102 protein-coding genes, 2 tRNA genes and 1 pseudogene are annotated in these 115,343 nt (G+C 70.0%); 43 read left to right on the top strand and 62 right to left on the bottom strand.

The window, feature by feature from the left end; all coding sequences use genetic code 11:
• Positions 1-162 precede the first annotated feature (162 nt).
• A complete protein-coding gene (locus A5696_RS15215; protein WP_067880276.1) occupies positions 163-939 on the top strand; it encodes a PIG-L deacetylase family protein in 777 nt (258 codons plus the stop codon).
• A 21-nt stretch (positions 940-960) separates the two neighbouring features.
• Here the strand turns inward: A5696_RS15215 and mutM are convergent, their stop codons facing one another.
• The 4 genes from mutM to sepIVA all read right to left on the bottom strand — a co-directional run bounded on the left by mutM (position 961) and on the right by sepIVA (position 4,058).
• Entirely contained in the window at positions 961-1,821 is an 861-nt protein-coding gene (gene mutM, locus A5696_RS15210; RefSeq protein ID WP_067880273.1) for a DNA-formamidopyrimidine glycosylase, read from the bottom strand.
• 3 nt (positions 1,822-1,824) lie between these two features.
• Entirely contained in the window at positions 1,825-2,538 is a 714-nt protein-coding gene (rnc, locus tag A5696_RS15205) for a ribonuclease III (RefSeq protein ID WP_067880270.1), read from the bottom strand.
• Entirely contained in the window at positions 2,535-3,131 is a 597-nt protein-coding gene (locus A5696_RS15200) for a DUF177 domain-containing protein (RefSeq protein ID WP_156738409.1), read from the bottom strand. The genes rnc and A5696_RS15200 overlap by 4 nt, the downstream gene beginning before the upstream one ends.
• Positions 3,132-3,320: 189 nt before the next feature.
• Positions 3,321-4,058 (bottom strand): cell division protein SepIVA, encoded by a 738-nt coding sequence (gene sepIVA / locus A5696_RS15195; RefSeq protein ID WP_066970141.1) that lies wholly within the window; start codon positions 4,056-4,058, stop codon positions 3,321-3,323.
• Positions 4,059-4,412: 354 nt separating this feature from the next.
• Between sepIVA and A5696_RS15190 the strand changes: the two genes are divergently transcribed.
• A complete protein-coding gene (locus A5696_RS15190; protein ID WP_067880267.1) occupies positions 4,413-5,591 on the top strand; it encodes a permease in 1,179 nt (392 codons plus the stop codon).
• On the opposite strand, the gene A5696_RS15185 is transcribed toward A5696_RS15190, so the two are convergent.
• The 3 genes from A5696_RS15185 to A5696_RS15175 all read right to left on the bottom strand — a co-directional run bounded on the left by A5696_RS15185 (position 5,579) and on the right by A5696_RS15175 (position 21,188).
• Entirely contained in the window at positions 5,579-12,919 is a 7,341-nt protein-coding gene (locus A5696_RS15185; RefSeq protein ID WP_067880264.1) for a beta-ketoacyl synthase N-terminal-like domain-containing protein, read from the bottom strand. The two genes, A5696_RS15190 and A5696_RS15185, sit on opposite strands and share 13 nt — an antisense overlap.
• A gap of 23 nt (positions 12,920-12,942) precedes the next feature.
• Entirely contained in the window at positions 12,943-19,185 is a 6,243-nt protein-coding gene (locus A5696_RS15180; RefSeq protein ID WP_067880261.1) for a type I polyketide synthase, read from the bottom strand.
• A 347-nt stretch (positions 19,186-19,532) separates the two neighbouring features.
• On the bottom strand, positions 19,533-21,188 hold the full coding sequence (locus A5696_RS15175; protein WP_231964339.1) for a PfaD family polyunsaturated fatty acid/polyketide biosynthesis protein: 1,656 nt from the start codon (positions 21,186-21,188) through the stop codon (positions 19,533-19,535).
• A 315-nt stretch (positions 21,189-21,503) separates the two neighbouring features.
• Between A5696_RS15175 and purU the strand changes: the two genes are divergently transcribed.
• Positions 21,504-22,430, top strand: a complete 927-nt coding sequence (purU, locus tag A5696_RS15170) for a formyltetrahydrofolate deformylase (protein ID WP_156738408.1) — start codon at positions 21,504-21,506, stop codon at positions 22,428-22,430.
• An 8-nt stretch (positions 22,431-22,438) separates the two neighbouring features.
• Here the strand turns inward: purU and coaD are convergent, their stop codons facing one another.
• The 5 genes from coaD to A5696_RS15145 all read right to left on the bottom strand — a co-directional run bounded on the left by coaD (position 22,439) and on the right by A5696_RS15145 (position 26,110).
• Positions 22,439-22,921, bottom strand: a complete 483-nt coding sequence (gene coaD / locus A5696_RS15165) for a pantetheine-phosphate adenylyltransferase (protein ID WP_067880258.1) — start codon at positions 22,919-22,921, stop codon at positions 22,439-22,441.
• A 24-nt stretch (positions 22,922-22,945) separates the two neighbouring features.
• Entirely contained in the window at positions 22,946-23,500 is a 555-nt protein-coding gene (rsmD, locus tag A5696_RS15160; RefSeq protein WP_067880255.1) for a 16S rRNA (guanine(966)-N(2))-methyltransferase RsmD, read from the bottom strand.
• A gap of 10 nt (positions 23,501-23,510) precedes the next feature.
• Complete coding sequence (locus tag A5696_RS15155) at positions 23,511-24,155, bottom strand: vitamin K epoxide reductase family protein (RefSeq protein WP_067880252.1); 645 nt, start codon at positions 24,153-24,155, stop codon at positions 23,511-23,513.
• On the bottom strand, positions 24,152-24,916 hold the full coding sequence (locus A5696_RS15150) for a DsbA family protein (RefSeq protein WP_067880249.1): 765 nt from the start codon (positions 24,914-24,916) through the stop codon (positions 24,152-24,154). Before A5696_RS15150 ends, A5696_RS15155 begins: the two co-directional genes overlap by 4 nt.
• A gap of 81 nt (positions 24,917-24,997) precedes the next feature.
• Positions 24,998-26,110 carry an alpha/beta hydrolase gene (locus A5696_RS15145; protein ID WP_067880246.1) on the bottom strand — a complete coding sequence of 371 codons (1,113 nt, stop codon included), beginning with the start codon at positions 26,108-26,110 and terminating at the stop codon, positions 24,998-25,000.
• A 381-nt stretch (positions 26,111-26,491) separates the two neighbouring features.
• Here A5696_RS15145 and A5696_RS15140 point away from each other — a divergent pair, with 381 nt between their 5' ends.
• Positions 26,492-27,337, top strand: coding sequence for an aldo/keto reductase (locus tag A5696_RS15140; RefSeq protein ID WP_197516990.1), 846 nt, complete (start codon positions 26,492-26,494; stop codon positions 27,335-27,337).
• 11 nt (positions 27,338-27,348) lie between these two features.
• Here the strand turns inward: A5696_RS15140 and A5696_RS15135 are convergent, their stop codons facing one another.
• Genes A5696_RS15135 through A5696_RS15125 form a run of 3 tightly spaced genes read right to left on the bottom strand, consistent with a single transcriptional unit; the run spans position 27,349 to position 31,960 of the window.
• Positions 27,349-28,059 (bottom strand): HNH endonuclease family protein, encoded by a 711-nt coding sequence (locus tag A5696_RS15135; protein WP_067880240.1) that lies wholly within the window; start codon positions 28,057-28,059, stop codon positions 27,349-27,351.
• The gene (gene recG / locus A5696_RS15130; protein WP_067880237.1) at positions 28,056-30,275 is read right to left on the bottom strand and encodes an ATP-dependent DNA helicase RecG; all 2,220 of its coding nucleotides are present in this window, start codon (positions 30,273-30,275) and stop codon (positions 28,056-28,058) included. Before recG ends, A5696_RS15135 begins: the two co-directional genes overlap by 4 nt.
• A gap of 2 nt (positions 30,276-30,277) precedes the next feature.
• A complete protein-coding gene (locus tag A5696_RS15125; RefSeq protein ID WP_067880586.1) occupies positions 30,278-31,960 on the bottom strand; it encodes a DAK2 domain-containing protein in 1,683 nt (560 codons plus the stop codon).
• 270 nt (positions 31,961-32,230) lie between these two features.
• Between A5696_RS15125 and rpmB the strand changes: the two genes are divergently transcribed.
• Entirely contained in the window at positions 32,231-32,425 is a 195-nt protein-coding gene (gene rpmB, locus A5696_RS15120) for a 50S ribosomal protein L28 (protein WP_067880234.1), read from the top strand.
• Positions 32,426-32,432: 7 nt separating this feature from the next.
• Here the strand turns inward: rpmB and A5696_RS15115 are convergent, their stop codons facing one another.
• From A5696_RS15115 to A5696_RS15100, 4 genes are read right to left on the bottom strand one after another with little or no spacing between them, the layout of a single operon-like run.
• Complete coding sequence (locus tag A5696_RS15115; protein ID WP_067880583.1) at positions 32,433-33,362, bottom strand: NADP-dependent oxidoreductase; 930 nt, start codon at positions 33,360-33,362, stop codon at positions 32,433-32,435.
• 5 nt (positions 33,363-33,367) lie between these two features.
• Entirely contained in the window at positions 33,368-34,051 is a 684-nt protein-coding gene (locus A5696_RS15110; protein ID WP_067880231.1) for a uracil-DNA glycosylase, read from the bottom strand.
• Positions 34,048-34,338, bottom strand: coding sequence for a DUF1330 domain-containing protein (locus A5696_RS15105; protein WP_067880580.1), 291 nt, complete (start codon positions 34,336-34,338; stop codon positions 34,048-34,050). The genes A5696_RS15110 and A5696_RS15105 overlap by 4 nt, the downstream gene beginning before the upstream one ends.
• A gap of 19 nt (positions 34,339-34,357) precedes the next feature.
• Positions 34,358-35,341: a thiamine-phosphate kinase gene (locus A5696_RS15100; RefSeq protein WP_067880228.1), complete on the bottom strand. Its 984-nt coding sequence runs from the start codon at positions 35,339-35,341 to the stop codon at positions 34,358-34,360.
• A gap of 93 nt (positions 35,342-35,434) precedes the next feature.
• Here A5696_RS15100 and A5696_RS15095 point away from each other — a divergent pair, with 93 nt between their 5' ends.
• Positions 35,435-36,007, top strand: a complete 573-nt coding sequence (locus A5696_RS15095) for a DUF3515 domain-containing protein (RefSeq protein ID WP_067880225.1) — start codon at positions 35,435-35,437, stop codon at positions 36,005-36,007.
• Here A5696_RS15095 and A5696_RS15090 read toward each other — a convergent pair.
• A complete protein-coding gene (locus A5696_RS15090; RefSeq protein ID WP_067880222.1) occupies positions 36,004-37,113 on the bottom strand; it encodes a D-alanine--D-alanine ligase family protein in 1,110 nt (369 codons plus the stop codon). The genes A5696_RS15095 and A5696_RS15090 overlap by 4 nt on opposite strands.
• Positions 37,114-37,178: 65 nt before the next feature.
• On the bottom strand, positions 37,179-38,198 hold the full coding sequence (locus A5696_RS15085; protein ID WP_067880219.1) for an NAD(P)H-dependent glycerol-3-phosphate dehydrogenase: 1,020 nt from the start codon (positions 38,196-38,198) through the stop codon (positions 37,179-37,181).
• Positions 38,199-38,303: 105 nt separating this feature from the next.
• Here A5696_RS15085 and cofC point away from each other — a divergent pair, with 105 nt between their 5' ends.
• From cofC to A5696_RS15070, 3 genes are all read left to right on the top strand, one after another.
• Positions 38,304-38,966 carry a 2-phospho-L-lactate guanylyltransferase gene (cofC, locus tag A5696_RS15080; RefSeq protein ID WP_067880216.1) on the top strand — a complete coding sequence of 221 codons (663 nt, stop codon included), beginning with the start codon at positions 38,304-38,306 and terminating at the stop codon, positions 38,964-38,966.
• Between the two features lie 55 nt (positions 38,967-39,021).
• The gene (locus A5696_RS15075) at positions 39,022-41,250 is read left to right on the top strand and encodes an RNA degradosome polyphosphate kinase (RefSeq protein WP_067880213.1); all 2,229 of its coding nucleotides are present in this window, start codon (positions 39,022-39,024) and stop codon (positions 41,248-41,250) included.
• 72 nt (positions 41,251-41,322) lie between these two features.
• Entirely contained in the window at positions 41,323-42,264 is a 942-nt protein-coding gene (locus A5696_RS15070; RefSeq protein ID WP_067880210.1) for an NUDIX hydrolase, read from the top strand.
• A 62-nt stretch (positions 42,265-42,326) separates the two neighbouring features.
• Here the strand turns inward: A5696_RS15070 and A5696_RS15065 are convergent, their stop codons facing one another.
• The 3 genes from A5696_RS15065 to leuC all read right to left on the bottom strand — a co-directional run bounded on the left by A5696_RS15065 (position 42,327) and on the right by leuC (position 45,236).
• The gene (locus A5696_RS15065; RefSeq protein ID WP_067880207.1) at positions 42,327-42,974 is read right to left on the bottom strand and encodes an HU family DNA-binding protein; all 648 of its coding nucleotides are present in this window, start codon (positions 42,972-42,974) and stop codon (positions 42,327-42,329) included.
• Positions 42,975-43,185: 211 nt separating this feature from the next.
• Positions 43,186-43,782 (bottom strand): 3-isopropylmalate dehydratase small subunit, encoded by a 597-nt coding sequence (gene leuD, locus A5696_RS15060; RefSeq protein ID WP_067880204.1) that lies wholly within the window; start codon positions 43,780-43,782, stop codon positions 43,186-43,188.
• A 20-nt stretch (positions 43,783-43,802) separates the two neighbouring features.
• A complete protein-coding gene (gene leuC, locus A5696_RS15055; protein WP_067880201.1) occupies positions 43,803-45,236 on the bottom strand; it encodes a 3-isopropylmalate dehydratase large subunit in 1,434 nt (477 codons plus the stop codon).
• Between the two features lie 63 nt (positions 45,237-45,299).
• On the opposite strand from leuC, the gene A5696_RS15050 reads away from it, so the two are divergent.
• Entirely contained in the window at positions 45,300-46,001 is a 702-nt protein-coding gene (locus A5696_RS15050) for an IclR family transcriptional regulator (protein WP_067880199.1), read from the top strand.
• A gap of 101 nt (positions 46,002-46,102) precedes the next feature.
• The gene (locus A5696_RS15045; RefSeq protein ID WP_067880195.1) at positions 46,103-46,615 is read left to right on the top strand and encodes a pyridoxamine 5'-phosphate oxidase family protein; all 513 of its coding nucleotides are present in this window, start codon (positions 46,103-46,105) and stop codon (positions 46,613-46,615) included.
• 9 nt (positions 46,616-46,624) lie between these two features.
• Here the strand turns inward: A5696_RS15045 and A5696_RS15040 are convergent.
• The 6 genes from A5696_RS15040 to serA all read right to left on the bottom strand — a co-directional run bounded on the left by A5696_RS15040 (position 46,625) and on the right by serA (position 52,040).
• Positions 46,625-46,697: transfer RNA gene (locus tag A5696_RS15040), tRNA-Glu, on the bottom strand.
• A 72-nt stretch (positions 46,698-46,769) separates the two neighbouring features.
• Positions 46,770-46,841: transfer RNA gene (locus tag A5696_RS15035), tRNA-Gln, on the bottom strand.
• A 103-nt stretch (positions 46,842-46,944) separates the two neighbouring features.
• Entirely contained in the window at positions 46,945-48,408 is a 1,464-nt protein-coding gene (gene gltX / locus A5696_RS15030) for a glutamate--tRNA ligase (RefSeq protein ID WP_082969030.1), read from the bottom strand.
• Entirely contained in the window at positions 48,405-49,205 is an 801-nt protein-coding gene (locus A5696_RS15025; RefSeq protein ID WP_067880189.1) for a fumarylacetoacetate hydrolase family protein, read from the bottom strand. Before A5696_RS15025 ends, gltX begins: the two co-directional genes overlap by 4 nt.
• Before the next feature lie 188 nt (positions 49,206-49,393).
• The gene (locus A5696_RS15020) at positions 49,394-50,404 is read right to left on the bottom strand and encodes a 3-isopropylmalate dehydrogenase (protein WP_067880186.1); all 1,011 of its coding nucleotides are present in this window, start codon (positions 50,402-50,404) and stop codon (positions 49,394-49,396) included.
• Positions 50,405-50,453: 49 nt separating this feature from the next.
• Positions 50,454-52,040: a phosphoglycerate dehydrogenase gene (serA, locus tag A5696_RS15015; RefSeq protein ID WP_067880184.1), complete on the bottom strand. Its 1,587-nt coding sequence runs from the start codon at positions 52,038-52,040 to the stop codon at positions 50,454-50,456.
• 47 nt (positions 52,041-52,087) lie between these two features.
• Between serA and A5696_RS15010 the strand changes: the two genes are divergently transcribed.
• Positions 52,088-53,509: an NAD(P)/FAD-dependent oxidoreductase gene (locus A5696_RS15010; RefSeq protein ID WP_067880577.1), complete on the top strand. Its 1,422-nt coding sequence runs from the start codon at positions 52,088-52,090 to the stop codon at positions 53,507-53,509.
• Positions 53,506-54,108 (top strand): NAD(P)H:quinone oxidoreductase, encoded by a 603-nt coding sequence (wrbA, locus tag A5696_RS15005; RefSeq protein WP_067880181.1) that lies wholly within the window; start codon positions 53,506-53,508, stop codon positions 54,106-54,108. The genes A5696_RS15010 and wrbA overlap by 4 nt, the downstream gene beginning before the upstream one ends.
• A gap of 60 nt (positions 54,109-54,168) precedes the next feature.
• Here the strand turns inward: wrbA and ilvC are convergent, their stop codons facing one another.
• Genes ilvC through A5696_RS14990 form a run of 3 tightly spaced genes read right to left on the bottom strand, consistent with a single transcriptional unit; the run spans position 54,169 to position 57,524 of the window.
• Positions 54,169-55,170, bottom strand: coding sequence for a ketol-acid reductoisomerase (gene ilvC, locus A5696_RS15000; RefSeq protein ID WP_082956329.1), 1,002 nt, complete (start codon positions 55,168-55,170; stop codon positions 54,169-54,171).
• A 45-nt stretch (positions 55,171-55,215) separates the two neighbouring features.
• Positions 55,216-55,722 (bottom strand): acetolactate synthase small subunit, encoded by a 507-nt coding sequence (gene ilvN / locus A5696_RS14995; protein ID WP_067880175.1) that lies wholly within the window; start codon positions 55,720-55,722, stop codon positions 55,216-55,218.
• Entirely contained in the window at positions 55,722-57,524 is a 1,803-nt protein-coding gene (locus A5696_RS14990) for an acetolactate synthase large subunit (protein ID WP_369803355.1), read from the bottom strand. The genes ilvN and A5696_RS14990 overlap by 1 nt, the downstream gene beginning before the upstream one ends.
• A 389-nt stretch (positions 57,525-57,913) precedes the next feature.
• Between A5696_RS14990 and A5696_RS14985 the strand changes: the two genes are divergently transcribed.
• Positions 57,914-58,267, top strand: a complete 354-nt coding sequence (locus A5696_RS14985; protein WP_067880576.1) for a PH domain-containing protein — start codon at positions 57,914-57,916, stop codon at positions 58,265-58,267.
• On the opposite strand, the gene A5696_RS14980 is transcribed toward A5696_RS14985, so the two are convergent.
• Positions 58,251-59,102 (bottom strand): DoxX family membrane protein, encoded by an 852-nt coding sequence (locus A5696_RS14980; RefSeq protein ID WP_067880169.1) that lies wholly within the window; start codon positions 59,100-59,102, stop codon positions 58,251-58,253. The two genes, A5696_RS14985 and A5696_RS14980, sit on opposite strands and share 17 nt — an antisense overlap.
• Positions 59,103-59,331: 229 nt before the next feature.
• Here A5696_RS14980 and A5696_RS14975 point away from each other — a divergent pair, with 229 nt between their 5' ends.
• Positions 59,332-60,453 (top strand): sorbosone dehydrogenase family protein, encoded by a 1,122-nt coding sequence (locus A5696_RS14975; protein WP_067880166.1) that lies wholly within the window; start codon positions 59,332-59,334, stop codon positions 60,451-60,453.
• On the opposite strand, the gene A5696_RS14970 is transcribed toward A5696_RS14975, so the two are convergent.
• The 6 genes from A5696_RS14970 to gatC all read right to left on the bottom strand — a co-directional run bounded on the left by A5696_RS14970 (position 60,450) and on the right by gatC (position 66,814).
• The gene (locus A5696_RS14970) at positions 60,450-60,989 is read right to left on the bottom strand and encodes a flavin reductase family protein (protein WP_067880573.1); all 540 of its coding nucleotides are present in this window, start codon (positions 60,987-60,989) and stop codon (positions 60,450-60,452) included. The two genes, A5696_RS14975 and A5696_RS14970, sit on opposite strands and share 4 nt — an antisense overlap.
• Before the next feature lie 84 nt (positions 60,990-61,073).
• A complete protein-coding gene (gatB, locus tag A5696_RS14965) occupies positions 61,074-62,585 on the bottom strand; it encodes an Asp-tRNA(Asn)/Glu-tRNA(Gln) amidotransferase subunit GatB (RefSeq protein ID WP_067880163.1) in 1,512 nt (503 codons plus the stop codon).
• A gap of 77 nt (positions 62,586-62,662) precedes the next feature.
• Complete coding sequence (locus A5696_RS14960) at positions 62,663-63,814, bottom strand: MinD/ParA family protein (protein ID WP_082956328.1); 1,152 nt, start codon at positions 63,812-63,814, stop codon at positions 62,663-62,665.
• A gap of 136 nt (positions 63,815-63,950) precedes the next feature.
• Entirely contained in the window at positions 63,951-64,982 is a 1,032-nt protein-coding gene (locus A5696_RS14955; RefSeq protein WP_067880158.1) for an ATP-dependent 6-phosphofructokinase, read from the bottom strand.
• 48 nt (positions 64,983-65,030) lie between these two features.
• Positions 65,031-66,518, bottom strand: coding sequence for an Asp-tRNA(Asn)/Glu-tRNA(Gln) amidotransferase subunit GatA (gene gatA / locus A5696_RS14950; protein WP_067880155.1), 1,488 nt, complete (start codon positions 66,516-66,518; stop codon positions 65,031-65,033).
• Positions 66,515-66,814: an Asp-tRNA(Asn)/Glu-tRNA(Gln) amidotransferase subunit GatC gene (gene gatC, locus A5696_RS14945; protein WP_067880152.1), complete on the bottom strand. Its 300-nt coding sequence runs from the start codon at positions 66,812-66,814 to the stop codon at positions 66,515-66,517. Before gatC ends, gatA begins: the two co-directional genes overlap by 4 nt.
• Before the next feature lie 144 nt (positions 66,815-66,958).
• Here gatC and A5696_RS14940 point away from each other — a divergent pair, with 144 nt between their 5' ends.
• The gene (locus A5696_RS14940; RefSeq protein ID WP_156738406.1) at positions 66,959-67,615 is read left to right on the top strand and encodes an amino acid-binding protein; all 657 of its coding nucleotides are present in this window, start codon (positions 66,959-66,961) and stop codon (positions 67,613-67,615) included.
• A 10-nt stretch (positions 67,616-67,625) separates the two neighbouring features.
• Here the strand turns inward: A5696_RS14940 and ligA are convergent, their stop codons facing one another.
• The 4 genes from ligA to A5696_RS14920 all read right to left on the bottom strand — a co-directional run bounded on the left by ligA (position 67,626) and on the right by A5696_RS14920 (position 71,648).
• The gene (gene ligA / locus A5696_RS14935; RefSeq protein ID WP_067880146.1) at positions 67,626-69,704 is read right to left on the bottom strand and encodes an NAD-dependent DNA ligase LigA; all 2,079 of its coding nucleotides are present in this window, start codon (positions 69,702-69,704) and stop codon (positions 67,626-67,628) included.
• A 41-nt stretch (positions 69,705-69,745) separates the two neighbouring features.
• The gene (locus A5696_RS14930; protein ID WP_067880144.1) at positions 69,746-70,072 is read right to left on the bottom strand and encodes a helix-turn-helix transcriptional regulator; all 327 of its coding nucleotides are present in this window, start codon (positions 70,070-70,072) and stop codon (positions 69,746-69,748) included.
• Complete coding sequence (locus A5696_RS14925) at positions 70,069-70,566, bottom strand: SRPBCC family protein (RefSeq protein WP_067880140.1); 498 nt, start codon at positions 70,564-70,566, stop codon at positions 70,069-70,071. Before A5696_RS14925 ends, A5696_RS14930 begins: the two co-directional genes overlap by 4 nt.
• A gap of 68 nt (positions 70,567-70,634) precedes the next feature.
• Positions 70,635-71,648, bottom strand: a complete 1,014-nt coding sequence (locus A5696_RS14920; RefSeq protein ID WP_067880137.1) for a methionine synthase — start codon at positions 71,646-71,648, stop codon at positions 70,635-70,637.
• Between the two features lie 86 nt (positions 71,649-71,734).
• Between A5696_RS14920 and A5696_RS14915 the strand changes: the two genes are divergently transcribed.
• Complete coding sequence (locus tag A5696_RS14915) at positions 71,735-72,373, top strand: sensor domain-containing protein (RefSeq protein ID WP_067880134.1); 639 nt, start codon at positions 71,735-71,737, stop codon at positions 72,371-72,373.
• A gap of 43 nt (positions 72,374-72,416) precedes the next feature.
• Here A5696_RS14915 and A5696_RS14910 read toward each other — a convergent pair whose 3' ends face one another.
• The 5 genes from A5696_RS14910 to A5696_RS14890 are packed head-to-tail and all read right to left on the bottom strand — an operon-like array spanning position 72,417 to position 76,771.
• The gene (locus A5696_RS14910) at positions 72,417-72,701 is read right to left on the bottom strand and encodes a hypothetical protein (protein WP_067880131.1); all 285 of its coding nucleotides are present in this window, start codon (positions 72,699-72,701) and stop codon (positions 72,417-72,419) included.
• 60 nt (positions 72,702-72,761) lie between these two features.
• Entirely contained in the window at positions 72,762-73,850 is a 1,089-nt protein-coding gene (mnmA, locus tag A5696_RS14905) for a tRNA 2-thiouridine(34) synthase MnmA (RefSeq protein WP_067880128.1), read from the bottom strand.
• On the bottom strand, positions 73,851-75,053 hold the full coding sequence (locus tag A5696_RS14900) for a cysteine desulfurase family protein (protein WP_067880125.1): 1,203 nt from the start codon (positions 75,051-75,053) through the stop codon (positions 73,851-73,853).
• Positions 75,054-75,095: 42 nt separating this feature from the next.
• Positions 75,096-75,926, bottom strand: a complete 831-nt coding sequence (locus A5696_RS14895) for a 1-acyl-sn-glycerol-3-phosphate acyltransferase (protein WP_067880121.1) — start codon at positions 75,924-75,926, stop codon at positions 75,096-75,098.
• On the bottom strand, positions 75,926-76,771 hold the full coding sequence (locus tag A5696_RS14890) for a GNAT family N-acetyltransferase (protein ID WP_067880119.1): 846 nt from the start codon (positions 76,769-76,771) through the stop codon (positions 75,926-75,928). Before A5696_RS14890 ends, A5696_RS14895 begins: the two co-directional genes overlap by 1 nt.
• A gap of 144 nt (positions 76,772-76,915) precedes the next feature.
• Between A5696_RS14890 and A5696_RS14885 the strand changes: the two genes are divergently transcribed.
• Genes A5696_RS14885 through A5696_RS14875 form a run of 3 tightly spaced genes read left to right on the top strand, consistent with a single transcriptional unit; the run spans position 76,916 to position 79,014 of the window.
• The gene (locus A5696_RS14885; protein ID WP_067880116.1) at positions 76,916-77,554 is read left to right on the top strand and encodes a TetR/AcrR family transcriptional regulator; all 639 of its coding nucleotides are present in this window, start codon (positions 76,916-76,918) and stop codon (positions 77,552-77,554) included.
• Between the two features lie 11 nt (positions 77,555-77,565).
• Positions 77,566-78,045 carry a hypothetical protein gene (locus tag A5696_RS14880; protein ID WP_067880113.1) on the top strand — a complete coding sequence of 160 codons (480 nt, stop codon included), beginning with the start codon at positions 77,566-77,568 and terminating at the stop codon, positions 78,043-78,045.
• 6 nt (positions 78,046-78,051) lie between these two features.
• Positions 78,052-79,014, top strand: coding sequence for an alpha/beta hydrolase (locus A5696_RS14875; protein WP_067880110.1), 963 nt, complete (start codon positions 78,052-78,054; stop codon positions 79,012-79,014).
• Positions 79,015-79,027: 13 nt separating this feature from the next.
• Here A5696_RS14875 and A5696_RS14870 read toward each other — a convergent pair whose 3' ends face one another.
• From A5696_RS14870 to A5696_RS14855, 4 genes are all read right to left on the bottom strand, one after another.
• Positions 79,028-80,557: an AMP-binding protein gene (locus A5696_RS14870; protein ID WP_231964337.1), complete on the bottom strand. Its 1,530-nt coding sequence runs from the start codon at positions 80,555-80,557 to the stop codon at positions 79,028-79,030.
• A gap of 106 nt (positions 80,558-80,663) precedes the next feature.
• The gene (locus A5696_RS14865) at positions 80,664-81,923 is read right to left on the bottom strand and encodes a cytochrome P450 (RefSeq protein ID WP_067880103.1); all 1,260 of its coding nucleotides are present in this window, start codon (positions 81,921-81,923) and stop codon (positions 80,664-80,666) included.
• Between the two features lie 12 nt (positions 81,924-81,935).
• Positions 81,936-82,568, bottom strand: a complete 633-nt coding sequence (locus tag A5696_RS14860) for a TetR/AcrR family transcriptional regulator (RefSeq protein WP_067880100.1) — start codon at positions 82,566-82,568, stop codon at positions 81,936-81,938.
• 100 nt (positions 82,569-82,668) lie between these two features.
• Positions 82,669-83,673, bottom strand: coding sequence for an LLM class flavin-dependent oxidoreductase (locus A5696_RS14855; protein WP_067880570.1), 1,005 nt, complete (start codon positions 83,671-83,673; stop codon positions 82,669-82,671).
• A gap of 255 nt (positions 83,674-83,928) precedes the next feature.
• Between A5696_RS14855 and A5696_RS14850 the strand changes: the two genes are divergently transcribed.
• Positions 83,929-85,431 carry a cryptochrome/photolyase family protein gene (locus tag A5696_RS14850; protein WP_067880097.1) on the top strand — a complete coding sequence of 501 codons (1,503 nt, stop codon included), beginning with the start codon at positions 83,929-83,931 and terminating at the stop codon, positions 85,429-85,431.
• A 64-nt stretch (positions 85,432-85,495) separates the two neighbouring features.
• Here the strand turns inward: A5696_RS14850 and A5696_RS14845 are convergent, their stop codons facing one another.
• Both A5696_RS14845 and A5696_RS14840 read right to left on the bottom strand, forming a co-directional pair.
• Positions 85,496-86,452, bottom strand: a complete 957-nt coding sequence (locus A5696_RS14845) for an electron transfer flavoprotein subunit alpha/FixB family protein (protein ID WP_067880094.1) — start codon at positions 86,450-86,452, stop codon at positions 85,496-85,498.
• Positions 86,453-86,504: 52 nt separating this feature from the next.
• Positions 86,505-87,305 carry an electron transfer flavoprotein subunit beta/FixA family protein gene (locus A5696_RS14840; protein WP_067880091.1) on the bottom strand — a complete coding sequence of 267 codons (801 nt, stop codon included), beginning with the start codon at positions 87,303-87,305 and terminating at the stop codon, positions 86,505-86,507.
• A 284-nt stretch (positions 87,306-87,589) separates the two neighbouring features.
• Between A5696_RS14840 and A5696_RS14835 the strand changes: the two genes are divergently transcribed.
• The 4 genes from A5696_RS14835 to A5696_RS14820 all read left to right on the top strand — a co-directional run bounded on the left by A5696_RS14835 (position 87,590) and on the right by A5696_RS14820 (position 92,693).
• On the top strand, positions 87,590-88,399 hold the full coding sequence (locus tag A5696_RS14835) for a bifunctional 2-polyprenyl-6-hydroxyphenol methylase/3-demethylubiquinol 3-O-methyltransferase UbiG (protein ID WP_067880088.1): 810 nt from the start codon (positions 87,590-87,592) through the stop codon (positions 88,397-88,399).
• Positions 88,396-89,985 carry a glycoside hydrolase family 57 protein gene (locus tag A5696_RS14830; RefSeq protein WP_067880085.1) on the top strand — a complete coding sequence of 530 codons (1,590 nt, stop codon included), beginning with the start codon at positions 88,396-88,398 and terminating at the stop codon, positions 89,983-89,985. The genes A5696_RS14835 and A5696_RS14830 overlap by 4 nt, the downstream gene beginning before the upstream one ends.
• A gap of 97 nt (positions 89,986-90,082) precedes the next feature.
• Complete coding sequence (locus tag A5696_RS14825) at positions 90,083-91,327, top strand: glycosyltransferase family 4 protein (RefSeq protein WP_067880567.1); 1,245 nt, start codon at positions 90,083-90,085, stop codon at positions 91,325-91,327.
• A gap of 10 nt (positions 91,328-91,337) precedes the next feature.
• The gene (locus A5696_RS14820) at positions 91,338-92,693 is read left to right on the top strand and encodes a TIGR01777 family oxidoreductase (protein WP_067880082.1); all 1,356 of its coding nucleotides are present in this window, start codon (positions 91,338-91,340) and stop codon (positions 92,691-92,693) included.
• Positions 92,694-92,697: 4 nt separating this feature from the next.
• On the opposite strand, the gene A5696_RS14815 is transcribed toward A5696_RS14820, so the two are convergent.
• Positions 92,698-93,372: a phosphodiesterase gene (locus A5696_RS14815; RefSeq protein ID WP_067880564.1), complete on the bottom strand. Its 675-nt coding sequence runs from the start codon at positions 93,370-93,372 to the stop codon at positions 92,698-92,700.
• A 282-nt stretch (positions 93,373-93,654) separates the two neighbouring features.
• Here A5696_RS14815 and A5696_RS14810 point away from each other — a divergent pair, with 282 nt between their 5' ends.
• From A5696_RS14810 to A5696_RS14760, 12 genes are all read left to right on the top strand, one after another.
• Positions 93,655-94,761 carry a polyprenyl synthetase family protein gene (locus tag A5696_RS14810; RefSeq protein WP_156738405.1) on the top strand — a complete coding sequence of 369 codons (1,107 nt, stop codon included), beginning with the start codon at positions 93,655-93,657 and terminating at the stop codon, positions 94,759-94,761.
• Between the two features lie 19 nt (positions 94,762-94,780).
• Complete coding sequence (crtI, locus tag A5696_RS14805; RefSeq protein WP_067880076.1) at positions 94,781-96,301, top strand: phytoene desaturase family protein; 1,521 nt, start codon at positions 94,781-94,783, stop codon at positions 96,299-96,301.
• A complete protein-coding gene (locus tag A5696_RS14800) occupies positions 96,298-97,230 on the top strand; it encodes a phytoene/squalene synthase family protein (RefSeq protein WP_067880073.1) in 933 nt (310 codons plus the stop codon). The genes crtI and A5696_RS14800 overlap by 4 nt, the downstream gene beginning before the upstream one ends.
• Positions 97,227-97,550 carry a lycopene cyclase domain-containing protein gene (locus A5696_RS14795; protein WP_067880560.1) on the top strand — a complete coding sequence of 108 codons (324 nt, stop codon included), beginning with the start codon at positions 97,227-97,229 and terminating at the stop codon, positions 97,548-97,550. Before A5696_RS14800 ends, A5696_RS14795 begins: the two co-directional genes overlap by 4 nt.
• Positions 97,547-97,858: a lycopene cyclase domain-containing protein gene (locus A5696_RS14790; RefSeq protein WP_067880070.1), complete on the top strand. Its 312-nt coding sequence runs from the start codon at positions 97,547-97,549 to the stop codon at positions 97,856-97,858. The genes A5696_RS14795 and A5696_RS14790 overlap by 4 nt, the downstream gene beginning before the upstream one ends.
• A complete protein-coding gene (locus tag A5696_RS14785; protein WP_067880067.1) occupies positions 97,845-98,570 on the top strand; it encodes a trans-aconitate 2-methyltransferase in 726 nt (241 codons plus the stop codon). Before A5696_RS14790 ends, A5696_RS14785 begins: the two co-directional genes overlap by 14 nt.
• Positions 98,567-100,087 carry an FAD-dependent oxidoreductase gene (locus A5696_RS14780; protein WP_067880064.1) on the top strand — a complete coding sequence of 507 codons (1,521 nt, stop codon included), beginning with the start codon at positions 98,567-98,569 and terminating at the stop codon, positions 100,085-100,087. The genes A5696_RS14785 and A5696_RS14780 overlap by 4 nt, the downstream gene beginning before the upstream one ends.
• Positions 100,084-101,076, top strand: coding sequence for a DUF5914 domain-containing protein (locus A5696_RS14775; RefSeq protein ID WP_067880060.1), 993 nt, complete (start codon positions 100,084-100,086; stop codon positions 101,074-101,076). The genes A5696_RS14780 and A5696_RS14775 overlap by 4 nt, the downstream gene beginning before the upstream one ends.
• Complete coding sequence (locus A5696_RS14770) at positions 101,069-101,521, top strand: DUF2784 domain-containing protein (protein WP_067880057.1); 453 nt, start codon at positions 101,069-101,071, stop codon at positions 101,519-101,521. The genes A5696_RS14775 and A5696_RS14770 overlap by 8 nt, the downstream gene beginning before the upstream one ends.
• Before the next feature lie 15 nt (positions 101,522-101,536).
• Positions 101,537-101,755, top strand: coding sequence for a DUF2945 domain-containing protein (locus A5696_RS14765; protein WP_067880053.1), 219 nt, complete (start codon positions 101,537-101,539; stop codon positions 101,753-101,755).
• The gene (locus tag A5696_RS28400) at positions 101,755-101,874 is read left to right on the top strand and encodes a DUF3140 domain-containing protein (protein ID WP_231964335.1); all 120 of its coding nucleotides are present in this window, start codon (positions 101,755-101,757) and stop codon (positions 101,872-101,874) included. Before A5696_RS14765 ends, A5696_RS28400 begins: the two co-directional genes overlap by 1 nt.
• 111 nt (positions 101,875-101,985) lie before the next feature.
• Positions 101,986-102,549, top strand: a complete 564-nt coding sequence (locus A5696_RS14760) for a MarR family winged helix-turn-helix transcriptional regulator (protein ID WP_067880050.1) — start codon at positions 101,986-101,988, stop codon at positions 102,547-102,549.
• On the opposite strand, the gene A5696_RS14755 is transcribed toward A5696_RS14760, so the two are convergent.
• The 4 genes from A5696_RS14755 to A5696_RS14740 are packed head-to-tail and all read right to left on the bottom strand — an operon-like array spanning position 102,493 to position 105,974.
• Positions 102,493-103,776 carry a glycosyltransferase gene (locus tag A5696_RS14755; RefSeq protein ID WP_067880046.1) on the bottom strand — a complete coding sequence of 428 codons (1,284 nt, stop codon included), beginning with the start codon at positions 103,774-103,776 and terminating at the stop codon, positions 102,493-102,495. The two genes, A5696_RS14760 and A5696_RS14755, sit on opposite strands and share 57 nt — an antisense overlap.
• 10 nt (positions 103,777-103,786) lie before the next feature.
• Entirely contained in the window at positions 103,787-104,830 is a 1,044-nt protein-coding gene (gene fni / locus A5696_RS14750; protein WP_067880043.1) for a type 2 isopentenyl-diphosphate Delta-isomerase, read from the bottom strand.
• Positions 104,827-105,330, bottom strand: coding sequence for a TspO/MBR family protein (locus A5696_RS14745; protein ID WP_067880040.1), 504 nt, complete (start codon positions 105,328-105,330; stop codon positions 104,827-104,829). Before A5696_RS14745 ends, fni begins: the two co-directional genes overlap by 4 nt.
• A 2-nt stretch (positions 105,331-105,332) precedes the next feature.
• Positions 105,333-105,974, bottom strand: coding sequence for a heme-binding protein (locus A5696_RS14740; RefSeq protein WP_067880037.1), 642 nt, complete (start codon positions 105,972-105,974; stop codon positions 105,333-105,335).
• 250 nt (positions 105,975-106,224) lie between these two features.
• On the opposite strand from A5696_RS14740, the gene A5696_RS14735 reads away from it, so the two are divergent.
• Entirely contained in the window at positions 106,225-108,522 is a 2,298-nt protein-coding gene (locus A5696_RS14735) for an MMPL family transporter (RefSeq protein WP_082956326.1), read from the top strand.
• Here the strand turns inward: A5696_RS14735 and A5696_RS14730 are convergent.
• Complete coding sequence (locus A5696_RS14730; RefSeq protein WP_156738416.1) at positions 108,470-108,970, bottom strand: MarR family winged helix-turn-helix transcriptional regulator; 501 nt, start codon at positions 108,968-108,970, stop codon at positions 108,470-108,472. The two genes, A5696_RS14735 and A5696_RS14730, sit on opposite strands and share 53 nt — an antisense overlap.
• 49 nt (positions 108,971-109,019) lie before the next feature.
• Here A5696_RS14730 and A5696_RS14725 point away from each other — a divergent pair, with 49 nt between their 5' ends.
• The 4 genes from A5696_RS14725 to A5696_RS14710 all read left to right on the top strand — a co-directional run bounded on the left by A5696_RS14725 (position 109,020) and on the right by A5696_RS14710 (position 113,541).
• A complete protein-coding gene (locus A5696_RS14725; protein WP_067880034.1) occupies positions 109,020-111,095 on the top strand; it encodes an MMPL family transporter in 2,076 nt (691 codons plus the stop codon).
• Positions 111,092-111,571, top strand: a complete 480-nt coding sequence (locus tag A5696_RS14720; RefSeq protein ID WP_067880031.1) for a TspO/MBR family protein — start codon at positions 111,092-111,094, stop codon at positions 111,569-111,571. The genes A5696_RS14725 and A5696_RS14720 overlap by 4 nt, the downstream gene beginning before the upstream one ends.
• 16 nt (positions 111,572-111,587) lie before the next feature.
• Positions 111,588-112,919, top strand: a complete 1,332-nt coding sequence (locus A5696_RS14715; RefSeq protein ID WP_067880027.1) for a deoxyribodipyrimidine photo-lyase — start codon at positions 111,588-111,590, stop codon at positions 112,917-112,919.
• Between the two features lie 79 nt (positions 112,920-112,998).
• The gene (locus tag A5696_RS14710) at positions 112,999-113,541 is read left to right on the top strand and encodes a DUF4333 domain-containing protein (RefSeq protein WP_067880023.1); all 543 of its coding nucleotides are present in this window, start codon (positions 112,999-113,001) and stop codon (positions 113,539-113,541) included.
• 2 nt (positions 113,542-113,543) lie between these two features.
• Here the strand turns inward: A5696_RS14710 and A5696_RS14705 are convergent, their stop codons facing one another.
• Complete coding sequence (locus tag A5696_RS14705) at positions 113,544-114,281, bottom strand: acyltransferase (RefSeq protein WP_067880020.1); 738 nt, start codon at positions 114,279-114,281, stop codon at positions 113,544-113,546.
• Positions 114,282-114,434: 153 nt separating this feature from the next.
• On the opposite strand from A5696_RS14705, the pseudogene A5696_RS14700 reads away from it, so the two are divergent.
• Positions 114,435-115,179, top strand: a pseudogene (locus A5696_RS14700) (pyrrolo-quinoline quinone); the annotation flags it as partial.
• Positions 115,180-115,343 lie beyond the last annotated feature (164 nt).

Genomic DNA, 115,343 nt, shown 5'->3' with positions numbered 1-115,343 from the left:
TTCTTTTCTACCGGGCGTGCGTTGCGGCCAAGCGACGCGACCGTCGCGTGTGCGCTGACGGCTTTGAGTGTGAGCTGAGTCAGCGAATTTCGAGCTTGGGCTCACAGTCAAAGCCCTGCGCGCACACTCACCGCCGCGGCTACGGCGGGCATACTGCGTTGAATGGCCACCGTCGTCGCATTCCACGCCCATCCGGACGACGAGGTGATCCTCACCGGCGGCACGCTGGCGCGGGCGGCGGCGGCCGGGCATCGCGTTGTCCTCGTCACCGCGACCGACGGCCGCGTGCACAACGACGAAGGTGATCTCCGGTTGGACGAATTGCGTTCGAGCGCAAGCATTCTCGGCGTACATCGGGTCGAATGCCTCGGCTATGCCGACAGCGGCTACGGCCCCGACTTCTACCCGGATCCACCCGGGCGCGTCAGGTTCGGGCGGGCCGACATCGACCGGGCGGCGGGGCGGCTCGCCGAGATACTCCGCGATGAGCGCGCGGATCTGTTGCTCAGCTACGAGCGCAACGGCGGCTACGGCCACCGCGACCACGTCCAGGTGCATCACGTCGGCACGCGGGGCGCCGAACTCGCGGCGACGCCGCGCGTGCTCGAGGCGACGATGCCACGCGAATTGCTGGTGCGGATCGGCCGTCTCGCCCGTCTGCTGCGGCTACCGGCGCCCTACGAACCGGAGATCGCCCGCACCGCCTACGCGCCCAGAGCGGCCATCACCCACCGCGTCAACGTCTTCGGTTTCGCGCGGCACAAGCGCGACGCGATGGCCGCCCACCGCTCGCAGATCGGCGACTCCGGCCTCGCCGCGCGCGCGTTCGACGTGCTGCTTGCCCTGCCGCCCCAGGCGTCCGGCCTGCTGTTTCCCTTCGAGTGGTTCGTCGATCCGGCGGTATCGCCGGGCGCTTTGCGCCGCGACATCTTCGACTGACTCGCAGTTCTGCGCGCACATTCAACCCCGCGGGCGCGGCTGGCATCGCGGGCAGTAGAACGACGAGCGGTTCATGAACTTCTCCCGGCGCATCACCGCGCCGCAGCGGCGGCATGGTTCGCCTTCACGGCCGTAGGCGTTCAGGGACCGGTCGAAGTATCCGGACTCGCCGTTGACGTTGACATACAACGAGTCGAAGGAGGTCCCGCCCTGGCCCAGCGCGTCGCGCATGACGTCGGCGGCGGCGTCCAGGACGGCGGTCAGCCGGCGGCGGCTCAACGTGTCGGCGATCCGGGCGCCGTTCACCTTGGCCCGCCACAGCGCCTCGTCGGCGTAGATGTTGCCGATCCCCGAGACCACGGTCTGATCGAGCAGCTGCCGCTTGATCTCGGAATGCTTGCGCCGCAACACCTCAACGACGGCGCGCGCATCGAACTTCGGGTCCAGCGGGTCACGCGCCAGGTGGGCGACCGGCACGGGCACCATGCTGCCGTCCACGGTCACCAGGTCGGCGAGCATCCAGCCGCCGAAGGTGCGCTGGTCGGCGAAGCTCAGCACGGTGCCGTCGTCGAGCAGCGCGGAGATCCGGACGTGGTCGGCGCGCGGCACCTCCCCAAGCAGCATCTGCCCGCTCATCCCGAGGTGGACGACGAGCGCCGTGTCGGGATCGTCCGGGCTGTCCAGCAGCAGCCACAGGTACTTGCCGCGGCGGTCGGTTGCGGTGATCCGCGCGTCGAGCAGTCGGGCGGTGAGGTCGGCGGGCCCGGCCTCGTGCCGGCGCACCGCGCGCGGATGGTGCACCCGGACGGCCGTGATCGTCTTGCCCACCACGTGGGCCTGCAAGCCGCGGCGCACCACCTCGACTTCGGGCAGTTCGGGCATCGATTACGCCGACGTTTTCCCCGCGGTGTCCAGCGTCTCGAGCGCTTTCCAGGTGGCCGCCGCGGCCTTCTGCTCGGCCTCCTTCTTGGAGCGGCCCACCCCCGACCCGTATTCGGTCTCCATCACGACGACCACCGCGGTGAATTCCTTGTCGTGGTCGGGCCCGGTCGAGGTGACCATGTACGACGGTGCGCCCATCCCGCGCGCCGCCGTCAGCTCCTGCAGGCTGGTCTTCCAGTCGAGCCCCGCCCCGAGTGTCGGCGCGGCGTCGAGCAGCGCGCCGAACAGCCGCAGGATCACCTCGCGCGCGGTGTCGATTCCGTGCTGCAGGTAGATGGCCCCCAGCAGCGACTCCATGCCGTCGGCCAGGATGCTCGACTTGTCGGCCCCGCCCGTGTTCGCCTCGCCGCGGCCCAGCAGCAGGTGCACGCCGAGGCCCTCGTCGGACAGCTTGCGCGCCACGTCGGCCAGCGCCTGCGTGTTGACCACGCTGGCCCGCAGCTTGGCCAGGTCGCCCTCGGAGCGGTCGGGATGGCGATGGTAGAGCTCGTCGGTGATGGTCAGGCCCAGGACGGCGTCACCGAGAAACTCGAGGCGTTCGTTGGTCGGCAGCCCGCCGTGTTCGTAGGCGTAGCTGCGGTGGGTCAACGCCAGCGACAACAGGTCATCGGGCAGGTCGGCCCCGAGCGCGTCCAACAGGGCTTGCCGCGACGTCACCGCTCATCCCGCTTGATCTCCGGCTCGCCGGGCTGCAAGGGCAACAAGTCGGCCAACTTGGCCCAGCGCGGGTCGATGCGGTCGTGGTGATGGCCGGGCTCGGCCGCGAGGGCGACACCGCAGTCGGGGCACAACCCCGGGCAGTCCGGGCTGCACACCGGCGAAAACGGCAGCTCCAGCCCGACGGCGTCGATGATCGGCTGCTCGAGGTCGATGGTGTCGTCGACGATGTGGCCGACCTCGTCCTCCTCGGTGGTCGCCTCGGTCGTGCTGTCCGGATATGCGAAAAGTTCGGTCAACCTGACCTCGACGCGCCCGTTGACCGGCGCCAGGCAACGGGCGCATTCGCCGACGGTCGGCGCGGCGACCGTTCCGGTCACCAACACACCCTCGGACACCGACTGGACCTGCAAGTCCATCTCCAACGGGGCACCCTCGTCGATCGCGATCATCGGCAGGCCGATTCGCGCCGGGCTGGGCACGGTGTTGCGCAGGGTGACCATCGCGCCCGGGCGCCGGCCCAGTCGGGTGATGTCGACCCTCATCGGCGAGTTCGAATGGCGCTGCGCCGTGCTGCTGTGCTGCCGCGTCATAGGAGAAATCCTACGGCGCGCCGCGCGTAAGGAAAGGAGCGCTCGCGATCGCCGCAGGCCCGATGGCGGCGACCCGTCCCCCAGCTCCGCGGGGGTACCCCCAGCGCCCGACTCCGTCGCGCTCGCGATCGCCGCAGGCCCGATGGCGGCGACCCGCTTCGCCCGACTCCGTCGCGCTCGCGATCGCCGCTAACGCGTCGCGTAGTCGTGGGTGCCGGCAGCCGTCCGCAGCTGGTGACGACCGCGGCCGACGGACCGCAGGGTGCCGTTGAGGAATTCCTCGAACTCGGCCAGCTTGTTGTCGACGTAGATGTCGCACTCGCCGCGCAGCCGGTCGGCCTCGGCGTGCGCCGTGTCGATGAGGCGGGTCGCCTCGGCGTTGGCCGCCTCCACCACGCTGTTCTGCGACACCAGCCGCTGCTGCTCCTTGATGCCCTCTTGCACGGCCTTCTCGTAGGAGATGTTGCCGTTCTCGATCAGCCGGTCGGCTTCGGCCTGGGCGCGGCTGACGCTGGCCTCGTACTCGCGTTTCGCCGCCGTGGCGATGCGGATCGACTCCTCGCGGGCCTCGCCGACCATCCGCTCGCTGTGCTGGCGGGCCTCGCTCACCATCCGATCGGCCTGCGACTTTGCGTCGGACAACAGCCGGTCCGCCTCCGCGCGGGCGTGGTTGAGCATCGACTCCGACTCGGTGGTCGCCGAGGAGACCATCGATTCGGCGTGCGACTTGGCGTCCTGCAGCATCGAATCGCGCGCGTCGAGCACGTCCTGGGCGTCGTCCAGCTCGCCGGGGATCGCGTCCTTGATGTCGTCGATCAGTTCCAGCACGTCACCGCGGGGCACGACGCAGCCGGCCGTCATCGGCACACCGCGCGCCTCCTCCACGATGGCGCCCAATTCGTCCAGCGCCTCAAAAACTCGGTACACGGCCATGCCCTCCTGGCGTCTTGCAAAGAAACCCTGTTGTTACCAGTGTGCCTGCTGTTGCCTCTGTGACAGCGGTGGCGACGCCGGTGTGTCGAAGATTTGCCCGGTAAACCCGCCCTTTGCGGGTGAAATCCATAGGTTCTGCCCGTTCACGCCATGCCGCGGGGCCAGCCGCCGCGCGGGATTCGTCAGTCCATATTCTTTTGCCCGGTCCCCCGCACCGATTGTGGAGCCATTCTAGGGAAATCGGCGACCCGGGCCCGGAAATCGGCCCTCGGCGCCCTTGACGTATACCCCATGGGGGTATAGCTTCACTGGCGGGACGCGGCCCGAGCAACCGAAGGGGAGGACTCGATGAGGGCGCTGGCAGCGGTCGGTCATGCCTTGGAGCTGGCGGGGTCGATGACGTGGGAGATCCTGTGGGCGCTGATCCTGGGCTTCGCCCTGTCGGCGGTGGTTCAGGCCGTGGTGCGGCGCTCCACGATCGTGTCCCTGCTGGGCGACGACCGGCCGCGCACGCTGGCGGTGGCGGCCGGACTCGGCGCGGCCTCGTCGTCGTGCTCGTACGCCGCGGTGGCCCTGGCGCGCTCCCTGTTCCGCAAGGGCGCCAACTTCACCGCCGCGATGGCGTTCGAGATCGGTTCCACCAACCTCGTGGTGGAGTTGGGCATCATCCTGGCCCTGCTGATGGGCTGGCAGTTCACGGCCGCGGAATTCGTCGGCGGTCCGCTGATGATCGTGGTGCTCGCCGGGCTGTTCCGGCTGTTCGTGCGCTCCCGGCTCGTCGACGCCGCCCGCGAGCAGGCCGAGCGCGGCATCGCCGGCTCCATGGAAGGCCATGCCGCCATGGACATGTCGATCCAGAAGGAGGGCTCGTTTTGGCGGCGGCTGCTGTCCCCGCAGGGCTTCACCTCGGTCTCGCACGTGTTCGTGATGGAGTGGATGGCGATTCTGCGTGACCTCGTCCTGGGCCTGCTGATCGCGGGTGCCATCGCGGCGTGGGTGCCCGAAAGCGTTTGGCGGATCTTCTTTTTGACCGATCATCCGGTCTGGTCGGCGGTGTGGGGTCCGCTCGTGGGACCCATCGTCGCGATCGTGTCGTTCGTCTGCTCGATCGGCAACGTGCCGCTGGCCGCGGTGCTGTGGAACGGGGGCATCAGCTTCGGGGGCGTCATCGCCTTCATCTATGCCGACCTGCTGATCCTGCCGATCCTGAACATCTACCGCAAGTACTACGGCACCAAGATGATGCTGACGCTGCTCGGCACCTTCTATGCCGCGATGGTCGCCGCCGGCTACCTCGTCGAATTGCTCTTCGGCACAACGGGTCTCATCCCTCGGCAGCGCAACGCCACGGTGCTGGAGGCGTCGATCTCCTGGAACTACACCACGTGGCTCAACATCGCCTTCCTCGTCGTCGCGGCGGTCCTGATCGTGCGGTTCGTGACGTCGGGCGGAGTCCCGATGCTACGGATGATGGGCGGCTCGCCCGCGCCGGCGGATGGCCATGAGCACTGCCATCACGGGGACTGACGGCTGTGACGCGGGGATGACCGGGTCGCCGCCCATTCGTCATCGCTGATCGTGCTTCGCCAGTCCACCGGCAGGGCGTCCAGGGCGTCCTCGATGCACTCCCAGATCGACTCGAGGGGCGACGCGCCCGGCGCGGCCGCGGCAATCCGGTCCTCCACAGCGCAATTCGGCTCGTGCGGCGCGTCGTCGAACGGCGCGAGCGCGTTGATGGCGTCCATGACGCGGCGCCGACGTTCGGCGTAGGGCCAGGCCGCCAGCTCGTCGGGCATGATGGGCCGGCCGAAGATGTAGTCCTGCGCGGCGTGGCGATACGGCACCTCCAGCTTTCCGTCCAGCGGTTCGGTCGGCAGGCCCCCCGCGAAGTACAGCGGCACGATCGGCAGTGCCGCGTCGATCGCCAGGTCCAGCAGCGTCGAGGTGAGCTTCTCGACGCGCTGGCCGGAGCGCACGTAGCGGGTGCCGTCGGCGTGCACCATGGTCGACACCCCGTGGGCGGAGACGTCGCGCTTGATCTCGTCGACCAACCGCAGGAACTGCTCGGGGTTGCGCTGGTCGAAGTATCGGTTGCTGCGCGGCTTCCCGTCCGCCGCGGCGTCGGCCAGCCGCGTGAGGGCGCCGACCCAACGGGTTTCGTGCTTGGCGTGGGCGATCGTCACGACCTTCGTGTCGGTCAGCCACGACGCGATCGACGTGCCCAGGATCGACTCGACCTGCACCTGGTGGTTGGCGAGCAACAACACCGGCCGGCCCCGAACCGCCGCCATCGCGGCGGGATCCGTGACGATGACGTGCCTGACGTAGCGCGACAGCAACGCCCAGTGCAGCAGGTCGGCGAACCCGCCCGGCGCCAACCCCTGCCAGTCGGTCGACCAGCCGCGCACCGGCCGCCAGTCCGTCCGCAGCGACGCGCTGACCCGGCACGCGCCGGGCGTCCGCTCGACCTCGACCGAGATGCGCTCCAGTGGCAGCGCCGGGCAGCTCACCTGCCCGTCGGCGACGCGGACCTGTGCCGGGTGGATGGCGCCGTGGGCCGCGTCCGCGACGGCTTCCTTGGTCGCGATGTCGGCGATCAACGAATCACCGCGGCCCTCGGTGTCATACACCGCGCGCAAGGTTCCTTTGAACCAGTCCTGCGTTGCGGCCCGGGCGGAATCGAGCGTGACGACGCCGCGGCCCAGCCGCTCGCTCAACGCCATCCCGGGCACCGCGCGCCGCTGCGCCATGAACGCACGCCGCTTGCGGCCGTCGACCCGGACGAGATGCCCCTTCTCCAAAAGGAATTCGACGACGCGGAGGTAGGCCCAGGGCTTGCCCGCCACGCTGAGCCACAGATCGACGATCGGCAGGCGGGCACCGGCGTCGGCCGCGTCGTCGAACCCGACGAACCGGGCTTCCACGTCCACCGTGCCCTGCGCGGGGGCGCCGCTGTAGAACCGCGCCCAGACCACGCGACGCGGAAAGCCGACGAGCGGATCCGCCGCGTCCGCGTACGACGCGACATCCGCAGTCTGTGTGGTCCATACGTTCATCGCGGTGTGGGGAACGATGTGAAACGCCCCGTCGAGCAGTCCGGGGTGCTGTTGACCCACGGGCACGGCGCAGCGCTCGACGGCCAGCCTCCCCGAGGATCCGTTGCGGCCTATCCGGGCGCCGTCCATCAGCGTCGCGAACGCGGGCCCGTGGAACACCGTGCCGTCGTACGGGCTGGCGTACGGCACCGCGTCGCGCAAGGGCGAGGGGCTCGGCGGTTCGCCCGAATACTGGTTCGCCGTGGCAATCACGGCCGTTGCGTGGGTTTCCCAGCGCGACAGCTCGGGCCTGGATGCGTCGCGCCACACCTCCAGGCGGCCCGTGAAGCGGCCCGGCCCGACGGGTTCGACCACCACCCGCACCCGCGTGGGCGAGTCGAGGACGACCCAGCGCACCAGTTCCAAGTCGGTGACCTCGACCACCTTGTCCGAGCCGGCGGCGCGGCCGGCCGCCTGTGCGAACAGGTCCAGCACCGACATCATCGGCAGGGAGGGGATGACATACGTCGGGCAGTGATCGCCGACCCAGGTGTCCCGGGCGGGATCGAGCGTGGTCTCCACCGTGGTCGCCGCGGCCTCGGTGGGCGCGGGGTCCGGTGCGGCTCCCGTGATGCGCATGCCCAAATCCGTGGCGCTGTAGATGCGTATTCCGTCGCACCACAGGGAGGCGTCGGCGACGGCCAAAACGCCCGGGGTGCCCTCGTTTTCGTGCACGATCCGGGTGATCTCCACCTCGGCGGTGATCTGGTTGTTCGTGGGCACGATCTGACCGCGATACCGCCACGTGATCGCGTGGTGCAGAGCGACCGGCTCGAAGCGCGCCGACGGTCCGGCTTGTTCGCCGAAACCGAGGTCGAGCATCGCGAATTGGATGAGCTGGAGCAGCATTTCGATGCCCAACGACCCCGGCTGGACCGGATCGCGGTAGAAGTGCGCCTTGAAGTACCACTCGGCGGGGTTGATGTCTTTGACGGCGCGCCAGCGGCCCAGGCCGGCGCCGCCCGCGGTGGGCCACCGGCCCGTGACCCGGTCGATCATCAACAGCATCGGGTCGGCCAGCCGGGCTCCCGGACCGAAGAACTTTTCCGGCCGGGTGCGCAGGTCGACGACCGGCGCCTCGCACCCGAGCTCCAACAGGGTGCGCTGCTCGGCGCTCACCGGCAGGCCCACCTGCTGCTGCAGTGCTTCGAGGCGGAAGTATCCGAACACCGTGTCGAAGGTGTAGACGACTCCGCCGTCCGCGGAGATTTCGCCGTCAAAGCTCACGATGATGGTTCCGCCCGCCTGGGCGATGCTCTTCAACACGGCCTTGACGGCCAGCGTTCCGGTCGACGGTGTGATCTCCCGGTGCTGTGTCCCCGTTCCGTCGAGGTTGCGGAAGAAGAGGTCCACGTCGAAGTCCAGCGGGCAGCCGGCGTAGGCCCCCAGCCAGCCGCAGGGCTGCAGCGCGATCTCCATCAGGACCGCGTTGGGCATCGTCGGTGTGCCGTTCGAGCCCTTGTTCTCGGCGAAATACCAAGCGTCGCGGGGAACGTCGTACTCCGCCACAACTTCCGCGCCGGGCTTTGCCACGCCGAGCTCACCGACCACCCGGGTGACCCGGGACATGAAGTGGTAGGGCGGCCCGGGCAGCCGCGCAACCCTGCGGTGCGTGTCGAACTTCTCGTAGAGGGGACCGACCGCCAGGGAAGGCTTGGCGATGGCGCAGGCGAGCATCGCTTGGTAGTCGAACTTGACCCCATGGCCTTCGGCGACGGGCTTGGGCTCGACGTAGCCGTCCAGCTCTTCGACGCCCATGTCCATCGGGCATCCGGGCGAAAGCCGCAGTCCCATGCGACGGCAGTGGAAGGCCGGCAATCCGTCGACCGTGCACAGCAGGTCCGCGAACACGGTGGGCTCGGGCCCGGCGATGACCTCGCGCACGAACACCTCGTAAACCAGCTCGCGTGATCGGGGCGTCACCTGACCGCGGCATGCCAGCTTGTAGGTCTCGAAGGGCACGGGCTCGAAACGCCAGCCGTCGCAATCCAGCGTCATGCCGAGACCGGTCATGTAGATGGCCATCGTCTGCAACGTCGCCTCGTACATGAGCGTGCCCGGCATGCACGGGTCGTTCTTGAAATGACCTTTGAAGAACCATGTCTCGGGGGTCACGCGCGCCACCGCACGCAAATAGCCCCTGCCCCAGGGCCCGCCGGTGAAGTCCAGCCGGGTCACCTCGTCGACGAACAGCATGTCGCCGCCGGCGATGCTCGGCGTGCGGGTGTGGCTGGCGGCGCGCTCGAAGCCGGCGCCGAACGTGTGCCAGATGTCGCCCGCGGCCATCGCCTCGAGATCAGCGCGCTGCAGTGCGGTGCGCGAGGTTTGCACCCGCGTCGACTCCATCGGCCCGCTGACGGTCTCGTCCTCGGGACGCCAGAGGATCCCGCCCGACGCCGCCAGCTCCTCGTCGGAGAAGAACCCGGCCTGGCCGTTGCGCATCGACATCCGCTCGACGCCGTCGATGGTGCAGTCGTAGTGGAAGAAGAACATGCGGATGTCGCCCTGGCTGGCGTGGCCGTCCACGTGGATGTCGAAGCGCAATGTGTCGCCGATCTCGGGCAGGCCACCCAGATAGGTCACCTCGCAGCCCAGCAGGCGGTACACCCGCTCCCCTTTGTTGGCGAAGTCGGCACCCATCCACGAGATGAGCATGAGGTCCGCCTGCCCCGCCTCGATCATGATTCCGGCCGGCATCCGGCCCTGATGCAGCCACCACGCGCCGGCGGTGACGTCGGTTTCGGTCCACAGGGTTCCGGTGCCGCTGCGGCCCGGCTCGGCGTCGATGCCCAGCAGGCGATCCGCCAGCAGCAGCGGAGGTTCGGGCATCCGCACCTGCCGCGCGTAGTCGTCCTGCACCGCGAACGCCGGGCCGTAGATCTCGGAGATCTTGCCCGACGCATGCACGCGCAGGCCGTCCTTGTCCAGCCTGAGGCCCACCGGTGTGCGTTTGGCGGTCGGCTCCGGCAACCGTTTGTCGACGGGCCGGGCCGGTTGGGTCGCCCGGTATGCGCCCGCGCCGGGCGGGGCGCCAGTCCTGTTGTGGCTCGGCGGTTTCCGGCCGTTCGTCGACGGCGGCGGTGGCGCGCCGGAGGCATCGGTCCCCGTGTGGACGCCCGAGCGATCGGCGGCCGGTTGCGAGTCCGGCGCAGGACCGATCGACAGCGGCTGCGGCGGCGTCGGGCCGAGCACGTCCGCGCCCAGCGGCACCCGCGCCAGCGCGTCGGTGACTTTCGGGAGAACCGGCGGAACGGGCAGGTGTGTTGTCATGCGCTGCTCCAGTCGAGGGGTGTCACCATTGCCGGCTCCGGCGCGAACGCGGGCCGGTAACCGAACGGGGGGCGGGTGAGCCGGAAAGGTCAACCGTGCGGGTTTCCCCGCACGGGATGCGGGGCGCACCAGGGCGTTAAGCGGGTCGACGCCGGTGCGTTCGGATGCCGTTGGCACCAGGACGATTTGCTGGCGCTGGCCGCCGAGCGCGTCGAGCGAGACGACGACCGAACGGTTTTCGGACGTCCATGCCGTGCCGTCGGGGCAGATGCCCATAAAGCCGTACAGCGCTCCGGCCGCGACATGCAGCAGTCCCGACGCGGCGTGGGCGTGGCCGAGCAGCGGCGTCAGGTTCAGCGCGCCGGGTGCGGTGCCGACATGCAGGCACTCCCCCTGTGGTTCCTGATCGGCCGGCAGGGTGGCGATGACGGTGTCGCCGTCCCGGCGCGCGTCGTCGGCGCGTTTGAGGACGACGACGACGGCGGCGTCGCCGGGGATCTGCTCGCCCGGTCCGAGCAGAGCGCGTGCCGACGCTTCGTGCACCGGCTCGCAGCTGAGGTCCACCGCACCGACGACGGCGGCGTCGACCTCGCGCCGCCGCAATTCGCGGGCCGCCATCAGCAGGGCCGTGGCGCCGGACAATTCTTCGCCGGACACCGTGAAACTCGGTCCCCGCAAGTCGAATTGCCGGTTCAGACGGTTGGCGACGATGTTCGGCATGGCTCCTACCACGCCGGCGGCCGTCCAGGCGGGCGCGACGGCGTCGCGCGCCTGCGCCAGTCGGACCGGGTCATCGATATCGCCGGCCAGCCGCCAGCGCAGTCCCAGCCGGGTGATCTCGGTGTCGCAGCCCATCCCGACGATGACGCTCGTCCCGTCCGGCGGCAGCGCGCCGATCAGCGCATCGATGTTGACGGCCGCGCCCAGCAGGGCCAGCTGCTGGGGCAGCGTCTGCTCGAGATCTGTTGGAGGGAAGCGTGTTTGGGTGATATCGAGACAGACCTCGGTCATCCGCGCGCGCCGGGCGCCGGCGGCGTCGGGGCTCGGGATCGGTTCGGATTTCCTCAGCCGCTCCGCCACCGAGGCCGTGTCGTGATCACCGACCAGCAGGCTGATGCCCACGATCGCGACGTCACCGCCGGCGACGCGGCCGGTGGCCACGGATGCCGGCCGGACGCGCCGTCCGCCAACGGGCTCGATCCATTCCTCCAGCAGCAGGTGGGCGTTGTTGCCGCCGAAGCCGAAGTTGTTGATCGCGGCGCGGCGCGGTCCGATGCACGCCCAGGGCTCGGCGTCGGTCAGCAGGCGGAACGGGGACTCGGCGACGAACGGCAACGGATCGTCGACGTGCAGCGTCGGGGGACGTATGCCCGCACGCATGGCCGCCAGCACCTTGATGGCTCCCGCGGCGCCGGATGCCGTGATCGAGTGTCCCAGATTGGATTTCAGGGATCCGATGGGTACGTTCGCCATACCGTCGAAGATGCGTGCCATGCTCATCAGCTCGGTCAGGTCGCCCCGGGAGGTTCCCGTCGCATGGCACTCGACGAGTGAGATGTCCTGCGGCTGTAGCCCGGCCATCTCGTAGGCGAGCCGCATCGCGCGCTCCTGCCCCGCCTGCGCGGGTACCAGCAGGCCCTGACCCCGGCCGTCGTTGCTGAGCCCGACCGCCCGGATGACGCCGAGGATGGCGTCCCCGTCGGCGATCGCGTCGTCGAGCCTCCTGAGCGCCAGAAACGCCGCGCCTTCGGCCGGGACCAGCCCGTCGGCGCCACGGTGGAAGGGACGCGACGTTCCGGTGCGGCTCAGCGCCTGGAGTGCGCTGAAGCCGACGTGCAACAGGAGGTCACCGGCGCCGTTGACGCCTCCCGCCACCATCACGTCCGCGGTGCCGTCGTGGAGCCGATCGCACGCCAGCTTGATCGCGTACAACGAGGAGGCACACGCGGCGTCCAGCGCGGCGGCTCCTCCCGTCAGCCCCAGCGCGTCGGCCACGACGTGCGCCGGGAGCCCGGACATGAAGCGGTTGCGCCAGTCGATGCCGTGTTCGTCACCGCGCCAGACACTTTCGGCCAGGTCGGTCATCGATTTCGTCGGATAGCTCAGGTTGCCGAGAATCACCCCCGCCGGCCCCGGAACCTCACCGGGTCTCCAGCCGGCGCTCTGCACGGCTTGGCGGGCGGCCTCGAGGGCCCACAGGAACAGCGGATCGAGACCGTGGAACCGCTCGGCGTCGAGCAGGAAGCGGCCGGGGTCGAAGATGTCGTCGAAGCCCCGCACGTATCCGCCGCGGTCCGACCAGGCGTGGTCGAGGAACGAGGCGTTCTCGTCGTCGGCGACGATCCGCGCCGCGGGTACGCCCCAATAGCCGGGCGGGGGTGAGCCGAGCACGTCCCGGCCGTCGTGCACGGTCTGCCACAACTCGCCCGGGTTCAGCCCGCCGGGCAGGACGCAGCCCTGGCCCACGATCGCGATGGGCTCAAACTTCACGGCGGCTCCGCGGCATCGTCGAATCAGCCGCCGTAGGGGTACAACTCGAGCCTCCTGATGCCGGCAACCATGCGGTTGTCGGCGTCCAGGAGATCCAGGTCGCAAACGGCCCGGCTGTTGTCGGCGTCGCCGTTGGAGAGCACGCAGCGCAGTCCGTCGCCGAGTGCACCGGCCCGGTAGCGGGCGACCTCGCCCACCCGCAGCGGCAGCACCGTGCGGCCGAGCCGCTCGAAGCCCCACACCAGTGCCACCTGCAGGCACCCGTCGAGCGCCGCCGGATCCGTGGCCCAGCCCTCACCCCGCCAGCCCGCGCGCGTCAGGCCGTGCAGGGATGCCGTCGCGGTCGAAACCCCGCAGTCCACCGAGTCGAGGACCTGAAACGCCGGGCCGTGGAAGAGCGCGCCGCCGCCGTAGCAGGCGGCCCGGTCCAGCCGGCGGCCGCCGGCCGGCGTCGTTGGGGTCGCGGGGAGTGTGGTTGTTTCCCAACCCATTTCGGCCGTCGCCGAGTAGTGGGCAGTCGATCCCGAGCCGTCGGACAACGTGCAGGTCAGCCGATGCGGATGTCCCTCCACCGCCGCGCAGCGCACCAGCATCGGGTCGCCGTGCTGTTCGATGTCGGACAGCGTCACTCCCCGCAGCACCCTGAGGTCGAGGACACGGTCCACCCGGTGCCCCGGCCGGCAGGCCTCGGCCATCCGCACAAACCACTCCAGGGCCTGGACGATCGGCAGCACGACCTTGCCCCGGACGCGGTGATCGACCAGGTACGGCTGCCGGGTCACCTGGGCCACCACGCGCGCGACCCGGCCCTCGGCGGGGACGGGATGGGTTGGCAGGCCGGCCAATACGCCGTCGCCGAGGGTGACCTCGGGGGTCTCGGTTCCGCCGTCCAGGACGTCCGAGACGAATGCCCGAGCGCCGTCGGCGAGCGGGATCAACGAGATGCCCCGCGACTCGAACATCGCCTTGAGGCCGGGCGTGACCATGCCGGAGTCCCACGGCCCCCAGCCCAGGGCCCGCACGAGGCAGGCCGGACCGCGGCGCGCCTGCTCCGCCAGGGCCACCTTGTTGAGGATCTCGTTGGCCATGGCGTAGTCGCTTTGACCGACGTTGCCGCTGCGCGCGGCCACCGAGGAAAACAGGCAGATGACCTTCAGCGGATCGGCGGCCGTCGCGTCCAGCAGTGCGCCGAGGCCACCGACCTTCGTCTCGAAGACGCGGTCGAACCCGTCCAGGGTCTTCTTGTGCAGTGGCGCATCGGCCAAAACGCCTGCGCCATGCACCAATCCGGTGATCGGACCGAATTCGGCCCGCACGCTGTCCAGCAGCGGGCCGAGCGCGGCCGCGTCCCGCACATCGGTCGCGGCGTAGCGGACCCGTGAGCCGGCCGCGGTCAGGGCGGCGAGGGTGGCGCGCACCTCGCGATCGGCGAGGATGCGCTGCACCTGCTGCTCGAGCTGTCTGGGCGTGGGCTTGAGCCCTTGTGCCGCAGCGCTACCGAGCAGCGCGCGCTTGAGCTCGGCATCGGTCGCCAGCCCGCGCGCCGCGGGCGGTTCGTCGGACAGCTCCGTGCGCCCCAGCAGGACGAAACTCGCTTGCGTCTCCTTGGCCAGGGCGATCACCGACGCGGCGGTGACGCCGCGGCCGCCGCCCGACACCACGACCACGTCACCGCGGTCCAGGCGGCGCGTGTGGGTGGTCACCCGCCGCGCGTCCGCCGCGACCGTGACGCGACCGTGCGAGCTGCCCAGACCGACTTCGAGTTCCGCGCCGCCGGCCAGAATCTCCTGAGCGAGGCGTTCGGCGACGGCGACCGGCGGCAGCTGCCCAACCGCGATGTCGATCGCCTTGATCTGCGCGCGGGGCCACTCCTGTGCGGCCGTCTTGGCGAGTGCGGCGATGCCGCCGGCCCAGGCGCGCGGGCCGGGGTCGGTGAGCAGGCCGAAGGTGCCGCCGGTGTCCTGGACGGTGACGAAGACGCCGCCGTGTTCGGCGAAGTGCGCGGCGACGCATTGGGCGTCGGCGAAAACCGTTCGATTGACGGCCAGCGTGTCGTCACGGGTGGCCATTCGCCGCAGACCGGCGAGGTGGATCACCGCCCGGGCATCCGCACTGGGCGCGGCCACGACTGTGGCGTCGACGCCGTGCGTGCGCAGGATGACGGCCAGGGCTTCGGCCGTGGCGTCCTGCTCGTCTCGCGTTGTGACGATCTCGACGCCGGCGGCGGTGTGGAGACCGGGCATTCCCATCCCGCTGGCCGGAGCGGGGATCGCGCGCACCGCGTAGCGCGCGACCCCCGCTAGGTCAAAAGGGAGGCGATCACCTACTTCGGTCGCCGGGCCGGTCAGGTTTTGTAGGTAATCGATGATCTCGCCCAGCGTGCCCAACGTGGCCATCGTCGACGTCTCCACCTCCGGCAACCCCGGAATCCGCTGCTGCACAGCGGACAAAATCTCCACCCGCTTGATCGAGTCGATCCCCAGATCGGCCTCCAACGCCATCGACAAGTCCAGCATCTCCACCGGATAACCCGTCTTGTCGGCCACCACCGCCAGCATCTGACCCACCAACTCACCAGCGGCCACCGGCGCCGCCGACCCGTTGTGGGCGGCCGCGCTGCCGTTAAGGGCCACCGGGGCACTCAGGCTGTGCAGGTAATCGATGATCTCGCCCAACGTGCCCAACGTCGCCATCGTCGACGTCTCCACCTCCGGCAACCCCGGAATCCGCTGCTGCACAGCGGACAAAATCTCCACCCGCTTGATCGAGTCGATCCCCAGATCGGCCTCCAACGCCATCGACAAGTCCAGCATCTCCACCGGATAACCCGTCTTGTCGGCCACCACCGCCAGCATCTGACCCACCAACTCCGAGCCGTCGGCCGAAACCGCCACCGGCGCAAGCGTGCTGACGGGCGCCGGGGCCGCGGGCGGGACCGGCGCCGTCGTCCCGTTCCGAACGGCGACGTGGTCGTTGTGGACGGCCGGGACCGCCGGCGCTGTGGGCATCACCGGACCGCCATTGTGGGCGGGGGCCGGTGGTGGTGTCGGCATTGCCGGTTTTCCGTTGGGGACGACCGGCGGTGCGGCCGGTGGTCCGGCTACCGCGGGCTGCGGCACGAGAGCCTGCAGGGCCCTTTGTATTCGGCCGATGCCTTCCTGCACGGTTCCAACAGCGGCCAGCAGCTCCGTTACGACGTCGGCGCTGACGTGCGGCACGGGTGCGGCAGCAGCGCGGGCATGAGCACCGTTGCCGCCGAGCTCAGCCGGCGGGGCCGCCGTCGGCGCCGAAGGCACCGCGGCGGATGCCGTCGCGGGTGGGCTTGCGGGCGTATGCGATTCGGATGGCGCCAATGTGTACTCCGATTCGGTCCTGTGCCCGTTGCTGCGGACACTGCGGTCGGTAGGGGCTTCGACACCGATCGGCCGCCGCACGGGCTGCTCGCTCATGCGCGGCTTTCCGTAGTTGGATCCGTTGATCGTCAGCGTGAGCTTGGGTCGCTGGCGAGCGCGGGGGTCGTCGCCGGGGCGGTAATCGGCCCACAGCGGATCGAAATTCATCGGGACGCCGGCGGCGGCGAGTTGGGCCAGCCCGAGCCACAACGACCGAATGCCGTTTCGGCCCTTGGCATCCAGGGATACCGCGGTGTGCTCCCTGCCGGCCAGACACTTGCCGACGAGGTTCGTCAACACGCCGCCGGGGCCCACCTCGACGAAGGTGCGAGCGCCGGCCCCCCACATCGCCTGAACCTGTTCGGCGAACCGCACGGGCTGGGCGATCTGATTGGCGAGCGTGCTCCGGATCTGTTGGGGATCAGCACCGTACGGCTGCGCCGTCGCGTTGGCGTAGACGGGCACCTGCGGCGTGCCGAACGGGATATCGGCCAGGAACGACGCGAAGGGACCGGCCGCCGCGCTGACGATGTCGGAGTGGAAGGCGGTCGCGACGTCGAGGCGGCGCGCGGTGATGCCCACCTCGCCGAACCGTTGCGCCGCATGGTTGATGGCCGTCGTGTCGCCCGACAGCACAACCTGGTCGGGAGCGTTGTGGTTGGCGACGACAACGGGGAGCCCCCACTCTGCGATCAGCTGACGGACCTGCTCGACGGGTGCGCTCACCGCGCACATCGCCCCGTCGCTGTTGTTCGCCGCGTCGGCCATCAGCGCACCGCGAGCGCGGGCGATCAGGAGGGCGACCTCCTCGCCGAACACACCCGCGGCGCACAACGCGGTGACTTCGCCGAAGCTGTGCCCACCGACGGCGACGGGCGCAATCCCCAGCGCCCGGATCACGGCGAGCAGACTCAGGCTGTGCGCGCCGATGCCCGGTTGCGCCCACTCGGTCCTCGTCAGCTCGGCCGCCTGCCGCGCCCGCTCGTCGTCGGTGAACGCCGTCCTCGGCCAAACGACCTCGTGCAGGTCGCGATCCGCGTTCAACAGGCCGGCGCGGGCGACCTCCCATGGCGACAGTGCCGCGTCATGGAGCTGAGGCAGGTCGGCGCCCATGCCGACGTACTGGCTGCCCTGTCCGGGGAACAACAGCGCCACCGGCCCGGGTCGTTGTGCCGAGTAGTGGTAACCCTTCGGCGAGCTCAACGACGCCGGGCAGTCGGCTGCGCGGAGCCTGTCCGCGAGCTCGTCGAGCAACGCCCGCAGGTTCGAAACGCTGTCGGCCACAACGGCCAGGCGGTGCGGTTGCGCGGCGTCGTAAGCGGACTGGGTGCTGCGTGCGATGTAGCTGAGCATGTCGTTGCTGTCGACGAGCGACGCGGACAGCCGAGCGGCCTCATCGGAAAGCGCCGGCGCGGACTGCGCGCCCAGCAGGATCAGCTCGGAATCCCAGGATCGGAACCGCCATGCCCGCTTCCCGGTGCCGGTGTACTCCTCGACCGTGACATGAAAGTTGGTGCCGCCGAAGCCGAATGAGCTGACGGACGCGCGCCTCGGCAAGCCGTGGTCGGCGATCCACGGCTTGGTCTGCGTCGAGAGGTAGAACGGCGTCTTCTCGATTTCGAGGGCGGGATTGGGCCGATCCACTTTGATGGTCGGCGGCAATGCCTTGTGGTGCAGCGCCATCACGGCCTTGAACAGGCCGCACGCCCCCGCCGCGCCCTTGGTGTGGCCGACTTGGGACTTCACCGAACCGAGCGCGCACCACTGCCGCTCCGCGCGACCCGATTCGTCGAAAACCTCGCGCAGCGCGGTGAACTCGGCGACGTCACCGGCCTTCGTTCCCGTGCCGTGCGCCTCCACGAGCCCGACCGTCTCCGGGCCGTAGCCGGCGGCGGCATAGGCTCGGCGAAGGGCCTTGGCCTGACCGGCCGGGCTCGGTGCGTAGATGCTCTTGGCCCGGCCGTCCGACGACGTGCCGAGGCCGCGGATCACGGCGTAGATCCGGTCGCCGTCGCGTTCGGCGTCGTCCAGACGCTTGAGCGCGAGCATCGCCAGACCCTCGCCGAGCATGGTCCCGTCCGATTGCGCGGAGAAGGGCCGGCAGTCGCCGGTGGGCGACAGCGCGGTGACCCTGGCGAAGCACATGAACATCAAGATGTCGTTGAACGCGTCGACTCCCCCGGCGATCACCATGTCGGCCGCACCGAGGTACAGCTCGTGCAGGCCCACCTCGAGCGCGGCCAGGGAGCTGGCGCACGCCGCGTCGATGACGCAGTTCGTGCCGCCGAGGTCGAAGCGGTTGGCGATTCGCCCGGCGATGACGTTGCCGAGAAGTCCGGGAAAGGTGTTTTCCTGCCACGGCGTGTAGGCGGACGCGACGCTCTCGCTGAATGCCGCGATCTCGCGTTCGGAAAGGCCGGCAGCGCGAAGCCCGCGCTCCCAGACCGGCCGGTGCAGGCCGCCGCCCATATAGTTGGTCATTTCGGTTCCGCCGGACGCTCCCAGCACCACGCTGACCCGCTCGCGGTCAATGTGAGACAGGTCACCGCCGGCGGCGTCCTCCAGTACCTGCTGCGCGACCATTAATCCGAGCAATTGCGCGGTGTCCGTCGCGGGCACTGCATTCGGTGGAATTCCGAAATCCATCGGCGAAAAGTCGATATCGGGCAGGAATCCCCCGCGGCGCGCGTAAACCTTGTCCAGCGCTTGCGGCGACGGGTCGTAGTAGTCGTCGACGCTCCAGTGCGAGGCGGGGACCTCCGAGAACAGGTCGACGCCTCCGACGATGTTGCGCCAGAAGCGCTCGGCCTCGGGCGAGCCGGGAAACAGTGCGCTGACGCCGACAACGGCAACCGGGGGATGCTTGGATACCACGGGTCTCCTTCGCGCCGGTTATACGTACCGCGTCGGGATGTTCACCACGCCCCACTGACCGTCAGTTTTGCTGAATTGATCAACCGAGACTGGTCGAACGCTCGCCGGACGATACCAGAGCATAAGCCAGCGTATTGACGGATTGTCAATAACCCCGGATTCGTCTTAGGGCCGCCTTATGAGCAACGGTTTTGATTGGCCGCCATCCGATCCGGACCGCGCCGGGTTTCCTTCGACGCCGACGCGTATCGGCCGCCAAACCGAACCGCGATTACACGCGCGTAACTATTCGCCGCACGCAAATGCGCCGAGCGCGGAGATTGCCGCGCAATTCGGGCGCCGCGGCGCTACACGGACAACGGATGTGGCACGTAATGGAACGCGCTCGCCGGGACGGGCACCCCGCAGGTGCGCGCCTGCTGGGCCCGGCTGATCTGGGCGGCCCCCTCGAGCAGGTTGAGCGCCACCTGGTCGACGTTGCGGTGCTCGCACGGCTCCAGGTAACTGCCGGCCACCCAGCTGTTGAAGGCCCCCATGGCGGGACCACACCAGATCTGGTAGTCCAGGACGCGATCGGGTTGACCGTCAATCGCCCACCGGCTCGACAGGCCGAGGTACCACCGGAACACCAGGCCCATCTGGTACTTGGGATCGCGGGCGGCGAGTTCCAGCACCGCGGGGTCGCGCTCTTCCCAGTACCGGCGCGTTTCGGCCCAGACCTCGTCGACGCCCTTGCCGAGGATCTTCTCCAGCTCCGCGCCGTGCTTGGCCACGACGGTGGCCAGGTCCGGGTTGCCGGCGTACCACTGGTAGAGCTTTCTCGCTCGGGGCGCGAACATCGAGCCGCGCTTGAGCACCTGCAGGTTCACGCCCATCTCGAACATGTCGGATGCCGGGGCCATCATCACGTCCGCCACCCCGGCCTTGGCGAGCATTTCGCGCGCCTGTGGGGACAGCCCCGACTCGACGCACGACTGGTTGACCGAACCGGTGACCACGTAGGCGGCCCCCATCGCGAACGCGCCGGCGACGGACTGCGGTGTGCTGATGCCGCCGCCCGCCCCGACGCGCACCCGTGCGTTCAGCGCGTGTTGTCGCGCCAGCGTGTCGCGCAGCAGCACGATTTCGGAGAAAAGCGACGAAAGCGGGCGGTTGTCGGTGTGTCCCCCGCTGTCGGCCTCGACCGTGATGTCTTCTGCCACCGGCACGTGCCGTGAAAGTTCGGCCTCCCGCGCGGTGAGCTTGCCGGAGGCTTCGAGCGCCGAAACCAGCGCCGCCGGGGCGGGTTCCATGAACATGCGCGCGACCTCGGGCCGCGACACCTTCGCCATCACATGGTGCTTGCGGACGATGGCGCCGGCCGGGTCGGTCGACAGGCCGGACAGCGCGTAGTGGACGACGGCGGCGGTGAGCTTCATGAACGCCGATGCCTCGACGATGCGAACGTCCTGCGCGATGAACAGCTCGGCCACCCGCGCCTCCAGGGCGGGTTCGTTGGGCGAGTGGATCAGGTTCGCACCCCACGCGAGTCCGGTTCTGCCCGCCAGCCTCGCGTGGATGTCGGCCAGCCCCCGCTCGACGGCGGCGTAGGACAGGCCGCCCGCGCCGAAGAAGCCCAGCATGCCGGCCTCGGCGACCGCCACCACGAGCGCCGGTGTCGCGATGCCGTTGGCCATGGCCCCGGTGACGTACGGAAAACGGGTCCCGTGGGCCTCGCAGAACTCCCGGTCGCCCAGCCACTCCGGGTATATCGGGGGCAACGTCGCCACCAGTGACACGTCGGACGCGCCGGCGCCCACCAGCTCACCGCCCATGGCAAGCCCCAGCTGCCCGGTTGCGTGCTCGCGCACGACGTGAACCGGGTGCCGCACGTATCGCAGGATGTGCGCGATGTCTTCCGGGGCGAACGCGGGCGGCGCGGTGGTCGGGCGCCACCCACCAAGAACCGGGGTCACGTCGGCCTCGGCGCGATTCTCCACCGCGACGGCGGGTCCCTCATCCACTGCCAAGTCCCTTCGAAATCATCCGGCGCGCATTGCTTCGTTGGCAGAATGCCTCAACCCGGGCAATCGAGCACGCGTTTCTGGTGAATCACCGCTGCGACCACATTCCCCGGGCGCTGCCTCCATTCGGGTTCGGCGAGTGCCCACGGATCGCCGATCGCATCAAATGAGCGGTGTCACAGCGGAAGTCACGTTCGGGACCATTCGCTTCCCGGGAAAGCCCGATGGCGAACGCATGACGGACGGTATCCTGGCCTGCGGAAATCTGAATCTCACCGTCCTTCTATTCCAAGCCCAGTGACGAAGGAAGCCAAGATGGCGCGATCCGGGATGCCGACGCCGGCGGAGGCCGGTAACTATCCGCCACCGCCGGCCGGCCCGCCGCCGCCGGCCGACATCGGCCGACTGCTGCTGCGCTGCCACGACCGGCCCGGGCTGATCGCGGCGGTCAGCAACTTCCTGGCCCAGGCCGGCGCCAACATCATTTCGCTCGAACAGCACTCCACCGCGCCGGAGGACGGAACGTTTTTGCAGCGAGCGATCTTTCACCTGCCCGGCCTGGCCGCCGCCAAGGACGAACTCGAGCGCCAGTTCGCGGGCACCGTCGCCGACAAGTTCGCCATCGACTACCGGTTCACCGAAGCCTCGAAGGCCAAGCGGGTCGCGATCATGGCCTCCAAGGAGGACCACTGCCTGTTGGACCTGTTGTGGCGCAATCGCCGCGGCGAGCTCCAGATGTCGGTTGCCATGGTGATCGCCAACCATCCCGACCTGGCCGACCACGTGCGCCCCTTCGGCGTGCCGTTCATTCACATCCCCGCCACCCGCGACACGCGGGCCGAGGCCGAACAGCGCCAGCTCCAATTGCTCAGCGGCAACGTCGATTTGGTGGTGCTGGCGCGCTACATGCAGATACTGAGTCCGGAGTTTCTCAACGCGGTCGGCTGCCCGTTGATCAACATCCACCACTCGTTTCTCCCCGCCTTCACCGGCGCGTCACCCTATCGGCGCGCGCGTGAACGCGGTGTGAAGCTGGTCGGCGCCACCGCCCACTACGTCACCGAGGTGCTCGACGAGGGCCCGATCATCGAGCAAGACGTCGTGCGCGTCAACCACACCCACACGGTCGACGACCTGATCCGCGTCGGCGCCGACGTCGAACGCGCGGTGTTGTCGCGCGCCGTGCTCTGGCATTGCGAGGACCGGGTGATCGTTCACGACAACCAGACCGTCGTGTTCTGACCCACGCCTCAGGCGCGGCCCGACAGCTTCTCCCGCAACCGGCGGTTCACCGGTTCGGGCAGCAGCTCCGACACGTCGCCGCCCAGCCACGCTACCTCCTTGGCCAGCGAGGACGACACGAACGAATAGCGCGGCGTGGTCGCGACGAAAAACGTGTCCACACCGGCGATGTGCTTGTTCATCTGCGCCATCTGCAGCTCGTATTCGAAGTCGGTGCCGGTGCGCAGGCCCTTCACGATGGCCGTCATCCCCCGCGCCCTGACGAAGTCGACCACCAGACCCTGACCGGACTCCACCCGCAGGTTGGGCAGGTGCGTCGTCGACTCCTCGATCATCGCGATCCGCTCGTCGAGCTCGAACATGCCCTTCTTGGCGGGGTTGGTCAGGATCGCCACGACCACCTCGTCGAACTGGGCCGACGCGCGCTCGAAGACGTCGATGTGGCCCAACGTCACCGGGTCAAACGACCCCGGACACACCGCGCCGCTCATGCCGACTGACGCTACACGGCGGCGTCAGGCAAATTCGGCCAGCTCCAGACGGGTGTCGCCGTACACGCGCTCCGGCCACACGGACCAGCCCGGCGGCCAGGTCAGCGCCGCTGCGGCGGCCGGACGCTCCACGGCCGCGACGGTACCCTCGCGCACCCAGCCGTGCGCGGTCAGTGCGGCCAGCACGGCGTTCAGCTCCGTGGTGTCGATGTCGTAGGGCGGGTCGGCCAACACCAGGTCCACCGCGGTGGCCGTCCCGACGGCCAGCACGGTCGCGGCCGTGCCGCGGCGCACGGTGGCGCCGGGCAGTCCCAGGGCCTCGACGTTGCGCGCGATGACGGCCGCGGTGCGCGGGTCGGACTCCACGAACACCGCGGAGGCCGCCCCGCGCGACAGGGCCTCCAGCCCCAGCGCGCCCGAGCCGGCGTACAGGTCGAGCACCGCCAGGCCGGCCAGGTCGCGTCGCGCGGCGACGATGTTGAACAGCGATTCGCGGACCCGGTCGGTGGTGGGCCGGGTGCCCCGCGGGGGGACGGTGATGCGCCGCCCCCCGGCGACGCCACCGATGATCCGGGTCACGGGCAGACGTTCACAACAGGGTGGACCAGTAGTCCCAGAACCGCGCCATGATCAGCAGGAACACCGCGGTGAACCACAGCGCGGCGATCGACCACCGCCATTGGTAGAGCAACCAGGCCGGGCCGGATCGGTGCCGCAACGCCGGCCGAAAGACGATCGACGCCACCACCACCAGCAGCGAGATGGTGATCGCCCAGACGACCATGCAGTACGGGCACAACGCCCCGATGCGGTACAGGCTCTGGAAGATCAGCCAGTGCACGAACGCCGAACCCATCAGCACACCCACCAGCAGCCCGGCCCAATACCATTGCGGCAGAGCAACTTTGGCCACCGCCAAGACACCGGTGACGACCACCACGGTGAAACCCACCAGCCCGAGCAGCGGGTTGGGGAATCCGAGCACCGACGCCTGCGGTGTGACCATCACCGAGCCGCACGACAGGATCGGGTTGATGTTGCATGTCGGCACGTAGGAGGGGTTGACCAGGAGGTCGATCTTCTCCACGGTCAGCGTCATCGAGGCGACCAGGCCGACCACACCGGCGATGAGCACCCACCACGCGCTGGGCGCGGGCACCCGCGCCCGGTCGGGCGAATCCGGTGCCAGGCCGCCGGCCTCTTCGGCGGGTTGCGCTGACACCGGGGTCGTCATCGCGCCGCGGGAGAAACGGCGGTGTCGATGCCCGGCACGTCGCCCACGATGGACTTGATCTTGCTGACCAGCGCGTCGGGCGTCGACGGCTCGTAATCCTGGCCGTTGATCTTGATGGTCGGCGTCGCGGTGATGTGCGCGGCCGCGGCCTCGCCGGCGACCCTGGACAGGTACTTGCCGCTGTTGATGCAGTCGGGCACCTTGCCCACGACGCCGTCCACCCGGGCGATCTCGATCAGCCGCGCGTTGTCGGGGAAGCTGGTGCCGCGCTCGTCGGGCTGGATCTCGGTGCTGTACAGCGCGCTGTGGAAGCGGCGAAACGCGTCGATGGATTCGTCAGCGACGCACAGTGCCGCCGCGCCGGCCCGCGAGGAATAGTTCTGGTTCTTCTGGTTGTCGAGGATGGCCACCATGGAGTAGTCGGCCGCGATCGCGCCGATGTCGATGAGCTTGGACACCGTCGGCCCGAACGCCCGCTCGAAATTGCCGCAGGCCGGGCACAGGAAGTCCTCGTAGAAGCTCACCACGGCCTTGGGGTTGCTTGTGCCGGGCTGGGTGACCACCTTGCTCGACGCCACCCGGACCGTGTCGCCCTCTCCCGTCGCGCCGCCCTTCTTGTGATGCGATGTCACGATGTAGAAGACGAGCGCGACCGCGAAGATCACGATGAAGGCCGTGCCGCCGATCTGGACGAGTCGGCCGGATTTGCCGGTGGCGGACTTCACATCGAATCGCGGGGGACGCTTGGATTTGTCGGCCACAGGTACGCTGATCCTTCGGTGCTGGCCCGTCCGGCGGTCGGACGGAGGCGCCTCTAGAGTACCGGCGTTCCGCCCGACAGCTCAGGCGCGGCTCAGGTGCGCGCGCAGGGCGGAAACCAGCTCGCTCGTCCCCACGGCGCTGTCACCGCCCAGCTGGAACAGGTTCGCGAAGCCGTGGGTGAGCGAGCCCATGTAGCGCAGGTCGACCGGGGTGCCGGCGGCCTGCAGCGCCGCCGCGTAGGCCTCGCCCTCGTCGCGCAGCGGGTCGAACCCGCCGACCGCGATCAGCGCCGGCGCCAGCCCCGCCAGCGACTCGGCGTGCAGCGGCGAGACCCTGGGATCGGTCGGGTCGAACGCCCTCAGGTACTGGGCGGTGAACCAGTCCATGTCGCGCCTGGTCAGCAGGAAGCCGCGGGCGAACAGGCTCATGGACCGGGTTTGCGCGGTGAAGTCGGTCCTCGGGTAGATCAGCCACTGCAGCACCGGGGCGGGGCCGCCCTCGTCGCGGGCCAGCTGGGAGACCACGGCGGCCAGGTTGCCGCCGGCGCTGTCGCCGCCGACCGCGACGCGCCCCGGGGTGGCGCCGAGCTCACCGGCGTGCTCGTGGGCCCACCTGAAGGCCGCGTAGGCGTCTTCGACGGCGGCGGGGGCCGGGTGCTCGGGGGCCAGCCGGTAGTCGATCGACAACACGTGGATGCCGGCGTCGCGGCACGTGAGCCGGCACAGGGAGTCGTGGGTGTCCAGGTCGCCGATCACCCAGCCGCCGCCGTGGTAGAAGACCAGCAGGGGCGCTTCGGCGCCGCCGGGCGGCCGGTAGTGTCGCGCGCGGATCTCGCCGGCCGGTCCCGACAGCGAGAGGTCCGCCACGTCGACGTGGATCTGCGGCCCGGGCAAGCCGGCGAGCGTCTCGCGCATCTGGGCGCGGGAGGCGGCCGGTTCGTCGTCGACGACGAGGCCGTCGATGCCGACGGCGCGCAGACCCGACAGCATCAGCTGAAGCGTGGGGTCGAGCGTGTTGCCGTCGATGATGACCGAGCGGCCGTGGAAAAGCACCCGCTTGGCGGCGCCCGGGATCCACGGAATCACCTTGACACCCGCGGTGGTGACGACGCCCTGCACGCGGCTGAGCCAGCGCATCTGTGCACGCTGGGCGCCAATGTCGAGGTCCGGCGCCCCCGGCAGACTTCTGGTCATGGCTGCTCCTGCTCCCCTGGCTGAAAATTCTGGCCACGCTGGACGACGGAAATGGGATACCCGTTGTCGGGCTCGAAGAGTCTTCCGGGTCCCGCCGGCGCAAATGCCGATTCCGACGTGCCGCGCGATCAACTCTACGTCGTCGCCACTGTGCCGCATTCGGCCATGCTCAGCCGCATTCGACCATGCTCGAGGCGCCACCGGGCGGCTGGGGCAGCCCGGGCGGCATTGATTAGGTGCATATCCGGCTGGGTAATATCGTGGTCCCCGGTCGTGAAACGCACACGGAACCCGGCCGAAATGACGTCGAACTCGGGCTCGATGAGGGAGCCTGACTGGGTCGGATCTACGAACCTTCAATTCACAGGTAGGTGAATGACATTGACTGGCGAGTCGGGCACCGCCATACCCTCGATAGCTCTCAACGACGAAAACACCATGCCGGTGCTCGGCCTGGGCGTCGCCGACCTGTCGGAGGACGAGACCGAGCGCGCGGTCTCGGCCGCGCTGGAGATCGGGTGCCGGCTCATCGACACCGCCGCCGCCTATGGCAACGAGGCCGCGGTGGGCCGCGCGATCGCGGCTTCCGGCATCCCGCGCGCCGAGCTGTTCGTCACCACCAAGCTGGCCACCGCCGACCAGGGGTTCAACGGCGCCCAGCAGGCCTGCACCGCCAGCCTGGAGCGACTCGGCCTCGAGTACGTCGACCTCTACCTCATTCACTGGCCCGCGCCGTCCGTGGGCAAGTACGTCGACTCGTTCGGGGGTCTGATCCAGTGCCGGGGCAACGGCCAGTCCCGCTCGATCGGGGTGTCCAACTTCACCGAGGATCACCTCTCGACGGTCATCGACCTGACGTTCGTCACCCCGGCGGTCAACCAGATCGAGCTGCACCCGCTGCTCAACCAGGACGAACTGCGCAAAGCGAATGCGCAGCACAACGTGGTGACGCAGTCCTACACGCCGCTGGTTCTGGGCAAGCTGATGGACAACCCGACGGTGACCTCCATCGCCGGCGAATACGGCAAGACGCCGGCGCAGGTTCTGCTCCGGTGGAATGTGCAACTGGGCAACTCGGTGATTTTCCGCTCGAGTAAACCCGAGCGCATCGCCGGCAACCTGGACATCTTCGACTTCGAATTGGCCGCCGAACACATGGACCTGATCAACGGCCTCAACGACGGCACCCGGCTGCGCCCGGACCCCGACACCTACGACGGTCCGTAACCCGTCGCGGCCTACCCCGCCGGGCAGGTGGCCGCGGCCTGGCGCAGCACACCCGCGGAGGCCTGGTCCACCGGCAGCTGGTAGCCGCGCAGCACGGCGATGAACTGCATGGCGTACTGGCACGCGAACGCGGTGTTCGGCGGCATCCACTGCGCCGGCGGGGAGTCGCCCTTGTCCTGGTTGGCCTGCCCCTCCACGGCCAGCAGGTTCGCCGGGTCGTTGGCGAAACGCAGCCGTTCGGGGAACGGCCAGCCGTAGGCCCCCATGTCCCAGGCGTAGGCCAACGGGACGATGTGGTCGATCTGCACCGCCTCGCCGACCTTGGCCCCGCGCTGGAACGCGATCGTGGTGTTGGTGTACGGGTCGTGCAGGGTGCCGGTGGCGACCGCGTTCGGGCAGCGCTTGGTCGACACGTACGTCTTGTCGACGAGGTCGCGGTTGAGGATGTCGTCGCGGGTGTCGCACCCGTTGTGCCCGAGGGGCGCGTCGTTGTCGTCATCCCAGGCGTCGCCGAACGCGGGGCGGCGGTAGTCGTAGCGGTGGGCGCGCTCCGGCAGCACCGCGACGCCGCCGAGCACGTCGGTGCCGGGTTGCACCGTGGGCACGTCGGCGCGGGCGGCCACTTCGGCGCGCTTGGCCGACTCCGATCCCAGCGTCTGGTAGGCGACCAGCACCGCGAGCAATGCGATCGCCGACAACCACAGCAGCAGTTTGCGATTCATGCTTTGTCCAGATAGTCGATCCGGTCGGTGTCGGTGAATCGCCTCGCCAGCAGGGCCAATTCGGGGTTCGAGGGGTCCCGCTCGTATGCCTGGACGGCGAATTCGCGGGCTGCTTGGATGTAGGTTTCGTGATCGGCCAGCGACAGCAGCCGCAGGGTGACCGCTCTGCCGGATTGGTTGCGGCCCAGCACATCTCCCTCGCGACGCTCCTTGAGGTCCAGGTCGGCGAGGGCGAACCCGTCCATCGTCTCGGCGACCGCGCGCAGCCGCCGGCCGGCCGGCGAGTCCGGGGGGACCCAGCTGGCCAGCAGGCACAGGCTCGGATGCTCGCCGCGGCCGATGCGCCCGCGCAGCTGATGCAGCTGGCTGATCCCGAACCGGTCGGCGTCCATCACCAGCATGACCGTGGCATTGGGGACGTCGACTCCCACCTCGATGACCGTGGTGCACACCAGCACATCGACCTCACCCGAGCGAAACGCCGCCATCGCGGCGTCCTTCTCGTCGGCCGACAACCGACCGTGCATCAGCGCCAGCCGCAGGTCCGCCAGCTCCCCGGAGCGCAATCGGTCGAAAAGCCCCACCGCGGTCGCCGAGGGCCGGCGGACCTCATCGCTTTTGTCCGCGTCGTCGGTCTCGTCGATCCGGGGTGCGACCACGTAGGCCTGGCGGCCCGCGGAGACCTCCTCGATGATGCGGTGCCAGGCCCGATCGAGCCAGGTGGGTTTGTCGCCGACGAAGATGACGTTGGTGGCGATCGGCTGGCGTCCGCGCGGAAGTTCGCGCAGCGTCGAGGTCTCCAGGTCGCCGTACACGGTGAGCGCGACGGTGCGCGGTATCGGCGTGGCGGTCATCACCAGCAGGTGCGGCGTGATGCCGGCGCGAGCCTTGGCGCGCAATTGATCTCGCTGTTCGACGCCGAAACGGTGCTGCTCGTCGACCACGACCATGCCGAGGTTGTGGAAGTCCACCGCGTCCTGCAGCAGCGCGTGGGTGCCGACGACGATGCCGACCTGCCCGCCGGCAACCTCATCGCGGACGTGCTTCTTGTGCGCGGCCGTCATGGAGCCGGTCAGCAGCGCCACCCGGGTCGCGTTGTCCGCCCCGCCCAGCTGGCCCGCCATCGCCAACTCGCCGAGGACGTCGTTGATCGACCGAAGATGCTGCGCCGCAAGAACTTCCGTTGGAGCGAGCAACGCGCACTGGTAGCCCGCGTCGACCATCTGCAGCATCGCCAGCACCGCGACGATCGTCTTGCCGGAGCCCACCTCACCCTGCAGCAGGCGGTTCATCGGGCGGGTCGCCGCCAGACCGTCCGACAGCACCTCGAGCACCTCGCGCTGCCCCGCCGTCAGCTCGAAGGGCAACCGCCGCAACAACTCCGCCGCCAGGCCGTCGTCCCGCCGCGGCGCCGGGGGCCCGGATTCGGACAGCTCGCCGTGCCGGCGGGCGACCAGCGCCCACTGCAGGCCGACGGCCTCGTCGAACGTCAATCGGTCACGCGCCCGTTGCCGTTCGCGCTCGTCTTCGGAAAGGTGAATCGCGCGCAGCGCCTCGTCCTCGGGGATCAGGCCGAGCCGCTCACGCAGCCCCGTGGGCAGCGGATCGGGCACCGGGTCGAGGACGTCGAGCACTTGCCGGACAGCGCCGAAGATGTCCCAGCTCTGCAGTTTCGAGCTGGCCGGATAAATCGCGTAGAAACGACCCTCGAGAACTTCCATCACTTCTTCGCCGCTGGCGGCGTGCGATGCGTTCGCGATGGTTTTCAGCGATTTGGTGCCGCGGTTGCGCCCGTCCGGTGAGTCGAGGACGAGGAAGGCCGGGTGCGTCAGCTGCATCGCACCCCGGAAGAACCCGACTTCACCGGAGAGCATCACGCGCGTGTCCTTGGTGAGGTCCCTGCTGATGTAATCCGCGTTGAAGAACGTCGCGGTCACCTTGCCGCGCCCCGACCCGACGGTGATGCGCAGGCACTTCCTCTTGGGCGTCTTCTTCATCGGGAAGGAGTGCGCATCGGTGATGGTGTCGACGATCGTGATGTGCTGACCCTCTTCCGGCCGCTCGTTTTCGGCGCCCCGCACGGCGGCGCCCTCGGTGTAGGCGCGCGGGTAGTGGCGGAGCAGGTCGTCGACGGTGCGAATGCCGAACACCTCGTCGAGGAGGGGCACGATCTTGCCGCCCACCACGTAATCCAGCCGGTCGGACAGCGACGCCACGGCTACTCGACCCCGATCAGCAGCACGTCGCCCCGGTGGCCGGTGCGGTAGGTCATCAGCTCGGTGCCCGGGTGGTGGTCGTGCACGTGGTCCTGCAGGATGTCGCCCAGGGCGGTGGCTCCCATGCCCGAATCCTCGATGCCGGCGCCGATCAGCACCGTCACCAGGTCGCCACCGGAGGCCAGCAGCAGATCGAGCAGGCCGATCGCCGCCCCGGCCGCATCGGCGGCCACGATGAGCACCTCGTCACCCGCGATGCCGAGCCCGTCGCCCGGCTGGCAGCGACCGGCCCAGGTCAGCGCGCTGTCGGTCGCGATGCGCACCGAACCGTGCCGCGAGGCGCCGGCGGCGCGGGCCATCGTGAAGCCGTCGTCGACCGCCTGCCTCTCCGCGTCGTGCACGGCCAGCGCGGCCAGCCCCTGCACCATCGACCCGGTCGGGATCGGCACCACGTCGATCCCCCACCCGATGGCCGCGGTGCACCCGGCCACCAGTTCCTCGGCGGCGACGTAGCCGTTGGGCAGCACCATCACCTGGGCGGCGCCGGTGTCGACCACGGCCCGCACCAGCTGGTGGGCGCTGACGTCGGCCCCCGGTTCGGGCCGCAGCACGCTGGCGCCCTCGGCGGAGAACAATTCGGCGGCGCCGTCGCCGTCGACGACGGCCAGCACGGCCCGTTCGCGCGTCCAGCCGCCCGCCGGCAGCCCGGTGGCGCCGGAGCCGAGCGCCGAGATGACGATCCGGCTGAGCCGCCCGAGCGCCAGGCCCGCCTCGACGGCGGCGCCGGCGTCGTCGGTGTGCACGTGCACGGAGTAGCTGTCGAGCGGGGCGGATTCCCGCCCGGCCGCCTGCGCCAGGGCGACCGATTCGCCGAGCTCGTCGAGCCGATTGCGCAGCCGGTGCGCGGCCGCGGCGTCGCAGCCGTCCAGCCGGTACATCACCTCGAACTGCGGGCCGAGGTGCCGCGCGGGGGCGGTGGGTTCGGGTTCGCGCGGCGACGGCTCGTAGACCGTGCGGGGCGGGGCCTGCCCGCCGATGGTCGAACGCAGCGCGTCCAGCAGGACCAGCAGGCCGCGCCCGCCGGCGTCCACCGCGCCCGCGTCGGCCAGGACGTCGAGCTGCTCGGGCGTTTTCTCCAGCGCGATCACCGCCGCGTCGCCCGCGGCCGTGACCGCCGCGGCCAGCCCCTGGTCGGCGCATTCCTCGACGGCGCAGGCGGCCGCCCGCAGCACCGAGACGATGGTGCCCGGCACCTCGTCGCCGCCCATCGACGCGATGACCAGCTCGACGCCGCGCTGCAGCGCGGCCCCGAGGGTGGCCGCGTCCAGGTGGCGCAGCTCGCCGCCGGCGTCGGCCGCCGCGGCGGCGGTGACGTCCGCGATTCCCCGCAGGATCTGCGACAGGATCACCCCGGAATTGCCGCGGGCGCCGTTCAGCGCGCCGGCGGACAGGGCCGCCGCCGCCCGGGCCACGCACGCGGCACCGCCTTCCGTGCCGGCGCCCGCATTGGCCTCCGCCAACGCGGAACGCATGGTGAACAGCATGTTGGCGCCCGTATCGGAATCGGCGACCGGGAACACGTTCAGCCGGTTGATCTCGTCGATGTGGGTGATCAAGTCGCTGACGGCGGTGTGGGCCCAGTGCCGCAGGGTCGCTGCGTCCAGCAGAGCTTCCGACGTGCCCAAGCGACCCACCTCCCATTGGAGCCTCCCGGCGCCTGCCAGCGCCGGCCCCCGGTGGGCGCCAGCGTAGCCCGGCGACGACACGCGCGGCGGCGAGCCGCGTCGGCGCATTGAGCCTAGCCAGGATGGGCGACACTCCCGGCGCTACGTCGCCGGAGGCGTGTTGATCGTTTTGGCGGTTGCCCATGTCAGTCGGTATCCTGGGCTGGCCCGAGTCATTCCGGGCTGTCCTGGCCACCTGCCGGACCCACGAACCTCTGAGGAGTTTGAACCATGGCCGCTGTGTGCGATATCTGCGGGAAAGGCCCCGGCTTCGGCAAGTCGGTGTCGCACTCCCACCGCCGCACCAGCCGCCGGTGGGACCCCAACGTCCAGACCGTGCACGTCGTGACCCGTCCCGGCGGCAACAAGCAGCGGCTGAACGTCTGCACGTCCTGCATCAAGGCCGGCAAGGTCGGCCGGGGCTAGTCCGGCGCTAGTTCCGCACGACGAGGACGGTCTTGCCCGGGCGCCGGCCCGGTCGCCGACCGCTTTCGAACGCTTCCCTGCCCGCCTCGAGCGGAAACGTCGCCGCGATCTCCACGCGCAGCCGCCCGGTGTCGACGAGCGCGGCCAGCTCGGCGAGCTGATCCCGATTCGGCCGGACGATGAAAAACGTGGCCGTGACGCCGCTCGCGTCGGCCCGTCCCGGCGGCGGTGGGGCCGACAGGGTGATCAGCCGTCCGCCGCGGCGCAGCACCCCGAACGATCGGTCGAGCGTCGCGCCGCCGACGGTGTCGATCACGGCGTCATACGGGCCGCTGTCCTCGAACGCCTCGGTGCGCACGTCGATCACGCGCCGCGCGCCGAGGTCGCCGACGAGCTCGCGCGCGGCACTGCGCACGGTCGCGGTGACCCGCGCGCCGAGCGCGGCGGCCAGCTGCACCGTCAGGGCGCCGACCCCGCCGGCCCCGCCGTGGACCAGGACCGCCTCGCCGGGTTGCACCCCGGCGTGCTCGACCAGCGCCTGCACCGCGGTAAGCCCGGCCAGCGGCAGCGCGGCGGCCACGACGTGGGACACGGTCGACGGCCTGGCGGCCAGGTCGGCGGCCGGCACGGCGACGAATTCGGCCGCGGCGCCGTCGCGGTCGAAGTCGATCAGCCCGTAGACCTCGTCGCCCGGCTCGAAACCCGTTACGCCCGGCCCGATTTCGGTGATCACCCCGGACACCTCGTGGGACGGGACCACTGGCGTCCGGTCGGCGCCGTCGCGGGTCCAGGTCTCCTCCCACGTCAACTCGTCGAACGTGATGGCCGCGGCGTGTACCGCGACCAGGACCTCGCCGGCCGCGGGGACCGGGACGGGCGCCTGCTCGACGACCAGCACCTCCGGGCCACCGCGGTGGTGGGCGCGCAGGGCCGTCATCCCGGTCACGGCAGCCGCCAATCGACGGGATCGGCGCCGAGCCCGGCGAGCAGCTCGTTGGCGCGGCTGAACGGGCGCGACCCGAAGAAGCCGCGAGACGCCGACAGCGGCGACGGGTGCGGCGACTCGATCGCCACGCAATTGCTTTCGGCCAGAATCGGTTTCAGTGTCGAGGCGTCGCGGCCCCAGAGGACGGCCACCAGGGGCAGCGATCGCGCCGCCAGCGCGCGAATCGCGCACTCCGTCACCACCTCCCAACCCTTGCCCCGGTGCGACGCCGGGTTGTTGGGTCGCACCGTGAGGACCCTGTTCAGCAGCATGACCCCGCGCTGCGCCCAGGGCGTCAGGTCGCCGCACGACGGCTGGGGATGACCGAGGTCTGCGGAATACTCCTCGAAGATGTTGGCCAGGCTGCGGGGCAGCGGGCGCACGTCGGCCGCCACCGAGAAGCTCAGGCCCACGGCGTGCCCCGGCGTCGGGTAGGGATCCTGCCCGACGATCAACACCTTGACGTCGTCGAAGGGATAGGTGAAGGCGCGCAACACGTTTGGCCCGGCCGGCAGGTACCCGCGGCCGGCCGCGATCTCGGCCCGCAGAAACTGCCCCATCAGGGCGACCTGGTCGGTAACCGGTTCGAGCGCCGCCGCCCAGCCGGACTCGACGAGCTCGCTCAACGGGCGCGCGGTCATAGGAGGCCTTGCACGAGCAGCACCACCGTGTCGGCGCCCGCGCGACGGTCCTTCGCGATTTCCTCGTATTCGGGCGACTGCACGAACTCCCGAAATGCCGCCTCGTCGGGAAAGGACATCAGCACCACCTTTTCGCGGTCCGACCGCCCCTCGACCACCCGGGGCGCCTCGTCAGCGGCCAGCAGCGTTCCCGCGTAACGGCTGAAGACTTCCATGAACCTCGCCTGATACCGGTCGTAGGCTGCCCGGTCGGTGAACTTCAGCTGTGCGATGGCGTAGACGGTCACGTTGATATTTAACGTCACCCTAGTACGACTGCCACCCCGCGTAGCCGCTCCACTCCGCGCCGTCGACGAGCACGCCGGCCGGCCCGTCGAGCACGCGGCCGATGACGCGCCAGCCGGGCGGCGCGGCGGACGCGAAACACGCTGCCAGGGCGTGATCCTCACCGCCGCCCAGCACCCACGCCAGCGGGTCGGCGCCGACCGCGTCCGCGGCCGCCGCCACCGCGTCCCGGTCCGCGGCCAGCGCCGCGGTGGACACGTCGATGGCCACCCCCGACGCCTCGGCGACGTGCCGCAGGTCGGCGACCAGCCCGTCGGAGACGTCGATCATGGCCTGCGCCCCCGCGGCCGCGGCCGCCGCGCCCTGTCCGTACGGCGGCCGCGGCACCAGGTGACGGCGCCGCAGTTCCTCGAATCCCTCGGTATGCCCACCAATGCCCTTGTCCCACAACGCATATCCGGCGGCGGAGCGGCCCAGATCACCGGTCACCCCGATCACCGAGCCGGCCTTCGCCCCCGACCGCAACACCGGCGTACGACCGTCGAGCTCGCCCAGCACCGTCACCGACAACACCCACAGCGGGCAGCTGACCAGGTCGCCGCCGGCGATCCCGGCGCACAGTCGCCCCGCCTCGTCCCACATCCCGTCGACCAAGGCGTCCACCTGGTCCGCCGGCGTGTCACCGGGCGCGGCGAAGCCGGCCACGAAGGCGGTGGGCCGCCCGCCCATCGCCTCGATGTCGGCGGCGTTCTGGGCGATCGCCTTGCGGCCGACGTCGTGGGGTGTCGACCAGTCCAGCCGAAAGTGCCGGTCCTGCACCAGCACATCGGTCGAGACCAGGGTGCGGCCGTCGCCCGCGGACACCAGCGCCGCGTCGTCCCCGGGCCCCACCAGCACCGCGGCGGGTTGCCGGCGGCCCCGCACCAACCGGTCGATGACGGCGAACTCGCCGAGCCGTTGCAGCGTGGGGGGTCGGCCCGGCGTCCCGGGATCGTCGTCGCGCACGCCACCTCCTCCGGCCCCTCGCGGCCGGTAAGTTGGATTCCTGCCCGCGCGAGCGGACCGCGCCAGTCTACGAGATCAGGAGGTGCGCGGGCGGTGGAGACCGATCCCGATGCCGTCGCAGCCGCCGACGACGGACCGCCGCGCGCGGTGCTGATCGCCGCGGTGCTGCTGGCGGTCGTGGCGATCGGCGTGATCCTGGCCGTCGCGGCAACGCGCCAGGCGCCCACGTCACCGGTGGCCGTCGCAGCGGCCCCGGCGCCGCACGCGAACGACGGCGCGTGCCGGTCACTGGCCGGCGCGCTGCCGCAGCGGCTGGGTGACTATCAACGCGCCCAGCTGGCGCAGCCGGCCCCCGACGGCGCCGCGGCGTGGCGGACGCAGGCGGGCGGCGAGCCGGTGGTACTGCGCTGCGGACTCGACCGCCCGGCCGAGTTCGTGGTGGGATCGCCGATCCAGGTGGTCGACCGGGTGCAGTGGTTCGAGGTCTCGGCCGGTCAGCAATCCGCGGGCGACGCCGGCAGGTCCACCTGGTACGCGGTCGACCGGCCGGTGTACGTGGCGCTCACGCTGCCCCCGGGCTCGGGGCCGACGCCCATCCAGCAGCTCTCCGACGTGATCGACCGCGCCATGGCGGCCGTGCCCATCAACCCAGCGCCCGCCGGCTAACGGAGCCCCACGCCGCGGGCCAACGCCGTCTGCACCATGGTCGCCAGCAGGGTCGGATAGTCGACACCGCTGGCCGCCCACATCCTGGGATACATCGAGATCGTGGTGAACCCCGGCATCGTGTTGATCTCGTTGATGATCGGGCCGTCCTCGGTCAAGAAGAAGTCGACCCTGGCCAGTCCCTGGCAGTCGATGGCTTTGAAGGCCCGGATTGCCAACTGGCGCACCGCATCCGCGACGTCGTCGTCGACCTTCGCGGGCACGTCCAATTCGGCGGCGTCGTCGAGGTATTTCGTCGCGAAGTCGTAGAAGGAGTCCTCGCGCCCCCGCACCCCGGCCACCCGGATCTCGCCCACCGTGCTGGCTTCGACTGTGCCGTCGGGCATCTCGAGCACCCCGCACTCCAGCTCGCGACCGTTGATCGCCGCCTCGACGATCACCTTCGGATCGTGCCGGCGAGCATCGGCCACCGCGGCGGCCAGCTCGTCCCAGCTCGAGACCCGGCTGACGCCGATCGAGGAGCCGCCCCGCGCGGGTTTGACGAACACCGGCAGGCCGAGCCGCTCACGCTCCGCGAGATCCAGTGCCGACCGCGACGGGCGCAGCACCGCGTGCGGGCCGACCGGAAGTCCCTCGGCGACAAGGAGTTTCTTGGTGAACTCCTTGTCCATGCCGGCGGCGCTGGCCAGCACGCCGGCGCCGACGTAGGGCACACCGGCGAGTTCGAGCAGCCCCTGGATGGTGCCGTCCTCCCCGTAGGGGCCGTGCAGCACCGGGAACACCACGTCGACGGACGCCAGGACCTCGCTCGCACCGGTCTGCAGCGACACCAGCTGGCCGCCGCGCCGCGGATCGGCCGGCAGGGCCAGCTCGGTGCCCGATTCGGCGGTCACCTCCGGCAGCCGCCGGTCGGTGATCGCCAGCGCGTCCGGATCGCCGTCGGTGAGCACCCAGGAACCCTCCGGCGTGATGCCGACCGCGACCACCTCGAAACGCTGCGGGTCGAGATTGCGCAGAATGCTGCCCGCCGACACGCAGGAGATGGCGTGCTCGTTGCTGCGGCCGCCGAACACGACGGCGACGCGCACGCGGTCGCTGGCACTCACAACCTTCAGAGGCTACCGGTTGAGGGCGCCCGGGGGCGGGTGGCGGGCCGCGACCTGCGGTTTGGTCATTCGGGCTTGGTGCTGCGGCCCAGCAGCAGCGCCATCGCCTCGTCGACCGACAGGCCCTTGTGGCACACCCGGTGCACGGCGTCGGTGAGCGGCATCTCGACGTCGTAACTGGACGCCAGCGCCAGCACCGCCTCGCACGACGTCACCCCCTCGACGACGTGCCCGTGGCCTGCCTCCGTGGCGGACTCCACGGTCCCGCCGCGGCCCAGGGCCTCGCCGAAGGAGCGGTTGCGCGACCGCGGCGACGTGCACGTGGCCACCAGGTCACCGACGCCGGCCAGCCCGGCCAGCGTCGCGCCCTTGGCGCCGAGGGCGATTCCCAGGCGGATGATCTCCGCCAGGCCCCGCGTGATGATCGCGGCCGCGGTGTTTTCGCCGAGCCCGACGCCGGCCGCCATCCCGCACGCCAGCGCGATGACGTTCTTGCACGCCCCGCCGATCTCGGTGCCTACCACGTCGCTGTTGGTATACGGGCGGAAGTACCCGCTGTTCAGCATCCGCTGCACGGCGACCGCGCGGCCGGAGTCGCTGCACGCGACGACCGTGGCGGTGGGCTGGCATTCGGCGATCTCGCTGGCGAGGTTCGGTCCGGAGATGACCGCGACCTGGGTCGGGTCCACGCCGGTCACCGAAACGATCACCTGGCTCATCCGCATCAGCGTGCCCAGCTCGATGCCCTTGGCCAGGCTGACCAGGGTGGCGCCGTCGGCCACCAGGGGCGCCCACCGCTCGAGGTTGCTCCGCATCGTCTGCGCCGGAACCGCCAGCAGCACTGTCGTCACACCGGCCAGGGCCTCGCCCGCGTCCGTCGTGGCGCGGATGCCCGGCGGCAACAGGGTCCCGGGCAGATAGGCCTGGTTGTACCGGGAGGCGTTGATCTCGTCGGCCACTTCGGATCGCCGCGCCCATAATTTGACTTCGGCTGCCGTTCCCGCGGCGTCGGCAAGCACCTTGGCCAGTGCCGTACCCCAGGCGCCGGCGCCCATCACCGCAACGGCGCGCTCCGAACCGGCCATCGACCACCCCGTCTGTCTGAAAGAAGCCCGTCTGTCTCAAAGAAGAATGTGACGTCACGCTACCGTGGCGCCGGGCCGCCGCGGCGGCGCTGGCAGGATGGCGGGATGAGCGGCACACGGGCCGATGGCGCGGGCAACGGCGCCGGTGACGTGGCGTTGATCATCGCCGTCAAGCGGTTGGCCGCCGCCAAGACCAGGCTGGCGCCGGTGTTCTCGGCGCGGACCCGGGAGAAGGTGGTGCTGGCCATGTTGATCGACACACTGACCGCCGCCTCCGCCGTGGCCGCGCTGGGCTCGATCACCGTCATCACGCCCGACGAGGCCGCGGCCGCCGCCGCCGCCGACCTGGGCGCCGGTGTGCTGGACGATCCGACTCCCGAAAACAACAGCGACCCGTTGAACACCGCGATCGCCACCGCCGAACGGGCGGTGGCCGGGGCCTTCACCAATGTCGTTGTGCTGCAAGGAGATTTGCCGGCGTTGCAGAGCCAGGAGCTCGCCGAGGCGATCGCCGCCGCGCGCCACCACCGGCGCAGCTTCGTCGCCGACCGGTTGGCGACGGGAACGGCCGCACTGTGCGCGTTCGGGGCCGCGCTCGATCCGCAGTTCGGCCCGGATTCCTGCGCGCGGCACCGGCGTTCGGGCGCGATAGAGCTGACCGGCGCGTGGCCGGGTCTGCGCTGCGACGTCGACACGCCCGCCGACTTGGCGGCCGCCCGTCGCCTCGGGGTCGGGTCCGCGACGGCCCGGGCCGTCGCGCAGCACTGACGACGACCCCGCAACAGCAAACCTGTACAGCCGGTGAACTGCGCGACAACGGCGAATGGATGTCCCCCGGGCGCTAGCAGCACCAGCGGGAATGAGCAATGATCGCAGGGTGACCGAAATCGAAGCCGAGGCGCGCCTCGAAGAACCCGTATGGCAGCCCGACGGCCCGGCTGTCGGCGCACCGCCCGCCGCAACCCCGGCGGCGATCGACGACGCGCTACCGGAGGACCGCTATCTCAACCGGGAACTGAGCTGGCTGGACTTCAACGCGCGCGTGCTCGCGCTGGCGGACGACAACTCGCTGCCGCTGCTCGAGCGCGCGAAGTTCTTGGCGATCTTCGCGTCGAACCTCGACGAGTTCTACATGGTCCGGGTCGCCGGCCTCAAGCGCCGCGACGAGATGGGACTTTCCGTGCGCTCGGCCGACGGTCTGACGCCGCGCGAGCAACTGGCCCTCATCGGCGAGCAGACGCAGCGGATCGCGACCCGGCACGCGCGCGTGTTCCTCGATTCGGTCGAACCGGCCCTCGCCGCGGAGGGCATCCACATCGTCACGTGGGCCGATCTGGATTCCGATGAGCGCGACCAACTGTCGACGTATTTCAACGAGCAGGTCTTCCCGGTCCTCACGCCGCTGGCCGTCGACCCCGCCCACCCCTTCCCGTTCGTCAGCGGGCTGAGCCTGAACCTGGCGGTCATGGTGCGCCAGCCCGAGGACGGCGGCCAGCACTTCGCCCGGGTCAAGGTGCCCAACAACGTCGATCGCTTCGTCGAACTCGAAACCCGCGGCGACACCGACGGAGCCGACGGGCCCGCCGTCGTCCGCTTCCTGCCGATGGAGGAGCTGATCGCCGCCTTCCTCCCGGTGCTGTTCCCGGGCATGGAGATCGTGCAGCATCACGCGTTCCGCATCACCCGCAACGCGGATTACGAGGTCGAAGAGGACCGTGACGAAGACCTGCTGCAGGCGCTGGAGCGAGAGTTGGCGCGCCGCCGGTTCGGTTCGCCGGTTCGGCTCGAGATCGCCGACGACATGACCGAGAGCATGCTGGAACTGCTGCTGCGCGAACTCGACGTGAATCCCGGTGACGTCATCGAAGTGCCCGGATTACTCGACCTTTCGTCGTTGTGGCAGGTCTACGGATTGGACCGGCCGGCGCTCAAAGACCCGGCCTTCGTCCCGGCCACCAGCCCCGCCTTCGCCGACCGCGAAACACCGCGGAGCATCTTCGCCACGCTGCGCGAAGGCGATGTGCTGCTTCATCATCCGTATGAGTCGTTCTCCACCAGCGTGCAGCGATTCATCGAGCAGGCCGCCGCCGACCCCAATGTCCTTGCGATCAAGCAGACGCTGTATCGCACCTCCGGCGACTCGCCGATCGTTCGCGCTCTCATCGCCGCCGCCGAGGCCGGAAAGCAGGTGGTGGCGATGGTGGAGATCAAGGCCCGCTTCGACGAGCAGGCCAACATCCGTTGGGCGCGCACACTTGAGCAGGCGGGCGTGCACGTGGTGTACGGGTACGTCGGGCTGAAGACGCATTGCAAGACCTGCCTTGTGGTGCGCCGCGAAGGCTCGACGATCCGGCGGTACTGCCACATCGGGACCGGCAATTACAACGGCAAGACGGCGCGGCTGTACGAGGACGTCGGTCTGCTCACGGCTTCCCCGGAGATCGGCGCCGATCTGACCGACCTGTTCAATTCGCTCACCGGCTACTCGCGGAAGGTGTCCTACCGCAACCTGTTGGTGGCGCCGCACAGCATCCGCACCGGCATCATCGAGCGCGTCGAGCGCGAGATCGCCGCGCACGGCGAAAGCGGCGGGGGCAGGATCCGGATGAAGATGAACGCTCTGGTCGACGAGCAGGTGATCGACGCGCTGTATCGCGCGTCGCGCGCCGGCGTGCGCGTCGAGATCGTGGTGCGCGGCATCTGCGCGCTGCGCCCTGGCACGGAGGGCTTTTCGGAGAACATCTCGGTCCGTTCGATACTCGGCAGGTTCCTGGAGCACTCGCGGATCATGCATTTCGCCCGCATCAACGAGTTCTGGATCGGCAGCGCGGACATGATGCACCGCAACCTCGACCGGCGCGTCGAGGCGCTGGTTCAAGTGAAGGACCCGAGGCTCACGGCCTACCTGGACGACCTGTTCGAATCCGCCTTGAACCCGTCCACCCGGTGCTGGGAGCTGGGCACCGACGGGCAGTGGACCGCGTCGCCGCAGGATGGTCACACGGTGCGCGACCATCAGGAGTCGCTGATGGAGCTGCACCGGAGCGCCTGAGGCCATGTGGTAGCTTTCCTGGTCGCGCCCATGGCCGGCGCGCCGTCGCCGAATTGACCTGCAGGAGTTGAGTTGCCAGCCCAGACCTCGTCCGGCAGTCGGCGCTCGGGCAGTCGGGTCGTGCACGCCGCGGGCGCGGTGCTGTGGCGACCGACGGATTCGAGCAACCCCGGCCTCGAGGTCGCCGTCATCCATCGCCCCCGTTACGACGACTGGTCGCTGCCCAAGGGCAAAGTCGATCCCGGCGAGACGGAGCCCGTGGCGGCGGTGCGGGAGATATTCGAGGAGACGGGCCACGGCGCCGTGCTCGGCAGGCGGCTGGACATGGTGAGCTACCCGATCGAGCAGGGCGTCAAGAAGGTTCACTACTGGGCGGCGCGCAGCACCGGCGGCGAGTTCACCCCGGGCAGCGAGGTCGACGAACTGGTGTGGCTGCCCGTCGCCGAAGCCAAGGACAGGCTCAGCTACCCGCACGACCGAAAGATGTTGCGCCACTTCGCGAAACATCCCGCCGACACGCAAACGGTACTCGTGGTCCGTCATGGCACGGCCGGCAGGAAGTCACGCTTTTCCGGCGACGACACCAAGCGACCGCTGGACAAGAGGGGACGCGCGCAGGCCGAGGCTCTGGTTCCCCAACTGCTCGCCTTCGGCGCCTCCGACGTGTATGCGGCGGACCGGCTGCGCTGCCATCAGACGGTGGAACCGCTCGCACAGGAGCTCGGTGTCACCGTGCACAACGAGCCGGCGCTCACCGAGGAGGCCTACGCCAAGAACCCCAAGCGCGCCCGCCAGCGGATGCTGGGCATCGCCGAGGAGGGCGGCACCCCGGTGATCTGCACGCAGGGCAAGGTGATTCCGGACCTGATCGACTGGTGGTGCGAACGCGACGGCGTGCGAGCGGATAAATCCCGCAACCACAAGGGCAGCACGTGGGTGCTGTCGTTATCAGGCGGCCGGCTGGTGTCGGCGGACCACATCGGCGGCGCGTTGGCCGCCAACGTGCGGGCCTGACACGCGGATACCCTCCGGGTGGCAGCGCTGCCATCCCGAAGGGTATCCGCGTATGCGAATTCCTAGCGGCGGCCGCGCCGCGCCGGAGCCTTCTTGGCAGGAGCCTTGCTGGCCGGCCTCTTTGATGCCGCCTTCTTGGCCGGGGCCTTGGTCGCGGCCTTCTTGGCCGGAGCCTTCTTGGCGACGGCCTTCGTTGCGGCCTTCTTGGCCGGGGCCTTGGTCACTGCCTTCTTGGCCGGGGCCTTGGTCACTGCCTTCTTGGCCGGAGCCTTCTTGGCGGCGACCTTCTTGGCCGGAGCCTTCTTGGCCGCGGCCTTCTTGGCCGGAGCCTTGCTCGCGGCCTTCTTGGCCGGAGCCTTCTTCGCCGCCTTCTTGGCCGCGGCGCCGGCCACAACACCACGCTTCACTGCTGGTCCTTCCGCCGGGAGGCGCTGTGCGCCAGAGACAACCGCTTTGAATTGAGCACCGGGCCGGAACGCGGGGACCGATGTCGGCTTTACCTTTACCGTCTCGCCGGTACGCGGATTGCGGGCCACCCGCGCCGCACGCCGCCGCTGTTCGAACACACCGAAGCCGGTAATGGTGACGCTGTCGCCCTTGTGCACCGCGCGCACAATGGTGTCGACGACATTCTCGACGGCCTCGGTCGCCTGCCGCCGATCCGTCTTCAATTTCCGTGTGAGCTCATCTATGAGCTCTGCCTTGTTCATCCATACCCTCCGAAGCCAGTGGTCCTCGTTTGAACCGACTAGCGAACACGGTAAACCCTCACCCAGCAAATTTCCAAGAGCCACGCGCAATTTCGCCGAGCTAACAACGAAAATTTTCGCAATCCGGTTGCCGCCCTTGACCGGTGGCCGGGCCGCGAAATCGGCCGGTTTACTTAGCCGGCCGAGAAGAAAAGCCGTCCCGATCGACCTTTCAAGACGCGGTCGAAGTGCGCGGTTTGTACTCCGGCCGCGCGGCCTCGAACGCCTCGATGTCGTCGAGTTTCCGCAGCGTAAGGGCTATATCGTCGAGGCCCTCGAGCAGTCGGTAGGCCGTGTAGTCGTCAATCGTGAACGGCAGCACCGTTGTTCCTGCGGTGATATTTCGATCTTGAAGATTGGCAGTGATTTCCAAGCCCGGACTCTGCTCGATGAGCTTCCAAAGCAGTTCCACGCCGTCGGCGGAAACTTCGGCGGCCAGCAGGCCGGCCTTGCCGGCGTTGCCCCGGAAAATGTCACCGAATCGAGACGAGATGACCACCCGGAACCCGTAGTCCATCAGCGCCCACACCGCGTGCTCGCGCGACGAACCGGTGCCGAAATCGGGCCCGGCGACCAGAACCGAGCCGCGGTCAAAGGGGCTGAGATTGAGCACGAATGAGGGATCCGAGCGCCACGTGGCGAACAGGCCGTCCTCGAAACCGGTTCGGGTAACGCGCTTCAAAAACGCGGCGGGAATGATCTGGTCGGTGTCGACATTGGACCGCCGCAGCGGCACGCCGATGCCCGTGTGGGTGCGAAAGGCTTCCATATTTCGTCCTCGATTCGAAGTCAGTTGGAGTTCAGGTCGGCCGGTGCGGACAGCCTGCCCCGCACCGCGGTTGCGGCCGCGACGGCCGGCGACACCAGATGGGTGCGGCCGCCTTTGCCCTGCCGCCCTTCGAAGTTGCGGTTGGACGTCGCGGCGCACCGCTCCCCCGGCGAAAGCTGATCGGGGTTCATGCCCAGGCACATCGAGCATCCGGCCTGACGCCATTCGGCGCCCGCGGCGGTGAAGATCTCGCCCAGCCCCTCCGCCTCGGCCTGAGCGCGCACCCGCATCGAGCCGGGCACGACCAGCATCCGCACCCCGTCGGCGACCTTGCGCCCGCGCAAGACGTCGGCCACCGCGCGCAGATCTTCGATACGACCATTGGTACAAGAGCCGACGAACACGGCGTCGACGCCGATGTCGCGCATCGGCGTGCCCGGTCGAAGGTCCATGTACGCCAAGGCTTTCTCCGCGGCCTGGCGCTCGGCGTCGTCGGCCATCAGTTCGGGATCCGGCACGGCCGCGTCCAGCGGCACGCCCTGGCCGGGATTCGTCCCCCACGTGACGAACGGGCTCAGCGAGGCCGCGTCCAGATAGACCTCGGTGTCGAATACGGCGCCGGGATCGGTGCGCAGCTGCTCCCAGTACTCGACGGCGGCATCCCACCCCGCGCCGGCGGGCGCGTGCGGGCGTCCACGCAGAAAGTCGTACGTGGTCTCGTCCGGCGCCACCATGCCCGCCCGGGCGCCGGCCTCGATGCTCATGTTGCAGACCGTCATCCGGCCTTCCATCGACAGCGATTCGATGGCGCTGCCGCGGTATTCGATGACGTGGCCCTGCCCGCCGCCGGTGCCGATCTTCGCGATCAGCGCAAGGATGATGTCCTTGGCTGTCACGCCGGGGGGCAGCGGGCCGTCGACGTTGACCGCCATCGTCTTGAAGGGCCGCAGCGGCAAGGTCTGGGTGGCCAGCACGTGCTCGACCTCCGAGGTGCCAATCCCCATGGCCAGCGCGCCAAATGCGCCGTGCGTCGACGTGTGACTGTCGCCACAGACGATCGTCATGCCCGGTTGGGTGAGACCCAGTTGCGGACCGACCACATGCACGATGCCCTGCTCGATGTCGCCCATCGGGTAGAGCGGCACGCCGAATTCCGCGCAGTTGTGGCGCAACGCCTCGACCTGCGTGCGCGACACCGGGTCGGCGATCGGCTTGTCGATGTCGACGGTGGGCACGTTGTGGTCCTCGGTGGCCAGCGTCAGGTCCGGGCGTCGCACCCGCCGGCCGGCCAGGCGAAGACCGTCGAAGGCCTGCGGGCTGGTCACCTCGTGCACCAGATGCAGATCGATGTAGATCAGGTCTGGAGCGTCCCCCTGTTCGGTGTCGTCCCCCCTCACCACAACGTGGTCGTCCCAGACCTTTTCGGCCAGGGTGCGCGGATTGTCGGATCCCATCTCGAATTGCCCCTCTTCGGTCTCTCGCTGACATCTCACAATATGAGACGCTAATATCTCCTTATGAGACAGCATAGCGGGATCGGCGTCCTCGACAAAGCGGTGGTCGTGCTGCACACGATCGCGGAATCCCCCTGCGGGCTGGCCGAACTGTGCGAGCGAACGGGGTTGCCCAGGGCCACCGCCTACCGGCTCGCCGCCGCCCTGGAAGTCCATCGGCTGCTGGCGCGCGACGACGCGGGGCGGTGGCGGCTGGGTCCGGCGGTCGCCGAGCTGGCCGCCCGGGTCAGCGACCCGCTGCTGGCAGCGAGCGCGGCGGTGCTGCCCGCGTTGCGCGAGACCACCGGCGAGAGCGTCCAGCTGTATCGCCGCGAGGGCACCTCGCGGGTCTGCGTGGCCGCCCTGGAACCGGCTGCGGGTCTTCGCGATACGGTTCCGGTCGGGGCGCGGCTACCGATGACGGCCGGCTCCGGGGCCAAAGTGCTCCTGGCCTACGCCGACGCCGCCACCCAGAAGGCGGTCCTGCCCGCGGCCAAATTCAACGACCGTGCGTTGGCCGACGTGCGCCGGCGCGGTTGGGCGCAGAGCGTGGCCGAGCGCGAGCCCGGCGTGGCCAGCGTGTCGGCGCCGGTTCGCGACAACCGCGGCGCCGTCGTCGCGGCCATCTCGGTGTCCGGGCCCATAGACCGGATCGGCCGGCGCCCGGGAGTGCGCTGGGCCGCCGATCTGCTGGCCGCCGCGGAAGCGCTCGCCCACCGGCTCTAGTTGCGCGGCGAGCAGACACAAAAGCCCCCGACACGCCGACGAAAACGGAGCTTTTGCGTCTGCTCGCGAGGAGCCGCAGCGGACCTGACACACTGACCGCCATGGGAACGAATCAGCGCGCGAGCATCGTCATGTCGGAGGACGAGATCGCCGATTTCGTCGTGAAGAGCCGCACCGGCACGCTGGCCACCGTCGGCCCCGACGGGCAGCCGCACCTGACCGCGATGTGGTACGCCGTCGTCGACGGCGAGATCTGGCTCGAGACCAAGGCCAAGTCGCAGAAGGCGGTCAACCTCAGCCGCGACCCCCGGGTGAGCTTTCTGATCGAGGACGGCGACACCTACGACACGCTGCGCGGGGTGTCCTTCGAGGGCGTCGCCGAGATCGTCGACGATCCGGACGTCGCGCACCGGGTCGGGGTCAGCGTGTTCGAGCGCTACACCGGCCCCTACACCGACGACATGAAGCCCTTCGTCGAGCAGATGATGAACAAGCGGGTCTGCGTGCGCATCGTGGGCCGCCGCGCCCGCTCGTGGGATCACCGCAAGCTCGGGTTGCCGCCCATGCCGGTGGGGGGATCGACGGCGCCGGCCGCGCTGCGGACCGGCCAGTAAAACGTGTTGTAGCCCCGATGGGATTCGAACCCACGCTACCGCCGTGAGAGGGCGGCGTCCTAGGCCGCTAGACGACGGGGCCAGAACCGATCCGAGCTGCCAGCATAGCTCACCCGGGAAGGCGCACCTAATCGCTGATCGTGCAGCGACCTTGCTGGGGTACCAGGACTCGAACCTAGAATGGCTGAACCAGAATCAGCTGTGTTGCCAATTACACCATACCCCATTGGCGGCCTAAAACCGCTGGTCACAACGGTTCTGCAGTGTCCTGCAGCCGGTGTGGCCAGCCGTAGCGGCCTTTGTGAACCGCAGTGCAGACTACCAAAAACTCAGACCGCATCGTCGCGCGCGGCCCGTAACCGCGCCAGGCTGCGGTCGCGGCCCAGCAGCTCCAGGGATTCGAACAACGGCGGGCTGATCGTCGTTCCCGTCGCCGCGACCCGGATCGGACCGAACGCCTTGCGTGGTTTGAGGCCCAGACCCTCGATGAGCGCGGCCTTGAGGGCGGCCTCGATTTCGCCGGTCGTCCAGTCCGCCACGCCGTCCAGCGCGGCCAGGGCCGCGTCCAGCACCGTGACGGCGTCCGGGCCGAGCTCCTTGCCGGCGGCCTTCGGATCGATCGCGTACTCGTCGTCGTTGAGGAACTTCAGCAGATCCCACGCGTCGCCGAGGACGACGATGCGGGTCTGCACCAGCTCGGCGGCCACGGCGAATCCGGCCTCGTCGAGCCCGGTGTCGTGGCCGTGCACAGCGAAGAAGTCCCGCAGCCTGGTGGCGAAGTCGCCGGCGTCCAGCATCCGGATGTGTTCGGCGTTCAGGGCGTCGGCCTTCTTCTGGTCGAAGCGGGCCGGGTTGGAATTGACGTCGACGACGTCGAAAGCGGCCACCATCTCGTCGAGGCTGAACAGGTCGTGATCATCGGCGATCGCCCAGCCCAGCAGCGCAAGGTAATTGAGCAAACCCTCGGGGATGAAGCCCCGGTCGCGGTGCGCGAACAGATTCGACTGCGGGTCGCGCTTGGAGAGCTTCTTGGTGCCCTCCCCCAATACCGTTGGCAAGTGCGCGAATTGCGGGGTTTGTTCGGCGATGCCGATCCGGATCAGCGCCTGATACAGCGCCAGCTGCCGCGGCGTCGAGGGCAGCAGGTCCTCGCCGCGCAGCACGTGGGTGATCTTCATCAGCGCGTCGTCGACCGGGTTCACCAAGGTGTACAAGAATTTTCCAGGTTCTCCGCTGGCGCGGGTCAGTGCGAAATCGGGCACGGTGCCCGCCGCGAAGGTCGTCGGCCCGCGCACCAGGTCGTCCCAGCCGACGTCTTCGTCGGGCATGCGCAGCCGCACCACCGGCTGACGTCCCTCGGCCAGATACGCCGCGCGCTGCGAGTCGGTCAGCTGCCGGTCGAAGTTGTCGTAGCCCAGCTTGGGATTGCGGCCCGCCGCGATGTGGCGCGCCTCGACCTCCTCCGGCGTCGAGAACGCGTAGTAGGCCTGTCCGGACTCGAGCAGCCTGGCCACCACGTCGCGATAGATCTCGCTGCGCTGCGACTGCCGGTACGGGCCGTAAGGCCCGCCGACCTCGGGCCCCTCGTCCCAGTCGAGGCCGAGCCAGCGCAGCGCGTCGAGCAGCGCCAGGTAGCTTTCCTCGGTGTCGCGCTGCGCGTCGGTGTCCTCGATACGAAAGACGAAGGTGCCGCCCGTGTGTCGGGCGTACGCCCAGTTGAACAGCGCGGTGCGGACCATCCCCACGTGTGGGGTGCCGGTCGGCGACGGGCAGAACCGGACGCGTACTGTCACGACTTTCCTTTTCGCACAACGGGATTGACGAGGCTTCCGATGCCCTCGATGGTGACCGAGACCGTGTCTCCGTCCTCGATGGGGCCGACGCCCGCCGGGGTTCCGGTGAGGATCAGATCGCCCGGCAGCAGGGTCATCACGGCCGAGGTCCACTCCACGATCGCGCCGACGTCGTGGATCATCAGCGAGGTCCGGCTGTGTTGTTTCACCTCGCCGTTGACCTCGGTGCGCAATTCGAGGTCCGCCGGATCGACATCGGTGACGATCCACGGTCCGACCGGGCAGAAGGTGTCATGGCCCTTGGCGCGGGTCCATTGGCCGTCCGCCTTTTGTTGGTCGCGCGCCGAGACGTCGTTGGCGGCCGTGTAGCCGAGGATGTTGTCGGCGGCCTGGGCGGCCGTGACGTCCTTGCACGGCCGGCCGATCACCGCGGCCAGCTCGCCCTCGAAGTGCACGGGTGAGGCGTTGGCGGGCAACCGAATCGGCGCATTGGGTCCGATGATCGCGGTGTTGGGTTTGAGGAAGATGATCGGATCCTCCGCAGCGGGGCCGGTTGCGAAACCGGCCATCTCCGCGATGTGGTCGGCGTAGTTCTTGCCGACGCAAACCACCTTGCCGGCCAGTATCGGCGCCAGCAGTCGCACGTCGGCCAGCGGCCAGGAGCGACCGGTGAAGTTCGGCGTGCCGAAGGGGTGCTCGGCGATCTCCCGCGCGACCATGCCGGCGGGATTGTCGAGTTCGCCCTCGATGCTGACGAAGGCGACACCGTCCGGACTGGCGATTCGACCAAGGCGCATTTGCCTGAGCCTAATGGTCGTTTTCCGCGCTACCGCGGCCGGTGTCAGCCCTGTGGAAACTGCCATTCGCGGTCGCCACTAAAGCACCGAGGGCGACCCGCTTCCCCCGGCCACGCCGCGCTCGCGGTCGCCACTAAAGCACCGAGGGCGACCCGCTTCCCCCGGCTACGCCGCGCTCGCGGTCGCCACTAAAGCGCGGCGGCGATCCGTTCGCCGACGGCGCTGGTGGCGAGCCGTTCCGTCCCGCGAGTCGCCAGGTGATGCTCGACCGCACGGTCCACCCGGGCGGCGGCCTCGTCCTCGCCGAGATGGGCGAGCAGCAGCGCCACCGACATGATCGCCGCGGTCGGGTCCGCGATGCCCTGACCGGCGATGTCAGGTGCGCTGCCGTGCACCGGCTCGAACATCGAGGGATTGGACCGGGTGGCGTCGATGTTTCCACTGGCGGCCAAGCCAATTCCGCCGCACACCGCCGCGGACAGGTCGGTGATGATGTCGCCGAACAGGTTGTCGGTGACGATCACGTCGAAGCGGCCGGGGTCGGTGACCATGAAGATGGTGGCCGCGTCGACGTGTTGGTACGCCACCTCGACGTCGGGATACTCGTCGGCGACCTCGGCGACGATCCGCGACCACAGCTTGCCCGCGAACGTCAGCACGTTGTTCTTGTGCACCAGCGTCACGTGTTTGCGCCGCTGCATCGCCCGCTGGAACGCGTACTGCACCACGCGGCGCACGCCGAACGCGGTGTTCAGGCTGACCTCGGTGGCCACTTCGTGGGGCGTTCCGGCGCGGATCGCACCGCCGTTACCGGTATAGGGCCCCTCGGTGCCCTCGCGGACGACGACGAAGTCGATCTCTGGGTTCCCCGCGAGCGGGCTGCTCACCCCCGGGTAGAGCCGGCCCGGTCGCAGGTTCACGTGGTGATCCAGTTCGAACCGCAAGCGCAGCAACAAACCTCGCTCCAGCACGCCGCTGGGCACCGACGGATCGCCGACCGCGCCGAGCAGGATGGCGTCGTGCTCGCGCAATTCGGCGAGCACCGAGTCCGGCAGCAGCTCGCCGGTGGCGTGGAAACGGCGCGCGCCGAGGTCGTAGCTCGTCTTCGCCACGCCCGGCACCACGGCGTCAAGGACCTTGACGGCCTCGGCCACCACCTCCGGCCCGATCCCGTCGCCGCCGATCACCGCCAACCTCATCGGCGCCGCTCCTTGTCCTCGCTTCGTTCCGCATCGTCGCCGGCTCGCCTCACGAGAGGTCAACCACCTCGAGCTTCTTGGCGCTCACCGCGGCCGCGATCGCCGCCCGCACATCCTCGGGCACGTCCTGGTCGAGGCGCAGCAGGATCGTCGCGAACGGACCCTCGGCGTCCTCGGACAGCTGGGCCGCATGGATGTTCACCCCGGCGCCGCCCAGCAGGGTGCCGATCTTGCCGAGCGCGCCCGGCTGGTCGACGTAGTGCACGATCAGGTTGGTGCCTTCGGCGCGCAGATCGAAGTGGCGACCGTTGATCTGCACGATCTTCTGCACCTGCTGCGGCCCGGCGAGCGTGCCGGCGACGTTGACGGCCGAACCGTCGTGGGTCACGGCCCGCACATCGACCACGCTTCGATAGTTGGGGCTTTCCGACGCCGTCGCGATCTCGGCGGAAACGCCGCGTTCGGCGGCGAGCGCCGGCGCGTTGACGAACGTGACCGGCCCCTCGACGACGGCCGAGAACAGCCCGCGCAGGGCCGAAAGCTTCAGCACCTCAACGTCTTCGGAAGCCAGCTCGCCGCGCACCTGCACCGACAGCGACACCGGCGGCCCGTCGGACAGGGTGGCGACCAGCACGCCGAGCTTGCGCGCCAGGTCCAGCCAGGGCGCCACCTCCTCGTTGACCACGCCGCCGCCGACGTTGACCGCGTCGGGCACGAACTCACCGGCCAGCGCCAGCCGCACGCTTTCGGCCACGTCGGTGCCGGCTCGGTCCTGGGCCTCGGCGGTGGACGCGCCCAGGTGCGGTGTGACCACCACCTGCGGGAGCTCGAAAAGCGGGCTGTCGGTGCAGGGTTCGGTCGAGAACACGTCGAGGCCGGCGGCCCGAACGTGCCCGCTGCCGATGGCCTCGGCCAGCGCCGCCTCGTCCACCAGGCCGCCACGCGCCGCGTTGACGATGATGACGCCCGGCTTGGTCTTCGCCAGCGCCTCCTTGTCGATCAGGCCCGCGGTCTCCGGTGTCTTCGGCAGGTGCACCGAGATGAAGTCGGCGCGGGCCAGCAGGTCGTCCAGGGGCAGCAACTCGATGCCGAGCTGCGCGGCCCGGGCCGGCGGCACGTACGGGTCGTAGGCGACCACGTGGGTGCCGAAGGCCGCTATCCGCTGGGCGAACAGCTGGCCGATCCGCCCCAGCCCGACGACACCGACGGTCTTGCCGAAGATCTCGGTGCCCGAAAATTTCGACCGTTTCCACGTGTGCTCCCGCAGCGTGGCGTCGGCCGCCGGGATCTGCCGCGCCGCGGACAGGAGCAGCGCCAACGCGTGTTCGGCGGCGCTGTGGATGTTCGACGTCGGGGCGTTGACCACCAGCACGCCGCGCTCGGTCGCGGCGTCCACGTCGACGTTGTCCAGCCCGACGCCGGCGCGGGCGACGATCTTCAGCTTGGGGGCGGCGGCCAGCACCTCGGCGTCGACCGTGGTGGCCGAGCGCACCAGCAGCGCGTCGGCCTCGGGCACGGCCGCCAGCAGCTTCGGCCGGTCGGGCCCGTCGACCCAGCGCACCTCGACCTGGTCCCCCAGGGCGGCGACGGTTGATTCGGCGAGTTTGTCGGCAATGAGTACAACAGGCAGATTCACGCGGCCAGCCTATCGGCTGTAATTGACCGGTGGACGTGACCTCGCACGTGACCATCGTCGGGAGCGGACCCAACGGGCTCACCGCGGCCGTCATCTGCGCCCGCGCGGGGCTGAAAGTGCACGTCGTCGAGGCCCAGCCGACCTTCGGAGGCGGCGCGCGCACGGCGGCTGACATCGGATTCCCAGAAGTTTCACACGACGTGTGCTCGGCGGTTCACCCGCTGGCGCTGGCGTCGCCGTTCTTCGCGGCGTTCGACCTGCCCGCGCGCGGCGTGCGGCTGGCGGTCCAGGAGATCTCCTACGCCAACCCGCTGCCCGGCCGCCCGGCCGCGATCGCCTACCGCGATCTCGGGCGCACCTGCGCGGAGCTGGAGCGCGGCGCGTCCTGGCGGCGGCTGCTGGGCCCGCTGGTCGAGCGCTCCGAAGACGTCGTGGGGTTGCTGTTGGGCGACAAGCGTTCGGTGCCGCGCTCTTTGCCGTCGGCGTTGCGGCTCGGACTGCGGATGGTGGCGCAGGGGACGCCCGCCTGGGGGTCGCTGGCCGGGCCGGACGCCCGCGCGTTGTTCACCGGCGTTGCCGCGCATGTGATTTCGCGGATGCCGTCGCTGACGGCCGCCGGCGCCGGCCTCATGCTGGCTACGCTCGCCCATTCGGTCGGCTGGCCGATCCCGGTCGGCGGCAGCCAGGCGATCACCGATGCGCTGATCGCCGACCTGCGCGCGCACGGCGGCGAACTCACGGCCGGTGTCGAAGTCACCGGGCCGCCAGAGGGGGTCGTCGCGTTCGACACCGCACCCACCGCCCTGCTGCGGATCTACGGTGACGCACTTCCGGACCGCTACGCCACGGCGTTGCGCCACTACACGTTCGGACCCGGGGTCGCCAAGGTCGATTTCGTGCTCAGCGAGGACATCCCGTGGTCGGACCCGCGGCTGGCGCGGGCGCCGACCCTGCATCTCGGCGGCACCCGCGAGCAGATGGCACAGGCCGAGGCCGACATCGCCGCCGGGCGCCACGCGCGGTGGCCGATGGTGCTGGCCGCGTCGCCGCACGTCGCCGACCCCGACCGCATCGACCTCGCGGGCCGCCGCCCGTTCTGGACCTACGCCCACGTGCCGTCGGGCTCCACCCTCGACGCGACCGAGGCCGTCACCGCCGCCGTCGAGCGGTTCGCGCCCGGCTTCCGCGACATCGTGCTGGCCGCGCGCGCCGTACCCGCCGCCCGGATGTCCGACCACAACGCCAACTACGTCGGCGGCGACATCGGGATGGGCGGCAACTCCGCCCGGCGCGCGATCGCCGGCCCGACGCCGCGGGTAAACCCATGGAGCACACCCATTCCCAAGGTGTACCTGTGCTCGGCGGCAACCCCGCCCGGCGGCGGCGTGCACGGCATGTCCGGTTACTACGCCGCGCGCACGTTGCTGCGCCGCGAATTCGGGCTCGACATGCCTACGCTGACCCCATGACCAAACTCGCGATCATCTACTACTCGGCCACCGGTCACGGCACCGCGATGGCCCGGCGCGTCGCCGCGGCGGCCGAGGCCGCGGGGGCGGAGGTGCGGCTGCGCCACGTCGCCGAAACCCAGGACCCGGGTTCGTTCGCGCACAACCCGGCGTGGACCGCGAATTACGAAGCCACCAAGGGCCTCCCGGCGGCCACCGGCGACGACATCGTGTGGGCCGACGCGGTGATCTTCGGCTCGCCGACCCGCTTCGGTTCGCCCGCCGCGCAATTGCGCGCCTTCCTCGACTCGCTGGGCGGGCTGTGGGCCGAAGGCAAGCTCGCCGACAAGGTCTATGCGGGCTTCACGTCGTCGAACACGCTGCACGGCGGCCAGGAGACCACCCTGGTGGCCCTCTACGTCACCCTGATGCATTTCGGCGGCATCATCGTGCCGCCGGGATACACCGATCCGGTCAAGTTCGTCGACGGCAACCCGTACGGGGTGAGCCTGGTGGCCACCCACGACAACATCCACGAGTTTGACGAGGCGACCAACAACGCGCTGGACCACTTGGCCCGCCGGGTGGTGGCTGTCGCCGACCGGCTCCGCGACACGTAAACGTTTGCGACGACACGCCGAAAACGGTCGCAAAGGTTTACGTTTCGGCGCAGCCGATCCCTATGCCGTTTCCGTGATCGGGCGGTCCACCCAGCTCATCAGGTCGCGCAACCGCTTGCCGACGACCTCGATCGGGTGCTCGGCGTTCTGCTTGCGCAACTGCTCGAGTTCCTTGTTGCCGCCCTCGACGTTGGCGACGAGCTTGCGGGTGAAGGTGCCGTCCTGAATCTCGCGCAGGATCTCCCGCATCCGATCCCTGGTGCCCTCGTCGATGACGCGCGGGCCCGACAGGTACCCGCCGAACTCCGCGGTGTCGGACACCGAGTAGTTCATCCGGGCGATGCCGCCCTCGTACATCAGGTCGACGATCAGCTTGAGCTCGTGCAGCACCTCGAAGTACGCCATCTCCGGCGGATAGCCCGCCTCGACCATGATGTCGAAGCCCGCCTTCACCAATTCCTCTGTGCCACCGCACAACACGGCCTGCTCACCGAACAGATCGGTTTCGGTCTCGTCCTTGAAGGTGGTCTTGATGACGCCGGCCCGGGTGCCGCCGATGGCCTTCGCGTAGGACAGCGCCAGCGCCTCGCCCTGCCCCGTCGGGTCCTGGTCGACGGCGATCAGGCACGGCACACCCTTGCCGTCGACGAACTGGCGGCGCACCAGGTGGCCGGGCCCCTTGGGGGCGACCATCGCCACGGTGACGTCGGCGGGGGGCTTGATCAGGTCGAAGTGGATGTTGAGCCCGTGGCCGAAAAACAAGGCGTCGCCGGCCTTCAGGTTGGGCTCGATGTCGTTTTTGAAGATGTCGGCCTGGGCGGTGTCGGGGGCCAGCAGCATGATGACGTCGGCCCACTTGGCGACCTCGGCCGGCGTGTCGACGTCCAGGCCCTGCTCTTGGACCTTGGCCCGGGACTTCGAGCCCTCCTTGAGCCCGACGCGCACCTGCACGCCGGAGTCGCGCAGGCTCAGCGAGTGCGCGTGCCCCTGGCTGCCGTATCCGATGACGCCGACCTTGCGGCCCTGGATGATCGTCAGGTCCGCGTCGTCGTCGTAGAACATCTCTAATGCCACGATTGAATATCTCCTCGCTTGTTCAGGGGTCTGCTACTTGGCGGTGCCGATGCCGCGCGGACCGCGCGACAGCGACACCATTCCGGATTGCGCGATCTCGCGGATGCCGAAGGGCTCCAGCACGCGCAGGAACGCCTCGATCTTGCCGCGGTCACCGGTGGCCTCGATGGTCAGCGATTCCGGTGACACGTCAATCACCTTGGCGCGGAACAGGTTCACCGCCTCGATCACCTGGCTGCGGGTGCCGGCGTCGGCCCGCACCTTGATCATCGCCAGCTCACGGGACACCGAGCCGTCCTCGTCCTGCTCGATGATCTTGATCACGTTGATCAGCTTGTTGAGCTGCTTGGTGATCTGCTCGAGCGGAGTCTCCTCGGCGGAGACCACGATGGTCATCCGCGACATGTCCTTCTGCTCGGTCGCGCCGACGGCCAGCGACTCGATGTTGAAGCCCCGCCGGGAGAACAGCGCCGCCACCCGGGCGAGCACACCGGGTTTGTCCTCGACCAGCACCGACAGGGTGTGCGTTTTCGCGTGCATCAGGCGTGCCCTTCGGTCTCGTCGTCGAACAGCGGGCGAATGCCGCGCGCGGCCTGGATCTCGTCGTTGCTGGTGCCCGCGGCCACCATCGGCCACACCTGCGCGTCGGCGCCGACGATGAAGTCGATCACCACGGGGCGGTCGTTGATCGCCCGGGCCGCCTGGATCACGTCGACCACGTCTTCCTCGCGCTCGCAACGCAATCCGACGCACCCCAGCGCCTCGGCCAGCTTCACGAAGTCGGGGATCCGGTGCGAGTGGGTGGCCAGGTCGGTCTGCGAGTAACGCTCCTGGTAGAACAGCGTCTGCCACTGGCGCACCATGCCCAGGTTGCCGTTGTTGATCAGCGCCACCTTGATCGGTGCGCCCTCGATCGCGCAGGTGGCCAGCTCCTGGTTGGTCATCTGGAAGCAGCCGTCCCCGTCGATCGCCCACACCTCGGCGTCCGGGCGGGCGATCTTGGCGCCCATGGCCGCCGGGATGGCGAACCCCATGGTGCCCAGCCCGCCGGAATTCAGCCAGGTGCGCGGCTTCTCGTAGGAGATGAACTGCGCGGCCCACATCTGGTGCTGACCCACCCCGGCGACGTAGACGGCATCCGGGCCGGCGATCTCGCCGAGCTTCTCGATCACGTACTCGGGGCTCAGGCTGCCGTCGCTCTGCGGGCCGTAGCTCAGCGGGTAGGTGGACTGGACGCTGCGCAGATACGCCCACCAGTCGGTCAGCTCGAGGTCTTTGGGCACGTCGTGGTGGCGCAGCATCGCGATGAGCTCGGTGATGACGGCCTTGACGTCGCCGACGATCGGCACGTCGGCGTGCCGGTTCTTGCCGATCTCGGCCGGGTCGATGTCGGCGTGGATGACCTTCGCCTCCGGGGCGAACGAGTCCAGCTTTCCGGTCACCCGGTCGTCGAACCGGGTGCCCAACGCGATCAGCAGGTCGCTGCGCTGCAGCGCCGCCACCGCGGCCACCGTGCCGTGCATGCCGGGCATGCCCAGGTTCTGCGGATGGCTGTCCGGGAACGCGCCGCGGGCCATCAGCGTGGTGACCACGGGGATGCCGGTCAGGTCGGCCAGTTCGCGCAGCTGCTCGGTCGCCTCGCCGCGGATGACCCCGCCCCCGACGTAGAGCACCGGTTTGCGCGCGGTCGCGATCAGCTTGGCGGCCTCGCGGATCTGCCGGTTGTGCGGCTTGGTGTTCGGCTTGTAGCCGGGCAGGTCCATGCGGGGCGGCCAGCTGAAAGTGCACTGGCCCTGCAGCACGTCCTTGGGGATGTCGACGAGCACCGCGCCCGGGCGTCCCGAGCGCGCGATGTGGAACGCCTCGGCGATCACCCGTGGAATCTCGTCGCCCGACCGCACCAGAAAGTTGTGCTTGGTGATCGGCATCGTGATGCCCGAGATGTCGGCCTCCTGGAAGGCGTCGGTGCCGATCAGGCCGCGCCCGACCTGCCCGGTGATGGCGACGACGGGGATCGAGTCCATCTGGGCGTCGGCCAGCGGGGTGACCAGGTTGGTGGCGCCCGGACCCGACGTCGCCATGCACACGCCGACCTTGCCGGTGGCGTGCGCGTATCCGCTGGCGGCGTGACCGGCACCCTGCTCGTGACGAACGAGCACGTGGCGCAGCTTTTTCGAGTCGAACAGCGGGTCGTACACCGGCAGCACGGCGCCGCCGGGAATCCCGAAGATCACTTCGACGTCGAGTTCCTCCAGCGACCGAATCACCGACTGGGCCCCGGTAAGTTGCTCGGGCCCAACGCGTTTCGGTGCGGTCGCCGGCGTCTTTGCGGCCGGTTTCACCGCGTCGGTGGCGACGCCGGCCGCGTCAGGCGGCCGGGGTGATTGTGGCTTGGTGGGTGCGCTCACTGTCGTCCTCGCCCTCTTGTCCCGTCTGTTCACGCTTCGCGTTATGTTTCGTTGCCGCGCAAGAAAAAACCCCCGTCAGCTCGGCTGCTGAACGAGGGTTGCGCGTTGGTGCTGGATTGCTGCGAATGCCGAAGAGCAGTCAGCCACCAACGCGCTGACTAAGTACTACGAGCATTCCGGGCTTTCCGGCGGTATCCATAGCGTCCGACGGTAGCCTTCGCACAGCTCAGGAGTCAAATCCGGGCCCCGTCGGCCGCGCGGGCCTGCGGTGAAATGATGCTCTGGTGGCTACCGATTCCCCCGTGGTGATCAAGGTGTCGCCGATGGCCCACTTCGCCGTCGGATTCTTCACCCTGGGCCTGCTGATACCGGTGCTGGCCTGGCCGGTGACCGCGCCGCTGCTGATCATCCCGGTGGTGTTGTCCGCGTTGATAGTCCGGCTGCGCACGGTCGCCGACGCGGACGGCGTGACCGTCCGGACCCTGTTCGGCAGCCGGACGGTGCGCTGGGACGAGGTCGAGGGGCTGCGCTTCCATCGCGGCTCCTGGGCGCGGGCCAGGCTGAAAAGCGGGGCGGAGCTGCGCCTGCCCGCGGTCACCTTCGCGACACTGCCGCAGCTGACCGAGGCCAGCTCGGGGCGGGTGCCCAACCCCTATGATGTCAGGCGATCGGGTTGACCCCGTTGAGCAGCACCCACACCGCGATCCCGGCGGCGATGCCGGCCAGCAGGGCGACGAACGACCCGATGAAGGGCCGGTGCGCCCAACCCCGGTTGGCGTCCAGGCCGTAGCGGCCCGGCCCGCACAGGATGACCGCGGCGGCCAGGACGATCAGCGTGATCTGGTATTCGTGGCCCTGCGGCAGGAAATACGAGAAGGCGTGTGAACGGGAGCCGCCCGACACGGTGGCCAGCAGCTCATTGATCAGGAACGCCAGCGCGCCCGCCGCGGCCACCGGGGTGAACAGGCCCAGGATCAGCAACAGCCCCGCCGCGATCTCACCGCCCGCGCTGACGTAGGCCAGGATGTCGGCGTGGTGGTAGCCGACGTCGGACAGCGAATTCCGCAGACCGGCCAGTCCCCCGCCGCCCCACCAGCCGAACAGCTTCTGCAGCCCGTGGGCCACCAGCACCACGCCCAGCCCGACCCGCAACACCAGCAAACCCAGGTGCTGGGTTCCGCGCCGTCCTACCTCGCGGTGCCTGGTGTCGGGCGCCGCATCGATCTGCGCCGGCTCGGTGGCCGAGATCGGCGCCGCCTGGATCGACTGCGGCTGGACGTAGGGCAGGGGTTCCTGCTGGTCGAGCAGGTGATATCCGCTCACGCCCGGCCCGGCGTGCTGGCTGGGGTCCTGGTAGGGGATGACCGTGGTGGTTCCGAAATCGCCCGGGTACCCGACTGGCGTCAGGTCATCCTCGGGGTCGACCAGGCGCGCGGAGGCGGGGCGCCCGGGGATTGGCTCCGGGGTTTCGCCCGGCCGCTGCCAAGGTGCGTCATTCGATTGACTGGTCACGCGTGTCAGGGTAAGGGCAAATTGGCCCGAATCGGGGATTTGAGCGGCGCTTTCGCCGGTTAGTCCGCCAAATCGCCCCCAATTGGCCCCAAATCGCCATTCCGGCGGTCCGCCGAGCTCGTCCCAGCGGCCGAAACGGGGAAAATCGGCGCTCCACCGGCACAGCTTGCGGAACCGGACGGGGCCCGCGTGTGGCGGCACCGCCCGCACAGTCCGTAGCCTGTCGGTCATGCGGATACGGGGCTCGGTTCGCGGCGCGCTCGCCGCGTTCTCCGCTGTGGTGCTGGTCGCGAGCGGGTGCGCGCGGTTCAACGACGCCCAGTCCCAACCGTTCACCACCAACCCCGAACTCAAGCCGCAGCCGAGCTCGACGCCTCCCCCGCCGCCCCCGCTCCCGCCGACGCCGTTCCCCAAGGCGTGCCCTGCCCCGGGGGTCATGCAGGGCTGCCTGGAGAGCACCAGCGGCCTGATCATGGGGCCGGACAGCAAAACCGCGTTGGTCGCCGAGCGCACCACCGGCGCCGTCAAGGACATCTCGGTCAGCGCCGAGCCGAAGGTGAAGACCGTCATCCCCGTCGACCCGTCCGGTGACGGCGGCCTGATGGACATCGTGCTCTCGCCGACCTACCAGCAGGACCGGCTGATGTACGCCTACATCAGCACGCCCACCGACAACCGGGTGATCCGGGTGGCCGACGGGGACATCCCGAAGGACATCCTGACCGGGATCCCCAAGGGCGCCACCGGCAACACCGGGGCGTTGATCTTCACCAGCCCCACGACGCTCGTCGTGATGACCGGCGACGCCGGCAATCCGGCGATGGCCGCCGACCCCAAGTCCCTGGCCGGGAAGGTGCTGCGCATCGAACAGCCGACCACCATCGGTCAGGCGCCGCCGACGACCGCGCTGTCCGGCGTCGGCTCCGGCGGCGGGATGTGCATCGACCCCGTCGACGGTTCGCTGTACGTCGCCGACCGCACCCCCACCGCGGATCGCTTGCAGCGCATCACCAAGACCTCGGAGGTCTCCACGGTGTGGACATGGCCCGACAAGCCGGGCGTGGCCGGGTGCGCGGCGATGGACGGGACCGTGCTGGTGAACCTGATCAACACCAAGCTGACGGTCGCTGTGCGGCTCGCGCCGTCGACCGGCGCCGTCACCGGCGAACCCGACGTCGTCCGCAAGGACACCCACGCCCACGCGTGGGCGCTGCGGATGTCGCCGGACGGAAACGTCTGGGGCGCAACGGTCAACAAGACCGCCGGGGACGCCGAGAAACTCGACGACGTGGTGTTCCCGCTGTTCCCGCAGGGCGGCGGCTTCCCGCGGAACAACGACGACAAGACCTAAACGGGCCCGTCGAGGGTGAACCTGATGCCGTATTTGCGCGGCTCGGCCGACGGCTTGTGCAGGACGAACCGTTCCGGCGCCTCGTGGCCGGGTTCGAGGTCGTCGAGATCGGACAGGTACAGCACGTCCTCGTAGGATTCGGGCGCCCACCCGCCGACGGGTTCCACGATGTAGCCCACGTGATCGCCGATGTCGATCCAATACGCGGTGCGCCCGACGAACCATGCGATCGCCTCGTCGAGTATCGGCATCCCGCGGGGGCCGGCGCGCCACGAGCAGCGAGCGAATTTGTCGGCCTGGTCGTCCGCGTCGTTCTCGAACAGCTCGGCCAGGACAACCTGGTGTTGCGCCAGCACGTGCACCGCCAGGTGCTCGGATGAGCGCGCCGCCTCGCAGGCGCCGCTGCTGCGCGGGATCGCGACCATGAAGCTCGGGGGCTGGACGCTGGTCTGGGTGGCGAAACTGATCAGGCAACCGGACGGCTGACCGTCGGCCTGGGTGGTCACGATGAACACCGGACCGTCCAGCATCGCCATCACGTCGTCGAACACATCACCATCATCGGTCCGCGCGACGCATTTTTAAAACACTATTTCCGCGGGGTCGGCCGGCGCCCGCGGTCAGCCCTGACCGCAGGCCGCCAGGACGAGTTCGCGCACCCGCGCCGCGTCGGCCTGCCCGCGCGTCGCCTTCATCACCGCACCGACGATCGCGCCGGCCGCCGCCACCTTGCCGCCGCGGATCTTTTCGGCGACATCGGGATTGGCGGCCAGGGCCTCGTCGACGGCGGCCTGGGTCACCGAGTCGTCGCGCACCAGCGCCAGGCCGCGCGCCGTCATCACCTGCTCCGGTTCGCCCTCCCCGGCGAGCACGCCCTCGACCACCTGGCGGGCCAACTTGTTCGACAGCTTGCCCTCGTCGACCAGTGCGATCACCGCGGCGACCTGGGCCGGGGTGATGGCCAGCTCGTCCAGATCGATGCCCTCCTGATTGGCCTTCTGCACCAAGAAGTTTCCCCACCAGGCGCGCGCCTGTTCGCTCGGCGCGCCGTGCTTGACGGTCTCGATGACCAGATCGACGGCGCCGGCGTTGACGAGGTCCCGCATCACCTCGTCGGAGACGCCCCACTCCTGCTGAATTCGCTTGCGGCTCAACCAGGGAAGCTCGGGGATGGTCTGCCGCAATTGCTCGACGAGCTCGCGGCTGGGCGCGACGGGCTCCAGGTCGGGCTCGGGGAAGTAGCGATAGTCCTCGGCCGTCTCCTTGGTGCGGCCCGGGCTGGTGTAGCCGGATTCGTGAAAGTGCCTGGTTTCCTGGATGATCCGGCCGCCGGATGCCAGGACCGCGCCCTGGCGCTGCATTTCGTAGCGCACGGCGACCTCGACGCTTTTCAGCGAGTTGACGTTCTTGGTCTCGGTCCGGGTGCCGAACTCGGCCGTTCCCGTCGGCATCAGCGACACGTTGGCGTCACACCGCATCGAGCCCTGGTCCATCCGGACATCGGAAACGTCCAACGCGCGCAACAGATCTCGCAGCGCGGTCACGTAAGCCCGGGCGATCTGCGGGGCTCGGGCCCCGGCGCCGACGATCGGCTTGGTGACGATTTCGATCAGCGGCACGCCTGCGCGGTTGTAGTCGATCAGCGACGTCGTCGCCCCGTGGATGCGTCCGGTCTCGCTGCCCAGGTGGGTGAGCTTGCCGGTGTCCTCTTCCATGTGCGCCCGCTCGATCTCCACCCGCCAGGTGCTGCCATCCTCCAGGGGCGCGTCCAGGTAGCCGTTGACCGCGATCGGCTCGTCGTACTGCGAAATCTGGTAGTTCTTCGGCATGTCGGGGTAGAAGTAGTTCTTCCGCGCGAAGCGACACCAGGGCACGATCTCGCAATTCAGCGCCAGCCCGATCCGAATCGCCGCCCGGACCGCGGCCTCGTTGAGCACCGGCAGCGAACCGGGCAGCCCGAGGCACACCGGGCAGACCTGGGTGTTGGGCTCGGCGCCGAACGCGGTGGCGCAGCCGCAGAACATCTTGGTCGCGGTGGACAGCTCGACGTGCACCTCGAGGCCGAGCACCGGGTCAAAGCGCGCGATGACCTCGTCGTACTCCATCAGGTCGGCGCCGGCGGCAACACTCATGACGTCGATCGTAGCGAGGGCGAGGCCGGCCGCCGCGGGTCACCACCCGACAGGAGCGACGGAAGATAGGGCGGCGCTCAGCACCGGCGCGGCGTCCGGCTTGCCCCCAATCGGAGGTTTCGCGGCGCACCCTGCTCGCCGAACATGTCGGCGATCGTGGCCGCCATCTCCAGGTAGCTGCGCCTGCTTTCCTTGCTCAGACGATCCAGACCGATCTCCTTGCCGTCATGCACGTGCCGATCGAACGGCAGCACGACGGTCGCCGCGACGCGGGCGGACAACTGCTCGAGCTCCTTGGCGGCCACCACGCCGACCTTGCCGGCCTCGACGTGGTTGATGGCGAGCACGGTCGACTTCATCAATCGCTGATAGCCGTTGTTGCGCAACAAGTCCAGCGTGGTTCTGGTCTTCCGGATGGCATCGATGGACGTGCTGGTGACCACCACGAGGGCCCGCGACTCCGGCAGCACGGTGTCCATCACCGCCGAGTTCACCGCCTTGACGCAGTCCACCAACACCACCGAATAGTGCTTGCGCAGAATCGAAAACGCGGTGACGACGTCGTGGGGGTCGAGCCGCCAGTCGGTGTGCGTATAGTCCGGCAGCCCGAGCACCTCGAGCCCGAAGCTGTTTTTGTAGGTGTGCGCGCGCACCTCGGAATATTGCGCGGCGCCGCCGTTCAGCAGGAGGTCGGCCAGGCTCAGCGGGTTGCGGCGGCCGTGGCGCTCCGCCAGGTCGCCGGCGTCGATGTCCACCGCGATGACCCGGTCGTCGCGCACCGCGGCGAAGGTCGAGCCCAGCGCCTCGACCACCACGGTCTTGCCCACGCCACCCTTGAGGTTGAGGACGGCGACGGGAAATGCAGCGGCGACGGGCGTGCGGATTCGATCCCGCAACTGTTGTTCGTATGTCGACTCCTTGCCCGGCCCCAGGTTGATTCCGGTGAGCCGGCGGATCAATTCTCGCCAGCTGAACGGTGCGGAGTCTTCGATCGGCTGCTCATCGAGGCTGTCGAGCGCGGTCCCGCCCACCGTGAGCTCGGGACGACGCCTCGGTGGGACACGCCGCGCCGGTGCGGGCTTGGTGGGCGGGGGCTGCGGCACCGTGGGCGACGCCGGGTCGTCCTCGACCCGCCAGCCCGCCGGCCGCGGACGGTCGGGCGGAACCGGGCGTCCCGCCGGCGCAGCAGGCTGCCGAATGAATCCGCGATTCGAACCGCGGTTGCTCATAACCAACGGTATAACCGCTTTGACCGGGCAGAAAACCACGAAAACGGCCGTGACCAGCCGTGAGCTGCTCCCTTCCGCGGCAAATTCAGGCGGTCGTCAATTCCGGGCCACCAGATGTTCGCAAGCGGGTGGCCGGTTAGCCGAAAAAGGCCGCGGCGTCGTCGTAGCGGCTTTCGGGCACCAGCTTGAGCTGGCGGGTGGCGTCCGCCAGCGGCACCCGGCCGATGTCCTGCCCGCGCAGCGAGACCATCTGGCCGTACTCCCCCGCGTGGGCGGCGTCGGCCGCGTTGACGCCGAACCGGGTCGCGAGCACCCGGTCGTAGGCCGTCGGAGTGCCGCCCCGCTGGACATGGCCAAGCACGGTCACCCGGACCTCCTTGTTGATCCGTTTCTCGACCTCGGCGCCCAGCTGCGCGGCAACACCGGTGAAGCGCTCGTGGCCGAACTCGTCGATTCCGCCCTCGCGCAAGCCCATTGAGCCGGCAAGCGGTTTGGCGCCCTCGGCGACCACGCAGATGAAGTGCGAATCCCCGCGCTGGAAGCGGCGTTTGACCAGCCGGCACACCTCCTCGACGTCGAAGGGCTGCTCCGGGATCAACGTCATGTGCGCGCCGGACGCCAGCCCGGCGTTCAGCGCGATCCAGCCGGCATGGCGGCCCATCACCTCGACCAGCATCACCCGCTGATGCGATTCGGCCGTGCTGTGCAACCGATCGATGGCGTCGGTGGCCACGGTCAACGCGGTGTCGTGGCCGAAAGTCACATCCGTGCAATCGATGTCGTTGTCGATGGTCTTCGGCACACCGATGACGGGAACGTTTTCTTCCGACAGCCAATGCGCGGCCGTCAGCGTGCCCTCGCCACCGATCGGGATCAGCACGTCGATGCCGTTGTCGTCGAGGGTCTGCTTGATCTGGCTCAGCCCGGCGCGCAGCTTGTCGGGGTGCACGCGCGCGGTGCCCAGCATCGTGCCGCCCTTGGCCAGCAGGCGGTCGTTGCGGTCGTCGTTCTGCAGCTGGATGCGCCGGTTCTCCAGCAGCCCGCGCCACCCGTCCTGGAATCCGACCACCGACGAGCCGTACCGCGAGTCGCAGGTGCGCACCACCGCACGGATGACGGCGTTGAGCCCGGGGCAGTCGCCGCCCCCGGTGAGAATTCCGATCCGCATCCTGTTATCTTGCCTGGCCGGCCCGGCGATGGGGCGCCTAACTCTCGACTAGACGGTCGGCGGAGCGGGCAACGCCCCGCGGGCCGCCTCGTAGGCGGCGCCCACCCGGTACAGGCGGTCGTCAGCCAGCGCGGGCGCCATGATCTGCAGCCCGACCGGCAGGTCGTCGTCCGGGGACAGCCCCGCGGGCACCGACATGCCGCAGTGGCCGGCCAGGTTCAGCGGCAGCGTGCACAGGTCGAACAGGTACATGGCCAGCGGGTCGTCGACCTTCTCGCCGAGCGGGAACGCGGTGGTCGGGGTCGCGGGCGACACCAGCACGTCGACGGATTCGTAGGCCCGGTCGAGGTCGCGGGCGATCAGCGTGCGGACCTTCTGCGCCTGGTTGTAGTAGGCGTCGTAGTAGCCGGCCGACAGCGCGTAGGTGCCGATCATGATGCGCCGCTTGACCTCCGGCCCGAAGCCGGCGGCGCGGGTCAGCGCCATGACCTCCTCGGCGCTGTGGCTGCCGTCGTCGCCGACCCGCAACCCGTAGCGCATCGCGTCGAAGCGGGCCAGGTTGCTCGACACCTCGGACGGCAGGATCAGGTAGTAGGCGGCCAGCGCGTGATCGAAATGCGGGCAGTCGACTTCTCCGACCTCCGCACCCAGCGCGGTCAACCGCTCGACGGCGGCCTCGAACGACGCGAGCACCCCCGGCTGGTAGCCCTCGCCGCGCAGCTGCTTGACGACGCCGATGCGCACCCCCTTGAGGTCACCGGTCGCGCCGGCCCTGGCGGCGCCGACGACGTCGGGCACCGCGGCCTCGACGGAGGTCGAGTCGCGGGCGTCGTGCCCGGCGATCACCTGGTGCAGCAGGGCCGTGTCCAGCACGGTGCGCGCGCACGGCCCGCCCTGATCCAGCGACGACGCGCACGCGACCAGCCCGTAGCGGGACACCGTGCCGTAGGTGGGCTTGACGCCGACGGTCGCGGTCAGCGCGGCCGGCTGGCGGATGGAGCCCCCGGTGTCGGTGCCGATGGCCAGCGGTGCCTGGAACGCGGCCAGCGCCGCCGCACTGCCGCCGCCGGAGCCGCCGGGCACCCGGTCGAGGTTCCACGGGTTGCGGGTGGGCCCGTAGGCGGAGTTCTCGGTCGAGCTGCCCATCGCGAACTCGTCCATGTTGGTCTTGCCCAGGATCGGGATGCCGGCGGCGCGCAGCCGCGCGGTGACCGTCGCGTCGTAGGGGGAACGCCAGCCCTCGAGGATCTTGGAGCCGCAGGTGGTGGGCATGTCGACGGTGGTGAACACGTCCTTGAGCGCCAGTGGGACCCCGGCCAGCGCCGACGGCAGCCGCTCGCCGGCGGCCACCGCCTTGTCGACGGCGGCCGCGGCGGCCAGCGCCTCGTCTGGCGCCACGTGCAGAAACGCGTGGTACCGGTCGTCGGTCGCCTCGATCCGGTCCAGACAGGCCCGGGTGATCTCGGTGGAAGAAAGCTCGCCGGCGGCGATCCGGGCGGCCAGCGCCGCGGCGTCGGAGTGGACGATCTCGGTCACTCGGCGTCCCCCAGGATCTGCGGCACGGCGAAGCGGCCGTCGACGGCTTCGGGGGCTTGCGCCAGCGCCTCGGCCTGCGTCAGGCAGGGTGTCGTCACGTCGGGACGCGTGACGTTGACGTCCTTCAGGGGATTGTCGGTCGGCTCGACGCCGGTGACGTCGACGGCCTGAATCTGGCTGACGTGGGTCAGGATGGCGTCGAGTTGGCCGGCGAAGCTGTCCAGCTCGCCATCGGTCAGCGCCAGCCTGGCAAGCCGGGCCAGGTGCGCCACGTCGTCGCGGGAGATCTGAGACACGACTGGAAAGCCTATCCAGATGGTCGCGACCCGCTGCGCCCGGCTTCGCCGCGCTTGCGATCGCTGCTACCGGGCGCCCGGGACCGCCGCGCAGTCAGGTTCGCCGAAATGTCGTGGATACATGGCTGTGCGACAGTGTTGGCCGTGCCGTCGTATCTGTTGCGCATCGAGCTGGCCGACCGCCCGGGCAGCCTGGGCTCGCTCGCGGTGGCGCTCGGCTCGGTCGGCGCCGACATCCTGTCGCTGGACGTGGTGGAGCGCAGCTCGGGTTATGCGATCGACGACCTGGTCATCGAGCTGCCGCCGGGGGCGATGCCGGACCGGCTGATCACCGCCGCCGAGTCGCTGCCCAACGTCCGGGTGGACAGCGTCCGGCCGCACACCGGGCTGCTGGAGGCCCACCGCGAGCTGGAGCTCCTCGACCATGTCGCCGCCGCCGGCGACAACGCCGCGCGGCTGCAGGTCCTCGCCGACGAGGCGCCCAGGGTGCTGCGGGTCAGCTGGTGCACGGTGTTGCGGGATTCCGCCGGCGACCTCGAGCGCCTCGCCGGCAGCCCGGGCGCTCCCGAAACCAAGGCCGATTCCGCCCCCTGGCTGCCGATCGAGCGCGCCGGAACGCTCGACAGCACGGGCGAGTGGGTGCCGCCGGCATGGCGCGACATGGACATCGCGATGGTCGCCGCTCCGCTGGGCGACCCGCACACGGCGGTGGTGCTGGGCCGACCGCGCCCGGAATTCCGGCCGTCCGAGGTCGCCCGGCTGGGCTACCTGGCCGGGATCGTCGCAACGATGCTGCGGTGAGCCCCGGCTGTCACTCCGCGCCCTTCGGCGGGCCCTCGGCCAACAAGTTTCGGAAGCCGTCCTCGTCGAGGATCGGCACGCCGAGTTCCACCGCCTTGTCGTATTTGGATCCGGGCGCGTCCCCGGCGACGACGTAGTCTGTCTTCTTCGACACCGAACCCGCGGCCTTGCCGCCGCGCGACACGATCGCCTCCTTGGCGTCGTCACGGGAGAAGCCGGTCAGCGAACCGGTGACCACGATGGTCAGGCCCTCCAGCGTGCGCGGCACGCTCGCGTCGCGTTCGTCGGCCATCCGCACCCCGGCCGCCCGCCACTTGTCGACGATCGCGCGGTGCCAGTCGACGGTGAACCATTCGGTGACCGCGGCGGCGATCGTGGGGCCGACACCCTCGACGGCGGCCAGCTGCTCGGTGGACGCCGCCTCGATGGCCTCGAGGTTCCCGAACTCGGTGGCCAGCGCGCGGGCGGCCGTCGGGCCGACGTGCCGGATCGACAGCGCCACCAGCACCCGCCACAGCGGCTGCGCCTTGGCTTTATCCAAGTTGGCCAGCAGTCGCTTGCCGTTGGCGGACAACTCACCGGCCTTCGTCCGGAACAATTCGGTGCGCAGCAGGTCGTCCTCGGTGAGGGTGAACAGGTCCCCCTCGTCGGCGATCACGCCAGCCTTGAGCAAGGCAATGGCGGCCTCGTAACCGAGTCCCTCGATGTCCAGCGCGCCGCGGCCGGCGACGTGAAACACCCGCTCCCGCAACTGCGCCGGGCAGGACCGGGCGTTGGGGCAGCGGATGTCGGCGTCACCCTCTTTCGCGGGTGCGAGGGGGGTGCCGCATTCGGGACACGTTGCAGGCATGACGAATTCACGCTCAGAGCCGTCGCGCAGGTCGACGACGGGACCCAGGACCTCCGGGATCACGTCGCCGGCCTTGCGGATCATCACCGTGTCGCCGATCAAGACGCCCTTGCGCTTGACCTCCGCGGCGTTGTGCAGGGTGGCCAGCCCCACCGTCGACCCGGCCACCTTGACCGGTGTCATGAACGCGAACGGGGTGACGCGTCCGGTGCGACCAACGTTGACCCGGATGTCGAGCAGCTTCGTCTGCGCTTCCTGGGGCGGGTATTTGTAGGCGACGGCCCACCGCGGCGCACGGGATGTCGAGCCAAGCCGGCGCTGCAACCCGAACTCGTCGACTTTGACGACGACGCCGTCGATTTCGTGGTCGATGTCGTAGCGGTGCTCGCCCCAAAACCTGATCCGATCCTCCACGGCGCCCACCCCGCGCACCCGTGTCGTCTGCTCTGCCACCGGGAGCCCCCAGGCGTGCAGCGCCGTGTAGGCCTGGTGCAGGGTCTTCGGGGCGAATCCTTCGGTGCGGCCGATGCCGTGGCAGATCATCCGGAGCTTGCGCCGCGCGGTGACGGCCGGATTCTTCTGGCGCAGCGAGCCGGCCGCGCTGTTGCGCGGGTTGGCGAACGGTGCCTTGCCCTCGTCGACCAGGCTGGCATTGAGCGCCTCGAAATCGGCCAGCAGGAAAAAGACCTCGCCGCGCACCTCGAGCAGGGTCGGAATCGCGAAGTGGTCATTGACCGTCAGCCGCTCGGGTACGTCTTCGATGGTGCGCGCGTTCAGCGTCACATCCTCGCCGACTCGACCGTCGCCGCGTGTCGCGGCGCGCTCCAACCGGCCCTCGCGGTACACCAGCGACAGCGCCACCCCGTCAACCTTGAGCTCGCACAGGTAGTAGGGGTCGCGGCCGATCTCGTTTTCGACTCGATTGCTCCAGGCGAGCAACTCGTCGCGGTCGAACACGTCGTCCAGGCTCAGCATCCGCTCGAGGTGCTCGGCCTCGGTGAAATCGGTGGCGAAGCCAGCCCCGCCGACCAGCTGCGTCGGCGAGTCGGCCACCCGAAGCTCCGGATACCGATCCTCCAGCGCGGCGAGCTCCTTGAACATCCTGTCGAACTCGGCGTCGGAGATGATCGGCGCGTCTTTGATGTAGTAGCGGAACTGATGCTCCCGGACCTCGTCGGCCAGTTCCTGCCACTGCCTCCGGACGTCCGGCGACACCGAATCAGCTTCTGCTGAGCTCACCCTGGCAGGTTATCCGAGGACGCCGACACGGCCCCGGCGCGTCACTGCCCCTCCACGTAAGCCCGCAACCGGTCCACCGCGGCGTCCCAGCGGCGCGACAACTGCGTGAGGTAGTCGCTGGCCTGGGCCAGCGGCTCGGTCCGCACGGTCCAGACGCGCTCGCGACCCCGTCGGCTGCTGGCGACCAGCCCGGCCCTCTCCAGCAGCTGCAGGTGCTTGCTGGCCGCCTGCCGGGTGACCGGAATGACCTCGGTGACTTGCGAAGTCGAGCTCGGACCGAGGTCGCAGAGCCGGACGATGATCCGCAGCCGATTGGGGTCCCCGAGCGCACTGAAGAGGGGGTACAGCGGCGCCCCGACCGCGTTCATACGCGGGCGTCCGCCAGATACCTGCGCACCAGGTCGGTTTGGATGGCCCAGCCCTCGGAGTTGGACTCGAACGCCGTCGAGCGACGCGCCGCGGGGATGGCGTCGAAGCCGGATTCGGTGATGGTGAGCAGCACGCCGTCGGGCGTCTCGGCGAGGACGAACTCGACCAGCGTGGTGGGCTCCTGGTCTTGGCCGTCTTGGGGGTCCGGGTCGCCGGGGCACGGACGCCAGCGGTAGGCGAACCGCCGCCGCGGTTCGACGGCGACGATCTGCCACGTTGTCGTCACCCCGGCGTGCGGCTCCTGGCGCTTGGCGACCTGCTCGTCGACGGTGGTCGGGGTGATGGTCGCGGTGACGGACTCGCCGGCCACGAATGGCCCGTCGAAGCGGACCCCGAACCAGCGACCGAACTCCTCGGCGTCGGTGATGGCCCGCCACACCCGGTCCAGCGGCGCGCGCAACACGACTTGCTTCTCGATGCGATCAGTGCTCATATGCAACCTCCTGGTTGCGTATGAGTCCATCACGGCAGCGCGCAAAATGCAACCTTCTGGTTGCATGACTAGATGGCGTCGGGGTCCTCCGCGAACGCCTCGGCGGCCTTGCGGGCGAGCCCGATCGCCGCGCGGGCCCATTCGGGCGTCGCCGAGGCCAGCCCGCACGTCGGTGTGACGCCGATGCGATCGCGCAGCGCCGAACGCCCGAAGCCCAGCCGATCGGTCACCGAAACCACGGCCGCGGCCACCTCTTCGACCGAGGGCCGACGCTGCGGCGCGCCGGCCTCGACGACGCCGAGCATGACGGCACGACCCGATTCGACGAACGCGGCGACTCCGTCCAGATCCGCCGCCCGCAGCGTGCTCGCGTCCACCGAGACGGCGCCGATCGCGCTGCGCCGCAACAGATCCCACGGCAGCCCGGGGCCGCAGCTGTGCAACAGCGCCTCGGCGCCCGCGCCCGCGGCGCAGGTGTCCAGCAGCGCGCCGGCGACGGCCTCGTCGAGCGCGGCGACCGGGCTCAGCGCCGTCACCCCGGTCAGTCGCCCGCCCAGCGCCGACGGCAGCGACGGCTCGTCGAACTGCACGACCACCGGTGTGTCGAGCCGCCGGGCCAGCGCCGCGCGGTGCGCGCCGACGCCCTCGGCCAGCGACGCCGCCAGGTCGCGCACGGCGCCGGGGTCGGTGATGGCCCGGTGCCCGTTGGCCAGCTCGAGCCCGGCGGCGAGCGTGATCGGCCCCGGAGCCTGCACCTTGACCACGCGTCCGGTGCCGCGCAAGCCCGCCGCCTCCCAGGCCTCCTCCAGCGCGTCCATGTCCTCGTCGAGGAGGCTGACCGCGCGGCGCGTCACCGCGCCGGGCCGGGTGGCGATGCGGTAGCCGCGCGGCACCGTGTCGATGGCGACGTCGATCAGCAGCGCGCCGGCCCGGCCCAGTAGGTCGGCGCCCACTCCCCTGGCGGGCAACTCGACGACGTGGGCCAGCGCGTCCGCCAACTCGCCGACCACGACCTCGGCGGCCGGGCGGGCCGCGGTGCCCGGCCAGGACCCGATGCCACTGGCGGTCGCGAAAACACTCACCGGCCAACCGTATTCGACGTCGTATCGCGCGCCGGTCGCCAGGGGTGTTCGGGACAGGTAGGTTCAACCCGAGAAGGGTGCGGCTCATGGGGAAATCGGCGCGGCCACTGTACTGGGTGTGCGTAGCGGTGCTGCTGACGGCCGCGTGCACCCGCGTGGTGGACGGCACGGCGATCGCGGGATTCGGCCCGGCCGCCAAGGGGGTGCACGGCGTGAACGTCGACACCATCCTGCTCGACCAGCCCCGGATGCGCGCGATCACCGGCGCCGGCGAGCACCTGACGATCATTCCCTCGATGGATGGCAGCCGCCCGGTGGACATCGACGCCCTCGCCGACACCACGCCGCCCGAATGCCGGTTCCTCTACGCCGAGACGGCGACGTTCGGCCCCGACCTCGAGGAGTTCCACAAGACCACCTTCCAGGACCCGCCGGATGGCGCCCTGATCTCCGAGGGCGCAGCGGCCTATCCGGATGTCGATGCCGCGCGGCGTGCCTTCGGCGCCCTGGTGGCCGCCGTCGGCAACTGCGCGGGTGGCTCTTCGGGCCAGGTGCTGGTCGGCGACTGGAACGCCAACGCCAACTCGCTGCACCTGGGGCCCGGTGGATGCGGGCGCGATTACCGGGTGCTGTCGGTGGCCATGGTCGAGGTCACGTTCTGCGGCTTTCCCCAATCGGTGTCCGACATCGTGATGACGAACATCGCCGCCAACGTGCCGGGTTAGCGCGGCGCGGCCGGGCGAAGCGGGTCGCCACCATCGGGTCAGCTCACCAGTGCGTCGGCGTGAACAACTCGAAACTCGCCTGACCGGAGTGGATCCACATCGCGACGTGCAAGGCCGTGAAGGCCACGGAGACCGCCGCCGCGGCGAGGGCGAGCGCGAAACCGTTCTGGTCGCGGTGCCTGGCCTGGCGCAACGCGAACACGGCAAGAATGCCGCTGACGGCCGGGCTGCCGTACATGCCCGTCAGGCTGAGCACGAACGCCGCGACGGCCAGGGCGTTGGTCCGAACGCCCGGCATCTCGCGCGCGGTGACCTGGGGTGTGCACATGTCTGCTGGTTCCTTTCCTCGCTGTCCAGGAAAGGTTCGGCCGCGGCCCTTGGCGGATCCTCAAGAAATCCTTGAAACCGACGTGCCGGCGATGGTGGCGCTGCCGAGCACCTCGTCGCCGTCGCGGTCCCGCCGGTACAGCACCAGCGTCTGGCCGGGCGAGACACCGCGCAGCGGCGCCCGCAACCGGACGACGAGCTCGTCGTCGACCAGCTCGGCCACCGCGTCGGCCGTTTCACCGTGTGCCCGCACCTGCACCGCGCACTCGACGGGGCCGCGCGGCGCGGCGCCGGCCGTGAACACCGGCGACCGCCCGACCAGCGCGTGGACGTCGAGGTCGGCCGCCTCGCCGACCCGAACCGTCCCGGTCTCGGCGTCGATCGAGGTCACGTAGCGCGGGCGGCCGTCGGGTCCCGGCCCGGCGATGCCCAGGCCCTTGCGCTGCCCGATGGTGAAACCGTGCACCCCGTCGTGGGTGGCCAGCACCGCGCCGTCGGCGGCGACGACGGCGCCGGGGCGCACCCCGATCCGCTCGCCCAGAAAGGCGCGGGTGTTCCCGGACGGGATGAAGCAGATGTCGTGGCTGTCGGGTTTCTGGGCGACGGCCAGGCCACGACGGGCGGCCTCGGCGCGGATCTGCGGTTTGGGGGTGTCCCCGATCGGAAACGCCGCGTGGCGCAACTGCTCGGCGGTCAACACGGCCAGCACGTAGGACTGATCCTTGTCCCGGTCGACGGCTCGGCGCAGCCGCCCACCCGAGAGCCGGGCATAGTGGCCCGTGGCCACCGTATCGAAGCCCAGCGCAAGGGCTTTCGCCGACAGCGCCGAAAACTTGATCCGCTGGTTGCACCGCACGCACGGGTTCGGCGTCTCCCCGCGGGCGTAGGACTCGACGAAATCGTCGATCACGTCCGCCTTGAACCGCTCCGCGAAATCCCAGACGTAGAAGGGGATTCCGAGTACGTCGGCGACCCGGCGCGCGTCGGAGGCGTCTTCTTTCGAGCAGCAACCCCGCGAGCCGGTGCGCAACGTGCCCGGCGCCGACGAGAGCGCCAGGTGCACGCCGACCACGTCGTGCCCGGCGTCGACCATGCGGGCGGCGGCGACCGACGAGTCGACGCCGCCACTCATCGCGGCGAGGACTTTCACTTACGGCGCCCCCGCGGCGGCCAGCGCGGCGCGTCGGGCGCGGTCCACTGCGCCGGGCAGCACCCGCAGCACCGCGTCGATGTCGGCGTCAACGCTGTTGTGCCCCAAGGAAAGTCGCAGCGACCCGCGTGCGCTCGCCGGGTCGGCGCCCATCGCGGTCAGCACGTGCGAGGGCTGCGCCACACCGGCGGTGCACGCCGAACCGGTCGAACACTCGATGCCGTTGGCGTCCAGCAGCATCAGCAGCGCGTCACCCTCGCAGCCGCGGAAGGTGAAGTGCGCGTTGCCGGGCAGCCGCTGGGGGTACCTCCCGCTCGCGGGGGACGGGTCGCGGGCGCCGTTGAGGCTGACGTCGTCGACGCCGGCCAGCACCCCCTCGACCAGGCGATCGCGCAGCGCCCGCAGCCGCGCGGCGTTGGGTTCCAGCCCGTCCACCGCGATCCGGGCGGCCGCAGCCATGCCGACGGCACCGGCGACATCGGGTGTGCCGGAACGGATGTCGCGTTCCTGGCCGCCGCCGTGCGACAGCGGCACGCAGGCGACGTCGCGGCGCAGCAGCAACGCCCCCACGGCGGGCGGACCGCCGAACTTGTGCGCGGCGACGCTCATCGCCGACAGCCCACTGGCCGCGAAGTCGACGGGCAGCTGCCCCACCGCCTGCACGGCGTCGCTGTGCATGGGAACTCCGAATTCGGCCGCCACCGCGGCGAGTTCGCCCACCGGCAGCACGGTGCCGACCTCGTTGTTGGCCCACATCACCGATACCAGCGCGACGTCGTCGTGGCCCTGCAGCGCCTCGCGCAGCGCGGCCGCCGACACCGAGCCGTCGGCGGCGGTGGGCAGCCAGGTCACCTCCGCGCCCTCGTGCTCGACGAGCCAGTTCACCGAGTCCAGGACGGCGTGGTGCTCGACCGCACTGGTGATGATGCGCCGGCGCCGCGGATCGGCGCCGCGCCGGGCCCAGTAGATGCCCTTGACGGCCAGGTTGTCGCTCTCGGTGCCGCCCGCGGTGAAGATCACCTCGGACGGGCGCGCACCCAGCTTGTCGGCGATGAGCTCGCGGGACTCCTCGATTCGCCGCCGCGCCGCCCGGCCGCTGGTGTGCAGTGACGACGCGTTGCCGACCGTGCCGAGCACGGCCGTCATCGCCTCGATGGCGGCGGGGTGCATCGGGGTGGTGGCGGCGTGATCCAGGTAGACCATGACGCGCCCCACGATACCTGCAGGTCCGCAAGGGCCCTAAAGCTAGGAAGCCACCAGCACGTGGCGCCGGCCCGGGCGCTGGGGCACTCCTACGCCCACCGCCGACTGGCAACGGCGGGCCAGCGCGCGGCGGTCGGTGCCCGGCAGCTGCAGGGATTCCACGTGGACGTGCGCCCAGGTGCGGCGCACGGCCAGCAACCGGCACATCGACCGCCACAGGGTGTCGTCGCCGACGAAGGCCGGAGCGGTCGAGACGCAGCCGTCGACGTGGTGGTAGGCCAACCGGAGCGGCTGGACCGGGCGACCGGCGTCGATCGCGGCCTGGAACATCGCCGGATAGAACGACCCGCAGGCCAGCCCGCACCACGTGGTGCCCTCCGGAAACGCCACGACGGTCTGGCCCGCACGCAGCCGGTGGGCGACGGTCTGCACCACCCCGGGCAGCCGCCGCAGATCGGCGCGTTCGATGGGAATGATCTTGAGCAGGCGCACCGAGAGGTCGCCGAACAAATCGGCCCGGGCCACGAACGACCCGGGCAGCACCGAACCGATGGCGAACACGTCCAACCAGGACATGTGGGGGCTGACCACCAGCACCCCGCGCAGGTTCCGGATCGGACTGCCCGAAACGCTGATCCGCACACCGAAGCACCGCAGCAGCACCCGGCAGCAAAACCGTTGCACCCGCACCTGTCCCGGCAGCGGCAGCAGCGCCGGCGGCACCAGCGACACCAGCAGCACCGCCAGCATGACGCGCAGCGTCACCCGCAGCACCACCCGCCACCCCGCCGAGGCTGGCCCGACCCGCACACAGCTGCTGTCGCAGGTCGCGCGGGGCAGCCAGGCGTGGTCGGTGACTGCGGGGGCGCTCATCAGGCGCCGCCAACCATGTCGGCCGCCGCCGAGACGGACCGCAGCCGCTTCAGATATCGGGTGTCGGCGCGCCGCTTGTCCAGCAGCACGCAGAAGTCACCCACCCCGAAGTCCGGGTCGTGCGCGGGCTCGCCGCAGACCTGGGCGCCCAGCCGCAGGTAGCCGCGCATCAGCGGCGGCACCGCCGGGCGCGGCGGCGCGGGGATGTCATCGAGGTCCCGCCCGCCGACGCGGACCGGCCGGTAGGGGCGCACCCGGTAGCGCGGCGGCGCGGCGTGCCGGTTGAGGATGAAGTCGCGGACGCCGCGCAGCTGGCTGCCCGGCACGTCACCGTCGGATGCGTCGCCGATGGGCACCGACACGCAGCCGGTCACGTAGTCGTAGCCGTAGCGGTCCAGGTAGGCCAGGATGCCCGCCCACATCAGCAGCACCACGCCGCCGTTGCGGTGGCCGTCCCGGACGACGGCGCGTCCCATCTCCACCAGCGACGGCCGCAGCGCGTCGAAGGCGCGCACGTCGAATTCCGTTGCGGTGTAAAGCCCCCCGGCCGCGATCGCGCCCGCGGGCGCCAGCATCCGGTAACAACCCACCAACTCGCCGGTGTCGTCGTCGCGGACCAGCAGGTGGTCGCAGTGCTCGTCGAACCGGTCGACGTCGAGGTGCTCGGGCGCGCCGGCCGGCAGGGTGAATCCGGGTGTGCTGCTGAACACGTCGTAGCGCAGCCGCTGCGCCGCCTCGATCGAGCTGGGGTCGGTGGACAGCAACAGCGAATAGCGCGGGCCGGCCGAGCCGGTCGCCGTGCCGTCCGGCTTGTCGCTGGCTATCAGGACAGAAGCAATGCTCATGGGAAACAACGTCGCGTAGTCGTTGTGCTATTCGGCGTCGACGCTGTGACATGTCGGTGCACGTCAGATGACGAAATGTCGCGAAAAGCACCTCAAACTTCATCCGGCATTGCCGAATTTTGAAAACTGATACAGGATTTTGGGATGGCAGCGGTGAGTGAGACGGAAACTGGACTGCCGCAGGGCGGATACGCGAAGCGCCACCGGACGCGCGCGTTGATTCTCGATGCCGCACTCGCGGAGGCCAGCGAGCGCGGGCTGCATCGGGCGTCGGTGACCGGCATCGCCGCACGGGCGAAGACGGCGGTGGGGAACCTGAACTACCACTTCGGCTCCCGGGCCGAACTGTTGCGCGCGACGATGCGCAAGCTGATGGCGGATTTTTCGGCGAGGCTGGCGACCCTGGAAAGCCAACGCGGCGAGCGCACCGGCGATTTCTTCGAACGTCACCGCGCCGAGGTGCTCGCCTACGTCGATTACGTGCGTCACAACCCGGCCCACGTCCGATTGGTCGACGAGATCAGGTTTCTCGAGCCCGAGTTGTACCGCGAAGGCGTCACCGCCTGGGTTCAGCTGCTGTCCGCGCGGCTGCGCGACGGCATCGCGCACGGGTCGGTCCGTCCGATGGATGACGCCGAAATCGCCGCGCAGGCCCACTTCCTCGTCGGTGCCCGGCGGTTCCTGGAGGACCTTGTGTCCGATATACGGCACGAGCAAGAGATCGTGGACGCCTATCTTCGCTTGATACGGCAGGGATTGGGCGCGGTGCCGCCCGATGGCTAGGAGGTCGCAGCATGATTGACGGCACTTTTGACCCGTCGCGCTACCGGTGGAAGGAAGTGACCGGACGTCCCGGATCGACGTACAAGATCCACCACGACTACACCATCCTGGGCTACGACCGGGATGCCTGCACGCTGGACATGGTCGTGCGCTGGCAGGGCGACGGCGGCCACTGCCCGATTCACCGCCACGCCGCGACCACCAGCGTCATCGTGCTCGCCGGCGAGCAGCACCTGTGGGATGTCGACCGAGACGGCTCCATCGGCAACCACCGCTTTCGCCGCGCCGGCGACTACGCGCTGACCGGCAACGACCAGAAGCCCCATCTGGAGCGTGGCGGAAACGACGGCGGCTTGGTCTATTTCGGGGCCCGCCCCGACTCCCCCGACGGGCTTCTCTACGAGATCTACGACGCCGCCATGAATGTCGTCGCGGAGATCACCATCGACTCCTTGGTCACCGACTTCCACGCCGACCATGTCACAGCCTGACCGCCGGTGAACTTGCACATCGATCCCGAGGTGCTCGCGGAGCTTGCCCCGCTGCTGGCCGCCGCCGCCGACCGTGAGCCCCCGCCGGTCGGCGACGTCGCGACGCGGCGAGCGAACAGCCGTCAGATGTTCGCGCAACTGCTGAGCTCCCGACGCGCCGCCGACGGGGTGGCGGTGCAGAAGTTCACCGTCGACACCGACGACGGTGCAGCGCTGCCAGTGAGCTGGTATCGGCCCGACGGAGCCGATTCGTCCGGCGGCGCGGTGCTCTACTTGCACGGTGGCGGAATGATTTTCGGCCTGCGCGAACTGGGCGAGCTCTACGATTGGTCAGCACGCCGCTACGTCGCCGATGCGGGCGTGCCCATGCTGCTCGTCGACTACCGGACCGCTCCCGAGTTCGGCCACCCGGTTCCGGTGCAGGATTGCTTCGCGGCGCTCGTATGGCTGGTGGAGCACGCCGACGAATTGGGTTTCGATCCGGCCCGCGTGGCGGTGATGGGAGACAGCGCAGGCGGCGGGCTGGCCGCGGCCGTGTGCCTGATGGCCCGGGATCGCGGCGGCCCCGCGGTCGCGCTTCAGGTGTTGATCTATCCCATGCTCGACGATCGGACGACCCTGCCCGACCCCGAGTTGGCGCCGTTCGTGACGTGGACCTACGACGACAACATCACCGGCTGGCAAGCGTTGCTGGGAAGCAGCATCGGAGGGCACGGTGTGAGCGAATACGCCGCGCCGGCGCGGGCGGCCGACCTGTCGCTGCTGCCCCCGACCTACATCGACGTCGGGGACCTCGACATCTTCCGTGACGAGAACATCACCTACGCGGGGCGGCTGGCGGCGGCGGGCATTTCGACCGAACTGCACGTGCACCCCGGTTGTCCGCACGCATTCGAAGGATTGGCCCCGGGCGCCGCGGTCTCTCAGCGGGCCATGGCCGACCGCGTCCGGCGCTTGCGGGCTCTGTAGGGAACCGCTTCGCCTACGGCGCCGCGTCGAGCAGGCGCCTGACGACTTTGCCCGTCGCATTGCGGGGCAGCGCATCGACGAAGCGAACGTCACGCGGGACTTTGAACCGCGCAAGCCGTCGGCGCACATAGTCTTTGGCGTCGCCCTCGGAAAGCGACGCGCCTGGCCGCAAGGCGATGAAACTCCGTAGCCGTTGCCCGTACTCACCGTCCGGAACCCCGATGACCGCGGCTTCCAGAATGTCGGGATGGTTGGCCAAGGCCTCCTCGACCTCGGCGGGGAAAACATTCTCTCCGCCCGAGACGATCATGTCGTCGGAGCGGCCGTCGATGAACAGCCGGCCCGCGACGTCGAAGTGACCGATGTCCCCGGTTGCGATCAGCCCGTCGATCGACTCCTTGGTGCCGCCGCCGGTGTAGCCGTCGAACTGGATCCCGTTGGCCACGAAGATCCGTCCCGAGGTGCCCGCCGGCACCTCGCGACCCTGCTGGTCGAACAATTTCACTACGGTGCCCGGCAACACCCGGCCAACGCAATTCGGTTCGGCGGCAAGGTCTTCGGGCGTGGCGATCGTGGCGTAGGCGACCTCGGTCGAACCGTACATGTTGTAGATGACCGGCCCGAAGACCCGCGCCGCCTCCGTGCACAAATTCGCGCCGAGCTGTGATCCGGCGACGAAGATGATGCGCAGCGCGCCGAAGCCGTGCCCGGTCGACGCCTGAGGGCCGAGCTCGATGATGCGCCGCAACATGATCGGCACCGCGATCATCGCGGTGGCCCGATGCCTGGACAGGCTGTCCAGGGTGTCCCGGGGATCGAACCTGCGGCGCACCAGCAGCGTCGAGCCGAAGAGCAGAGCGAGCATCAGATGGCCGAAGCCCAACGCATGAAACAGCGGCACACAGCAATCGGTGACGCCGCGAGCGCGGAACGGCGCCTTGCTCAGCAGGGCGCCCACGGGCACGAGCGAGCGGGGTTCCGATCGGGGCGCGCCCTTGGGCGTGCCGGTGGTACCGCTGGTCAAAATCACCAGCTTGGGTTCGGCGCCGGGTCTCGGTGGTGGCGAGAAATCACCGCCGGCGATCATCGTTTCGAGCGCGGACCCCTCCGGCGAGTCGCTCCACGCCGTCATACAACCCAGCCGAACATCGAGCCCGGCAACCGCGTCGGTGTATTCCTCGTCGTGAACGAGTAAATCCACACCCTCGCGGCGCACGACGTCGGCCAGCTGCGCCGCGCCGAAATCGGTGTTGAGCAGGACGATCCGTGCGCCGCTCTTGGCGGCGGCGAACAGGGCGTCGAGGAATCCTCGATGGTTGCGGGCGAGGATCCCGACACCGGCTCCGCCGCGCAGCCCCCGGCTTCGCCATGCGTTCGCCACCGCGTTCGACCGCGCGTCGATGTCAGCGAAGGTCAACGAGCCGCGGTCATCGATCAGCGCGACTCGGTCACGATGGCGGATCGCGGCCATGCTCACCGCCGCCCCGATCGGGCCGTAGTCGCGCGTCGCGCGCGATATCCGGCCGAGGCCGCGCAACGGCATCGGGCTCAAACCGCCGGCTCGCGCCAACTGCCATGCCGCCCAACACTCCTCACGGGCCCGGGCGGCAAGCCTGCCGGCGGATCGGGCGACATGGGCCATCAGGGCCTCAGCGGTCAGCTGGGCAGGCCGCGGCGCCGCCGCCGTAGTCGACCTGCCAATGTTTGATGCCGTTGAGCCAACCCGAGCGAAGCCGCTCGGGCGCCGAGATCGGCTTGAGGTCGGGCATGTGGTCGGCGACCGCGTTGAAGATGAGGTTGATCGTCATCCGGGCCAGGTTGGCCCCGATGCAATAGTGGGCGCCGGTGCCGCCGAACCCAACGTGCGGGTTGGGGTCGCGGAGGATGTTGAAGGTGTGGGGGTCGTCGAAGACCTCGTCGTCGAAATTGGCTGAGCGGTAGAACATCACGACGCGCTGGCCCTCGGCGATCTGCACGCCGGCCAGCTCGGTGTCTTTAAGCGCCGTGCGCTGAAACGCGGTGACCGGAGTGGCCCAGCGTATGACCTCGTCGGCCACGGTCTCGGGGCGTTCGCGTTTGAACAGCTCCCACTGGTCGGGGTATTCGGTGAACGCCATCATGCCCTGCGTGATGGAGTGACGCGTGGTGTCGTTGCCGGCGACGGCAAGGGTGAGGACGAAGAAGCCGAATTCGTCGTCGGACAGCTTTTCGCCGTCGATGTCGGCTTTCAGCAGCGTCGTGACGATATCGCTGCCGGGATTCTTCGCCCTCATGTCGGCCATCTGCATGGCGTAGGTCAACACCTGAACCGACGAAGCCTGCCCGTCGATGTCGGCGTATTCGGGGTCTTCGCTGCCGGTCATTTCGTTGCACCAGCGAAACAGCTTGTCGCGGTCCGTCAGTGGTACGTCGAGCAACTCGGCGATGGCTTGCAGCGGCAACTGACACGACACTTGCTCGACGAAATCCCCGGATCCCTTTCCCGCCGCGGTTTTGGCGATGTTCTGTGCCCGTTCGTTCAGCTCGTCGCGCAGGCGCCCCACCGCGCGTGGGGTGAACCCGCGAGAGATGATTTTGCGGAGCCGCGTGTGGTGCGGAGCGTCCATGTTGAGTAGCGATGCGCGCGCCGCATCAATGTTCTCCCGCTTCACGTCGTCGGGGTACCGAGGTAGCGCGGTGTTCTGATAGGTGGAGAAGACGTCGCTGCGCAGCGAAACCTCTTTGACATCTTTGTGTTTGGTGACCACCCAGAAGCCGCCGTCGTTGAATCCACCCTTGCCGATCGGCTGATCGTTCCACCAGATCGGCGCCGTCCGGCGCAGCTCGGCCAGCTCCTCGACCGGCAGGCGCTCGCAGTAGATGTCGGGGTCGGTGAAATCGAAGCCGGCAGGCAGGTTCGGGCAGGCCATCGGTTGAACTCCTCAGTCTCCGGGTTGTTCGCGAAACAATGTGCCGCGGATCAGGCGTTTGGCCGACCGCAACGTGGCGTGGTAGGCCTCGGGCCGAAGATTCGCCGCCTGCTCGGTGAGACCGCGGGTGAGCGCGTAGATCGCTTCGACTGTGCCGGCGGGATCGCTGTCCTCGGTCAGGGCGCCGCGTCGCAGCGCATCGTCGATGATGTCGGAGATGATGTCGCGCAACACTTTAAAGCCCACCCGGTCGGGATCGCCGCACCGCAGGTAGGCCGCACTTTCGGCGCGGATGGCCCGCTCGAAGGCGGCCAGGTGCGGATACTCGTGCATCAGCCGATCCGACTCGTCCAGCACCGCCTCCAACCGGTCCACGACGCTGCCGCCGCGCTGACCGGCCACGCGCAGCCGGGGCAGGGCGATCTCCTCGATCTCTTTCACAGTGGCTTTGAGTAGCTCCGACTTGTTCGGGAAATAGTGGTAAAGACTGCCGCTCGTGATCTGAGCCTCGCGCGCGATCTCCCGGATCGACGCCTGCGAATAGCCCTTCTCCGCCACACAACACATGGCGGCGGCGATGATCCGTTTCCGCGTCTGTTCGCCGCTTGCGCCAACCGGGCGGCCCAGCTGTGCCGTAACCGTCATACCGGCGCCGTCGTGCCGCTGACGCAACCCTGCATCTGCGCGTCCCAGAAACCAATCGGTCGGTTGATTAAATCAATCATCGGCGGTTGCCGGGGCACAGTCAAGGCTTGTTCCCCTTTCGGGGTCCGATGAGTTCGGGCAGCACCCGCTCGCCGAGCAACCGCAGGACGCCCCAGCCGTCCTCCAGCGGCAGGCCCCCCATGAGCGGGTTGATGACAACCTCTCTGCGCCCCTCCCGGATCTCGCCGATCAGCTGCCGCGGAGTCAGGATTTCGACGTTGCCCAGGCCGCGTAGCCGATCGACCGAATCGGCCGGGACCTCGTTGGGCCGCCGCACGCCGGGGCGCCGCCACGAGCAGTACTCGGCCGTCTCGTTGAGGAGGAACGGCCCGAAGCTTTGCCATGCGGCGTCGGGATTCTCGCTGAGAAGGGTTATCGTGCTGCCGTTTTCGGGCCGATAGACGAAGCCGGTCTTGCCGCGGCGCTCGAGCTCGTCGGCGTAAACGGCCTCGACCTCGGGCATCGCCATCGGCGGAGAGAACGGCAGGCCGAAGCGCGCCGCGCGCCGGGCGGCGGCCGCGCTCATTCCGCCGATGAAGAAGAACGGGTGTGGCCGTGTCCACGGTTTCGGTGTGACGTTGACCGACCGGCCGTTATACGCGAACGGCTCGTCACCCCACGCCTTGAGCATGACCTCTAGGTTGTGGTCCATCAATTGGCCGCGGACCGACCAGTCTTTGCCGGCCGCGGCGTACTCCTCCGGCCGGTACCCGATGCCCGCCACGAAGGAGAATCGCCCGCACGCAACGTTGTCGAGCACCGCGATGTCCTCGGCCAGTCGCAACGGATCATAAAGCGGGACAAGCAACGCGTTGACACTGATGCGTGCCTTCTGCGTCCGCGCGGCGACGGCGGCCGCCAGGATCAGCGGCGAGGGCAGCCAACCCGTTGCCGCCAAATGATGTTCTTCACAGCTGATGCCGGTGAAGCCGAGTTCATCGGCGTACGCCGCCATGTCCAGGGCCGCGCGGTAGCGCTCGGCGTGGCAGGCCCGGGGATCCGCGACGTTGGTCATGTTGAGCCGCAACGCCAGCATCACACCCATCGCGACGCGCCTTCCTTCACCCATCCGCAGGATGCGCACAACGCCGGCCGGGAGTCAGGCAACCTTCATCCCGCCCCGGTGCACTCGCGGCCAACCGCGGAGGTGATACTCAAAACGGTCAATCAAGCAATTGATTGATTAGCTTAGCGCGGCGGCTGGACCGCGACGTCGCCGAGCACCCCCGCGGTTGAGAGGTGACGCGTCCGGGTAGGAAAAGTATCTGTCGGCGGCCAATAGGACCAGTAGGAATCGCGCGTGAACAACCTTCCCAGCGGAACGAACGGGAGTCGACGGCGTTGGTGTTTCGCCGACCAGCTCGGCCCCCACTTCCTGGACCATCCGGACCAGCCGGTGTTGTTGATCGAGTCCCGGGCGGTGTTCGAACGTCGCCGATTCCACCGGCGTAAGGCCCACCTGGTGCTGTCGGCGCTACGCCACCGCGCGGCCGAACTCGGTGAGCAGGCCACCTTCTTCCAGACCCGCACTTATCGGGAGGCGCTACAGCGGGTCACCGAGCGGATCAGCGTATGTCAGCCCACCTCCTGGGCGGCCGATCGGTTCGTGCGATCGCTGCCGGACATCGACGTGCTGCCTGCACGCGGATTCTGTACGGGCCGAGACGAATTCGGCGAGTGGGCGCGGCGACAGCGCACGCTGCGGCTGGAGAACTTCTATCGTGCCGCCCGCCGGCGGTTCGACCTGTTGATGGACGGTGACCAACCCGCCGGGGGCCGCTGGAATTTCGACGCCGACAACCGCGAACCGCCACCGCGAAACGCCCGTGCGCTGGCCGTGCCCGCACCCTGGCAACCGGAAGAGGACGAAATCGACGAGCGGGTGCGCGCCGACCTGGACCGTTGGGAACGTGACGGCGCAGTAGCCTTCGTCGGCCGCGACGGACCGCGCGAATTTCCGGTCACCGCAACCGAAGCGCAGGCGGCGCTGCAGGTGTTCCTGCGAGATCGCCTGCCGCACTTCGGGCCTCACGAAGACGCCATGCTCAGCGCTGATCGTTTCATGGCGCACAGCCTGTTATCGGCGCCCATGAACCTTGGCTTGCTCGATCCCCTGGAATGCGCCTACGCCGCCGAGGACGCCTACCGTGGGGGACACGCCCCGCTCGCCGGCGTCGAAGGCTACATCCGCCAGCTGATCGGGTGGCGCGACTACATCTGGGGAGTCTATTGGTACTTCGGTGACGATTATCGCCATCGCAACGCGCTGCGGGCACGCACTCACCTGCCGGACTGGTTCGCGAATCTCGACGCCGACGCGGTGGACGCGCGTTGCCTCAAAGACGTGCTGGCGCAGGTGCGCGATCACGGCTGGGTTCACCACATACCCCGGCTCATGGTGTTGTCCAACTACGCGCTGCAGCGCGGCTGGCGTCCCGGCGCGGTCACCGACTGGTTCCACCGATGCTTTGTCGACGGCTACGACTGGGTGATGGTGGCCAACGTGGTCGGCATGTCGCAGCATGCCGATGGCGGGCTGATGGCCACCAAGCCGTATGCCGCGGGCGGTGCCTACATCAACCGCATGAGCGACTACTGCGGGCCTTGCCCGTATCGGCCGACCGAGCGAGTCGGCGCGCGCGCCTGCCCCTACACCGGCGGGTACTGGTGGTTTCTGGATCGCAACAAGCAGTACCTCGCGGGCAACCGGCGGATGAACCAACCGCTGGCCGCACTGCGACGACTCACCGATTTGGACGAAGTCGTACGACAGCAGCGCCGGCTGGGCGGGGCGGCTCCATGAAAGGCGTCATGCTCACCGTCGGCAGAACTATCGCGGCGCCGTTCTCTCGGGACCGGCGCGAAACTCAGCCCTTGCGGGCCTTGATCGCGTCGGTCAGCTGCGGGGCCACCTTGAACAGGTCGCCGACCACGCCGTAGTCGGCGATCTCGAAGATCGGCGCCTCTTCGTCCTTGTTCACCGCGACGATCGTCTTCGAGGTCTGCATGCCGGCGCGGTGCTGGATCGCCCCGGAGATGCCCAGCGCGATGTAGAGCTGCGGGGACACCGTCTTTCCGGTCTGGCCGACCTGGAACTGGCCCGGGTAGTAGCCCGAGTCCACCGCGGCGCGCGACGCACCGACGGCCGCACCCAGCGAGTCGGCCAGCGCCTCGACGACGTTGAAGTTCTCCGCGCTGCCGACGCCGCGGCCGCCGGACACCACGATGCTGGCCTCCGTCAGCTCGGGCCGGTCACCGGCGACCGCCGGCTCGCGCGCCGTGATCTTGGTGGCGTTCTCGGCGGGCGCCGGAACCTCGACCGTGACCTGCTCGCCGGCGCCGGCCTGCGGCTCGGCGTCGATGGCCCCGCCGCGCACGGTGATCACCGGGGTGTCGCCGTTCGCCTGCGACTCGACGGTGAAGGCGCCACCGAAGATGGAGTGCACCGCCTTGTTGCCCTCCTGGACCCCCACCACGTCGACCAGCAGGCCGGACCCGATCCGGGCGGCGAGCCGGCCCGCGACCTCCTTGCCGTCGGCGTTGGCCGACAGCAGGATCGCGGCGGGCGAGTTCGACTCGGCCAGCGCGGCCAGCACGTCGACCACCGGGGTGATCAGGTACTTCTCGACGTCGTCGGACTCGGCGACGTAGATCTTGGCGGCGCCGGCCTCCTTCAGGCCGTCGGCCAGCGGCGCGGCCGTCCCCGGCGCGCCGACGACGACGGCGGCCGGCTCGCCCAGCGCGCGGGCGGCGGTGATCAGCTCGGAGGTGACTTTCTTCAGGGCGCCTTCGGCGTGCTCGACGAGCACCAAAACTTCAGCCATGGGTTATGTCGCTCTTCTCGTGTTTTGGGGGACGTGTGAAATAGGTGGGCCGCTAGATGATCTTCTGGCCGACCAGGTACTGGGCGACCTGATTGCCGCCCTCGCCTTCGTCGGTGACCTTCTCACCCGCGGTCTTGGGCGGCTTGGGCGTCGAGGACAGCACGGTGGACCCGGCGTTCGCGAGCCCGACCTCGTCGGCCTCGACCCCGATCTCCGCCAGGGTCAGCACCGTGACCTCTTTCTTCTTGGCGGCCATGATGCCCTTGAAGGAGGGGAACCGCGGCTCGTTGATCTTCTCGGTCACGCTCACCACCGCGGGCAGGGTGGCCTCGAGGCTGAACACGCCGTCGTCGGTCTCGCGCTCGCCGGTGATCTTGCCGCCCTCGACCGACAGCTTGCGCAGGTGGGTCAGCTGCGGCAGGCCGAGGTACTCGGCGATGATGGCCGGCACCGCGCCGCCGGAGCCGTCGGTGGATTCGTTGCCCGCGATCACCAGCTCGGTGCCCTCGATGGTGCCAAGCGCCCGCGCCAGCGCCCACGCGGTCTGGACCACGCAGGAGCCGTGCATGCCGTCGTCCTTGAGGTGGACGGCCTTGTCGGCGCCCATGGACAGGGCCTTGCGGATCGCCTCGGTCGCACGCTCGGGGCCGGCGGTCAGCACGGTCACCGAGCCCTCGGTGCCGTCGGCGGCCTCTTTTTCGCGAATCTGCAGCGCCTCTTCGACGGCGCGCTCGTTGATCTCGTCCAGCACCGCGTCGGCGGCCTCGCGGTCCAGCGTGTAGTCGCCGTCGGTGAGCTTGCGCTCCGACCAGGTGTCTGGGACCTGCTTGATCAGGACCACGATGTTCGTCATGAGTCTGGTTCGTCCTCCTCGAAGGGGTCCGCAGCGGTCGACTGCGGGACCTCGGTCACGCATTTTTTAACCGCACTTCCGTGTTACTGGCGGGTAACTTTGTGCGGTCTGCCTTCACACCATAGCCGGTCACGCAGGCACAACTGCCCGGCTCCTCCCCCGTCCGCCATCGCGGACGGCATCGGCGCCCGGCGGCAGCTTCTTTCGCCCTGTCCGCCGCCGCCAACAGGGGTGCCCACTTCGCGGTTCGCGAATCCGACACTTCGCGTTAGCCTGCCTATGCAATGAGCGCACACCTGTCCGACGTTCCCCCCGACGCCCCCGGCGACCCCGCGCCGGGGCCCGACGCGGTGCTGACGCTGACCGGCGAGCGCACCATCCCGGACCTGGACATCGAGAACTACTGGTTTCGTCGCCATCAGGTCGTCTACCAGCGGCTTGCGCCCCGCTGCGCGGGCGCCGACGTGCTCGAGGCCGGCTGCGGCGAGGGGTACGGCGCCGACCTGCTCGCGGAGGTCGCGCGCCGGGTGGTCGCGGTCGATTACGACGCGGCCGCCGTGACCCATGTCCGCGCCCGCTATCCCCGGGTGGAGGTCATGCAGGCCAACCTCGCCGAGCTGCCACTGCCCGACGGGTCGGTGGATGTTGTGGTGAACTTCCAGGTCATCGAGCACCTGTGGGACCAGCCACAGTTTGTCGCCGAGTGCGCCCGGGTGCTGCGCCCGTCGGGCCTGGTGATGGTGTCCACCCCCAACCGGATCACCTTCTCGCCGGGCCGCGACACCCCCATCAACCCGTTTCACACCCGCGAGCTGAACGCCGCCGAGCTGACCGAGTTGCTGGTCGGCGCGGGGTTCACCGGGGTGAAGGTCAGCGGGCTGTTCCACGGCCCGCGCCTGCGCGAGATGGACGCGCGCCACGGCGGGTCCATCATCGACGCGCAGATCGCGCGGGCGGTGGCCGATCAGCCGTGGCCGCCCGAGCTGGCGGCCGACGTCGCCGCCGTCACCTGCGACGACTTCGACGTCCTCGACGCCACCGTCGCTGATATCGACGCCAGCCTCGACCTGATCGCGATCGCGGTCCGCCCGTGACCACCTCCGAGGCGCGGGTGCCGGGCTTGTTCACCCTGGTGCTGCACACCCACCTGCCGTGGCTGGCCCACCACGGCCGCTGGCCGGTCGGCGAGGAATGGCTGTATCAGTCCTGGGCGGCGTCCTACCTGCCGCTGCTGCGGGTGCTGCACACGCTGGCCGGCGAGGATCGGCACCGGCTGATCACGCTCGGCGTCACCCCGGTGGTCAACGCCCAGCTCGACGACCCGTACTGCCTCGACGGCATGCATCATTGGCTGGCCAACTGGCGGCTGCGCGCCACCGAGGCGGCCGCGGCGACGAGCATGCGCCCGGCCCCCACCTCGAAGTCGGCCGGCTACCAGTCGTGCACACCGGAAGCGTTGCGCGCCTTCGGGATTCGCGAATGCGCGGAGGCGGACCGGGCCCTGGACGACTTCGCCACCCTGTGGCGGCACGGCGGCAGCCCACTGCTGCGCGGCCTGGTCGACGCCGGCACGGTCGAGTTGCTCGGCGGCCCGCTGGCCCACCCCTTCCAGCCGCTGCTGAATCCGCGGCTGCGCGAGTTCGCGCTGCGCGAGGGCCTGGCCGACGCGCAGCAGCGGTTGGCGCATCTCCCGACCGGGATCTGGGCGCCCGAATGCGCGTACGCGCCGGGCATGGAACACGACTACGCCGCCGCGGGCGTCACGCATTTCATGGTCGACGGCCCGTCGCTGCACGGCGACACCGCGCTGGGCCGGCCCGTCGGCGACACCGACGTGGTGGCGTTCGGTCGGGACCTGCAGGTCAGCTACCGGGTGTGGTCGCCGAAATCCGGCTACCCCGGCCACTCGGCCTACCGCGACTTCCACACCTACGACCACCTGACCGGCCTCAAGCCGGCCCGCGTGACCGGCCGCAACGTGGCGTCGGAGGGCAAGGCGCCCTACGATCCCGAGCGCGCCGACCACGCCGTCGACGCGCACGTCGCCGACTTCGTCGAGGTGGTCCGCGGACGGCTGACGAGCGAGTCGGAGCGCATCGGGCGGCCCGCTCACGTCATCGCCGCCTTCGACACCGAGCTGTTCGGCCACTGGTGGTACGAGGGCCCGACGTGGCTGGAGCGGGTGCTGCGGGCGCTGCCCGCCGCGGGCGTGCGGGTGGGCACCCTGAGCGACGCGATCGACGACGGGTTCGTCGGCGACCCGGTCGCCCTGCCGCCGAGCTCGTGGGGCTCGGGCAAGGACTGGCAGGTGTGGGCGGGCGAGCAGGTGGCCGACCTGGTCCAGCTCAACACCGAGGTGGTCGACACCGCGCTGGGCACCGTCGACAAGGCGCTGTCCCAGCTGGCGTCGCTGGACGGGCCGACCCCCCGCGACCACGTCGCCGACCAGATCCTGCGCGAGACCCTGCTCACCGTTTCCAGCGACTGGCCGTTCATGGTGAGCAAGGACACGGCCGCCGACTACGCCCGTTACCGCGCTCATCTGCACGCGCACGCCACCCGCGAGATCGCCGGTGCGCTGGCGTCGGGCCGCCGCGATGCCGCACAGCGGCTTGCCGAGGGCTGGAATCGCGCCGACGGCCTGTTCGGGGCCCTCGATGCGCGTAGGCTGCCCCGGTGAGGCGGACCGGCTTTCGCGAGCGTGCGTGTCTGTACGTCGACACGCCGCCACGGCCGGCATTCTGTGCACGCTCGCGCTCGTGCAGGAGGCCGCACTCGTGAAGATCCTGATGGTGTCGTGGGAGTACCCACCGGTGGTGATCGGCGGGCTGGGCCGCCACGTGCATCACCTCTCGACCGCGCTGGCCGCCGCCGGCCACGACGTCGTCGTCCTGTCGCGGCGCGCCACGGGCACCGATCCGAGCACGCACCCGTCCTCCGATGAGGCCAGCGAGGGCGTCCGGGTGATCGCGGCCGCGCAGGATCCGCACGAATTCACCTTCGGCGACGACATGATGGCCTGGACCCTGGCGATGGGTCATTCGATGATCCGCGCCGGCCTCGGTTTGAAGAAACCGGGCACCGAGCGGCCGTGGCGTCCCGACGTCGTGCACGCACACGACTGGCTGGTGGCCCACCCGGCCATCGCGCTTGCCGAATTCTACGATGTGCCAATGGTTTCCACGATTCACGCCACGGAGGCCGGTCGGCATTCCGGCTGGGTCTCCGGGCCGATCAGCCGTCAGGTGCACGCGGTGGAGTCGTGGCTGGTGCGCGAATCCGATTCGCTCATCACCTGTTCGGCCTCGATGGCCGACGAGATCACCGAACTGTTCGGGCCCGGCCTGGCCGAGATCACGGTGATCCGCAACGGCATTGACGCGGGGCGGTGGCCGTTCGCGGCGCGCCGGCCTCGCCCGGGCCCGCCCGAGCTGCTCTACCTGGGGCGGCTCGAGTACGAGAAGGGTGTGCACGACGTCATCGCCGCGCTGCCGCGCGTGCGGCGCGCCCACCCGGGCACCACGCTGACCATCGCCGGGGAGGGTACGCAGCAGGACTGGCTTGTCGAGCAGGCGCGTAAACACAGGGTGCTCAAGGCGATTCGGTTCGCCGGGCATCTCGAACGCGCCGAGTTGCTGGCGGTGCTGCACCGGGCCGACGCCGCGGTGCTGCCCAGCCACTACGAGCCGTTCGGCATCGTCGCGCTGGAGGCCGCGGCGGCCGGCACGCCGCTGGTCACGACCAACATCGGCGGGCTGGGCGAGGCGGTGATCGACGGGCAGACCGGGGTGTCGTGCCCGCCCCGCGACGTGCGGGCGCTGGCGGCGGCGATCCGCGCGGTGCTCGACGACCCCGACGCCGCGCAGCGGCGCGCCCACGCCGCCCGCGAACGACTCACCGCCGCCTTCGACTGGCACACGGTGGCCGAGGAGACCGCGCAGGTCTACCTGGCGGCCAAGCGGGGCGAACGCCAGCCCCGGCCGCGGCTGCCCATCGTCGAGCACGCGCTGCCCGACCGCTAACGTTCGAAAGATGGGGCTGGAATATTCGAGCGTGGTCGATGCACCGCGCGCCGAGGTCTTCGCGTGGCACGCCAGGCCGGGTGCCTTCGACCGGCTGTCGCCGCCGTGGCAACCCATGCGGGTGGTCACCGAGGCGGCCTCGCTCGAGGACGGCCGCGCCGTGCTGGCGCTGCCCGGCGGCCTGCGGTGGGTCGCCCGACACGAGGCGGATTCCTACGACCCGCCCCGGCGATTCGTCGACGCCATCGACAGCGCGGGACCGGCGTCGCTGCCGGCGCGAATCGTGGTGCGCTGGCGGCACAGCCATGAGTTCGAGGATGCCGGCGGCAACCGGACCCGGGTGATCGACCGGGTCGACACGCCGGTGCCCGGCTCGTTGTTGCGCCCCATGTTCGCCTACCGGCATCGTCAGTTGGCCGATGATTTGGCCGCGCACCGGCTGGCGGCCGAGCACGGTCTGACGCCGAAGACCGTCGCGGTCACCGGATCGTCCGGACTGGTCGGCTCGGCGCTGACCGCGTTCCTGCGCACCGGCGGCCACCGCGTCGTCGCGCTGGTCCGCCGCGCCCCCACCGGCGACGACGAGCGGCGGTGGAACCCCGACGACCCCGACCCCGAGCTGCTCGCCGGGGTCGACGCGGTGATCCATCTCGCGGGCGCCTCCATCGCCGGCCGGTTCACCGAGGGGCACCGAAAGGCCATCCGCGACAGCCGGATCGGTCCGACCCGCCGGCTCGCCGAGCTGCTGGGCCGCACCGATCCCCGGCCGTCGGTGTTCATCTCGGCTTCGGCGATCGGCTACTACGGATACGACCGCGGCGACGAGGTCCTGACCGAGGACGGTGACCGCGGCGACGGGTTCCTGGCCGACGTCGTCGCCGAGTGGGAGGAGGCGACCGCGCCCGCGGAGGCGGCTCCGGTGCGGACGGTGCGGGTGCGCACCGGCATCGTGCAATCGCCCCGCGGCGGCACGTTGAAGCTGCTGCGCCCCCTGTTCGCCGCGGGGCTCGGCGGCCGGCTCGGCGACGGGCGGCAATGGCTGTCGTGGATCGGGATCGACGACCTGATCGACGTCTATCACCGCGCGCTGTGGGACACGGAACTGTCCGGGCCGGTGAATGCCGTTGCGCCGCAACCGGTCCGCAACTCCGAGTACACCCGCACCCTGGCCCGGGTGCTGCGCCGGCCCGCGGCCTTGCCGGTGCCGGCGCTCGGGCCCCGGCTGCTACTGGGCGAGCAGGGTGCCCGCGAACTGGCGTGCGCCAGCCAGCGCGTGATTCCTGAGAAACTCACCGCGGCCGGGCACCGGTTTCGCCAGCCCGACCTCGAAAGCGCCCTGCGACACCTCCTGGGGCGCAACGGGTAAGGCCTTAGCCCGCGTCCCTGCCGTCGCGGCTGTGCCGGTAGGCGCTCGCCCGGAGATCGGCGAGCCATTCCGGATACAGGCTCAGTCCCGGGGCGGTGTTGGCGACCGGATCGAACGACACGTCCGGCTCGCGGTCGAAGACCCGGTTCAGCGTCAGCCGGGCCAGGGGCGCGAAATCGCCCCTGCCGCAGGCCTGGTCGATGGCGAAGTCGATGCCGCCCCCGTCGATGGCGTCGCGGACGCTGTCCAGCGAGAGACCGAAACCGTTCACAGCACTGATGGTCTGGGCCCGCAACCACCAGATGTTTCCCCGATAGCGCAGCGGCATCAGGCTGGTCAGACTCTGCCCGGTCCACGACACCGTCGGCCGCAGCGCCACCGCCCGGGCCAGCACGCCGGAGCCCGCGGACACCAGCAGGATGTCCCACGGCTTGCCGCCCTCTTGCTGCGGCGCGACGCGGAACGCCAGACCGACGAAGTCGGGCAGTGCGCCCGGCGTCCCGGCGGCCTTGGAGACGCGGGCGACGACCTCAGACGACGGCAGCGGCAGCCCGTCCGCCGCGGGCGCGGTCCGCTCGATGAAACCCTGCGCCAACACGCCGGCGGGGTGGAAAAATCGGCGGCCGCGCAGCGCGGCCCCCCACTGGAAGGGCTTGGTGACGAGATCGGAAACGTTCACCGGCGCCGGGTTCCCGTTCTCGGTCGGCAGAAACCACGGGACGGATCGGCCGGCTGCACGTCCGCCGCCGGTGGAAAACACCACTGGCGAATCGGACGATCATTCAGTAAGTTAATGTTTCAATAACTTAAGCTAAGCGGCGGGCGGCCCGATCGAGCACGTCCGCGATCGGCCAGTTTTGTTTTCTCGTCAAAGGGGTACCAACGCGTGAATCCGAGCCGTTCGAGACTGACCGACCCGGTGAGGGGGGCTTCGGTGGGAGATGTGCGGGCTCTCCAGCGTGTGCGTCTTGCCGAGGCAGTTCCCTCCAGCCCGGCCGCCCCGCCCGATCCCGACCAAGTGGACGCCTGGCGAGCGGGTGTGCGGCAGGCCGTGCTCTCCCGCGTCGCCGAGTTCGTCGCCGACCGGCGCGCCGACGCGCTGGGCGAATGCGGCGTCGACGTGGCCGGCGACGTCTTGGCGGAGTTCGTCGGCGGGGGCAAGTGCCTCCGGTCGACGTTCATGTACCTGGGCTGGCTGTGTGGCGAACCGCCCAGCGACGCGGCGCTGACGGCGAGCGCCAGCCTGGAGCTCCTGCACGCGTTCGCGCTGCTGCAAGACGACGTGATGGACGAGTCGGCATCGCGGCGGGGTCATCCCGCCGCACACATCCAATTCGCCGCGTGGCACCGCCGGCGCGGGCTGTCCGGCTCCTCGCGCCGGTTCGGCGAGTCGGCCGCCGTCCTGCTCGGCGACCTGTGCTTGATCTGGGCCGAACAGCTGCTGCGCGACAGCGGTCTGCGGCCGCACCAGTTGCAGCGGGCGTGGCCGCGCTACGACGCCATGCGTACCGAGCTCGCGGTGGGGCAATTCGCCGATCTGGCGACCGACGTTCGAGACATGCCTACGCTGGAGGGCGTGCTCGCGGTGGCCCGGCGGAAGTCGGGAAACTACACGGTGCGCCGGCCCCTGGAGATCGGCGCCGCCGCGGCCGGCTGCGACGACCGGGTGCTGGCGGCACTGGGCGCCTACGGCTCCGCCATCGGGGAGGCATTCCAGCTGCGCGACGACATCCTCGGCATCTTCGGATCCCCCGCCGCCACGGGCAAGCCCACCAACGACCTGATCGAGCGCAAGGCCACCAGTGTGGTGGTGGCCGCCCACCAGCTGGCCGACCCGTCGACGCGGCTGCAGTTCCGGGAACTGATGACCAGCGAACGGCTCGACGATTCCGCTCTCGACCGCTGGCGAACCCTGATCCTGGCCACGGGAGCGGTGCAGTGGATCGAGCTACTCATCGCCCAACGTGTCGACACGGCACTGACGGCATTGGACGGCAATGTGTTCGACGGTCACCTGCTCGCCGCGCTGGTCGACATGGCGGGCCTGTGCACACGGCGCGCCGCATGAACGCCGGGGCGTCGCGCTGATGCGCGCGGTGCGGGGCCGAACCGACCGCGTCGTCGTGGTCGGCGCGGGGTTTTCGGGGCTCTCCGCCGCGCTGCAGTTGGCCGGCCGCGGCCGCGAGGTGACGGTGGTCGAGCGGGAACCCTGGCCGGGAGGACGGGCGGGCCGGCGCGACATCGACGGCTATCGCATCGACACCGGTCCCACGGTGCTCACGATGCCGGACATCATCGACGAGGCGTTCGCCGCCGTGGGCGAAACCTTCACCGACAGGCTCGAATTGCTGCCGCTGGATCCCGCCTACCGGGCCATGTTCGCCGACGGCAGCTCCATCGACGTGCACACCGATGCCGACCGGATGGCGGCCGCGGTGCGCGACCTCGCGGGCCCGCACGAGGCCGACGGCTACCGGCGGTTGCGCGAGTGGCTCGACCGGTTGTACCGGACCGAATTCGACGGCTTCATCGCCTCGAACTTCGACTCGCCGCTCGGCCTGCTGAACGGTCAGCTGGCCAGGCTCACCGCCCTCGGCGGATTCCGCCGCTGGGACACGATGGTCAAGCGCCACATCCGCGACCCGCGGCTGCGCCGGGTGTTCACGTTCCAGTCGCTGTACGCCGGCGTCGCGCCGCAACACGCCCTGGCGGTCTACGCGGTGATCGCCTACATGGACACCGTCGCCGGCGTGTTCTTTCCTCGCGGCGGCGTGCGCGCCCTGCCCGATGCGCTGGCGGCGGCCGCCGCCGACGCCGGGGTGCAATTCTGCTACGGCTCCACGGTCACCGGGCTGGAGCGCTCCGGCGAGCGGATCACCGCGGTCCACACCGACGGGGACCGGCGGCTGCCCTGCGACGCGGTGGTGCTGACGACCGAGCTGGCGCAGACCTACCGCCTGCTGGGGCGGAGCCCACGACGGATCCTCCCGCTGCGCGCGGCGCCGTCGGCGGTGGTGCTGCACGTGGGCTGCCGCGCCGCGCCGCCGGAAAGCGCCCACCACACCATCCTTTTCGGCTCGGCGTGGGAGCGGACGTTCACCGACATCATCCGCGACGGCCGGCTGATGACGGACCCGTCGTTGCTGGTCACCCGGCCCACGGCCAGCGACCCGAGCCTGGCCCCGGCCGGTCGCGACCTGCTCTACGTGCTGGCGCCCGCGCCCAACCTGTCCCGCGGCCACGTCGACTGGTCGCGCACCGGCGGCGCGTACGCCGACGACCTCCTCGGGGTGGTGCAGGACAGGCTGCTGCCCGGCATGCGCGAGGACGCCCGGCTGTTGCATGTCGACACCCCGGCCGACTGGGCCCGCCAGGACATGACGGCCGGCACGCCGTTCGCGCTGGCCCACACGTTCGCTCAGACCGGCCCGTTCCGGCCGGCCAACACCGTGCGCGGCATCGACAACGCGGTGCTGGCCGGGTCGTCGACGCTGCCGGGCGTCGGGGTGCCGACCACGCTGATCTCCGGGCGACTGGCCGCCGACCGCATCACCGGGGCGGCCGGCAAGACGACCAGAACCGTGGACCTGAAGGCCGGATCGCGGTGATTCGCACCGAGCTCGACGCCGCCGGGATCGCGGATGCGAGCCTGCGCGCGGCGTATCGGAGCTGCCGGCGGATCGCCGCGCAGCATGGCCGAACCTATTTCCTCGCCACCCGCCTGCTCGCCCCGGACCAGCGCCCGGCGGTGCACGCGTTGTACGGCTTCGCCCGCCACGCCGACGACATCCTCGACGACCTCGACCCGGCGCTGGACGTCGGCGCGCGCGCCGAGGCGCTGCAGCGGCTGTCGGACCGCTTCTTCGCCGGCGGCGAGCACCACGACGAGCCCGTCCTGGCCGCGGTCGGCGACACCGTGCGCCGCTACGGCATCCCCGTGGATCTGTTCGGGGACTTTCTGGATTCGATGCGCATGGACCTCACCGTCACCGATTACCCGGACCGGGCGGCGCTGGGCCGCTACATGCGCGGCTCCGCGGAAGTCATTGGCCTGCAGATGCTTCCGATCCTGGGCACCGTGTGCCCCAGCGAGGAGGCCGAACCGTACGCGGCGGCGCTGGGCCGCGCCTTCCAGCTGACCAACTTCCTGCGGGACGTCGACGAGGACCTGACCCGCAACAGGATCTACCTGCCGGCCGACGAACTCGCGGCCTTCGGCGTGGACCGCGAGTTGCTGCTGTGGTGTCACGCCCACCGGCGCACCGATGCCCGCGTGCGGGCCGCCCTGTCGGCCCAGCACGACATCACCAGGGAGATTTACCGATTCGCCGCCGGCGGGATCGCGATGCTCGCCCCGCGTTCCCGGCCGTGCGTGGCCACCGCGTTGACGCTGTACTCCGAAATCCTGGATTGCATTGAGGCCGGCGACTTCTCGGTGTTCACCCACCGCGCCACCGTGGGCAATGCGCGGCGGCTCCGCGTCGCCGGCGGCGCGCTGCTGCAGTCGTGGCGGGCCCGGATGAGGGGCGCGGCGTGAGCGACCGGTGGCAGTACCTCGTCGTGCTGGGCCTGTGCCTGGCGATCACGGCGCCGCTGGAGCTGTTCGGCGCCGGCGTCTACCGGCAGCCGCGCCGGCTCGCGCGCTCCGTGGTCGGCGTCGCGGCGGTGTTTCTCGTCTGGGACGCGGTGGCGATCGGCGCCGGGGTGTGGACGTACAACGCCAAGTACATCAGCGGCGTCCACATCCCCTTCGGGATACCCATCGAGGAAGTGCTGTTCTTCCTGGTGATCCCGGTGTGCGGCCTGCTGACCTACAACGCCGTGAGCACCATCCTCGATCGGGCCAGGCGCCGATGACCGGGCTCGGCTACACGGTGCCGGCCGTCGCGGCCGTCCTGGTCGTCCTCGGGCTGGAGTTCGCGCTGCTGCGCACCGGGCTGTTCCGGCGGCTCGCCTATTGGGTGTCGATGGTGATCGTGCTCGGCTTCCAGGTGCCGGTCGATGGCTGGCTGACGAAACGCAGCGCCCCGATCGTGATCTACGACGACCGGCAGACCAGCGGCGTGCGGTTCCCGTTCGACATCCCCGTCGAGGACTTTCTGTTCGGCTTCGCGCTGGTCACCGCCGTGCTGCTGCTGTGGGAGCGACAACGTGCGCGTCGCTAAGACGGGTCTGCCCCGCGCGGACGTGCCCGCCGCGTTCGACGTCGGCGCCGCGGCGTACGACCGGCTGGTGGGCGCCAACCCGTACTACCACGCGAACCTGGCGCGCTCGGCGCAGCGGATGCGGCTGCCCGGACGCGGCCGCGGCCTGCGCCTGCTCGACGCGGGCTGCGGCACCGGCGCGTCGACGGCCGCGCTGCTGGCGGCGGCTCCCGAGGCGCAGATCGTCGCCGTCGACGCCGCCGACGGAATGCTCGACGCGGCAAGGGCGAAGGCGTGGCCACCGTCGGTCCGGTTCGTGCACGCCCGCGTCGAGGAGCTCGACGAGTGCGGCGTCACCGGGCCGTTCGACGGCATCCTGGCCGCCTACCTGGTGCGCAACCTCGCGGACCCGGACCGCCAGCTCCGCGCGTTTCGCGCGCTGCTGCGCCCCGGCGGCACGCTGGCGCTGCACGAATACTCGGTGCGCGACTCCCGCGCCGCGACGATCACCTGGCATGCGGTGTGCTGGGGCATCATCATCCCAACCGGCTGGTGGCGCACGCGTGATGCCACGCTGTATCGGCATCTATGGCGCAGCGTGCTGGCGTTCGACGGGGCGGCGCGGTTGCGGCGGCGGCTGAGCGACGCCGGATTCATCGACGTGCGAAGCGCTACCATGCCTGGTTGGGAACACAACGTCGTGCACACCTTCCTCGGGGAGGCGCCCCAATGACCGACCGCCGCCGCCACATTCACCCGGCCGCGCCGGGGCTGCCCCACGCGGGCGCGCTGTCGTCGCGTCCGCGCGTCGCGGTGGTCGGGGCCGGGATCGCCGGCCTGACGGCCGCCACCGCGCTCGCCGAACGCGGCGTCGCCGTGGACCTGGTGGAACGCGAGGGGTACCTCGGCGGCCGGGTGGGCGGCTGGACCGAACGCGTCGACGGCGCCGAATTGCCCATGAACCGGGGCTTCCACGCCTTCTTCCGCCAGTACTACAACCTGCGGGCCCTGCTGCGCCGGGTCGATCCGCGGCTCGGGATGCTCGCCCCCGTCGAGGATTACCCCCTGATCGACGGTGCCGGTCGCCGCGACACCTTCCGCGGATTGCCCCGCACGCCACCGTGGAACGCGTTGGCGTTCGCGCTGCGCAGCCCCACGTTCTCGCTGCGCGACCTGGCGCGCATCAACGCCCGGGCCGCCGCGCCGCTGGCGGCGGTGTCGGTGCCCGACATCTACCGGCGGCTCGACCACATCGACGCCGAAACCTTCTTGAAGAGCATCAACTTCCCGGAGTCCGCGCGCCACCTCGCGTTCGAGGTGTTCTCCCGCAGCTTCTTCGCCGAGCCGGCGCAATTGTCCGCCGCCGAACTGGCGACCATGTTCCACATCTACTTCCTGGGCTCCAGCGAGGGCCTGATCTTCGACGTCGCCACCTCGAATTTCGATGTGGGGCTGTGGAATCCGCTCGGCGACTACCTGCGGGACCGGGGTGTTCGGGTGCACCTCGGCGCAAGCGCGGCCCGGATCTCCCCCGGCGGCGCGAAAACCCTTCGCGTCCAAACGGATTCGGGGGGGCACTTCGACGCCGACGCCGTCGTCCTGGCGCTCGACGTGGGCGGCCTGCAGCGGGTGGTGGGCGCGTCGCCCGGGCTGGGCGACGATCCGTGGCGCGACCGGATCCGGCGGCTCCGCACCGCGCCTCCGTTCGTGGTGCAGCGGCTCTGGCTCGACCGACCGGTCGACCGCGACCGCCCGGCGTTCCTCGGCACCGCCGGCCATGAGCCCGTCGACAACATCAGCGTGCTGGAGCGCTACGAACGCGAGGCCGCCGCGTGGGCGCGTCAGCACCGCGGATCGGTCGTCGAATTGCACTCGTACGCGGCCGGCGCCGAACCGACCGGCGCGGCGGCGATCGGGCGCCTGCACGAGCTGTACCCCGAAACCGCCACGGCGCGTGTGCGTTACGAACGCGAGCTGCGCCGCAGCGACTGCCCGCTGTTCGCGCCCGGAACGTACGGGCAGCGCCCGACCGTGGCCACGCCGCAGCCCGGGCTGGTGCTGGCCGGTGACGGGATTCGCATCGACCTGCCGGTGGCCCTGATGGAACGGGCGGCCAGCACGGGGTGGTCGGCCGCCAACCGGCTGCTGGCGTCGTGGGGCCTCGCCGGTCACCAACTGTGCACGGTGCCCGTCCGCGGGCGGTCGGGCCTGCTGCGGTCGCTGGCCGAGCGCCAGGGGCGGCGGCGATGAGCGTCGGCGACCGCCTGCGCCGGCGGTACAAGGACTGGCCCGTCGGCGTGATACCGCGTGTGGCATGGGCACAGCAGCGCCCGACCTACCGCGACGCGCAGCCGGCGATCATCAACGCCGCGTTGGAGCGCTCCCAGCGCCGGCCCACCGGGAACTGGTTCGTGTTCACGGCCAGCCGCGACGTGGGCATCGGCCGCCCCTTCGGCGCGCGCGTCGCCGGCGTCGAGCTGGTGGCCTGGCGGGACAAGCACGGCCGGCTGCGGGTTGGCCCCGCGAGCTGCCCGCACCTGGGCGCCGACCTCGCGACGGGCCTGGTGCGCGGGGGCGTCCTGTACTGCCGCTGGCACGGGCTGGCCCTCGACGGCGAAACGTGCGACTTGCGTTGGAAGCCGTTTCCCAGCCACGACGACGGCGTGCTGGCATGGGTTCGGCTCGACTCCGTGGGCGGCGAGGCCCCGATGGATCAGCCGGTGGTGACGCCGCGGCCCACGCATGACACGTTGACGGCGGTCACCCGCGTGGTCGGGCACTGCGAGCCGTCCGACGTCGTCGCCAACCGGCTCGACCCCTGGCACGGCGCGTGGTTTCACCCCTACTCGTTCACCCGGCTGGAGGTGCTCACCACCCCCACGGAGGAAGACGACCGCTTCCTGGTCTCGGTCACGTTCCGGATGGGCCGCTTCGGTGTGCCGGTCATCGCCGAGTTCACCACGCCGGAGGCGCGCACGGTCGTCATGCGCATCATCGAGGGCGAGGGCACGGGTAGCGTCGTCGAAACCCACGCAACGCCACTGGGTTCGGGGCCCGACGGCCGCCCCCGCGTCGCCGTGATCGAAGCCACCGTCGCAACCTCGCAACGCCCCGGCTTCCGAACCGCGCGCCGCGCGGGCCCGCTGATCACACCGCTGATGCGCTACGCCGCCACGCGGCTGTGGCGTGACGATCTGGCCTATGCCGAACGCCGCTACCAACGACGCACGGGTGGCTAGCTCCGGCCCCGCGCGAAACCGGGCGCGTCGCGCCTGCTTTCGGTACCTCGTCATCGTCACGGCGGTCGCGCACTTCGGCTACCTCGTCTACGTGCCCAGCGGCGGGTTCCTCGCGCTGCGCAGGCCGGGCACCCGCTGGGCGCACCTGGCGAGCGTCGGCTGGGGCGTGGCGATCGTCGCGCTGCGGTGGCCGTGCCCGCTGACGTCGCTGGAGAATTGGGCGCGCACCCGCGCCGGGATGAACCCGCTGCCGGCGAGCGGGTTCATCGACCACTACGTCGCCGGCGTCTGCTATCCGCCGGACCGCACCGGTACCGCGCGGGCCGTGGCTTTCGGGGCGGCCGCCGCGTCGTGGATCGCGCTGGGCGCGAAACATCGCGGCGCCCGGCGTGTTCAGCGACCCGGACGCGGGTACCCGACACTGGCCGATTTGAGGCCCACTTGAGGAAAGCGAAGACACTTGACCGACAAGAGGTTCCGCAAGGGCGACAAGGTCGAATGGCAAAGCCACGGCAGCACCGTCGTCGGAACCGTCCAACGCGAGATCACCTCGGACACCGAGGCCGCCGGGCGCACGGTGCGGGCGTCGAAGGATGAGCCGCAGTATCAGGTGCGCAGCGACAAGACCGGCGCGGACGCCGTCCACAAGCCGAGCGCGCTGCGGCACCACCAAGACTGATGGCCGAAGACGAGGGCGATGCCAAGCGACACCTCGCCCAGCGGCCGCACGGCGATGTCGGCGACGCCTCGTGGCGATACTCGCTGATGAACTGGGGGCACGATCCGGCGCGGACCTGACGCCGATCGCCGGACGGTTGCGGTAGGTTCGGCGCTGACGCGCGGCGGGTAGCCGTAGATCCGGGATTGCCGCGCGGTTACGCTGGTGTCTCTGATGAAGGATGCGGGTAGGTGACCAAGCGCCGGGCACAAGACGCGCCGCCGGACCGGACTGAGCTGGAAAAGCAGCTGTCGGCCGACATGCGCGCGATCACCGCGCAGTCCGACCGCATCGGCCGCCACTTCGCGCGGGAGAACGACGTGGGCAGCAGCGATTTCCACGCGCTGCTGCACATCATGGTCAGCGAGACCGCGGGAAAGCCGTTGACCCTGGCCCAGCTCAAGCAGCGCATGGACGTCTCGCCCGCGGCGATCACCTATCTCGTGGACCGCATGATCGAAGCGGGCCATATCCGTCGCGAGCCCGACCCCGAGGACCGGCGAAAATGGCTGCTGCGCTATGAGGAAAGCGGCATGACGTTGGCGCACGCCTTCTTCAGGCCCCTCGGGATCCACCTCAGCAAGGCCCTGGCGGAGTTCAGCGACAAGGACCTCCTCGCCGCACACCGCGTCTTCACCGCGATGATCACGGCGATGTCGACGTTCGAGGATGAGCTCGCCGACCAGCCCCCGAAACCGTCAAACCACCTCGGGCGAGGCGCCGCGGGCGCCCGGCGCCGGGAAGCCGCGCGGTAACACCCGTCCCGGCAGCAGCTGCTCGACCAGGTCCGCACCGCGCGCCACGCCGCCGGTCGCGGCGAACCCGGCGGCCACCCGCCGCGCGCCTTCGGTCATCGTCATCGCCTCGCGCACGGCCGCGCGCAGCCGCGCCGCGGTCAGCCTTCGCGCCGGCAACCGGGTGCCGCAGCGCGCCACCTGTACCCGGCGCGCGACTTCGGCCTGATCGCGGGCGAAGGGCACCGCGCAGACCGGGACGCCGCGGTCCAGCGCCTTCACGGTGGTGCCCATCCCGCCGTGGGTGACGGCACAGACCGCGCGGTCCAGCACGGCGCCGTGCTGCACGAACCGGCACACCGTGGCGTTCGGCATGCGCGGCAGCCCCGCGGGGACACCCGCCGGGAACGTCACCACGACGTGGACCCGTTCGTCGGCCAACGCCTGCAGGGCGATACGGCCCAGCGCCGCATCGGCCTGCGCGATGGAGGAGGTGCTGACCAGGACGACCGGCCGGTCGACGGCGGCCAGCCAGTGCGGGGCCTGCGCGGGTGACGGCTCGAACACGCACGCGCCGACGAAATGCACGCGGTCCCAATCCGGGTGCGGGTACTCGAACGGCTCGCCGCCGACCGCCAACAGCAGCGGGGCGCGGCGCATCAGCCCGTCCACCGACTTGACCGCCGGCACACCGAGTGTCGCGCGGACGGCGTTGACCCGCGGCACTATCCGCCGATCGAACAGGCCGCTCACGAACGGTCGCATCGACGCGTCGCGGATGGTCCCGGCGAGGCCGGGCAGCGGGCGCAGCCCGGGACCGAACGGCGGCGCGACGCTCGACCGCAGGTAGGGCGTGAACGGCGAAAACACCAGCCAGGGAACGCCACTGGCCTCGGCCATCGACATGGCTCCCCAGCAGTTGGCGTCGACGATGACGGCGTCGGGCCTGACCACTCTCAGCGCCCGCCGGAGGTCCTCGACCTCGATGACGGCGCGCCGGCACAGGACGTCGAGCGTCGTCTTGAGGACCCCTAAGGCGTTGCGCGCGAGCCAATCCCGGCCGGTGATGGCTTCGATCCGCGGATCGACGGCCTCGGCGTTCATGCCGATGGCGCGCATGGCCGGAACCTCGCTCGCCATGGTGCGCAGGTGAATCCGGTGGCCGCGTCGGCCCAATTCACCCAGCAGCGCGCCCAGTGGGTACAGGTGCCCCAGCGCGGGCGACCCATAAGCCAGGATCACGGCCACGTGCCCACACCTAGATCGGCGTCACGCCAACGTCGCGCAGGCCGCCCAAATCGCCGGCGCCGCAACCATGCAGGCAGATGCGCAGTTCATCGATGAAGCGCTGCAGCCAGGCCGTCGCCGCGTCCGCGGACTCGATCGCGGGGTGCAACAGCGGCCGGGCGACGGCCACCATGTCGGCGCCCAGGGCCAGCGCCTTGGCCGCGTCCATGCCGGTCCGGATTCCGCCGGACGCCACCAGCGGGATGTCCGGCAGCGCGCCCCGCACCTCCCGTATCGCCTGTGCGGTCGGGATGCCCCAGTCGGCCAGGTCGGGGTAGCGCAGTTCGCCGTAGCGGACCAGTTGCTCGACGCGTGACCACGACGTGCCGCCGGCGCCGGCCACATCGATCGCCGCCACCGGCGGCTCGGCTGAAAACCGCATCAGATCCGCGACCGCGGCGGCGCCGATGCCGTGGCCGACCTCCTTCAGCAGCACCGGGTACCCGAGCAGGCCGGTCAGGTCGTGCAGCCGGTCCAGCGAGCCCGTGAAATCGGTATCACCATGGTGCTGCATCGCCTCCTGCAGCGGATTGGTATGCACCGCAAGCGCATTCGCTTCGACCCGGTCGAGCGCCCGCACGATGTCGGGAACGACGTCCTTGGTCAGCTGGGCCAGCCCGATGTTGCCGATCAACAGCACGTCGGGTGCCACGTCGCGCACGGCGAAGCTGGCGGCGGCCCGCTCGCCGGACACGCTGTCGAGCATGACGCGCTGTGACCCCAGCATCATTCCGATGCCGAGCCGTTGCGCGGCCGAGGCCAGGTTCCGGTTGATGGTGCCCGACAGCCGCGCACCGCCGGTCATGGCGCCCACCAGGATCGGCGCCCGCAGCCGAGCACCGAGAAAGGCGGTGGCCAGGTCGATGTCGTCCAGGCTGGTCTGCGTCAAGGCGTTGTAGGGCAGGCGATAGCGTTCCAGGCCCGTCGTCACGCCCCGATAACCCACATCGCCGTCGAGGCACACGTCGATGTGGCGGCGCTTGCGGGCGGTCAGCTCGCCCCGGTCGGCCGTCATGGCAGGTCGATTCTACGGCGCCGGTTCAACAACCAGATGTGGGCGGACAGCACGAAGGCGAACGCGCACCAAACGGGGTAGAGCACCAGCGGCGCTGCACGCCGTCCCCGCACGGCGATGGCGCGCCGGGCCAGGTCGGCGCTGCTGGCCGCCAGCACCGCGTTGACGACGGCCGCGGCCGCCAACCGGCGGCGATCGAAAAACACCCACGACCACGCCGCGTTCAGCACCAGATTGGCGGCGAGCCAGGTCGAGTAGGCGCGGGCGGCCGGCCGGTTCCCCGAGTCGCGCAGCGCGTCGACGGTCGCGGCGGACACGAGGGCGATGTCGGCGTACAGGACGGGCCACACGGTGGGGAACACCGCCCGCGGCGGCTGGTAGGGCGGCTTGCGCAACTGCCGGTACCACACGGACTGCACCGCCGGCCGGGTGGCCAGCCCACCCGCCGTGGCCGTCGCCACCACCGCCGCCGCGCCGGCGATCAACGTGGATCCCCGCATGGTCAGGCCGGCTCGACCGGCACGGCAATCTCGTTGCGGCGCAGCGCCGGGATCGTCCAGGGCGGATCGTAGAACCAGGCCGCGGGCGCGTCGACGGCCTTGAAACCGTTGGCGCGCAGGGTGTTCATCAATTCGGCGGTCTGCGCCGCGACGGCGCGCCGACCCCAGCCGCCGGTGAACCGGCGCACGGCAATCGTTTCCGCCGGCACGGTGACCAGCCGCACCTCGGCGTCGTCGGGCTCGGGCAGCGACTCGAGCGTCTTGTCGGCGGGCATGAAGAACCGGATGACCCATTCGCCTTCGCCGGCGGCCTCCTGGGCCACCGGAGCGGTCATCGCGATCTTCTCGCCCCGCTTGCCTGCGGGGCGTTGCGCCACCGGCGCCGTCATCGCGATCTTCTGATCCGCGTGGTTGGCGCCGAAGATGTAGCGCGCGAGCCGGCGGAAGCCCGCGTTGCGGGCCGCCTCTTCGCCGGCGGTGACCGTGGTTTCCGCGGCGATCCGGGCACCGTAGCGGCGGATCTCGACGTCCTCGGCCAGCTTCTCGGCGCTGTACTCCGGCTCCGCGGTCCCGTGCCGGTAGCCGACCACGGAGCCCGCGGCATCGATGACCGGGTCCATCACAGCCTTGATCAGCCCGAGCACAGCCACCTCGTTCCTGGTCGTTCCGTCGTCAGGTGATACCCGGATGCCCACCCGGCAAATCCACGGTCCACCGCGAGCGAGCCTAACGCAAGTTCCGGATTTAGTTAAGTACTTGAATGGTTAAAAATCTTAACGTACTGTCGGAGCTGCACGTCGGCGACGGCCGACGGCGCTGGAGCTTTCGGCGCGACGATTGTGAGTCCGGCGGGCGACCGGCCGACGACACGGGGGTCACTCCAGAGGGCGGCACATGATAAAGCGATCGGCCCGGCTCGCGGTTGCGACACCGCGACGGGTCCTGGGCGTGGCCCTGCTGTTCGCGATCGCCGCCGCCGTCTTCGGCATACCGGCCGCGAAAAGCCTGTCCGCCGGCGGATTCGTGGATCCGGCATCGGAATCGGCCCGCGCCAACGCGATCCTCTCCGAGAAGTTCGATCAGGGCGGCATGGGACTGGTGCTGCTGTTGAGTTCGGCGAGCGGCGCCAAAGACGGGACCGCGCGGGCCGCCGGCACCGACATCGCCCGACGGCTTGCCGAATCCCCGTTCGTGTCGCAGGTGACATCGCCCTGGGACCCGCATCCGGCCCCGGGCCTGTTCAGCGACGACGGCAAGATCGCGATGATCCTGGCCGCGCTGAAGGGCGACGAGAACAGCGCACCCGGGCATGCCCAGCTGCTGGCGGATCGGTTCGCGCGGGACCACGACGGGATCACGGTGCAGGCGGGCGGCTCCGCGCTGGCCTACGAACAGGTCAACCGGCAGACCGAGAAGGACCTGCTGCGCATGGAGGTCATCGCGATCCCGCTGAGTTTCGTCGCGCTGGTGTGGGTGTTCGGCGGGTTGTTCGCGGCAGCGTTGCCGATGGCCGTGGGCGGACTGGCGATCCTGGGTTCACTCGCGGTGCTGCGGGCGATTGCGTTGGTCACCGACGTCTCGATCTTCGCTCTCAACGTGACGGTGGCGTTGGGGTTTGCCCTGGCCGTCGACTACACCCTGCTGATCGTCAGCCGCTACCGTGACGAGCTGGCCGCCGGGACGAGCCGCGACGCCGCCCTGGCGAAAACCGTGACCACGGCCGGGCGCACCGTGTTGTTCTCCGCGACCACCGTTGCGCTGGGACTGGCGGCGACTGCTCTGTTTCCGATGTACTTCCTCAGGTCGTTCGCCTACGCCGGGACGGCCGTGGTGGCCTTCGCCGCGGTCTCGGCGATCGTCGTGGCGCCCGCGGCCATCGCTGTGGTCGGCGACCGGCTCGACGCGCTCGACATGTGGCAGCTGGGCCGCCGGCTGCTCCGCCGACCGGCGCCGGTGCCGGGGAGCGCGGAACGCAGCTTCTGGTACCGGACCGCGAAAGCCGTTATGCGCCGGGCGATCCCGGTTGGCCTGACGCTCACGGCGCTCCTGCTGGCGCTGGGCGCGCCGTTCCTCGGCGTCAGGTGGGGCTATCCGGACGACCGGGTGCTGCCGACATCCTCGTCGGCGCGCGCCGTCAGCGACCGGATCCGCAGCGAATTCCGCACGAACTCCGAGACCCGGGTGCGGATCGTCCTTCCCCAGACGGGCGGCCTCACCGACGCGGACCTGGGCAGCTACGCCGGCCGGCTCTCCCTCGTGCCCGACGTCGCGGCCGTGTCCGCGCCCACCGGCACGTTCGTCGCCGGTGAGTACCGGGGGCCGCCGTCGGCTCCGGCCGGATTGGCCCGTGGCAGCGCCTATCTGACGGTCGACAGCACCGCCCCGCTCTACACCGACGCCTCCGCGGCCCAATTGGACCGATTGCACGCGATCGCGCCGCCGCGACAACCCGTCCTGCTCACCGGAACGGCGCAAACGAATCGCGATTGCGTCGACGGCATCACGTCGCGGCTGCCGCTCGTGTTCGGTTTCATCGCGGTGGTCACGCTGGTGCTGCTGTTCCTGCTGACAGGCAGCGTGATACTGCCGGTCAAAGCGGTGGTCCTCAACATGCTGTCGCTCACCGCCGCATTCGGCGCTCTGGTCTGGATCTTCCAGGAGGGTCACCTGGGCGCCGCGGGCACCACGTCCACCGGCACGCTGGCGGTGAACGTCCCGGTGCTGATGTTCTGCATCGCCTTCGGGCTGTCGATGGACTACGAGGTCTTCCTGCTGTCGCGGATCCGCGAACACTGGCTGGCCTCGCCCCGGACTCGCGCGGACAACGACGAAAGCATCGCACTCGGCCTCGCCCACACCGGCAGGGTCATCACCGCGGCCGCACTGATCATGTCGATCTCGTTCGCCGCGCTGATCTCGGCCGGCGTGTCCTTCATGCGCATGTTCGGCCTCGGGCTCACCATAGCCGTCCTGATCGACGCCACACTGGTGCGCACGCTGCTGGTCCCGGCCTTCATGCACGTGCTGGGAGGCCTGAACTGGTGGGCGCCCGAACCGCTGGCGCGATGGCATCTTCGAACCTTTCACGGTGAATCGCAGGGGAAGGCAAGGCATGCGGCGCGACCCCGGCACCGGCGCGCTAAGGGCTTCGAGCGCGCAGTTCGTCTTGAAAGTGACCCATCGCGGCGATGAGCGCGCCGAACACCCGATGCGCCGCGGCAAGGTCGTTCTCGGGTAAATCGTCCAGCGCCGCGCGGGTGTGCGCCCCCAGCGGGGTGAAAAACGAGCGGGCGGTGGCCATCCCGGGATCCGAGTAACGCAGGACGACCTTCCGCCGGTCCGCGGCGTCCGAGTCGCGCCGGATGTGCCCGGAGTTGATCATGCGCTCGACGAGGTAGGTGATCGCTGCCGCGGACAGGCCCATCTTCAGGCGCAGCTCCCCCGATGTCAGTGGGGCACCCGATGTTTCGGCCACCATGATATGCAGCAGAGCGCGAAAATCGCTGGGACGCAACTGATGCACCGCGGCGAAGACGCGACCCAACTGGTCGGACTCGGCGGTGAGGGCACGCGCGTCGGCCGCGATCAGCGCTTCGAGCCGCGCGCGTTCGGTGGCGTATTCCATCAGAATCGCAAGCATACCGCGCAAACGCGCGATTGTTAACTTGATTAATGTTTAAGCGACTGAAATGCTTGCGGGTGTGATGTGGGACGGGCTGGCCGCCGCGGTGACGAACCGGCGTTCGTGGCTGCCCGGACTGGCGGCGGTCCTACTGGGTATCGGCCTCGTGGTGCTCATCGGGGGAAACGCGGCGGCGGGGCAGGCGCCCCTGTCGGTGCCGTCCGACTCCGACTCGGCCAGGGTCGACACCCTGGCGCGCCAGTTCCCCGGCGGCGACCGGGTGCCGCTGATCGCCGTCGTCAGCCGCGCCGACGGCGGGGTGCTGGCGCCGGCGGACGTCGCCGCGGCGCGCGCGGCCCGCGACCGGATGCTGGCGCTCACCCGCGACACCGCGGCGGCACCGGTCACGGTCTCCGCCGACGGCAAAGCGGCCATCGGCGTGGTCACCGTGGACGCCGGGCTGTCGGGGCTGCCCCTGAACCACGCCGTCGCCGCCCTGCGCACAGCCGCCGGCGCCGACCTGCCCACGGCGCTGCGCTCCCACGTCACCGGGGGCCCGGCGTTCGGCGCCGACATCGCCAACGCGTTCACCGACGCCAACGTCACCCTGCTGGCGGTGACGGCGTCGGTGGTGGCGCTGCTGCTGATCGCGACCTACCGCTCGCCGGTGCTGTGGCTGGTGCCGCTGCTCGTGCTGGGGTTCGCCGACCGGGTGGCCGCCGCGGTGGGCACCGGCGTGGCGGCGCTGACCGGCCTGAGCTTCGACGGCGCCACCTCCGGTATCACCAGCGTGCTGGTGTTCGGGGCGGGGACCAATTACGCGCTTCTCCTGATTTCGCGTTACCGGCAAGAACTTTCGCGGCTCCCCGCGCACCGTGACGCGCTGCGCCGGGCGGTGCGCGCGGCCGGGCCGGCCATCGTCGCCAGCAACGCCACCGTGGTGCTGGCGTTGCTCACCCTGCTTTTGGCCGTCACCCCGAGCACCCGCAGCCTGGGCGCCCTGGCGGCGTGCGGACTGGTGGTCGCCGCGGTTTCGGTGCTGGTGGTGCTGCCGCCGGTGCTCGCGTTGTGCGGGCGGCGCCTGTTCTGGCCCTTCATCCCCCGCGCGGACGACGGCGCCGCAACGGATTCCGGGCCCTGGCACCGAATCGCGACCTGGGTGGACCGGCGACCTGCCGTGGTGGCAGCGGTCGCGATCGCGCTGCTGGCGGCCCTCGCCACCGGCCTGCTGGGAACGCGAATCGGCCTGTCGCAGACCGAGCAGTTCCGGGTCCGGGCGGACTCGGTGGCGGGTTATGAGGTTGTGGCCGCGCACTTTCCGGGCGGCATGGCCGGCCCCACGCTGGTCGTCGGGCCGTCTGCGCGGGCGGCGGAACTGCAGCGGGCCATCGTCGCCACCCCGGGTGTGATCTCGGCGTCCGAAACGGGCCGGTCGAGCACGGGCCTGACGAAGTGGTCCGTCGTGATCGACGCCCCGCCGTCATCGGGTCGGGCGTTGGGAACGATTGCGGCACTGCGGGATTCGACCACGTCCGTCGATTCCGGTGCGCTGGTGGGCGGCGCCGACGCGCAGGCGCTCGACGTCCGCGACGCGGCCGCGCACGATCGGTCGGTGGTGATCCCGGCGATCCTGGCGGTGATCCTGGCCGTCCTGTATCTGCTGCTGCGCTCGGCCCTGGCGCCGCCAACCCTGCTCGCCGCAACGATTCTCGGGGCGCTTGCCGCGCTGGGCCTCGGCGGCTGGGCCAGCATCCACGCCTTCGGATTCCCCGCGCTGGACAGCACCACACCGCTGTTCGCGTTCCTGTTCCTGGCGGCCCTCGGCGTGGACTACACCATCTTCCTGGTCACCCGCGCGCGCGAGGAGGCCGCGCGACACGGCGCGCGGGACGGCATGGTGCGCGCGGTGTCGGCGACCGGCGGCGTGATCACCAGCGCGGGCATCGTTTTGGCGGCCGTGTTCTGCGTGCTGGGCGTCCTGCCCTTGATCGTGCTGACGCAACTCGGCATCATCGTGGGACTGGGCATCCTGCTCGACACCTTCATCGTGCGCACCCTCGTCATCCCCGCGCTCTTCGCCCTGATCGGCGACCGCATCTGGTGGCCCGCCGATCCCACCCAACCGAAAGGAGGCACAGCGTGAACAAGTCGACGCTTGCCGCAACCACAGCCGCCGTCGCCATCGCCGCCGGCACCGGCAGCATCGCCAGCCCCATGCGGGTGCCCGGCTGGTACGCCCGGCTCCGCAAGCCGGCGTACCAGCCGCCCGGCGCCGCGTTCCCCCTGGTGTGGACCACGCTCTACGCCGACATCGCGGCCACCTCCGCGGCGGCCATCGACCGGTTCCGCGCCCGGGGACAGCACGACGAGGCACGCCGCTACGCCGCGGCGCTCGGCGTCAACCTGGCGCTGAACGCCGGGTGGAGCTGGCTCTTCTTCCGGTACCACAAGCTGGGCGCCTCCGCGCTGGGCGCCGCGGCGCTGACGGCGAGCAGCGCCGACCTCGCGCGCCGGGCCGCGCGGGCCGACCGGCGGGCCGGAGCGGCCCTGGCGGCCTACCCGTTGTGGTGCGCCTTCGCCACCGTGCTCGCCACCGGGGTCTGGCGGCTCAACCGCTGAGGAGGGGCACCGAATCATGCCGACGCTGTTGTGGTTTCGCCGCGACCTGCGGCTGAATGACCACCCCGCCCTGGCCGCGGCCGCGCGAGACGACGGCGACGTGCTCGCCTGCTTCGTCGTCGATCCGCGGCTGGAGGCGTCGTCGGGGTCGCGGCGGCTGCAATTCCTCGGCGACTCGCTGCGGCAACTCCGCGACGACCTGGACGGCCGGCTGCTGGTGATCCGCGGGCGGCCCGAAGAGCAGATCCCGCGCGTCGCCAGGGAAATCGGCGCGTCGGCGGTGCACATCTCGGACGATTTCGCGCCGTACGGCGCGCGCCGCGACGAAAGAGTGCGCGCGGCACTCGATTCCGTGCCGTTGGTGGCGACGGGCTCGCCGTACCTGGTGGCCCCGGGCCGGGTGACGAAGAAGGACGGCTCCCCCTACCGGGTGTTCACCCCGTTTCTGCGCGAGTGGCGCGAGGCGGGGTGGCGGGCGCCGGCCGCATCGGGCGCCGGCGCGGCGCGCTGGCTCGACCCGGCGCGGCTGCCGATCAAGCGGTGCGAGATACCCGACCCCGGCGCGGCGCTCGACGTGGTCGGCGGGGAGGCCGCCGCCCTGCGGCAGTGGAAGTCCTTCGTGGCCAACGGCTTGCATCGCTACGGCCAGGACCGCGACCGGCCCGACCTGGCGGGCACCAGCCGGATGTCGGCGTACCTGAAGTTCGGGTGCGTCCATCCACGCACCATGGTCGCCGACCTCGACCTGCGCGTCGCGGGCGCGCAAGCGTTCCTGCGGGAGTTGGCGTTTCGCGATTTCTATGCCGATGTGCTGCACCACTGGCCGTCCAGCGCGTGGCACAACTGGAACAGCCAGTTCGACGGCATCCGGACCGACGCGGGGCCCGACGCCAAGCGCCGCTTCGAGGCCTGGAAGGCCGGCCAGACCGGGTTTCCCTTCGTGGACGCCGGGATGCGGCAGCTCCGCGAGACCGGCTTCATGCACAACCGGGTGCGGATGATCGTCGCGTCGTTTCTGGTCAAAGACCTTCACCTGCCGTGGCAGTGGGGCGCCGAGTGGTTCCTGGACCAGCTGGTCGACGGGGACATTGCCAACAATCAGCACGGGTGGCAGTGGTGCGCCGGGTCGGGCACCGACGCCGCCCCGTATTTCCGGGTCTTCAACCCGGTCACGCAGGGCGAGAAGTTCGATCCGTCGGGCGACTACATCCGGCGCTGGGTTCCCGAGTTGCGCGCCGCCGACGACGCGCACCTGCGCGCTGGGGAACGACCCCGGGGATACCCGGTGCCGATCGTCGACCATGGCGCCGAGCGCGCCGAGGCCCTGCGCCGTTATCAGAGCATCTGAGCAATTTCACGCACCCGAAGCGTTTTGGCATGCAATTATCAGCCGACTCACAGTTGCCGATTCGCCCTCGGGAGGCGCCATGGCTCGGTCGATCGTCCGGACATTGTTGGTTGCGGGGAGCGCCGCGGGGCTGATGGCCGGCGTCGGCGCCTGTTCGTGTTCGGTCACGTCGAAGCATGCGGTGAGCAAGGGTGACGTCGCCGGCCAGATCACCTCGAAGATGACCGACGCGGCCGGCAACAAACCCGAGTCGGTGACCTGCCCGGACGACCTGCCCGCCAAGGTCGGGGCGCAGCTGAACTGCACGATGAAGGTCAAGAACCAGACGTTCAACGTCAACGTCACCGTCACCAGCGTCAACGGCAACGACGTCAAGTTCGACATGGTCGAGACCGTCGACAAGAACCAGGTGGCCGGCATTCTCAGCAACAAGCTGACCCAGCAGGTGGGCCGCAAGCCCGACTCGGTGTCGTGCCCGGACAACCTCAAGGGCGTCGAGGGCGCCACGCTGCGGTGCGAGCTCACCGATTCCGGCCAGAAGTACGGCATCTCGGTGACCGTCACCAGCGTCGACGCCGGCGATGTCAGCTTCGACTACAAGGTCGACGACCACGCCGAATAGGGCTACCGGGCCGCCTTTTTCCGCTCGATGTCGGCCAGCGCCGCCGCGAGTTCGGCGCGCTGCGCGGCCGAGCTCTCCCACGACAGCTGCCGGTTCTTGACCACCTTGGCCGGCGCGCCGACCGCGATCGAGTAGTCGGGGATCACGCCGCGGACCACCGCGTGCGAACCCAGCACGCAGCCGCGCCCGATCGACGTGCCGCGCAGCACCGTCACCTTGACGCCCACCCAGGTGTCCGGGCCGATACGGACCGGGGACTTGATGATGCCCTGGTCCTTGATCGGCAGGTTGATGTCGTCCATGCGGTGGTCGAAGTCGCAGACGTAGCACCAGTCGGCCATCAGCACCGAGTCGCCCAACTCGATGTCGAGGTAGGTGTTGATCACGTTGTCGCGACCCAGCACGACCTTGTCGCCGAACCGCAACGAACCCTCGTGCGCGCGGATGGTGTTCTTGTCCCCGATGTGCACCCAGCGCCCGATCTCCATCTCGGACAGTTCGGGGGTCGCGTGGATCTCCACGCCCTTGCCGAGGAACACCATCCCGCGGGTGATGATGTGCGGGTTGGCCAGCTTGAACTTCAGCAGCCGCCAGTAGCGCACGAGGTACCACGGGGTGTAGGCGCGGTTGGCCAGCACCCACCTCAGGGAGGCCAGCGTAAGGAACTTGGCCTGGCGAGGGTCCCGCAGGTTCGATCCGCGCCAGCGGCGGTGCAGCGGAGCATTCCACATGCTCGTCATGGCCGGAAAGCCTATCCCGCCGACGATGCACGCCCGAACGGCGGGCCGTGGAGGCGATCGGGTACGGCACAGCCCGCACGGGTTACCCTCACGTGTACGCGATCGCCACCCGCACAGAGGAGTTGGAAACCCGAGGTGCTTGCCCGACATCTCCTGCGTGGGCTTCGGCGTTCGGCCCGTGCGGCCCTGGCCGCCGCGCTCACGACCGGGCTCGCGGGCTGCGGCAACACCGACTCGTGGGTCGACGCCTCGCCCGCGCAGGGCTGGCCCGCGCAGTACGGCGACGCCGCCAACAGCGGCTACACCGCGACGGGCGGCGCGACCAAGCTCTCGCTGCAGTGGACGCGATCGGTCAAGGGCAGCCTGGCGGCCGGCCCGGCGCTGAGCGCGCGCAGCTATCTCGCCCTCAACGGCCAGACGCCGGCCGGGTGTTCGCTGATGGAGTGGCAGAACGACGACAACGGGCGGCAGCGCTGGTGTGTCCGGCTGGTCCAGGGCGGGGGCTTCGCCGGCCCGTTGTTCGACGGCTTCGACAACCTCTACGTCGGCCAACCGGGGGCGTTCCTGTCGTTTCCGGTGACCCAGTGGACGCGATGGCGGCAACCGGTGATCGGAATGCCCACCACCCCAAGGTTTCTCGGACACGGCCAGCTGCTGGTCGCGACGCATCTGGGGCAGGTGCTGGTTTTCGACGCACACCGCGGCGAGGTATCCGGCAGCCCGCTCGATCTGGTGGACGGCGTCGACCCCACCGATGCGACGCGCGGTCTGGCCGATTGCGCCCCCGCCCGGCAGGGCTGCCCGGTCGCGGCCGCGCCGGCCTACTCCGCGGGCAACGGGATCGTGGTGATCGGCGTCTGGCAGCCGGGCGCACCGGCGGCGGACAACACCGGGCTGGCGATGACGCCGCCGCCCACCGCGTCGCTGGTCCATTCCCGGCTCAGCAGCGGGGACTGGCCGGCGTGGTACTTCAGCCCGACCAGGCCCGCCGCCGGTGCGCCCGGCTGCCAGACGCCGATCACCACGATCCCGTTGCCCGCGGAGTAGGGCGGCGCGGCGGCG

Source organism: Mycobacterium sp. E2699, assembly GCF_001666745.1.
Lineage (GTDB): Bacteria > Actinomycetota > Actinomycetes > Mycobacteriales > Mycobacteriaceae > Mycobacterium.
Note: the sequence above shows the minus strand (reverse complement) of the source record. Positions and strands in the feature narration are given on the sequence as shown.

Coding starts and splice junctions, on each gene's coding strand:
- A5696_RS14925 (WP_067880140.1), bottom strand. CDS start 70,566: ATGAGCACTGATCGCATCGAGAAGCAAGTCGTGTTGCGCGCGCCGCTG.
- A5696_RS14975 (WP_067880166.1), top strand. CDS start 59,332: ATGCGGATACGGGGCTCGGTTCGCGGCGCGCTCGCCGCGTTCTCCGCT.
- ilvN (WP_067880175.1), bottom strand. CDS start 55,722: ATGCACGCGAAAACGCACACCCTGTCGGTGCTGGTCGAGGACAAACCC.
- leuD (WP_067880204.1), bottom strand. CDS start 43,782: ATGGAAGCCTTTCGCACCCACACGGGCATCGGCGTGCCGCTGCGGCGG.
- A5696_RS15200 (WP_156738409.1), bottom strand. CDS start 3,131: ATGACGCGGCAGCACAGCAGCACGGCGCAGCGCCATTCGAACTCGCCG.
- A5696_RS14910 (WP_067880131.1), bottom strand. CDS start 72,701: ATGTGCACACCCCAGGTCACCGCGCGCGAGATGCCGGGCGTTCGGACC.
- A5696_RS15025 (WP_067880189.1), bottom strand. CDS start 49,205: ATGCGCCTTGGTCGAATCGCCAGTCCGGACGGTGTCGCCTTCGTCAGC.
- A5696_RS15110 (WP_067880231.1), bottom strand. CDS start 34,051: ATGACCGCGCGCCCGTTGAGCGAGCTCGTCGAGTCCGGCTGGGCGGCG.
- purU (WP_156738408.1), top strand. CDS start 21,504: ATGGCGCGATCCGGGATGCCGACGCCGGCGGAGGCCGGTAACTATCCG.
- A5696_RS14710 (WP_067880023.1), top strand. CDS start 112,999: ATGGCTCGGTCGATCGTCCGGACATTGTTGGTTGCGGGGAGCGCCGCG.
- A5696_RS15145 (WP_067880246.1), bottom strand. CDS start 26,110: ATGACCAGAAGTCTGCCGGGGGCGCCGGACCTCGACATTGGCGCCCAG.
- A5696_RS14715 (WP_067880027.1), top strand. CDS start 111,588: ATGCCGACGCTGTTGTGGTTTCGCCGCGACCTGCGGCTGAATGACCAC.
- A5696_RS14865 (WP_067880103.1), bottom strand. CDS start 81,923: ATGGCCTGCCCGAACCTGCCTGCCGGCTTCGATTTCACCGACCCCGAC.
- A5696_RS14745 (WP_067880040.1), bottom strand. CDS start 105,330: ATGCGGGGATCCACGTTGATCGCCGGCGCGGCGGCGGTGGTGGCGACG.
- A5696_RS28400 (WP_231964335.1), top strand. CDS start 101,755: ATGGCCGAAGACGAGGGCGATGCCAAGCGACACCTCGCCCAGCGGCCG.
- rpmB (WP_067880234.1), top strand. CDS start 32,231: ATGGCCGCTGTGTGCGATATCTGCGGGAAAGGCCCCGGCTTCGGCAAG.
- A5696_RS14790 (WP_067880070.1), top strand. CDS start 97,547: ATGACCGGGCTCGGCTACACGGTGCCGGCCGTCGCGGCCGTCCTGGTC.
- A5696_RS14880 (WP_067880113.1), top strand. CDS start 77,566: ATGATTGACGGCACTTTTGACCCGTCGCGCTACCGGTGGAAGGAAGTG.
- A5696_RS14855 (WP_067880570.1), bottom strand. CDS start 83,673: ATGGGTGTGATGCTGGCGTTGCGGCTCAACATGACCAACGTCGCGGAT.
- A5696_RS14930 (WP_067880144.1), bottom strand. CDS start 70,072: ATGAACGCGGTCGGGGCGCCGCTGTACCCCCTCTTCAGTGCGCTCGGG.
- A5696_RS15155 (WP_067880252.1), bottom strand. CDS start 24,155: ATGACGACCCCGGTGTCAGCGCAACCCGCCGAAGAGGCCGGCGGCCTG.
- A5696_RS15050 (WP_067880199.1), top strand. CDS start 45,300: ATGAGACAGCATAGCGGGATCGGCGTCCTCGACAAAGCGGTGGTCGTG.
- coaD (WP_067880258.1), bottom strand. CDS start 22,921: ATGAGCGGCGCGGTGTGTCCGGGGTCGTTTGACCCGGTGACGTTGGGC.
- A5696_RS14820 (WP_067880082.1), top strand. CDS start 91,338: ATGGGGCTGGAATATTCGAGCGTGGTCGATGCACCGCGCGCCGAGGTC.
- A5696_RS14845 (WP_067880094.1), bottom strand. CDS start 86,452: ATGGCTGAAGTTTTGGTGCTCGTCGAGCACGCCGAAGGCGCCCTGAAG.
- A5696_RS14705 (WP_067880020.1), bottom strand. CDS start 114,281: ATGACGAGCATGTGGAATGCTCCGCTGCACCGCCGCTGGCGCGGATCG.
- A5696_RS15020 (WP_067880186.1), bottom strand. CDS start 50,404: ATGAGGTTGGCGGTGATCGGCGGCGACGGGATCGGGCCGGAGGTGGTG.
- A5696_RS14915 (WP_067880134.1), top strand. CDS start 71,735: ATGGGGAAATCGGCGCGGCCACTGTACTGGGTGTGCGTAGCGGTGCTG.
- A5696_RS15065 (WP_067880207.1), bottom strand. CDS start 42,974: ATGAACAAGGCAGAGCTCATAGATGAGCTCACACGGAAATTGAAGACG.
- A5696_RS14840 (WP_067880091.1), bottom strand. CDS start 87,305: ATGACGAACATCGTGGTCCTGATCAAGCAGGTCCCAGACACCTGGTCG.
- A5696_RS14895 (WP_067880121.1), bottom strand. CDS start 75,926: ATGAGCGCCCCCGCAGTCACCGACCACGCCTGGCTGCCCCGCGCGACC.
- A5696_RS14835 (WP_067880088.1), top strand. CDS start 87,590: ATGAGCGCACACCTGTCCGACGTTCCCCCCGACGCCCCCGGCGACCCC.
- A5696_RS15085 (WP_067880219.1), bottom strand. CDS start 38,198: ATGGCCGGTTCGGAGCGCGCCGTTGCGGTGATGGGCGCCGGCGCCTGG.
- A5696_RS15045 (WP_067880195.1), top strand. CDS start 46,103: ATGGGAACGAATCAGCGCGCGAGCATCGTCATGTCGGAGGACGAGATC.
- A5696_RS14890 (WP_067880119.1), bottom strand. CDS start 76,771: ATGAGCATTGCTTCTGTCCTGATAGCCAGCGACAAGCCGGACGGCACG.
- A5696_RS14900 (WP_067880125.1), bottom strand. CDS start 75,053: ATGGTCTACCTGGATCACGCCGCCACCACCCCGATGCACCCCGCCGCC.
- cofC (WP_067880216.1), top strand. CDS start 38,304: ATGAGCGGCACACGGGCCGATGGCGCGGGCAACGGCGCCGGTGACGTG.
- A5696_RS15075 (WP_067880213.1), top strand. CDS start 39,022: ATGGATGTCCCCCGGGCGCTAGCAGCACCAGCGGGAATGAGCAATGAT.
- A5696_RS14775 (WP_067880060.1), top strand. CDS start 100,084: ATGAGCGTCGGCGACCGCCTGCGCCGGCGGTACAAGGACTGGCCCGTC.
- A5696_RS15215 (WP_067880276.1), top strand. CDS start 163: ATGGCCACCGTCGTCGCATTCCACGCCCATCCGGACGACGAGGTGATC.
- A5696_RS14885 (WP_067880116.1), top strand. CDS start 76,916: ATGGCAGCGGTGAGTGAGACGGAAACTGGACTGCCGCAGGGCGGATAC.
- A5696_RS14725 (WP_067880034.1), top strand. CDS start 109,020: ATGCTTGCGGGTGTGATGTGGGACGGGCTGGCCGCCGCGGTGACGAAC.
- A5696_RS14735 (WP_082956326.1), top strand. CDS start 106,225: ATGATAAAGCGATCGGCCCGGCTCGCGGTTGCGACACCGCGACGGGTC.
- A5696_RS14970 (WP_067880573.1), bottom strand. CDS start 60,989: ATGGCGATGCTGGACGGTCCGGTGTTCATCGTGACCACCCAGGCCGAC.
- A5696_RS14780 (WP_067880064.1), top strand. CDS start 98,567: ATGACCGACCGCCGCCGCCACATTCACCCGGCCGCGCCGGGGCTGCCC.
- A5696_RS15135 (WP_067880240.1), bottom strand. CDS start 28,059: ATGAATCGCAAACTGCTGCTGTGGTTGTCGGCGATCGCATTGCTCGCG.
- A5696_RS14860 (WP_067880100.1), bottom strand. CDS start 82,568: ATGACGGTTACGGCACAGCTGGGCCGCCCGGTTGGCGCAAGCGGCGAA.
- A5696_RS14730 (WP_156738416.1), bottom strand. CDS start 108,970: ATGCTTGCGATTCTGATGGAATACGCCACCGAACGCGCGCGGCTCGAA.
- fni (WP_067880043.1), bottom strand. CDS start 104,830: ATGACGGCCGACCGGGGCGAGCTGACCGCCCGCAAGCGCCGCCACATC.
- A5696_RS14870 (WP_231964337.1), bottom strand. CDS start 80,557: ATGCCGTTGCGCGGCCTCGGCCGGATATCGCGCGCGACGCGCGACTAC.
- gatB (WP_067880163.1), bottom strand. CDS start 62,585: ATGAGTGTTGCCGCCGGCGCCGACCTGATGGAGTACGACGAGGTCATC.
- A5696_RS14960 (WP_082956328.1), bottom strand. CDS start 63,814: ATGAGCAACCGCGGTTCGAATCGCGGATTCATTCGGCAGCCTGCTGCG.
- A5696_RS14985 (WP_067880576.1), top strand. CDS start 57,914: ATGGCCCACTTCGCCGTCGGATTCTTCACCCTGGGCCTGCTGATACCG.
- A5696_RS14955 (WP_067880158.1), bottom strand. CDS start 64,982: ATGCGGATCGGAATTCTCACCGGGGGCGGCGACTGCCCCGGGCTCAAC.
- leuC (WP_067880201.1), bottom strand. CDS start 45,236: ATGGGATCCGACAATCCGCGCACCCTGGCCGAAAAGGTCTGGGACGAC.
- wrbA (WP_067880181.1), top strand. CDS start 53,506: ATGACCAAACTCGCGATCATCTACTACTCGGCCACCGGTCACGGCACC.
- A5696_RS15190 (WP_067880267.1), top strand. CDS start 4,413: ATGAGGGCGCTGGCAGCGGTCGGTCATGCCTTGGAGCTGGCGGGGTCG.
- mutM (WP_067880273.1), bottom strand. CDS start 1,821: ATGCCCGAACTGCCCGAAGTCGAGGTGGTGCGCCGCGGCTTGCAGGCC.
- crtI (WP_067880076.1), top strand. CDS start 94,781: ATGCGCGCGGTGCGGGGCCGAACCGACCGCGTCGTCGTGGTCGGCGCG.
- A5696_RS15115 (WP_067880583.1), bottom strand. CDS start 33,362: ATGACGGCCCTGCGCGCCCACCACCGCGGTGGCCCGGAGGTGCTGGTC.
- ilvC (WP_082956329.1), bottom strand. CDS start 55,170: ATGTTCTACGACGACGACGCGGACCTGACGATCATCCAGGGCCGCAAG.